This is a genomic window from Candidatus Zixiibacteriota bacterium (genome assembly GCA_026397505.1).
In the GTDB taxonomy this organism is placed as follows: Bacteria; Zixibacteria; MSB-5A5; order GN15; family PGXB01; genus JAPLUR01.
The window spans coordinates 1-83,052 of sequence record JAPLUR010000052.1 but is presented as its reverse complement, the minus strand read 5'-3'; the positions used below and the strand labels follow the sequence as shown (position 1 = coordinate 83,052).

Sequence of the window (83,052 nt, the reverse complement as noted above, 5' to 3'; positions counted from 1 at the left end):
TGGCGGTAGCAATCAGTTTGAAAAATTCCTCGAGCCGGTGATGAGAGAGCATCCCGCAGCCGAATCAGCGCAGGCATTGTCCGCTTCGGTGCATAATGGCAATACCGAAATGATTCTTATGGTCGTTTCGGTGGCACTGATACTGCTTTCCATATATCTCTCAGATTATCTGTATGTGAAGAACATCGGGCTGGTGGGAAGGATTCAAAAATCAGTCTCCGGCCTGTACCGTCTGATTTATGGAAAATACTTTATCGATGAATTATATAATGCTGTCATTGTTCGCCCGCTGGTCGGACTGTCGCTCTTTCTTTGGAAAATTATCGATGTCATCCTCATTGACGGTCTCCTCAACGGGCTGGCCATTCTGGTCGGTGATATGTCGCTTGGCGTCAGGCGGATTCAGACCGGCTCGATCAGAACCTATACCACTATCTTTCTTGCGGGTGTGATTGTGATTATTGGGTATTTTGCCTTAAGGTGATATGAATATAGATATTCTGACATTGGTTACCTTTTTCCCGCTGTTAGGGGCCGGCCTGCTATTACTTGTTCCGCCCGGTCGGAGCGACTCCATCAAAGGGGTCGCCATCATTATCGCTTTTATCACTTTCCTTATTTCCTTATTCCTGTACGCCGGATTTGACCCCTATGCCAACGGCATGCAATTTGAAATCAATATTCCCTGGATAAGCGGATTCGGCATTAGCTATCATCTGGGTATCGACGGCATCTCGCTTCTGCTTATCATGCTGACGACGATACTTTCCCTTATTGCAATTGTATCCTCCTGGGGCGCCATCAGAACCGGCGTTAAAGGATACTACATTTGCATGCTCCTCCTGGAAACCGGGATGCTTGGCGTCTTTGTATCGCTGGACCTCTTTCTCTTTTATGTCTTCTGGGAGGCGATGCTGATACCGATGTATTTCCTTATCGGTTTCTGGGGCGGCCCGCGCCGGGTCTATGCCGCGATTAAGTTCGTTCTCTTTACCATGTTCGGCTCGCTCTTGATGTTGGTGGCCCTGTTGTACCTTTTCTTCATGTATCATACATATACCGGTGAGTACACTTTTGACCTTTTGAAACTCTATCAGATGCCCATTCCACTGGGCGCGCAGACCTATATGTTTCTTGCTTTCGCCCTGGCCTTTGCCATCAAGGTGCCGCTCTGGCCCTTCCATACCTGGCTTCCCGATGCCCACGTGGAGGCGCCGACTGCGGGCTCCGTTATTCTCGCCGGAGTGCTGTTGAAAATGGGTACTTACGGTTTTATCCGCATCTGCCTTCCCCTTTTCCCGCAGGCCACCCTGCAATTCGTTCCTTTGATTTCGGTGCTGGCCATTATCGGTATAATCTACGGTGCGCTGGTGGCGATGGTGCAACGCGATATCAAATCCCTGGTGGCTTTTTCCTCGGTATCGCACCTCGGTTTTGTCATGCTCGGAATGATGGCGCTGAATCTCCAGGGCCTGGAGGGTTCCGTGATACAAATGATAAATCACGGAATTTCCACCGGTGCTCTCTTTTTAATTGTCGGGATGATTTATGAGCGACGCCACACCCGGCAAATTGCGGACTTTGGAGGATTAGCCAAATCGATGCCCGTCTTCTCGACTTTCTTTATGATTGTGGCCCTTTCCTCCATTGGCTTGCCTCTCACCAACGGATTTATCGGTGAATTTCTCATACTGCTGGGGACTTTCAAAGTCAATCCGGTCTATGCCGTACTAGGTGCCTCCGGCGTCATTCTGGCCGCCTGCTATATGCTGTGGATGTTGCAGCGGGTTATTTTTGGCAAGATAACGAACGTTGCCAATCAGAACCTGCACGACCTATACGGGCGCGAGAAGCTGGTGCTAATACCCCTGGTGATTCTTATCTTCTGGATCGGCATCTATCCCAAACCGTTCTTTGTCCGGATGGAGCCGGCCGTGAAGAATATTATCCAGATTGTGAATAAGGCCAGGGAACAGCAGGCATTGAAGAATCTTCTCCCGGAATATTCCTCTAGAATGGAGAAATCACAAAACTTTTGCCTGAAGATACATGGCGAGTAATATGAAAAATGTCACCATTTACACGAAGCCGGGTTGCCCTTATTGTGCCGCGGCCAAAGAGCATTACACGGGTCAGGGTATCTCTTTCAAGGAGATTGATGTCTATTCTTCGGATGAAGCCAAAGAGGAAGCTCTCAGGCTGTCCGCTGGAAAAGCCATAGTGCCGATTATCGTAGAGAACGGAAAAGTAACCGTTGGCTTTGGTGGGGGCTGAGGATTTTAAGCGAGGGCATCGGTGCGATGCTCCAACTTGAGTGTAATTATGAGAATTGATCTATCGACCATAAACCCCGGGATTATTGCGCCGGAGATTCTTCTTCTCGCCGTCGGAATGCTTATCTTGATTGCGGGGAATATCATAAAAAACAGAGGCGTCATTGCCTATACCGCTTTTCTGGCGCTTCTGGCGGCTATCTTCCTCTCGATACAGCGCTGGAACAACCCCGAATCCGGATTCTACGGCATGGTCCAGGTCGATAATTTTGCTGTACTGTTCAAAGTGATATTCCTTTCCGCTTCGGCCATAACGCTGCTTATGGCCCGAAATTATCTGCAGGGCCGTAGCCTGGAACGTCCCGAATTTTATGCACTCCTCCTTTTCTCCGCCGTCGGCATGATGACCATGGCCTCCAGTTCAGATCTCATCGTGATATTCCTCGGTCTCGAAATAATGTCGGTACCTTTGTATGTCATGGCCGGGTTCGCCCGTCATGACCCCAACTCCAATGAATCGGGGATTAAGTACTTCATAATCGGCGCTTTTGCCACCGCCTTTCTGCTCTATGGCATCGCCTTGATCTACGGCGCCGCCGGTACCACCGATTTGCGAATAATCGCGGCCGAATTGAGTTTTCTTAGAGTTCACTCCGGCCTCTTCCTTTATACGGGAGCGTTTTTGGTTCTAATCGGTTTCGGTTTCAAAGTGGCGGCCGTGCCATTCCATATGTGGGTGCCCGATGTCTATCAGGGGGCGCCGACACCGGTCACCGCCTATTTCTCGGTGGCGCCGAAAGCGGCCGGATTTGCCGCTCTGCTTAGAATTCTTATCTTCGGCTTTGCCCAGATCCCCGAGATTACCTCGCTCCTTTGGATTCTCGCTTTTCTGACTATGACCGTCGGCAATATCCTAGCCATATATCAAAGCAATATCAAAAGGATGCTGGCCTATTCCTCTATCGCCCATGCGGGGTACATTCTGGTGGCTCTGACCGCCGGGGGAGAGGGTGCGGTTTCCTCGGCCGTATATTATCTTCTGGCGTACACTTTCTTCAATCTTGGCGCCTTTACGGTGATTACTATCATCGACAGTCGTATCGGCAGCAATGCTCTTATCGACGAGATGAAAGGCCTCTCCGGGTGCCATCCCTATCTGGCGGCGTTGCTGGCCCTTTTCATGCTGGCCCTTTCCGGATTTCCCCCGACGGCCGGCTTCTTCGGCAAATTTTATATTTTCTCGGAGGCCGTGCGCAGTGGATATATATGGCTCGCAGTTATCGGCGTCATGAACAGCTTTGTCTCCGTTTACTATTACTTCCGTGTCGTAGTGGCGGCCTATTTCGGGAAACCGGAACAGGAATTCCGACCTGTGGCCTACCGCCCGGCCCTGCTTCTGGCGCTGCTGATTACCGCCACCGGCACCCTGCTGCTGGGATGTTTCCCGCAGTACTGGGTGGAACTCTCCCGTGCAACCATGTTCCCATTTCTTTGATTCATCCCCATGGTGCCATAAGTAATAAAAAAGGCCCGTTTCGGGCCTTTTTATTCAATCTCATTTTTCCGGCTACATTATGAAGTAGCACGGATCCGGCCCGCCTTTATAAAGATAATTAATCAGGTAGGTTATATCGGCAATATTGGTGAGTCCGCTGCAGTTGACATCACCGGAAATAAGCGGTACCGGCGCCGGCCCGCCTTTATAAAGGAAATTAATCAGGTAGGTGATATCCGAAATATTAATCAGCCCGGTGGCATTAACATCACCCGCCATGACTTTCACCGGCTGGTCAAAGCGGACCGCTTCCAAATTATTGACGACATGCTCGGACGGCGTGCCGGAATCGCAATATGGAGTGCACTGGCAATCAATCTTGCTCAGACCGATGAGGGCCGAGTTATTCAGCCCGGTCGTGCCGACCGATTGATACTGGAAAGTTATATCGCCCCACTTGGTCAGTATGATTTCGAAAGTAGTCAGCGTATCGCCGGTAGAATTGAAATTACCGACCCGGTACCACTCAATAACAGTTGAATCGTGCGTGGAGCTATTGTAGATATAAATATCGCCGTGTCCGTCGCGGGCGGCATCCATTGTCAAATCGTTCCAGAAGGGAGCGACAAAAGTGGTGAACGGGTTTCCCGGGATATGGAGAAATTCATAAAACCCGTTATTATTGACATCGGCGTTCGTGAACGAAATAGCGCCGTTTACCCCGACATAGTACTTCAAGTAAGTAGTATCGTAGAATTGAAACGCGAAAGGCAGGTCGAACGGCCCCGATGTCCCATCATCAAGCGGGGTCGAGGCAAAATGATTGTAGAAACTGCTCTGCGGTATCAATGTCCCGATAGTCTTGGCATTGATCCAGTTGTAAGTCGGCCCCTGTGGTTCGCCGCTGGCATAAATCTTGAAAGTGGTATCGGCGCTGCACGGCACCTGAAGATAAACCGGAACGTACGCAATCGAATCAAGTGTCTGACCGGAACGGCTCCAGGAAATCTCTATAATCCCCTTGTAATTGCCCAATGTTGAGGGTACCACGGAACCATCCAGAGTAACCGTGACTTGAATCGAATCGGCGGCATTTACCGTCCCGGATGAGGGCAAGGCCTCCAACCAGTTGCCAATAGGTGCTTTGGGAAGGCTGTCATTTCCAACCATGGAAAAATCGAGCCCGTAGGTATTGGAACGATTGTGCAGCCAGACCGGAATGTTTAACGTGCTTCCCTGAGCCACAGTAGTATCAATATAAATCGGCTCGGTATACAGTGACGGGGGAGGAGTCAAATTCAGAATTGCCCCGGCCAGATCGGGACGAGGCCCGATATGCAGACTGGTATTACCCTGTTGAGGCGAGCCGGTCGCCGTCATAACTGTTCGTACCATATCCGAGGTAAGAACCGCCCCGTAATTCGCTTTGTAGTACCCCTGAAGGCAGGCGATCGAGCCGGTTACGATGGGCGAGGCTGATGATGTTCCGCCGAAGGTCGCCGTATAATACTGGTTGGTATCGCCGCCGCCGTTGTAAAGACCGCCGTACCCGGTGGTATAAACTCCGTAGCCGTATCCCTGAAGGTTCACCCTGGCGCCATAGTTGGAAAATCCCAGTTTTGAGCGATCGGTGCCATAGACCCCGCTCGGCGGCGCCCCGGCCCCCGCCAGAATAGCATGCGAGTTGCGATTGGTCGTATCGAACAACTGACCGTAGAGATTCAAATCGTCGAAATTTTCCGCGCCGTTGCCGGCCGCCTCCACAACTACCACTCCTCTGGCCCAGGCGTACTGAAGCGCATCAAAGTTGTCCTGCCAGTATTCCATGCAGACATACCCAAGCTGATCGGTGCGCGATTGAAAATTATAATGCGGCCCGGGAGCATGCAGTTCGATGAGAAGCAAGTCGCCGCGATTGAGATTGTCCACCGCCATCAATATTGCCTCCGAAACACCCAGCGCCTCAACCGATACCATTCCAACATCCGCTCCGGGGCTGATACCGGTGACACCGAATCCGTTATCGGTGGCAATCATTTCTCCCAACACCGCCGTGCCGTGGTCATCCTTTCGGCTCGGATCCCCGGCAATCAGTTTCCCCAGTGCCCGACCCAAATCCTCATGGGTCATATTCCAGCCGTACTCGATATCGATAATTTTCACTCCCGTACCGTCGCCGCCCGGCTGCGTCCTTGCATAATAAGAATCAACTCCGCCTGGCGCGACTTTCAGATAATCCTGATTCGGTTCAAAATTGGGCGTGGCGGAAATATCGAGTTTGCCGGCCGGTTCCGGAACCGGCTCGAAATAAGCTATTTCAACGATATCCAGCCCATTCAGGCGGTCGATTATCTGCTCGGCTTCGGCATTGCCGGCCACATCGATTTTATAGTACAAATTCAGATCGGCCAACTGCCGGCGCGAGGTCGCCTCATATATTTCCTTTGCTTTATCCAGCACCTGTTCCGATTTCCCAAACAGGCGGTTCAGCCGCCCGTTGGTGTAAGGCTTTAATAGGGCTTCGGCCTCTTTAATCGAAAATCCTTCTTTCGCCACAAACTGGCTGCCGCGCAGCCGCACCTGTGACCCCTCTTTGAATTTCACAACCACCCGCGACATCTGGGCCTCGGGCGCAATTTGGGTTGATATTGGCTTAACCGGCACGGCTCGTTTCTGAAGAACCAGACCGGCATCTTTGGTCGGCTCCGGGCGTGCGCCCAGAGACAGTTGGGTGAGGATTATGGTGGTGAGAAATAAAGCGCTGAAGAAAATCCTGCGTGGCCGAAACATTTTACCTCCGATTTTTTTTAATATATACGGCGCAGACGCCATTATTATCAGTCCAAAAGACAGGTAACTTGATACAATTCAATTAAATATACCCGTAATTCCGTTTTTGTCAACAACCTTTTCTCCTCTTATCGGCGGAAAAATGCCGTTTTGTAACCGCTTGCCCCTTACTCGTGGGCGTCTTGAAATATGTCCTTTGTGCCAATGTCCTGGACGTAATTGTAGGGGCGTATTGAAATACGCCCATATCGCGCCGTCAGTCCCGACTTTTGTCGGGATTTCCTGACAGATAATCCGGCTGGACAAACGTTCCTGCAACGCAAAGAAATGTCATTCCCCGCTGCAGCAGGGAATCCAGAAATCAGATCTCCGGTCATCGAAAGAGGAATTTATTGCTTGACTTGTCATCCGCCTCCGCTATATCATGCGCGTAATTCTGATTGACATTGCTTCGGCAATTTACGATAATTGGCACAGCGTCTAACGCTCAAAGAAACGGCGCAATACTTGAAAATGGGTGAATTGATCGACTACAAACTGGAAAGATGCGATACTCGTTTCGCAGGCGGCTTATGCAGCACATGAGGCAGTACTTGGGTTGTCAAGCGAATTCATAATAATCAATTTTAGGCCCCTGTAATGGGTGCGAAAGGAGATAGAGCAGCGTGACCAAATCTGGGCGGATCACACTCTTCATAATCAACTTCTTCCTCCTGATGGTGATCTTTTTCGTCACAACAGGTCGTTTCTTTCCGTCTTCAGAGCAGTCCGTGGTCCTTTTTTCCTCGTTGCTTATGCTATCGTTCGTTACGCTCTTCCTTGAGCATTTCTTCACGTCACCAACTGACGTCATGGCATCAACTATCGCGATCTTGCTGTTGCTGTCGCCGCTTCACCCCCAGTTGTCGAAGCTCGGCCGATGGTACTGGATCTTCTTTGGATACAACCTCCTTCTCCTGCTGACGTCACTGGTCGCGCTACTCTTGCTGGACGACAATAAGTCGTCAGCGGCGATGCAGAACCGCGTCTCATCGACTCTAAAGAGGTTCTCTGTCTTCTTCGGGAACGGGCGCTTTCTCTTCTTTGTGCTGTTTTTCCTAACTCTTTTGTTCTACGTGGACAGTCAATCCGGTCGGTTTCTCGTCATAGCAGGTTATGCATCGGTGATCCTTCTCATTGACCCCAAGGGCTTTGTGCTCTCGTCGTGGCGGTCGAGGCGAAAGGCTGGCCTCGACATTGGCGAAATAATCGGGGTCCAATCACGGAACACGTTTCTGGCAAAGCTCTACACCGAGCGCGTTCCAGTAAGGCGATTTGACATAGTCGCATTTCGCTACTCCATGGACGAGGGGCACCGTGTTTTCAAAGGGATGATTGTCGACAATTTCCTCTTGAACGAACAGCAGTGGATCAAGATTCTTGCCACCGATGATATCCTTAAAGCGCTCGGGTCCGAACCACACACCGAGATCGGTGCTACGAACGTCGTATCTAAGATCCAGGGGTGCATTGTGCCCGAGTTTCTTGGGCGCTTTGTTGGCCTGGTTATCGAGCGATCCAGCATCATGAAATTGCGTTTCGACTATGCAGGCCGTCTTGGGATTTCCGAAGGAAATTTGCTCGAGGCACATGTGTCCGGTAAGAAAGTGCTTTACCAGGTCACCCAAGGCCTTACAGAAATCGAAGCGTTGGAGCAGAAAAATGAGGCAGGTCTGGTCGTCGGTGAATCTGTCCAGCTCGGGATCTGGGATCCCGACCGTTTGCTTTTCGAGAAGTATGGTTGGGTTCCCGAAATCAATACACCTCTATTCATGGCATCGCATGCGCCTGAGTACGTTGCACAGCAAGGGGAAAAGCAGGTTGGGTCCATTCCTGGAACTAACTATCCCGTGCTGATGAACCTACGACAAGCTGTGACACACCACACGGCAATTCTCGGTATTACGGGATCGGGTAAGTCCGTTTTCTGCCGCGACCTGATTCGAAATATAATCGTCAATGGCACCAAGGTGATTTGTGTCGACTTTACAAATGAATATCGCAACAAGTTTCCGAATCTCGCGCCGGCGAATGTGGTCACAGATGCGCACAAAAAAGAGCTTTTTGAAGCGATAAATCTGCTTTCGACGGAACTAGAAAAGTTCGGGAGCCAGCAGAACAAGAAACTCATTGCGGACATGACCCAAATATTAAAGGAGCGCTTTTACGAAGCAGTGAAGGTATTCATGCAGTCGGACAAGACGCTCGCACTATTCGAGCTCCCAGATGTTTCAAACACAACCGGCATCCTGGAATATACCAAGTGGTTCTTTCATGGGCTCTTCCAGGTCGCGAGGCAAGATGCCAACTTCGGCAAGCAGGTGTGCGTTGTTCTGGAGGAAGCACACACAGTGATTCCAGAATGGAATTTCATCGGTGTGGAGGAGAAGAAGGCTCAATCTTTAGTGAACAGCATCAGCCAAATCGCCCTCCAAGGCCGGAAGTACAACGTTGGCTTCATTGTGGTTGCACAGCGAACCGCCAACGTTTCCAAAACAGTCTTGACTCAATGCAATACTATAGTGGCGTTTCAGCAGTTCGATAGGACAAGTTCCGATTTCCTGCTCAACTATATGGGTGCGGAAATGGTTGCGGCACTTCCTGCCTTGCGCTTTAGGCAGGCCATCGCCGTAGGTAAGGCATTCAGGTCCGGCGTACCCCTGATCTTCGAAGTGCCCGTAATAAAGGAAGAATGACGCAAAGCCAGGTGCCTCAACCCACCTATGCTGCGCCGTGAAACAGCGCAGTTTTGCAGCGCAAAATCCCGAAGGGTTTTGCGAATGGGTAGTATTCCCCCGCCAATTTCAAAATCCCCGTCAAACCGATGGTGAATTCCGGGCAACCCCCATTGCTAGAGAGCACGGCCATAGGAATGTCTGTAGCTGCCGTAGGTCGGGTTCCGAAAATTCCTCGCAAGAGGAATTGAGAAACCCGACAATTCTTCTTCAATCAAAATATATATCGAATCGATGGTGATTTGCCACCACCCCCCATTTATAGAGAACACAGTTATCGGAATATCTGAATAAAACCAGATTATTCCCGGCTAAACTTATGCTCTTTTGAGATTGAAAATTGACTGGAATAATTAATAAATGAAGAAACAAACCCAAATTACTTGGTCAGATCCATCACGTTTAATGCATTGTTACACATGCAACTTACGCCAAATTCAAACGGCCCGAAAAACGATTAGAAATCTCAGAAAGCAAAGCCAAATCCTGTCATCCTCTTGCCACACATGCAATTGGCCTGTATTAATTTGGCTTCGCTTTTTTTGGCACGCCCTAACTCCTTGTGGCACACTAGACTCGGTGGCCAATTGAACCGCCATAAGGAGGGAAGAGGTATTCGTGTGTACGAAAAACGCAATAGCTGTCATCCTGGACTTGATCCAGGATCCAGGGGGTGGCAGCTTAGGTGGAACTGATTTGCGGCTTTCTGGATTCTGGGTCAAAGCCCAGAATGACAAGAGCAAGCAGATTTGCTATGTGCGGTAAAAAGGAATTACAGCTTTTCCAGCCGGAGCTTGTCGGTGACTTTCTCTATTTTGACCGGATACTTGCCCGAAAAACAACTGACACAGAAATTGTCGTGCGGCAACGAGGGCATCGAAAGCATCCCCTCAATCGAGAGATACCCCAGAGAATCTACTTCAAGATACGCCCCTATCTCCTTGATAGTCTTGGCGGAAGCTATCAGCTCCTTCCGGGTCGGCATGTCGATACCAAAGAAACAGGGGGAGATAATCGGCGGCGCGGAGACCCGGAAATGAATCTCTTTTGCCCCTGCCGACCGAATCAACTTGACCAATTTTTTCGAGGTCGTCCCGCGAACTATGGAATCATCCACCACCACCACCCGTTTATCCTTGATCGCCCCCTTGACCGGGTTGAATTTGACTTTAACATCGAGGTCCCGGATTGTCTGCTCCGGGTCGATAAAGGTCCGCCCGACATAATGATTGCGTATCAGGCCGATTTCAAACTTGATCCCCGATTTTTCGGAATACCCCAGCGCGGCGGTGTTGGCCGAGTCCGGAATGGCGATGACGATATCGGCCTCAGCCGGATGCTCGATCGCCAACTGGCGCCCCAGGCGACGACGCACCTTGTCGACATTTTCCCCGAATATCATCGAATCGGGACGGGCGAAATAGATATATTCGAAAATGCAGAAAGCATGTCTCTCTTTACGGGGAAGGAATACCGACTTGATTCCCTCGGAAGATATCTCGATTACCTCGCCCGGTTCCACCTCGCGGAGATACTTGGCGCCGATAATATCAAAGGCACAGGTTTCCGAAGCGACCACAAAACTGCCGTTGTGCTTTCCAATCGCCAGCGGCCGGAATCCAAACGGGTCGCGCGCCGCGATAATCGAATTTTCGGTCAAAAACAGAAGCGAATACGATCCCTCTACCTGTGTGAGCGCTTCACAGATACGGTTGCGCCAGGTGCGGCTCTTAGAGAGAGCCACCAGGTGCAGGATGATTTCCGTATCGGAAGTGGTCTGGAATATAGAGCCTTCCTTCTCAAGGTGCGTGCGAAGACGGTAAGAGTTGGTCAGGTTGCCGTTATGCGCAATCGCGAGTTTCTGGTTCTGGTTGGTTATCAGGAACGGCTGAATATTGGTCAGCGAGGAGGCCCCGGTGGTGGAGTAGCGGGTATGTCCGATCGCAATATTCCCTTTGAGACGGTCAATATATTTCTTGTTGGCGAAAACCTCGTTGACTTCACCCATCCCCTTATAAATATGCACCTGCCCGTTCCCGGCGCTGACTATTCCGGCCGACTCCTGCCCGCGGTGCTGAAGCGAGTACAGTCCAAAATAGGTGAGCTCGGCGGCCCGGTTGGTGCCGAAAATCCCAAAGACCCCGCAGTTGTCATGTATCAGATGCGATTCAATCATTTCCACCGTCTCCGAAAAGCCATGAATCTAATATGGTGCTTTCCAGTTGTCAAGCGGCTAATGCCTCGGAGGGTATAAATGTGAAACAAGTTGCAGATTCTCTCAGCCATAAATAATCACCATTCATCAGCTATGAATTGCTGTCTCATAACTCTATATAGAATAATAAAATGCATTTTCCCTATAAAAGTTCCCTTTAACTGTAACTGCTCCCTTTACAAACTGTTCCAAAGGCATATATTTTGCGTCAATACCTGTCGAGGTCAAATATGTCCCACGAAATGATTGAACAGAAAGCTCTCCGCCAGTTCGAAATAATGCGTGATATCGCTATTTCGGCCTCCTCGGGAGGCAGCCCCTCCGAGACCGCCGAGAGAGCGCTTCGCGGAGCGGTTAAACTGGTCGGCCTTTCCGCCGGGACGCTGGTTCTCTGGGATGACCAGGAAACTCCCGCTCTGACTGTGACCTTTGCCGAAACAGAACAGGAAAAAACAGTCCTTCTTGAGTTGGAGCAGGAGCTTTTTGGGAATCTTCGCAAGAACAGGAAACTGGTCTCCGCCTATATGTCGTTTGGCGGCGAGAAACCACTGGCAACATTCACTCTCCCACTTAAAAAAGGGGAGAACGTGCTTGGGGCGGTGATTGGTGTTCAGCCGGGCACCGGAACACTGGTTAAAGAGGATTTCTTTCTGGAGGCGCTGGCGGCGGCGCTCTCGTTGGCAATAGTTGCCGGCGGCGCGGAACCAACTGCGGCGGATATCGCCACCAGAATCAAGAAGGAACGTCTTGAGGCAATCAAGGAAACCGCCGCGGCAGTCAGCCACGAAATCAATAATCCCCTGACCGCCGTGCTGGGGAACGTGCAATTGCTCCTGATGAAGCGGGAAGACCTTGATGAGGATTTGAGAAAGAAGCTGAAAGTTGTTGAAGAATCTGCTCTAAGAATTAAGGATGTGACCCAGAAACTTATGAATATCACCCACGAACGAGTGACCGACTACGCCGCCGGATTAAAAATGATTGATCTCTCGGATGAGGAAAGCACCTAGTTCCCCCTTATATCCCTACCTCACCCAGCAAGGCCGGTAGCCCGCCACTACCGGCCTTAATTATGTCGACCGGTTCTGGCTTTCTGTCATCAAATGATGACATCTGTGCAATTGCCAGTTGCGCCCGTTACCGGTAATATCAATATCAGGCCTCCCAAATTCCCCTTGACTTTTTTCTCAATAAGTGGTTGTTTGACAGTCTGATATACGTATTTTATTCGGGCTCGCCTGAGGGCGAGCAAAAAGATGATTAGAAAGGTTGTTAATGAAAGGTATCGAATATATTTTCAAGCCGAAATCGGTGGCGGTTATCGGCGCTTCCACGCAAAAAGGGACTATCGGCAGGGAAATCCTACATAATATTATAGTCAATGAATTCAACGGGAAAGTCTTCCCGGTCAATCCTAAAGCCAGTGTCATCCATTCCATAAAATCCTATTCCACTGTCCTTGATGTTCCCGACTCAGTCGATCTGGCCATTATCGTTGTCCCGCGTGAGATTGTTCCGGCGGTAGCTGAGCAGTGTGGCCAGAAAGGGGTCAAAGGGTTAGTGACAATCTCGGCCGGATTCAGGGAGGTCGGCGGCCGGGGGGTGGAGCTGGAGAATCAGCTTCTCGGCATTGTCCATAAATATGGGATGCGGATGATCGGTCCCAATTGCTTCGGCGTTGTCAACACCGACCCTGAATACAGCCTCAACTGCACTTTCGGTAAGACCCGCGCTCTTCCCGGGCGGGTGGGCTTTATCTCCCAGTCCGGCGGACTCGGCGAGGCGATAATGAACCATGCCCGTGAACTCGGGCTTGGATTCTCAATGGTGGTTTCGATTGGCAATAAAGCCGATATTTCGGCCAATGATATTCTTGAATATTGGAAGGATGATCCGCATACCGATATTATTCTGCTTTATCTGGAGAATTTCGGCAATCCCCGGCATTTTACCAAGATTGCGCGCGAGATATCGCTCAAGAAACCGATTGTAGCGGTGAAAGCCGGCCGAACCCGGCAGGGAGCGGCGGCGGCTTCATCGCACACCGGCGCGCTGGCCGAGCTTGATGTCGGCGTTGACGCTTTGTTCGATCAATGCGGTGTTCTGCGCGTGTCATCTATCGAAGAGCTTTTTGATGTTGCTGCGGCGATGGCCAATCAGCCGATTCCCAAAGGGAACCGGGTGGCGATTGTCAGCAATGCCGGCGGCCCGGCCCTTCTGGCCACTGATGCGCTGGTCAGTCTGGGTATGACCCTGGCTCCATACACCGGTGAGACCAAACTGAAACTTAAGAAGGCTCTGACCGGTCAGGGTGAAGTAAATAACCCTCTGGATCTTGTCGCAGGAGCCGGAGGAGCCGAATTCAAAGCGGCTCTCAATGTGGTCAAGAATGATAAGAACTTCGATTCCATATTCACGATATTTGTACCACCGGTAACTATCGACCAAATGGAGGTTGCAAAGTCAATCTATGAAGGCGTTCAGGGAAGCAAGAAGCCGGTACTGACCTGCTTTATGGGCGCGGGCGAGGGTTCTGCCGCCGTTGATTATCTAAAAACTCACGGTGTGCCGGTTTATATTTTCCCTGAGGCGGTGGCCAAGACTCTTTCGCAAATTGATATTTATCGCCGATGGCTGGAACGGCCCAAAGGGAAATACAAGAATTTCTCGGTGGACAAGAAAGGTGTTCAGGAAATAATCGATCGCGCGGTCAAGAGGGGGGACAAGGCGATTATCGGGCGTGAGGCGCTGGAGATCTTATCCCGCTACGGCATCCCGTCCTCGCTCTACGAAATTGCTTCCACGGATAAGGAGGCGGTCGCGCTGGCGGAAAAAGTCGGCTATCCGGTCGTTCTGAAAATCAATACGCCGCAGATTCTACACAAAACCGAATTTGGCGCTGTGGTCGTGGATCTGCGAACCGCCAAGGAAGTCCGCGATACTTTTGTCACTCTCAAGAAAAAAGTCGGCACGCTGAAGAAGAACGAGAAGTTTTCGGTGGTGGTGCAGGCTATGGTCACCGGCGGGGTGGAAACGGTTATCGGTATGACCACCGATCCTTCATTTGGACCGCTGATCATGTTCGGCTTGGGCGGTATTTATGTGGAGATACTCAAGGATGTTGCTTTCCGGATAAATCCATTGAGCGATTTTGACGTCGATGAAATGATACGCAACCTTAAGTCATATCCGCTTCTAACCGGCTTCCGCGGCTCCATGCCGATCGATCTAATCACGCTTAAGGAATCGCTGTTGCGTCTTTCACAATTGGTATCGGATTTTGATCAGTTCTCCGAAATTGATATTAATCCCTTTATCGCCTGCTCCGCAAAAGGGAAATCGAAAGCTGTTGACGCCCGATTCATTATCCGGCAGAAATAGAGAAAGAAACCATACTCTTCATTTCATTGCCTCAGTGAAAGCTGAATGACTCAATAGAGGGAGGAAAAACTTCATGAAGCTGGAATTGAAATCAATCGGATACTGGTCTCTGATCAAAGTATCCTTTATAATCAACCTGATAGTCGGGTTTATCATCGGACTGTTTTTTGCCCTGTTTGTAGGGTTAATCTTCTCGGTCGCATCCAACCTGGGCGGAATGAAGATGATGCCTTTTCCCGAAGAGGGTATGCCCTCGGTGGGGATTCTTTTGATCATCTATCCTTTCCTTTTCGGATTTGGAGGCGCCATTATCAATACTATGATTTACTTGATAATAGCCTTCGTTTATAACACCGCCGCCAGGCTTATCGGGGGGTTTGAAATGGAATTCACCCAGGCTCCGGTGCAAATGGCGGCCGTTCCCCCAATACCGCCACCCGGGTACTATATGCCGCAGACTCCGCCACAGGCGCCACCGCCGCCTCCTCCGCCACCTCCACCGGTGGAACCACTGCCGCCTGATATTACTCCTCCTCCTGACAGCCAGACACCATGAGGTTTGCTTCTGACGAAGCGCAGGAATGATCATTTCTTGAAGGAAAACATGCCGGTAAGTGAAGTTAGAGTACGTATTGCACCCTCTCCATCAGGGTATCTTCACGTTGGAACTGCCCGGACAGCCATATTTAACTGGCTTTTTGCGCGGCATCACGGCGGCAAATTCATCATGAGGATTGAGGATACCGACAAAGAACGATCGGATTCCGATCTGGTCCAGCCGATTCTGGATGCTTTGAAATGGCTCGGAGTCGATTGGGATGAGGGGCCGTTCTTTCAATCCCAGAGGCTGGAAAGTTATAAACCATATGTCGAACGGCTGCTCGTCGGTGGTCATGCTTATCGGTGTTTTTGTTCTCCGCAGGAACTGGAGCAGGAAAGAGAAAAGGCGATGGCGGAGAAGCGGGCGCCGCGTTATGACCGCCGGTGCCTCTCCAAATCCGAGGCGGAAATCGCCGAGCTTATGGCGAGAAATATGCCATGTGCGGTACGTCTCAGAATCCCCGAAGGTGCCACCACTTATGAGGACATGGTGCTGGGGAATATTACGCGGCAGAATGATGAAATCGAGGATCTGGTCATCTGCCGCGGCGATGGCCGGGCTGTTTATAATATGGCTGTTGTGGTAGATGATTACGAGATGGGCATCACCCATGTTATCCGCGGCAATGACCACATCAGCAACACTTTCAAGCAGATTCATATTTATCGTTCATTAGGAATTGAACCACCCCGCTTTGCGCATGTGCCGCTGATTCTTCGCCCCGACAAGCGGAAAGTCTCCAAACGCCTCGGTGATAAAGATGTCGCCGAGTACGGCAAAGAGGGGATACTCCCGGAAGCGTTGTTTAATTTTCTCTGTCTGCTGGGATGGTCGCCCAAAGATGACCGTGAGCTTATCCGCCGGGAAGATTTGGTGAGAATATTTCTCCTGAAAAATGTTACCGCCGCCAATCCGATATTCAATGAGGAAAAGCTGGAGGCGCTCAACAAAGAGTACATCAAGCTGACTCCCGATTATAAGTTGGCCGAGATGGTTGCGCCGCTTTTGGTCAACGCCGGCTTCACTACAAAGTACTGGTTGGAAACCAGGTGGAATTACTTAATTCAGGTGGTGGCGCTGCTGAAGGAGAGATGCCGCCGCGTGACCGATTTTGTGAGCATGAGCGAATATTTCTTCCACTCGGAATTTAAGTATAATTCCGAGGAAGTGAAGAATCAGTTTAATCCCCAATCGCAGCAATATCTTGAGAAACTCTGCGAACGTTTTTCTGCGCTGGAAAACTTCACCAAGGAAAATCTGGAAACGGCGCTGGGAACTCTGGCCGAGGAATTGGCGGTCAAAAAGGGTCAGCTGATACATCCAACACGGCTGGCGGTCTCTGGAATGGCGGTCGGTCCTGGCCTGTACGATCTTCTGGTGACTCTGGGAAAAGATGAGGTTATTAAGCGTCTGAAAAGGGCAGTACAATATATCCAAAGTTTTGGAGGTTGAAATATGGATGAGAAAATCAAATTGGAAAAAGAGATACAGGAGCTGGAGAAAAAATTGGCCAATGACCATTTCGGGGGACTGCTGAATAAAGCACAGCACAATAAAGATATGAATCGTCTCAAAAAATTGAAAAAGGAGCTGGAGAAGTTTCAGGGGCGAAAAGCCAAATAGAAATAAAACTGGAGAAATCGAATGGATAAAGATGTTTTCAAAGATAAAGCAGCATTGTTGAAAAACGCTATTAAAGGGGAGGAAGACGGCATTGCTTTTTATGACCTTCTGGCCGACCGTGCGGTCAATCCGGAGGCCAGACGGCGGCTGGAGAATCTCCGTGACGACGAGAAGCGTCACAAATCACTGCTGACAAATCTCTATCGCAAATATGTCGGCGGTGAGATCGGCGCTCTTCCGGCGCAGGGGATTGGTCCCTTAGCCAAGGCGTTCGATAAAGGAAAACTCAAAATCTTTAAATCGGAGATGGAATATATTAGCCTAGCCATTGAAACCGAACTGGCTGCAACCCGATTCTATAAAGAAGGAAAAGAAGCGATCGGCGAAAAAGAATTTGCCGAGATCTTGCATCAGTTGTCCGAGGAGGAGAATAGTCATTATGAAATCCTGATGGCCGAAAAGGAAGCAATGGCCGGGAATTATCATTGGTTTTCCTCCGACTTTGGCGCCCCTATGGAGGATTAATTTCCGGAGGAAATGCAACCATGCGCTGGATTTGTGCCGATTGCAGATATGTCCATATAGATAATGCACCGCCCGGGCATTGTCCTATTTGCGGGGCGGCATCAGAACAGTTTTCGAAAGTTCAAAATTGATTACCGTGGGAAAAGATCCGATGTTCAATCCGTTTAAGAAGAAATTGAAAATAGGTGACATGGCGCCTGATTTTTATCTGCCATCACATTTGGGGGGGAGAATCAAACTGTCCGGTTTCAGAGGCAAAAAAAATGTCCTGGTCGCTTTCTATCCTCTGGACTGGACCCCGGTCTGAACCAATCAGATACCGGCTTATGACCGCGACCTGAAGCGGTTCGAAAGCCTGGATACTCAGGTTCTGGGTATTTCAGTCGACACCATTCCCTGCCACCAGGCTTGGCAGAAATCGCTGGGCGGTATTTCTTATCCGCTTCTTTCCGATTTCTGGCCGCATGGTAAAGTCGGCCGGGAATATGGTGTCCTCACTGAAGACGGATTCTGTGATCGAGTTGTTTTCATTATTGATAAGAAAGGTGTCATACATCATATAGATATTCTGGGAGTCGATAAACTGCCGGATACGGAAAAGACTTTTCAGATTTTAGCTGATCTTAATAAATTGTAGCCGCCCGATTTATTGCCGTTTGGTTGCCATCCGACGTATATTATTGTTGAATTGAAAGGTGATGAGATAAAAATGTATTTTGCTCTGCCCAAAGAGTATCGTGAAGCAACTCCTCCGGAATTGAGGGAGCGGATTCTGGCCGCCAAGGCGAAATTGGGCGGACGTTCCATTATTCTGACCCATCATTATCAACGGCTCGAGGTGGTCGAATTGGGCGATGCGGTCGGTGACTCCTACGGTCTTTCCAAAATCGCCGCCTCACGGGATGATGTTGAATATATCTTTTTCTGCGGCGTGCATTTTATGGCCGAGGCGGCATATATATTATCCAAGGGGAAACAGAAAGTCTATCTGCCGAATCCCCTGGCTGGCTGCCCGATGGCCGATATGGCGGAAATGGCCGATGTTTTCGAGGCCTGGGAGGTGCTGGAGAACCTGGGCGGTGACAAGCGTATCATGCCGATTTCCTATATGAATTCCGCCGCCGGGCTTAAGGCCTTCTGTGGAAGACATGGCGGGCTGATCTGCACTTCCTCCAATGCCGATGCCGCCTACAAATATGGATTCGATCATCGCGAAAAGCTTTTCTTTTTCCCCGACCAGCATCTGGGATATAATACCGGCATAAAGTTCGGCCTCAAGCCGGGGGATATGGTCATCTGGGATTTCTCCCTCGAGAGAGGAGGTTTGACTGAGGAACAGATTGATAAGGCACGAGTGATCCTCTGGAAAGGTCACTGCCATGTCCATACAAATTTCAAGGCCGAGCATGTACATAAAACCCGCGAGAAATATCCGGAGGTGAAGGTTGTTGTTCATCCGGAGTGTCCTCACGAGGTGGTGGCGCTGGCCGATGCCGCCGGCTCGACCAGCTTCATCGTCAAATATGTGGAATCACAGCCGCCCGGTTCGGTGATTGCCATTGGCACTGAAATAAATCTCATTAATCGGCTGGCGCATAAACATCCGGAACTGAAAATACTGGAGCTTTCCGGCCAGACCTGTGCGGTTTGCGCCAATATGTATCGAACAACTATCAATGATCTGGCCTACTGTCTGGAGAATTTTGAGGAAATCAGACCTATTACCGTGCCCGACGACACCAAAACCTACGCCCTGATAGCTCTGGAACGGATGCTGGAAGTTCATTAGAGAGGAAGCTCTCATCAGATTCAGCTCATTATAAGATGAAGCATCAATTCAACCGGTTTGCTTATTTTATTGTTTGTCAATGCGTTACCCATTGGGCGCCCCATCTTTCTTGACAAATGTGGTCTGTCTGAGTATATTATTATGGATTAATGAAATAGTCGGCTTTGGGGTTAAGTCCGCTATTCGAAATGGCTTCTCTGCTTAGGACATCCTGAGAGCCAGTGATAGCTCTACTTCAAATTGCGACTTTTCTATTGCGGAGTGTCTGAGAACAATGAAAAGTTTCCTGCTTGCGGCAACCATTATTGTCATCGCAGGCGCGGCTATCGGTTTCAATCTGTTCTTTGGCGGTCGGGTTGATTACCCTGTTGGTGATAATCCCCGCGGCATCGCCGCAGCCGACTTTGATGGTGACGGCGATTTCGATCTGGCGGTGGCTAATAATGGGGTCACAAGCAGCAATGTCTCGTTATTGAAAAACAATGGCGAGGGAATTTTCCAGGCCGCGGTGAATTATCCGGCCGGGATTGGGCCTAACGGCATTTTTGCCGCCGATTTCGATGGCGATAATGACAAAGACCTGGCCGTGGCCAATGGCGGCAGCGATAATATATCCATTCTAATCAATAATGGCGATGGGACGTTTCTGCCCAAAGTGGATTATGCCGCCGGTGATAATCCCTATTCGGTCTGGGCGGCCGATCTCGACGGTGATAGTGATTTTGACCTGGCTACTGCCAATGGTTATTCCGACAATATTTCGATACTCTTAAACAACGGCAACGGGACTTTTCAAACTCCGGTTAATTATCCGGCAGGTGACAATCCCCAAAAAGTATCCGCCGCTGATCTTGATGGCGACCTTGATATTGACATGGCGGTGGCCAATTACTCCTCAAATAATGTGAGTATATTCAAAAACAATGGCAACGGGATTTTCCAGGCGGCCGTCAATTATCCTGTCGGAACTAATCCTCTGTCGGTTTTTCCAGCCGACCTCGATGATGACGGTGATATTGATTTAACGGTGGCTAATTATACCGATGACAATGTTTCGGTGCTGATGAATAATGGCGACGGCACCTTTGCAATTGCAGTTAACTACGGAGTTGCTTTTGGCCCTCGTGCCGTGGGAGCGGCCGACCTCGATGGCGACGGCGACAGAGAACTGGTCGCGGCTGATGCCTCTTGCGATAGTGTCTCTTTCCTTGAAAACAAAGGGGATGGAACCTTTCGCCCGGCGATTAATTTCGCCGTCGGTACATATCCCCGTGCGCTTATACTGGCGGCTCTTGATAGCGACGCTGATAAAGACCTGGCGGTGGCCAACGGCGGCTCGGACAATGTCACCATACTATTCAATTCAAGCACTTATCCTTTTATTTGCGGCGATGCCAATGGGAACGGCCTGGTCAACATCCAGGACATTACCTTTGTTATAGCTTTTCTCTATAAAGGGGGCCCGGCTCCAAATCCTATGAACGCCGCAAATGTCAACGGCATCGGGGTTGTGAATATCCAGGATATCACTTATCTGATAAATTACCTCTATAAGCATGGCCTGGCTCTCGATTGCCCATAGGTGCAATTCAACTTATTGCATTTTCTGAGATAGATGGGAAGCGGTTTATCTGCGGCGAATTCCTGTTTGTATCCGGCAGTCTAATTGGTCTTGCGCGAGAACCTATCTTCCGCCAATTTTACGACGACAACCCCTCCAATAATCAACGCACCCCCCAGCCACTCAACTGGCATCGGGTAAGTTCTTAATATCAGAAAGGCAAAGAGTGCCGTACAGATCGGTGTCGCCTGTGTTATGAGTGCCGCCCGCGAGATGTTTATGCGCTTGAGGGCCATCTGATATGTTGCCCGCGCCAGGACGGGGAGAAGCAACCCCGCCGCCATGGTCAATAGAAGAATATCAATCCCGGGTAGAAAGAAGGCCTCTTTTCTATAAACGATTATTATATAGAAGATAGGAATCAGGAATAGATTGCGATAAAAAAGAAATGAGGCCGTGCCGATCCGGGCAATATTGTGCTTGATAATTATCTCGGCACCGGCAAAGAAGAATGAAGAGAGCACCATCAGGGTGGCGCCCTTTGATATGGTCAGATTGGTTCCATATTTGAGAATGAAAACGCCGCCCAGTGCAACCGCCCCGCCGAGAATCTCAATAAAAAGTAACTTCTCTTTCAGTATCATATAAGCCAACGCCACGGTTAATACGACCTCAAATCGGGACAAAAACGAGACAGTGGCCGGTTCCATGAGCTTAAGGGCGGTCATATTCAGAGACATCGCCATTGCAAAGATAATGGCCAGAAAAAAAGTCAGCCCCAATATCTTGACATTGACCTGCCGGATTTCATCCCGTTCACGTTTACGTAAGAGCGGCACCGATGAAAATATCCACGCAAAAAGAAACATATAGAAATTGAATAATTCCGGGCTGATGCGCTCGAGCGCCCCTTTGGCGGGAATATTCCCCAGACCGCAGGCGACAGCGCAGGCCAGAGCAGACAGATCTCCGGCACGCTGTGATTTCATCGGGTGATATTCCGCGCCACGGCTCGATTCCTGAGGTACTGCGTGATGTAAATCATCAGACCGGCCACAAAGAGCATGATTGAAATGACTTGATTATAGGTCGGTTTCATGCCCAAAAAGGCGAAGGTCATTTCCGCCTCATAGTACCGGATATATTCTATTAGATACCGGAAAATAGCCTCCACCATAAAAAGCAGGCTGACTACCTGGCCATCGAATTGCCTGTGTTTCAGGCGCCAGTGCAGCAACAGAAACAGGAGCAGACCGTAGAGAGAACTATATAATTGTGCAGGGTGGAGATTCTCCGCTCCAAAAACATAAAAGGGAATTGAGTCAGGGGGAAAAACAACCCCCCAGGGAAGGTTAGTCGGGGTGCCAAAACAACAGCCATTGAGAAAGCATCCCAGGCGTGTGAAGATCAATCCCAGGGCGACAGTCGGGGCGAATAGATCGAATGTCGATAGTAGCGGCAGTCTCTTCCAGCGAACATAAGAGAGAGTAAGAACAATGGCAGTGAGAATACCGCCATATAGATTCAACCCGGCGATTCCGAATTGCCCCGCGTGAAAGGGATTTATCGAGGCAAGCCAGTCGTTCTTGAACTCATCAAGATGGAAAAGGACATAAAACAGGCGGGCCCCGATAACGCCTCCGAATATCATAATATAGGCGATGGTCAGAAGAGGTTCAAAATCAAGTTTCCTTTTCTGAGATGTCCTGTACACATAGTATAATCCCAGCAGAAAGGAAAAGGTCAGCATCAGGCCATATCCTCTTATCGCGATGGGGCCGATTTTGAAAAGTTCAGGAAACATAACTTATCGCTTCCTTCTTGATATTCTCATTACGAAGAATTGTTCGGTCGAATCTATGATAATATTTCATGGTCAGATAAATCATGGCAGTACCGATTATGGCGCCGACCACCACATCGGAGACATAATGAAAACGTCCATAAACTGTCCCCAACGCCAGCCCGATATTTATCGTTACTAAGAAGAAGGCTGTCCTGGGATAAGCCCGCACAGTGTAATACATCATCACCAGCGCCACCGCGACATGCGATGAGGGCATGCAGCCGCCGTGCACCGCGCCTTTGTTGATGGCTATATCCACGAGGGGCCGGAAAATGATGCCCTTGATTGCATGGGTGTACTGCCCGGCAAGATACCAGCGCGGTCCCTCGATAGGATAGAGAAGGAATAGAAAGTATGAAACAAAGAAAGTCAGGCAGATGGCGGTTAAAGCCGGCTTGATAATATCATATCGTTTCAGCAGGAACATACCGAGAAGAAAAATCGGCAGCATGGTATAATAGGAAAAATAGCAGAAACTCAGGATCTCGGTCAACCAGATATTGATAAAATTCTTATCCAGCCAGAGGCTCGGATCAATCCCGAAAATCGTGGATTCAAAAGCGATCAGCTGACGGTCAAGAAAATCCGGGAAGATTAATTTCATCAACCCGCCGGTCTGTTCATAAAATAGGGTAAAAAGCAATCCGGGATAAAGGATGCGGAAGAAGAGGACAAGACGATTCCCGCTATGATTAAGAAATTGCACTATCAGGATGACTAATATTACAACGGCGGCGTTTATAAGCAGTTCGTCATAATATCCCGAGAGCGGTCGTCCGAATATCAGAATCAATCCCGAGAGAAGCATCATATATGCGATTATGGCGATATCGAACGGATAAATGGCTTTTTTAGTCATCTTCTTTCCCCTTTTTCTTATCCGCCCCTGCCACTAACAGCACTATCTCGCCTTTAATTTTCTTGGACTGCAATCTCGATGAAATTTCCGAAAGACTTCCTCGTATGAATTCCTCATAAATTTTCGATATTTCGCGCGCCACACAGGCCTGTCTGTCGCCCAGAATCACCCGGACATCTTCAACTGTTCGCTCGATTCGAAACGGTGACTCATAAAAGATAAGAGTATGTTCTAGCTCCTTAAGCTTTTCAAGTCGATTTTTTCTGGCGCCCGATTTATTTGGCAAAAAGCCCTCGAAAAAGAAACGATCGAGCGGCAGGCCGGAGCCGGTGAGAGCGGGAAGGAGGGCATTAGCGCCCGGCAGGGGAGAAACCGTGATATTATTATCGATGGCGGCTCGTATGATGCGATAAGCCGGGTCGGAAAGGCCGGGAGAGCCGGCATCGGTAATCACCGAGACATCTCCTCCTTCCTGAAGAATTTTCAGGAGCATCGGCAAGCGGGCCTGTTCATTGAAATCGTGATAGCTGATAAGTCTCTTTTTCAGGCAAAAGTGGGCGAGAAGCCGTCCTGAAAGACGGGTATCTTCACAGGCGATAATTTCTGATGATGCCAGAACTTCCAGCGCACGGGCTGTTATGTCTCCCAAATTGCCAATGGGCGTGGGAACCAGAAAAAGTTTACCCGGAATATGATTATTAGATTCCATCGGAATCAGAAGATAATAATTTTATCCGGAATCGGCTTCAAGCCAGTATCAGCGATTTCCGGAAGATGCCGCTTGAAATATGATCTATTCAAAAGAGTGACCGCCCGATCGATGAAACGGTCATCAAACCCGGCCGCATTCAGCTTTTTACGGTCGGTAATGCCGCGATCTATCATCATGAACAGCAGATTGTCCACCCGGTCATATTCAAGACCGAGCTCACCTTCGTCGGTCTGCCCGGGCCAGAGGTCGGCGGTGGGAGGCTTGGTCAATATTGCCTCGGATATTTCATAATGGCGCGCTAACTGCCTGACCTGGGACTTATAAAGCATGCCGATTGGATTCACGGAACAGGCTACGTCGCCATACCAGGTCCCATAACCCAGAGAAATTTCGGTTCGATTGGATGTCCCGAGAACAAGGAGGTGATACTCGAAAGCCTTGTCGAAAAGAATCGACATCCTCTCCCGGGCCATTTTGTTACCGGCCCGAACCGGGTCTATTTTCCGAATATCTCCAATATAGGCGTCAATCATCGGCGTGATTTCCACCTTCTCCGTCTTTATTTCGTATTGGGCGGCAAATTCGAGAGCATCTTTTTCGGATTGATGAGAGGAGCGGGCGTAAGGCAAAATCAGGCCCAGAATTTTCGTGACGCCGACCGCCCTGACCCCAATCGCCGCCGATAGGGAAGAGTCAATCCCGCCGGAAAGGCCTACAATATATCCCGCCAGGCCCGATTCGCGCAGCTTCAGAGCCAGAAATTGTTCCAGCCGGCCGGCGACTTCCTTTTCATTTAGACGCAATAATTCCATATTTCCGCTTTCTGAATGTCAGAAAAGATAATACGCCCTGTGATTGACAACAAGCAAAAAAGATGGTATAAGTGATATGTTATTGACAGGGGAAGACAGGGCTTTTATATTGGGCGCAATAATCTTAAAGCAGAAGGAAGGTATCTTTTATGGCCGGAATCAATAAGGCTATTCTTATCGGCAATCTGGGCAAGGACCCGGAACTTCGTTATACCCCGGGAGGACAGGCAGTGGCCTCGTTTTCCTTGGCGACATCGGAGAAATGGAAAGACAAAAGCGGAGTCCTTCAGGATCGAACCGAGTGGCATAATATCATCGTCTGGGGTCGGATGGCCGAGATGGTTAAAGAATATCTTGCCAAAGGAAGACAGGTCTATATAGAGGGCAGGATTCAAACGCGGTCGTGGGAGGATAAGGAAGGAAACAAGCGGTATACCACCGAAATTGTGGCCCAGAGAGTTCAGTTTCTGGGCAGCCGCGAGGCAGCCGAAGTGCCGCCGAGAGCTGATGCGCAGACCGAAGCCCCACCGGTAAATGATTTAGGCTCGGAAGACGAAGACCTGCCGTTCTAGTAATTCATCTTGGTGCCGAAATTGGGAAGGGTTAGGCCGGTCGCCTGCCCCTCTTCATTTCATGGTGGATTTGGTTGCACAGACTGAAATATGGGCATCTCATCGGGACAATCAAGAAAGCGGCAATTAATCGTTCTCTATGTCATTGCGCTGGCTGGGGGGGTGTTTGTAATTATCTTCTGGCTGGCCGGAATTATTCTCTGGCTCATTGTCGTAGGAATTGGATTATACTTTTTTGTCCGCTGGCACGCCGAAAATAGCGCTTACCTTTGTTACAAATGCGGACACCTTTTCGTTATTTCTGCTTTGACTGACTTTATTTCCCCTCATTTTCCGGATAAGAAATTGCTCAAATGCCCCCAATGCCATGAAAGCTCATGGTGCCGCGAGAAAAACTTCGGCAAAAAGAGACCCGCATTTGCGAGAATATGGTATCTTTTTCTTCTCGATTACAGCATTAAGGATATATTCGGAGTTATCGAAGGATTTCCTGACTTTACACTCGGCACCCCTAGAAGCTATTTCTTTTCTTCCAGTTCTCGCACCCGTCTGAATAACTCCGGCAGGCGGCTCAAACAGGCCTCGATACGTTTCGTGCTCATTATTTCGCGGGCAGGATAGCCGAAATAGGATTTCCCGGCGGGAATACTGTGGCTTACCCCCGATTGAGCGCCGACCATGACGCCATCACCCAACTCGATATGTCCCACCAGACCGACCTGCCCGGCCAGAATAACACCGTTCCCCAGTCTGGTCGAGCCGGAGATGCCGACCTGAGAGACAATGATGCAATTCTCGCCTAATTCAACATTGTGCGCTATCTGCACCAGGTTGTCGATTTTGCACCCGCGTCCGATTTTTGTCGGACCAAGGGCACCCCGGTCGATAGTGCAATTGGCCCCGATTTCGACCTCGGAGTCAATTTCCACCCAGCCGACCTGCTTGACTTTCTTGATGCCTCTCTCATGGCGTGCGTATCCGAATCCGTCGGCGCCGACAACTGTGCCGCCATGGATAATAACATTATTGCCTAATTTGGTGTCATCCAGAAGAATCACCCCGGGATAAAGCCGGCAATCATGGCCGATTTTGACCCTGTTGCCGATATGAACCTGCGGGGCGATAAAGGCATTTTCGCCGATAAGAGTATCTTCGCCTACAAAGCTCAGAGCACCGATAGAGTAATTGCCGCCGATTTTTGCGCTGGCCGCGATTATTGCGCTCGGGTCAATTCCTTTGAGGATTGGCTCTTCCGGGGGATAAAGGGCATCGAGTATGAGCGCGAATGCCAAGTAGGGGTTTTTGTGATGAATGACCGGTATGCGGTCAAAAGTGACATCATCAGCCAAAACGACCGCCGAGGCGGCGGTCGTCGCGAGGAATCTCTGATACTTCTTGTTGGCTACAAATGTGATCTGGCCGGCACAGGCGGTCTCGATGGGGGCGGCGGAAGCGATTTCAATTTCACCATTGCCGGATAATATACCGCCCGATATTTCAGCCAGCGTTTTAAGCCTGATGCCCAAGGTCATTCACCAGAAGCTCATTCGCCTTCAAGAACACCCAAGACCTTGATCGTGATGTCATAATCCTTCTTGGCGTAGGCCAGCCCGGTCGAATTGAAAACGAAATCGTAGTTTCCTTCAGTGGCCACCCGTTCGATGGCGGCGTTGATCTTCTCGAGCAGCGGCTTGACCAGTTCGCTATTCTTTCTTTCAGCCGTTCCGGCGGGACCGAATATTTCCTTGGTAAATGTATCCAGGGCTTGCCGCTTGGTATCGATAGCCGTCTCGCGCTCTTTTTTCTTTTCCGGCGAAAGGATGAGTTTCTGCTTATCATAATCAGCAATCATATCTTCAAGCTCTTTCTGCATTTCCTTGGCTTTATCATCCCACGCCTTGTATTCGGTATTGAATTCCTCCTGAGCTTTGGACCACTCTTTAAACTCGGAGAATATCTTGTCGGAATCGACATAGCCGAATTTACCGATTTGCGCCATCGCCGTGGAGGATATTCCTATCATGGCCCCAGCAAAAAGCATCGCCAACAGAATTGAATCTTTGCCTTTCATTATAATGCTCCTTATTTGTATTTTTATTCTGCGCCTTGGCCTATCTGAAAATAGTACCCGCCTGGAAATGAGGGTGCCAGGATTTCTTCTGACCGCGCTTTTCATCCAGCGGGTAACCAAAATCAAATCCGAGAGTCCCAATCCCCGGAACAACGAGCCGGAAACCAATTCCAACTCCTTTATAAAGATCTTTGAATTTGATATCGTTTCGACGCATCCATGAATTCCCCAGATCAAAGAAAAGAAGAGTATATAGCTGATTTTCGACTACCGGTATCTGGAGCTCAAAGTTCCCGACCAGCATGTACTTGCCCCGTACTTTGCTGTAGCTGTAAGCAGTGTCAAAATATGAATTGTTCAAAGGTATAGTGAGATTGGAATCAGCGTACTGACTATAGTTGAGTATCTTGCTCGTTACGCTGTCCGGAGTCAACGAGGCATCATCATAACCGCGGACCACTCCTTCATACTGGGTTCCGCCCGGTGAAAAACGATCTGATTCCAAAATCCTGTCGTCTCCCGCGGGAGAAGTGATAAAACCGTATGTCAATTTACTGGCCAGTGCCACTTTCCAGAAGATAGGAATAAATTTGGATACTTCTATTTTATGCCTCTGATATTGCCAATATCCTCCGAGCCAGTCGCCGGTGTTCTCAAATGTATAGGATAATATTGAACCTGAAGTGGCAAACTCGGGAAGATTGCGGCTGTCTCTCACAATCGACAACTCCAGCCCGGACGCGCTGAACCATTTCTCACCATAATCCCTTAGTGAGCCTGCAAGAAGTTTACCGTAATGATATTCGTATTTCCGGCTATTATCAGTCCTTATATAGTATTTGATCGAATCGATCACGCTGTACGCCTGACCGTAGAGATCGCTGAAATCGCTGAAACGGTCACCTTCCAAACGATACCGGGCATAGACACGGAAATAGTTATCGGGCCATTTAAGCCTTCGCCCGATACGCAATGACCCTCCGCGCCGACCTTCGGTATAGTCATCATACCATCGGCGATTCGTATAGTACAGATCGACGCCAACCGGCGTCGGCGTGGAAAACATCCACGGTTCCGTAAAAGATATGGTATAAGAGTTGAGACGGCTTCCAATATCAATATTAAATGATAAACTTTGACCCATTCCCCGGAAATTAGGAATGCCCAGGCTGATGGTGCCGACAAATTTGTCCTGGCCGGAATAACCGCCTCCGGCCGAAATCTGCCCGGTCGGTTTCTCGTCAACCTTGATCAGGAGGTCAACATCTCCCGAGGGGAGATCCGATATATCGGGCGTCACATTGGCAAAATAATTCAATTGCATAATATCGCGGACCGAGCGGATCAGAAGGGAGCGGTGGAAAACCTGCCCCGGCGACATCGAAATCTCGCGCCGGATGACCTTCTCTTTGGTCTTGGTGTTGCCGGTTATTTTGACCAGATTGACTTTGGAGGGAAGCCCTTCGACAATATCGAAAGTCACGTCAATGAGCGAGTCGCGGGTTTTGCGATCGTCAACAGCCCGGACATGCAGATAACCCTTTTCCTGATATAGGAAATAAATCTCGTATGTCGACTTATCGAATTTATCCAGGTCAAAAACCTGGCCTTCGCGATATTTAAGTACACTCGAAAGAGCTTTTTTGTCGAAAATCTCATTTCCTTTCCAATCAGTCTTGCCAAAATAGTAGCGCGGCCCTTCATATATGTCAAGATAAATGGTTACCATGTTGGCGGCGGAATCAATGGCCAGGGAGTCGCTTTTCAGATAAGCATCCAGATATCCCTGCTTGTGCAGGTATTCAGCGATTTTGTCCTTATCCTCCGGGTATTTATCCTTGTCAAAAGTGGAAGAGCGCAAAAAGCCCTTCTTACGATTTTTCATCTTGCCGATAATCTCTTTCGAGGAGACCCTCACATTTCCTGTCAGCACCACGCCGGCAACTTTAACCTTGAAGCTCTCCTCTATCTTATAGCTGAGATAAACCTGTGAGGAATCGCCTGAATACTTCAACTCATCTTCAACTCTGACGAGATAATACCCTTTTTCGGCATAAAGATTGGAAATCGCATTCTTCTTCTCGAAAATGACGCCGGACGAAAGATATCCTCCGACTTTGAGATTGAGTTTTTCTTCCAGGTTTTTTGACTTGATGGCCTTGTTTCCATTGAATTCCAGGCCGGCCAGTTGCGGAAGCTCCCGTACTTTAATGTTAAGTATGATGCCTCCGGTTACCTCTTCGGCGTCAAACTCAACATCTTTGAAAAAACCCAGCCCATAGAGCCTTTTGAGCGCCTCCTGGGTCGTGGTCGATGTTAACTGTTCGCCCTTCTTTATTCCCGCTACCGAAAGAATGATACTGGGGGAAGCGGCCTTATTCCCCTCCACTTTGACATCGACCACATTTAATGATTGGGCGAAGGCCACCGGCAATGCCATCATCCCCAGGAGTAATCCAAGGAACAAAAAGGGGAGAGCCGCTCCTCTTGATATTAAAAACACAATATTCCTTCTACCCTGAGTCAATTTTCCGGCGCAACGATTTTCATGATTTTGATTTCAGAATATTTCTGGCGATGGCCGAGATGCTTCCGATATTTGGTGCGTTTTTTAAACTTATAGATTTCTACTTTTTCCGCCTGTCCTTCGCTGATAACCTCGGCTTCGACCCGGGCCGAATTCAGGTAGGGAGTGCCAATAAGGGCATTTTCACCCTGCTTCACTAGGAGAACCCTCTCGATAGACACCATCTCTCCGGGCTTGATTGAGAGATACGGTACTTTCAAAATCGCGCCAAGCTCGGCGTTGAACTGCAAGCCACCCGACTCAAAAACTGCAAACATTGGAATCCTCCTCCTCTAAGCAGGTAATAATTTCAATTTCTTTATAAATCCAGTAAATTATCGATTTTCATCAGACTGTCAAGACAAAATTTAACCTATTATTTAATATAACCTTATAAAATCAGTCCGCATATTTCTTAAACGTTTCAGCCAGCGGCCAGTTCCATAAAACAAATCCGAACCGATTAGGCTGCCTTATAGTTGTAGAATAAGATTGAAAACCGGGCCGTTTCGGCTATATTGAGTCACTTTGGAAAAGAGAGCTTATGGATAAAGAGGAAACCCGAGCCACCCGAATGCAGAGCCACTATACCGAATCAGCCGGTTTTCGGCTGGTTTCCAGTTATTCACCTCGCGGGGATCAACCGGCGGCTATCGCGGAATTGCTGGATGGACTCAAGAAAGGGGCCAAATATCAGACTCTTCTGGGAGTGACAGGGTCAGGGAAGACCTTTACAGTTGCCAATGTTATTGAAAAGTACAAACGACCGACCCTGGTTATTTCGCATAACAAGACTCTGGCCGCCCAGCTTTATGGCGAATTGAAGGCTTTTTTCCCCCAGAATGCCGTCGAGTTCTTCATCAGCTACTACGATTATTATCAGCCTGAAGCATATCTGCCCACGACCGATACCTATATTGAGAAAGACACCTCCATGAATGAGGATATCGATCGCCTACGGCTGCGCGCGACCGCCTCGCTTCTGGAACGGGAAGATGTTATCATCATTGCCTCGGTTTCCTGCATTTATGGCCTCGGTTCACCCAAAGATTACCGCGACTTGCTGCTTTTCCTCGAAAAAGGCCAGAATCATGATCGTGATACTCTTATTCGCTCGCTGATAGATATTCATTATAGCCGCAATGATATAGATTTTTCCCGGGGGCATTTTCGGGTCAGGGGGGACACCATTGAGTTGATTCCAGCTTATCAGGAGACCGCTTTGCGAATCGAAATGTTCGGAGATGAAATTGACCGCATTTCCGAAATCGACCCCTTGACCGGCGAGATTATCTCGGAAAGGAATAAGGTGGCAATTTATCCGGCCCGGCATTTTGTCACAACCGAACCGAAGCTGGAGCAGGCGATTGAAACAATCCGGGCTGAACTGGAAGAAAGGCTGCAGCAATTTCGGGCCGCAGGGAAACTGCTGGAAGCCCAGCGCCTGGAATCGCGGACAAAGTATGACCTGGAAATGATGAAAGAGATCGGATACTGCAGCGGCATAGAGAATTATTCCCGGTATCTGACCGGGCGGGCGCCAGGGGAACGACCGGCCACTCTGCTCGATTTCTTCCCCGGTGAATTTTTAATAATAATCGATGAATCACACCAGACTGTGCCTCAGTTGCGCGGGATGTACGCCGGGGATCGCTCCCGCAAGGAGGTCCTTGTGGAGCATGGTTTTCGCCTTCCTTCCGCGCTCGACAACCGACCGCTCTTTTTTGACGAGTTCGAATCTACGATTGATAATGTAATCTTTGTCTCGGCGACCCCGGCCGATTATGAACTCGAGAAATCAGGCGGAGTAGTGGTGGAACAGGTTATTCGACCGACAGGCCTCTGCGACCCCAAGATCTCCATTCGTCCTCTGGCCCATCAGGTTGACGACCTTCTGGAGGAGATTCGGCGCCGGGCGGCCGTTCATGAACGAGTGCTGGTGACGACTCTTACCAAGCGAATGGCCGAAGACCTGTCGGAATATTTGAACAAATTGGGGGTACGTGTTCGTTACTTACATAGTGAGATCGATGCCATCGACCGAACCGAGATTATCCGCGGCCTGCGGCTGGCGGAGTTTGACGTGCTGGTAGGAATAAATCTTTTGCGGGAGGGGTTGGATCTTCCGGAGGTGTCGCTGGTGGCGATCCTTGATGCCGACAAAGAAGGATTTCTTCGGTCAGAACGCTCGCTCATTCAGACTTCAGGGCGTGCCGCCCGCAATAAGAACGGAGAAGTCATATTTTACGCCGATAAAATCACCGATTCGATGCGCAAAGCGATCGAGGAAACCGATCGCCGGCGCCAGAAACAACTGGAATATAACAGGAAACATAATATCAACCCGGAAACCATATTCAAAACCAGAGAAGAAATCCTTCAGGCCACACGCTTTGCCGATTCGAAGACGGAGGAGCCGGAGAAGATTGAAAAACCTGATTATTTCGCCGATATGACGGCCGAGGGGAAGATCGCTTTTCTCTTGAAAGCGATGAAGAAAGCGGCCGACAATCTTGAATTTGAAACCGCGGCGGCACTGCGCGATGAAATAAAAAATATCAAAACCGACCTCAAAAAGAAACGTAGCAGAAAGTAGATATGAAGAGAATTCTGGCAGTATTATCGCTTTTGGCCCTGACGGTGCTTTTCCTCGGGTCGGAATGCAAAAAGAAAACATTCGTCACCGACAGCACTTACACCGAGGAAATTACCAGCTTCATACTCGGCGATAATGACGGTAAGGAATTGTTTAAGCCGGTCAGTTTGACCGAGGAATCATTCTTTCTCGACAGCACATCCCTGAGATATTATTATCGGTTCGATTCCTCGACACGAAAGATTTCGGTCATCATTGCCGACAGCCCCAAAGCAATCTATCCATACAGTAGTGTGTATGATGCTCTCGCGCGCGTTCAAGATGTCCTTTACGGCCATATGTACCGTATTACCGGCGATGATACGGTGCACGCCTATAAGGTGATCGACAGCCTCAATAGGTTCGCCTATTTTCTGAAATTATACAGTGACAATTATAATTATCGCGGCTGGCGGTTCTGGGGTTTCATCGGGGGAGTCTTTCAACCTTATCTCAACCCCGGCGTCCGTGTAATCAATGACCTTTACGGTAAAAAAATATCGGCTGTGCCTCCGCCCAAGGAACCGCCGAGCCCCTTGAGTTCCTATCCCAACGACGCCTTCTATTTTCGGGAAGACAGTATCGCCAAATTTCCTCTGGGCGATTCGCTGACACTCCTCAGCTCCATAAGGGACCTGTTATTCGTGGAACAGGGGGATTCGATAATTGGTCCGCTGAATACCGTTCCTTACAACTCCCAGCATCGAACCGGCTGGAGAATCCCAGCGGCCTCAAACAAATTTTACCATTTGATCCTTTTTGATCTTCCCGGTCGATTCAGTGTCAGAATTGTTAATCATGTTCCGGAATCGACCCTGATTAAGACAAACGACTATTTCATTCCTTATAAAGTTGATATTTAGCTTGCGGCATACTCCGCTTTTATCCCCGGCAGCCTGCCTGTGCCTGGCATTTGCCCGTTTGGCCCAGGGATTCGTCTTCAATCAAGAGCAGGCTCCCTTCAAGAATTTGACGCAAATATCTGCATATAAGCTGAAGTCAGGGTTCTTCAATCTAGTCACCTGATTGGCCGGATTTCGGGACTATTCCACAAAGCATCTGGAGAGTAGAGCAGAATTGGGCCGGGCAACTTTCTGCCATGAATAGTCTTAACTTCAGTCATAATCATGTAAAGCTTATGCTTTTGAACGAAAATTGGACATAACTTTGAACCTATATGGGGATCCAGATAACTGACAATTAAAGGGCAAGGAAATTGCAGAATGGGGAATGGAATTATGCCGCAAACCATAACAAGAAGGACGAAAATGCCTCTTTTTCCAGGCTCTCAAGCCCCGTTCGGATCCAGAACTCACTGTTTCATATAAGGATGTGGATAACTGATTAAGAGCTTGATTTAAGAGGGGTTTGCTGTAGAACTGTAAACTAGAAATGACTTGACATAATGAAGCAGAAAGATATATTACTATTGGTTTTGTTTGCAGTACTACTTTTTACTACATTTTGTCGGTTACATCGCTCAAGAGCATACTTGAGCGCGAGAAAAGAAGATGCTTACCCAACGGGGTAGATCCTGCCTTAGGTTACTTCACCGCCAATAGTACCTATTAAGCGCAGATTATTGTAATTTTGGAGGAAAGATGATTAGATTGAAACTGCTTGTGACGGTGGCGGTTTCATTGTTTGTTTTAAGTGCCGCTTTACCCTCTTCTCTGGCTCATGGAGGTTCGCTCTCACCTGGTCTATCCCTTGGCGTGACGGGGACCCCGGGCGAGTTTAAGTCCGAAGGCTCAATTTCGCCGAGTTCGCCAGCCGGGACTGAAGTCTCGATGGCAATGTGGCCCCCCAAATTCTTCAACTTCGCTCTTTATGATACTCTTTATATCTGCCCCGGCGAAACCATCTACGATACCATTGTGGCCACCAGTACTGTTGCCGGGAAAATCATCACAATAACCAAGATCTCGGGACCGGGCGATTTCTCCTCTGTACCTTCGACTTCACCGGCCTATGGATATTACAGTTACACTCCCGATTCCAGTGGAAGCTTTCAGGTCGTCTATGAGGCCAAAGATAACGGTGGCCTGACTGCCAGGGCCACAAAAACCTATGTTATCTTTATCAATGGCGCCCCTGCCATCGCCACTGGCGATAGTTCTCTTTATTCCTGTTATCCGGGTGAAATCTATACTTATAAGGTTGAAGCGAACGACCCTGAAAATGATCCTCTCATGTTTCGTCTTCTGACCCCTTTCGGCTCTATTGATGCCCCGACCGGGGTTATATCTTTTTCCGCGGATACTACGGGCAAATATTGTTTCGGGATTGAGGTTTCCGATACCTGCGGCACCGACATGGCAAATATCTGCCTGACCGTCGCGGTCAACGCTCTTCCGGAAATCAATGGCTTTATCAAGAAGTATACCCTCTGCGCGTTAGATACCATATGTTTTTCCATTATTGCCAATGATCCCGACCCGGGCGATTCGCTGGTCATTACTCAGCTTGAAGGCCCGGGCGTTTTCGATATGGTCGATCATGTCTCTGGGCGCACTTGTTTTCTGCCCGTCGATGTGGACTCGGCCGACTATATTTTTATCTATGGTGTGACCGATAATTGCCTGCGCGGGGAACACGCCAGAGCCGCCACGCCCCCGTTCCCGCTCGACACCGTGATTATCACGGTCATTGTCGGCCCGACCCTGAAGCTGGATTGTCCCGGCGATACCGCTCTTTTTATTTGCCGGCCGGATACTATCTGTATCCCGATGGGGAATATTCCGGATAGTGCCGTGGTGACAGTTTCACCCCCTTCGGCCTGGTATAATTCGGGAACGAAAAGTCTCTGTTTCTTTACCGATTGCTCGGTGGAGAAGAATTTGAAAATTAAGGCGTCGACCATATGCGGTACGGACAGCTGTCAGTTCACGGTCCGTGTGACCTTGAACTCCGCCCCGTTGGTCATTTTGCCGCCGGATACGTCCCTCTATATTTGCCAATCTCAGGATATCTGTCTCCCCGTCGGCATTTCCGACGCCAATGGAAATATTACCGGAATTACCGTTCTTCCGTGGGGACATTATGATTCGAAGACCGGCAAAATCTGTTTCATGCCCCCTTCAGCCGGCGATCATAAGATAATTGTCAGAGCGGTCGATGCCTGCGGTGCGGTTGGAATCGATTCTCTGAACCTCCATGTCACTATGAACAGGCCGCCCGTGGTGGAATCGGCGCCGGACTTTGCAGTCCACCAGTGTGCCCCGGCCGAAATCTGCTTCCCGGTCAATATTTCCGATCCTAATAATCCAATCAAATCGGTGACCGTATTGCCTTACGGGACTTATAATCCGCAGACCGGCAATGTTTGTTTTATGCCCGGCCAGAGCGGAATACATTCAATCGTGATTGCGGCGGTCGATTCCTGCGGCGCCGTGGCCAGCGACACCACAAATGTGAATGTCATCCTCAATTCGGCGCCGGTGATTAAATCAATATCGGATAGCACCGTCTTTCTCTGCCGCCCCGAAACGATTTGCTTCCCCCTTACGATTAGCGATGCTGATGACAATGTTGTCTCGATCACCGTCGACGGCGGGGCGACCTACTCAAATGGATATGTCTGTTTTGACCCGATTCAATCTGGATTTTATCGTATAGTCGCCAGAGTTGCCGATTCATGCGGTTTTGTCAGTGTCGACACGACCGTTATAGATGTGATAATAAATTTTCCGCCCATTGTCTCTTCAGCGGAAGATTATTCCATTACCCAATGCACCGATGATCCAATCTGCTTTGATGTTTCTATCAATGATATCGATGGAAATCTGCAGACGGTTTCTTCCAATCGGGGCGTCTATGATCCGATAATGCATCGGGTATGTTTCACACCGAACGGACCCGGCATATACCAAATTATTATCACGGCATCGGATTCATGTTACGCCTCAGGCGTTGATACGACAACGGTGACTGTCACCAGCGGACCGGCGCCGATAATAACCTGTCCGGCCGATACGATCAGAATCGAAGACTGCGCCCGAGTAGACTCGCTTTGCATCGACTTAGCCATCTCGGGAGCGGATACGGTAATGGCCGAGAACGCCGTCTGGAATAAGGGCCGGCTCTGTTTTGCCGTCCCCCAGAATCCGGGCATTCATAATTTTGGTCTGAAAGTCATTGCCGCCAACACCTGCGGGCGGGATACCTGTATCGTTCCGGTACATCTGGAATTGATCGATCAGCCATTTATTGTTGTTCCCGACACCGTTAAAGCTACTGTCTGCCGGGGCGACACGGTCTGCGCCGCGCTTGATATCAGCGGCGCTGACTCCGTCACAATCAGTGACGGTGAGCTTTTCCCTGACGGCCACTTATGCATTGCCGCTGCCGAGAGCGGCTTAAAGACTGTAATCGTAACCGCATATAACAGCTGCGGCAGAAATGAATTCAATGTTGTTTTCGATATAGCTCTTAAACCGACGCCTGTGATTAGCTGCCCGCCGGAACCGATTGCCATATCGATCTGCCGTCCGGGGCCGGTCTGTATCGACCTGCCGATTGCCAATTATACGGAAGTCAGCGCTGACGGCGCGACCTGGTCTGATGGGAAGCTCTGCTTCAATGCATCCGGGGCCGGTCAGTATATCCTTAATGTAAGAGCTGACAATGAATGCGGCACCGATAGATGCCAGGTGACGGTCAATGTCACTGAGGTTGGTCTGCCGCAAATCTCCTGTCCGGAAGGTCCGGTCGATGTTACCTTCTGCGAGCCAAAGACAATTTGCATCGATGTTCCCATAAGCAATTATGATAGTATTACCGTCGACGGCGGCAGCTGGTCGAACGGCCAGCTATGTGTCGAAGTCGCGACGACAGGACAATTGGTATATACTATTATAGCGGCCAATCGTTGCGGCGCCGATACCTGCCAGGTGCAGGTAAACGCCACCCGCATTCTTGCCCCTGAAATAACCTGTCCCATTGAACCCTTTGATATTTCCCTCTGCCGTCTGGATACGGTCTGCGTCGACTTGCCGATAGCAAATGCGCGCAGCGTGGACGCGGGTAATGCCATTTGGAAAGATGGCAGGCTGTGCTTCCTGCCGGAGGCACCGGGTAATCAGAAGATTACGGTGGTGGCGTCCAACGAGTGCGGCACCGACTCTTGCATTGTAGAAGTGATTGTAACGGTTGACCCGTCAGCGCAATTGAGCTGCCCTGCGGACACGATTATCACACTCTGTAAACCAGAGACAATTTGCCGCCCGGTGGGTGTTATCCCGCCAAATGCCGCGGTAACCGTCTCACCGATTGGAACATATAGCAATGGCACGGTTTGTTTCGCGCCGGATACGGCCGGTGTTTATGAAATATCAGTTCGCGCGCAATTGCCGTGCGGCGCCGACTCCTGCCGATTCAAAGTCAGAGTCCTCTACGACCATGCGCCTATTATTGTCAGAAAAGATACGGTCATAGCTGCCTGTGAACCGCATCGCCAGTTCACATATAATGTTAGCGCCTCCGATTTCGAAAATGATCCCATTACCTTCGGCCTTATTTCAACTCCGGGCAGTATTGATCCTACCAGCGGCCTGATTACTTTCATGGCCGATACTGCGGGAACCTTCTGTTTCCGGGTCACCGCTTCCGATTATTGTCGGGCCGATACCGCGACAGTCTGTGTTCGTGTCAGTTTGAATGCTCCGCCTGTGGTGCTCACCGGTCCGGATACGACCCTTGCCGAGTGTCTGGCTCAGGAAGTCTGTATCCCTGTCTCTATTACCGATGTTGACGGGAATCTGATGACAGTAGTGAGCAATCTCGGTTCTTATTCCGATGGCCGGGTCTGCTTCATGCCCCCGTCAGCCGGAGTTTATCATATTATTGTGGAGGCGGTCGATTCTTGCGGCACGCGTGATGCCGATACGACCATTGTCACGATTCAGCCGGCTCAGCCGGTTGAACTGATCTGTCCGAAGGACACTTCACTATTAATTTGTGAACCGGATACGATTTGCATGTCGATCGGAGGTATTCCGGAAGGGGCATCGGTGACGGTCACGCCGGCCTCGGCCTGGTACGACCGTGCCAACGGTACGATATGTTTCTATACCAATTGCTCGGTAATCAAGAACCTCAAAGTGGTGGTTGCGACCAACTGTGCCAAGGATAGCTGTGTCTTTAAAGCCAATGTGACCTTGAACAGCCGGCCGCTGGTTCTGTTGCCGCCCGATACCACTATGTTCCTCTGTGAGCTCGGCTCTGTTTGTGTCCCGGCCGGGATTTCGGATGTAGATGATAATATCGTCAGCCTGGTTATGACTCCGGGCGCCTACTTCAATTCGGTGACCGGTAAGATCTGCTTTGCTCCGACCGGTGAGGGGGACTATAACCTGGCCATAAGGGCCATAGATGCCTGCGGTGCTTATGGAACCGACTCCATGAAAGTCCGCGTTGTACTTAATCGCCCGCCGGTGCTGGCATCGCCTGATGAAATCAAGGCCCCGCAGTGCCGCCCTTCCGAAATCTGTTTCCCGATTACGGTGTCCGACCCTGATAACGGACTCAGAATGGTGACAGTTTCGCCGAGTGGTCGCTATGATCCAAAATATAAAACGGTATGTTTCACTCCGTCTGCGGCCGGTAGTTTCCGGTTGATAATCACCGCGACCGATAATTGCGGACAGAGAGCGGTTGATACGACCATGGTTCGTGTCACCCTCAATACCCCGCCGGCAGTGATTTCCGCGCCTGATAGCACGGCTCTTCTTTGCGGACCGGGGCTGGTCTATTACCGGGTATGGATTTCCGATCCTGACAGCAATCTCGCGCAGGTGACAGTCAGCGGTGGCGCCATATACTCCAACGGACAGGTTGCATTCAATGCTTCGGCAGTCGGCACTTACTCGTTTGTAACAACTGCAACTGATTCATGCGGTGCCGTCTCGGCCGATACTACAAAAATAACGGTAATAATGAACCGACCGCCGGTGGTAACCCTGCCGCGCGATTCTTCCATAACGGTATGCGCTCTTGGATCCATATGCATTCCAGTCACTGTGACCGATCCGGATAATAACATTAAGACGATTCAAACGAATCTTGGCGCTTACGACAGTCAGACCAAGAAGGTTTGTTTCACGCCCTCCGGTGCAGGAATATATCAGATGATTGTCACCGCCACCGACAACTGCAACTTGATTGCCTCCGACACGATGAACGTTACGATCCGGTTAGGGGAGAGAGCCGACATTCTCTGTCCCACCAGCCCGATTGAGAAATTCCTTTGCCAGCCTGGCCAGGTTTGCTACGACCTTACCATCACTCCGACCAATGCCGTGGTAACAGCATCATATGGCACCTATTCGGACGGAAAGCTCTGTTTCCGGGCTGATATATCAGGAATATATGACATAAGAGTTATTGCCTCATCCGAATGCGGCGCCGATACCTGTAATCTTTCCTTCAATGTCGCCATCGGTCAGACCGCCCAGGTAACCTGTCCGGCTGATACATCCATATTTCTCTGCTCTGCGGATTCGATCTTCCGACCGGTGACGGTGAGCCCGGCCTCCGCCGTGGTGACGGTACTTCCGGCCGGCGTATACCGCAACGGAGTTGTCGGCTTCCGCGCCGACACCACCGGCAATTACCTGTTGACGTTGATTGCCCGTACCGACTGTGGTGCCGATACTTGCCAGTTCAGAGTTCATGTGACCATAAATGGCGACCCCAAGGTCAGGGCCGGCAACGATACCACCTATTTCCAGTGCGTCTTCAGTCAGATCTGCCGCCCCGTGACCATATCCGACCCGGACAATAATATTCAATCGGTGACAGTCAAGCCGAACGGCACATATAATAGCGAGAAGAAGGAAATCTGTTTCACTCCGACAGGTATAGGCAATTATTGCCTGATCGTTACGGCGCAGGATAATTGCGGCAAGACCGGCGTTGACACGGTATGCATTTCGGTTACCAGTGGTCCTTCAGCCCAGATTCAGTGTGCTACCTCTCCCTACAGCCGCAGCCGCTGCACTCCCGGTCAGGTTTGCGTCCCGCTTAGCGTGACTCCTTCGACGGCGCAGGTGACTGTCTCCTATGGTGCATATGCTAATGGTCAAATCTGCTTCCAGGCGGATACGGCCGGCACTTATCATATCCGGGCGATCGCCTCCGCCATCTGCGGTGCGGACACTTGCGATATAACAGTTAACGTCAGCTTCGATGAAGCCGCCAACATTATCTGCCCCGATTTGCCGACTTCCGTTTCGCTGTGCCGCCCTGACTCGGTACGCATTCCTCTGCCGATAACGCCCGCGACTGCCAATGTTACCATTCTTCCGAGAGGGCGCTATAATTTCTCCACTCATCTGTTATCTTTCTTTGCCGATACGGCCGGTACATATCGCCTGATAGTTATCGCTTCTGCTCCATGCGGCGCCGATACCTGTATTGTTCGGGCTATTGTCTCCATGGAAACACCTCCGCAGGTCACCTGCCCGGGTGATATTGATACTACCGTCTGTGTCGCCGAAACCTCAGAAATATGTTTCCCTGTTAACGTCGTTGGCTCGGGCGCGATCGTCAGTGTGTTGCCGTCCGGACATTACAGCGGCGGCATGGCCTGTATACCGATCACGGCTGCGGGCACTTATCCAGTAACTGTTATAGCTTCCACCCTCTGCGGCGCCGATACCTGCAAGTTAAATATTACCGTCCGCGATAACCGGCCCCCGGCGCTTACAGTTCCGGCCGATCAGGAAGTTCCGGGATGCAATGACGAATTGAAGGAAATCTGCATTGATGGTATTTTTGCCACCGACCCCGATGGCGATCCGGTGACCATAACCAAAACTTGCGGACTTGGATCCTTCACGGCGATCCGTGCCGACAGCGGGAAACTCTGCTTCACGCCGTTGCGGGTCGATACAACTTATCAATTCTGTTTCGAAGCTAATGACGGATGCCGAACCATCACCAAATCAATGAATGTGAGCGTCTTTCAATCGCCCCTGTGCGGCGTCTGTATCGATATTGCCATCAAGACCGACTCGTGTGTTGTGGTGGGTTCCATTGTGCCGGTGAATCTTGAAATTACCACCAATGATCCCATCGGCGGCTTTGATCTGCTGATCAGTTATGATGCATCAGTGATGCAGTTCTTCACGGCTTCCAAGGGATTTTCGATAGACGGCTGGGAGTATTTCACTTATCGCCTGGGAAATGAAGGTGATTGCGGGTCAGGCTGCCCCTCCGGTTTATTGCGGCTGGTCGGCATTGCCGATGTCAACAATGGGCCGTTCCATCCGCCTCAGGACCAGTTGGCTCCCCACGGCGTCCTGGCACGACTCAATTTTAAGGTTGCCAATGACCAGAATCTGGGCGGCCAGTTCCTTCCCCTGAATTTCTACTGGGTCGACTGCGGCGACAATGCCTTCAGTGACCCGAGCGGTAATTCTCTTTACCTGGATTCCCGGATATATAATAGTTCCGGCGACATCTTATGGGATGAGTTTAATGAAGCTCTTTATCCGGAAAACCATCGTATCAACGGTCTGGGTGCGCCTGATTCATGTCTCAAGGGAGGCAAGACCATCCCTATTCGCTGTATCTACTTCCATAACGGTGGTATCTGCGTCACGCATCCCGATTCTATAGATGCGCGCGGGGATCTCAACCTCAATAATGTTGCGTATGAAATTGGTGATGCGGTTGTTTTCACCAACTACTTCCTGTATGGCCTGAGAGCTTTCACAGTCTCGGTGAACGGCCAGACGGCTGCTTCCGACGTCAATGCCGACGGTATGGTTCTGACTGTCGCCGACCTGGTATATCTTATCCGTGTGATCACCGGCGATGCCTCACCGATACCCAAGCTCTCGCCCGAAGCCGCCGCCATTGACTTGTTCACACGAAATAACGGCAGCAAGCTGAGTATATCGATGCATAACGGCAATCCTGTCGGCGCCGGGCTTCTGGTCTTCAAATATAGCGGTCTTACCCCGAGCGCCGTGGAGCTTGGCTGGGCAGCAGGGGAGATGGATCTGAAATATGTCATTAATGATTCCGAAATAAGAGTTCTGCTCTATAGCTATGATACCGGAGATAAGATTGACCCCGGTGACGGCGAATTGTTGAACATCAGATACAACGGCACCGGTAATATCAAGCTGGTCGAGACATCTTTCGCCGGCTATTACGGTGAGAATCTGGTGACCAGATTGGTTGGCGATCCGGTACCCAAAGCTTTCGTTTTGTCTCAGAATTACCCCAATCCGTTCAACCCGACAACGTCGATTGACATGACCATACCTGTCGCCTGCCGGTGGCAGATGACGATCTTCAATGTCAACGGACGGGTTGTGAAACAGATGAGCGGTAATGCGGCTGCGGGTACGATGACTATTATCTGGGATGGCAAGAATGATGACGGCCAGCCGGTGACATCGGGAGTTTACTTCTACAAGATTAAAGCCGGTGATTTTTGCGCTACGAAGAAAATGACCCTGCTTAAATAAAAGGTAGTACTCTTTCCTTCAAAACGAGCCGGCCTCCCTCAGGCCGGCTCGTCCTATTTGTGGTACTTTCCGCCGGAAAGAATCGAATAGGCGCGAAAAAGCTGCTCAAGCAATATCGGGCGAACCAATTGATGTGAAAAAGTCATGGGGGATAGCGAAAGTGTCGCGCGGCACTTCTCTATGACAGAGCTGTCCAGACCATAAATTCCGCCGATGACGAATTCGCTGTTGCCGCTTCTCATCATTATTTTGGACAGAAAACGCGCGAATTCATCGGAACTGAGAGCCTTCCCTCGATCCGAAAGGGCAATAGAATAGTCTGAGTGTAGTTTCTTTTCAATGGCGGCCGCTTCGGCCCGCCGCAGTTCCTGCACATTGAAATTCTTTGCCCCTTTTATGTCCGGTATATAAATAATATTTACTTTGGCAAATTTCTTAAGTAAGGTGATATAATGTGTAACTGCCTCATCGACCCAGCGGTCTTTGTTCTTGCCCAGGGCGAGTATATCGATTCGGAACATCAGCCGGCCACAGATTTCAAATATATCTTCCTGGTACGCGGACCGTCGAATTCACAGAAATAGATACCCTGCCAGGCGCCCAGCAGGAGTTTTTTGTTGGATACAATCACTTGCAGCGACGGACCGACCAGAGAGGATTTTATGTGGGCATCGGAATTCCCCTCCCCATGCCGATAGCCATCCGACGGAGGAAACTCCTTATTCAATTTATAAAGGATATCACGCTTGACATCCGGATCGGCGTTTTCACTGATAGTTACGGCAGCGGTAGTGTGTGGAACAAAGATCAAGACAGTGCCGTCAACAAGATTGCTTTTATTCACAAAAGCCTCAAGTAAGGCGGTGATATCAATCAGTTCTTCGCGGCAGTGGGATACAATTTGCATCTCTTCAGCTTTCAAAAAGCGCCTCCACAAATTCCCGGGAATCGAACGGCTGCAGGTCATCGATAGATTCGCCGATGCCGACAAAATCAACCGGGACATTCAACTCCTCGGCAATGGCCACGACGATGCCGCCGCGGGCGGTACCGTCCAACTTGGTAAGAATAATACCATCACAGCCGACCGCATCGGCAAAAACCTTTACCTGCGACAGAGCATTTTGCCCCGTGGTTCCATCGATGATCAGCTTGGCCTGAATCTGCTGTGCAGGGACAATCTTCTCCACCACCCGGCGTATTTTCTTGAGTTCTTCCATGAGGTTGGCCTTGGTGTGCAGCCTGCCGGCGGTGTCAATCAACAGATAATCGGCCTTGCGGGTTATGGCGGCCGTGGCGGCATCAAAGGCAATGGAGGCCGGATCCGCCCCAGATTGAGCCCTGATAAAACTCACGCCCGACCTTTCCGCCCAGATCGCCAGTTGTTCCACGGCGGCCGCCCGGAACGTATCGCAGGCGGCAATCATAACGACCTTCCCCTCTTTCTTAAAATGGTGGGCCAATTTCCCGATGGTCGTTGTCTTTCCGGTACCGTTTACGCCGGTTATCAGCCAGACCTGCGGCCAAACATCGCTGTTGGAGTCGGGCGCTTTGACTTTCCTGTCCATTATTTCCGCAATGCTGTTCTTGAGAAGCGTGAATACAGCCTCACTTTCGGTGATTTTGGCGCTTTGCGCTTCCTGGCGGAGATTTTCAATTATCCTGTCGGTTGCCGCCACGCCGATATCGGCTTTGAGAAGAATCTCTTCGATTTCATCAAGGAGCTGGTCATCAATCTTACGTCCGGAGATCACCTGTCCAATACGACCCAGCAGGGAATCCCGCGTTTTTGCCAGCGATTCCTTTAGCTTCTTAAATCCGGAAAACATGGAAGCAGAACCTGGTCAATCAAGCCCCGGGATCATCCGATATTTCATTTCCGGAATCGGAGAACACTCTTGTTCGTGCATTATCGGCATGATGTGCGACAGGAGTGTAATCGGCCTCGGCGATGGAGGTGTTGATAAGGCTTTCATCGGCTTCTTCATTGAAGCGGACCGAGACGACTCGGGAAATCCCCGGCTGCTCCATTGTAACGCCATATAAAACATCAGCCGCTTCCATGGTTATCTTATTATGCGTGATGATAATAAACTGAGTCTGATCGGAGAAGGCTTTAATCATCCGCAAGAAGCGATGGATGTTGGCATCGTCCAGCGGGGCATCGATTTCATCCAGGATACAGAAGGGGGATGGTTTAACCAGATAGATGGCAAAAAGCAGGGAAATGGCCGTAAGGGCTCTTTCGCCGCCGGACATCTGCGCGATTGATAATAGCTTCTTGCCTCGCGGGCGGGCGATAATTTCAATGGGCGATTCAAGGGGATCGGCTTCATCGAGCAGGCGGATATCAGCATCACCCCCGGTGAACAATTCCTCGAAGACCTTTTTGAAATTCTCGCGCACGCGGGCAAAAGTCTCCAGGAAAAGATTCTTGGCCGTGACATTGATTTTTGTAATCGTCGATTGCAGTGTCGATTTGGCATTAAGAAGGTCGTTCATCTGGGCGCTGAGAAATTCCTGCCGCTCTTTCGAAGTAAGGTACTCTTCCAGCGCCAGGAGATTGACCCCGCCGAAATTCTTCATCAAATCCTTCAATTCATGCAGACGCTCCAGGCGTTTTTCTTCGGGAAGTCTGCTGTCGGGAGGCTCGGCCGTGATCGCTTCCAGTTCAAGGTCGTAATCATTGCGGATTTTCTCGGTGATATTCCTGACCTCGGCCTCAATTGCGGTCATTCTCAATTCGGCCGCATGCAGTTCCTCCAGGGCTTCCTCACGGGTCTGGCGCTGTTGTTTGATTTCCTTTTCGCGCGTGACCAGACTTTCCTGAAGGCCACTATATGTATTGCGGATACCGTTCTGCTTGTCCGCCAGAACCGCGCGGGCGTCAAACAACTGCTTCAATTCCTTCTCCAATCCGGCAATCCTGTCCAGCGAGCCGGCGATTTCCTGCTCGGCGGAAACAATTTCCTGCGACTTGGCGGTTGCATTCTGATCAATCTCAGCGATCAACTCGCCGGTATGGCGAATCTGACTTTCCAGCTGCTGCTTTTTGCTCCTTAATTCAATCTGACGGATCTGCACGGACGATAGTCGGTTCTGGGCCTCTTCCGAATCCCGCTCCAGTTGCCCAATAACCATCTCGTGCTCCTGCAACCGGCCGACCAGCGTTTCCTTTTCGCGGGCAAGCTGGTCATAATTAAGGGAAAGATCGTATTGGCGGCTCTTAAGGAGTTCCAGCTTATCCGAAAAAGCCTTTTTTTCTTTTTCCAGCCGGCGCATCTCGGTTTCAACCGTCTGCATTTCGTACCGGGTTGAAGTCAATTCCGTGTGCACCCGGTCGGATTCTTCCTTAAGATTATCCAGTTGTGAGAGTATGCCGTGCAATTCGGCCTGCTTTGAACCAAGCTCGGAAGTAATCTGATTCCTCGCGGTTTTGATCTCGGCGATTTTGCCGTTGAGTTCCTGGAGAATTCTATCCTGCTCGGCAATTTTTTCTTTTCGTCCGAAAAGGGACAACCCTTCATTTGAACCGCCCGAAACAATGGCTCTATTCTCAAAAAGCTTTCCGTCGGTCGTAACGGCCGCGAAATACATCGGGAGGGCATCCAGAATGCATTTATTATTCTCCGGCTTTATGACGGCTATGCGCGATAGAAGCAGGTGCGCCAGAGGTTTCAGTTCTTCTGAAACGGTGACATATTGATCGCCCCAGCCGAGAAAGCTCTCGCCGTTCAGTTCCGGTCGGGTGACCCCCGTATTGAAACCAGCTTCGTTCAGTATAATCAATCCCGCCTTACCCTTCTTCTCCTGGCGCAGGAAACTGATTACACCATCAGCGGTCTCCCGATCCCTGGAAATCATGAACTCGGCTGTTTCGCCGAGAGCAGCCTCAATGGCATCCTCAAAACCTCCGTGCGGCGTCAAATGCTCGGCCACGGTACCGATCAGACCGGGCCACCGTTCCCTATTTTCGAAAGTGGTGACGACTCCGGCGCTGTATCCCTCGTAATGAGTGATCATCTCGCTAAGAAGATGCCTGCGGGCCTCGGCCGCCTCGAGTGATGCTGTCAGGTCAAAAATCTCGCCCGAGAGTTCCTCAAGCCGGGCATCAAAACCGCGAATTTCCGATTCCCATGTATTCTGCTGATTCTGGAGGCCGCTTATCTGCGCGGCAATCGTGACGCCCGAGCTTTCAAGTTCGGCCAGACGCGCGGCAATCTTATCGCGATTATTGCCCGCTTCAGAATGCAATTTGATCAACTCAATCAGAGAAGTGTTGATGTCGGATTCCTGCTCTTTGAGATTGCTGTCATCGCTTTTCCCTGCGGAAAGGCGCCCCTCCAGAGCCATGAGTTCCTTGCTCAACTCATCGCGGGCCCGGCGGGCGGCAAGAACTTTCTCATCGGCCTCATTCAGATTCTGTTCGGAATGGGCAACCTCCTCCACGTGGGCGCCCGACTCCGATTCGACCTTTTCAAGTTCCCGGCGGGTCTCCTCAATCTGCTCGGCCAATATTTCTTTGCGTTTCTGAAAGGCCTGAATATCGAATGTATTCCGCTCCTGCAGTTGACGGGCGTTCTCCCTTTTTTCACGCAAAATCGATATTTCCTTTTCGAGCGCATGAGCCGCTTCCGATTTCTCATAGACCAGATTCGATATCGCCGTTAACTCGCGGTCAAGGTCGGTCAATTCCTTGCGCTGCTCTTCCTGTTGAGCCGAAAGGGTGTCAATAGCGGCATCACATGCGACTCTGGCATCAAGCAGGGAATCTCTGCGGGTCAATATGGCTCGGCGTTCATTCTGGAGCGTATCGGAGGCGTTCTTGCCAAGGAAAATCTCCCAGCCCTTCAATTCCTCGGCCATTTTCTGATACCGTTCCGCCTTCTTCATTTGGCGATTGAGCGAATTCACCTGTACCGTGACCTCCGCCACGATATCTTTCAGGCGCAGCAAATCCTGTTCGGTCGCTTCCAGTTTGCGAATAGCGGCCTTTTTGCGATTTTTGTATTTGGAAATGCCGGCCGCCTCCTCAAAAAGAAAGCGGCGGTCGTCTGTCCGGTCGGAAAGGATGGCGTCAATCATGTCCTGCTGAATGACCGAATAAACATGCGCCCCGATGCCGGTATCCATCAGAAGGTCAGCAATGTCTTTCAGCCGGCAGGGAATTTTATTGAGGAGATATTCCGCCTCCCCGGAGCGAAACAGCCGTCGCGTTATCTGCACTTCGCTGTATTCGGTGGGCAGAATGCCTTTGCTGTTTTGTATCACCAATGTGACCTCGGCCATTCCGAGAGGCTTGATATCGCGCGTGCCGTTGAAAATTATCTCTTCCATTTTTGTGCCGCGCAACAGAGACACTTTTTGCTCTCCAAGAACCCAGCGGATGGAATCAAGAATATTGGTTTTGCCGCATCCGTTTGGTCCCACGACGCCGATTACTCCGCCGGTCAGTTTTATGACGGTTTTATCCGGAAATGATTTAAATCCCAGAAGTTCCAATCTCTTAAGGTACACGATTCCTCCGGAACGCTAATTGGCTGTTTCGTCAAATTTGGTTGATTTGTTTTCCCGCAGTTGGGCAATCATGTTAATAATAGATCTGTAAATATTCTTCTCATCACGAAGATACCCGCTTTTAATTTCCAAATTGTAGTAGGGGATTCCGAGATTGCCGCCGGCGCCGGCCCGGATCGCTCTCGGAAAGGCCAGTAAAATCGATTTGACAAAATGACTCGGCGAGAGATTCAAATCCAGAATAAGGTCAAAGCGATTCTGCTTCAAAAGATTTATATAGGCGGTCTTAGCCAGACCGCTCCAGGTCAATTGATCCGACGAGGGAGTCAATATCCGATACCCCTTACGGGGGAAAATTTCATAGACCGGGCTGCCCGGGGCGGCCAGCAGGTAGATTTCGGAATCCGAAAATATCCGGGCCAGTTCCGGCAGGAGCTGTTTGATCATTGTCAGTTCGCGCTGGCCAGGGGGAAGACAGATCATGACGTTTCGAGTATTCCGCATATCCTCCGGCAGAGAGATGGGAGAGGCCTGATAGGTGCGAAGGTGAAAGCGCAAACGAAAGCCCGCCACTATTTCTTTAACGCCTGCCACCGGTAGTATCCTCGGGGAGGAAGTAGAACCCCCTTTTGTTTTCGCGGTTGATTTCCAGCCCGCGGATCGGTTTCCCTTCTGGAGAAAGCGGTTTCATTAGAGTATCATCCAGTCTGAATTCAACGCCGGAGGGATTGCCGGCTGAGATAACAAATCTATTCATGGCCGTCAGATTCCGGACGGTTCCCGGCTGCAGGCTGCCGAAAGCAGCGGTGTCATCATCGGCCATAATCAGAAACCAGCAGGTTTTTTTCACGTTGACTTCCAACCTCATGGCAGAATTCTGCGCCGTGCTGGCCATGATGGAATCAGCAACATTGGCCTCTATCGGGGGTGCCACCGTATCCAGAACAACTTCGGCATTCACCTGCGGCTTGATTTCCTCGGCTCTTTCACTCTCTTTCGGGGTCTTGCCTTGGAGCATTATAAAGGCCGTGATACCGCCGCCAACCAATATGATCGCGATTAACCAGAGCCAGTTTCTGAATGACGCCTTCAGTTCGGAATTCCGGGTTTTCTTTTCCTCCCGAAGCCCAACCGTTTCGTGAACTGCACCGGGGATTCCGGAAACAGGTTCCGGTTCTTTTTCACTTTCAAAAAGCTCATGATCGTCGATACCCAATTCTCTTGCATATGACCGGGCAAAAAGATCATAGTACACAGAGGAATGAAATTCCTTCAAATCACCTTCTTCAATGGCGACAAGGTATCTCTCGGGGACCTTGGTTTCCTCGGCCAGCACGGTTATGCTTTTCCCCAATTCCATTCTTCGCTTTTTGAGTATCTCGCCGATCTCTTTATATTTATATGCCATAACAACTCATTTCCGTCATAAATTTCCCGGCCAGCCTTTCCAATAGGCTCATAGGCAAGCCGATCACATTATCAATATTTCCCTCTATCCTGTCAACTAAAAAACCGCCTTCTTCTTGAATACCGTACGCCCCGGCCTTATCGAGTGGTTCGCCAGTCTTGATATATGCTTTGATCTGAGCGGCTGAAACCGGATTGAAGTAGACATCGGTAAACTCAAATCCGCTTGCCATATACCCTCCGCGCTCAAGGAGCGCTATGGCCGAGCAGACCGTATGCCGATTGCCCGAAAGGGCTGAGAGCATCTCAAATGCTTCCGCCTCCGACTCGGGTTTCCCCAGCACAAGGTCATTGAGAATCACGATGGTATCACACCCCAGAATGACTTCATCGGTCTCAATTTCCCAGCATACCGCAAGGGCCTTCTTCTGAGCCAGAAGCGCTGCCAGCGCTGACGGATCCTGATGAGCATGGTTGTTCTCATCGATATCCGGAATCAGTTGCCTGAAATTGATTCCGGCCGCCCGTAAGAGACTTACCCGCCGGGGGGAACCGGAGGCAAGGACAAGACGATACCTGCTTAACAGTCTATCTAATTCTTTAAACTTCATGATCATCAAGCATTATTGTCACCGGCCCATGGTTAACCAGCTCCACCTGCATTTTGGCCCCAAAAAGGCCGCTTTCCACTCTGAGGCCGGATTTCCTGAATTCGGTTATCAGATTATTGTAGAATGATTCCGCCTCTTCGGGCGGCATGGAGTTGTCGAATCCGGGCCGGCGCCCCTTGCGGCAGTCGGCATAGAGAGTGAATTGAGAGACAACCAGGAGTTCTCCCCCCATATCCAGAAGGGAGAGATTCATTTTCCCGTCTTCATCTTCAAAAACCCTGAGGTTGAAACATTTTTCGGCCAGCTTTCTCAAGCTTTCCGCCTGATCATCCTTCCGGAAACCGCATAAGACCAGAAAACCCCGTTCGATTTTTCCGACGGTTTTTCCCTCAACCCTCACTTCAGCCCGGCTGACTCTTTGAACTAATAAACGCATAATTTAAGACAGGGCAAATATAAGTTAAAGCTTCTTTTAATCAAATGTTTATGATTGCAGACAAGGCAAAAAATTGTTATTATCAGGCACAAAAAACAATCTTCCTGAAAAAGGTGAAAGCGAAATGGAGTCCGCCGAATATTCAATCGGGGTTGACATCGGGTCGGTTTCAGTCAAGGTCGCTGTCCTGGATAATAAAGGGGCGATTGCCAAGACCGCCTATCGTCGGTTCCATGGCCGGCCTTACCAGACACTTAAGGACCTGCTTGATAGCGAGTTTGGTGATTGGATTCTTCAGCCGGTCAGGCTTGGTTTTTCCGGAATAGGCGGACGGACCGGGGTCAGTATTCTTGGGGGCAGTTTCTTTGGGGAAATTGCCGCTATTGCCGCCTCTAATGCTTATCTAGTGCCTCAGGTGCGTACAATAATCGAAATGGGGGGAGAGGATTCAAAATTTATTCAATTGGATCCCGAACGACAGGTAGTGGTCGATTTTAGCATGAATAATCTGTGCGCCGCAGGAACCGGTTCCTTCCTTGATCAGCAGGCGGGACGCCTGAAGATATCAATTGATGAGGAATTTGGGCAATTGGCCCTTAAATCCCAGAATCCCCCTCGTATTGCGGGAAGGTGCTCGGTTTTTGCCAAGTCCGACATGATCCACCTCCAGCAAATTGCCACCCCCGATTACGATATCGTGGCCGGGCTCTGCTTTGCAGTGGCCCGCAACTTCAAAAGCGCTATTGCCCGGGGGAAGAAATTTCTGTCTCCAGTCGCCTTTGAGGGCGGCGTAGCCTCCAATCCCGGAATGATTCGGGCTTTTGCCGAAATTCTCGAGATCGGCCGGGAGGAATTGATCATTCCGAAGTATCACAATGTCATGGGCGCTATTGGGGCCGCTCTTCTGGCGACCAAGGCCACAGGAGTCGCGCCTGTCAGCATTGATACTGAAAAGATATCCGGCTATCTCCAATTCCGAGGTGTGCCCCGCACCGGACGGGAAAGGCTGACTTTTGATTTTCCCGATTCCAAGTTCTATGCTGTGACGGCCAGGCAATACCGGGGGACGCTGGATCATCTGGATGTTTACCTTGGAATCGATGTCGGCTCTCTTTCCACCAACCTGGTGCTGATAGACCGGAACAAGAATGTTGTCGCTCGCCGCTATTTGATGACCGAAGGCCGCCCGATTGAAGCGGTAAGACGCGGTCTGGCGGAGATAGGCGCTGAAGTGGCTGGGAGAGTCAGAGTCATCGGGGTCGGCACGACCGGTTCGGGGCGTTATCTGACCGGGGATTTTGTTGGGGCCGATATTGTCAAGAATGAAATAACGGCCCAGGCCACGGCGGCCATAAATTTCGACCCGACGGTTGATACCATTTTTGAAATCGGGGGACAGGATTCCAAATATATTTCCCTCCACAATCAGACTGTCATTGATTTCGAGATGAACAAAGCCTGTGCCGCCGGAACCGGTTCTTTCCTTCAAGAGCAGGCCGAAAAGCTGGACATAAATATTGAGCGGGAATTCGGCGACCGTGCCCTTTCCGCCGAGTGCCCGGTCGGTTGCGGTGAGCGCTGCACCGTTTTCATGGAATCGGATTTGGTGAGCCACCAGCGGGCCGGCGCCGGGACAAATGATCTCATTGCCGGATTGGCCTATTCCATTGCCGCCAATTATCTGACCAAGGTGGTCGGCGATAGAAAGATCGGCGATAACATTTTATTCCAGGGAGGCGTAGCCTGGAATAAGGGAGTGGTGGCCGCCTTCGAGAAGCTCACCGGAAGGAAAGTCACGGTTCCGCCGCATCATGATGTCACCGGCGCCATCGGAGCCGCCATTCTGGCCATGGAATTCGATCGGGGAAACGGCTCCAAATTCAAAGGATTTGACCTCTCCAAAAAGAAATATACTCTGGATACTTTCACCTGCCAGGATTGCTCCAATATGTGTGAGATTAGGACGGTCAATGTTGAAGGGGAAAAGCCGCTGTATTACGGCAGTCGCTGCGAAAAATATGATGTCAACCGGGCCGAAAAAGGCTCCCTTCTTCCCGACTACTTTAATCTCCGTCAGCAGTTGCTGATGAAGAGATATATTAATGCTGAGAGGAAAGAGAGTAGCCGGGGGAGAGTTGGGATTCCCCGAATACTCCACTTCTTTGAGTACTATCCCTACTGGAAAGCCTTTTTCGAGACGCTTGGCTTTGAAGTGGTAAACAGCGACCTGTCTAATCATGCCATAGTCGATGCGGCTCTCGAGAAATTCGCCGCCGAGACCTGTTTCCCGGTCAAAATGGCTTTCGGCCACATGGACAATCTGATAAAGAAGAAAGTCGACTATATCTTTTTGCCCGGCATAATAAGTTTTACCGAGGACAACTATGATGATTATGGCAGCTATATCTGTCCCTATGTTCAATCGATAGGCAATACCGTTGCCTCCAAGTTTGACTTTGCCGCCGAAGGGATCAAATTTATCGGCCATCCCTTAAAATTGCAGCGCGATAATAGTAAAATGCTCATAGAATTAGCGCAATTAGTTAAAGTAATGGGTTTGCCTGAGAGTGAAGTCAAAAAAGCGCTGGCCAACGGCATATCGGCTTACGACCAATTCCGCAGAAACATGGAGGCGGAAGGCAAGAAAATACTCGAAAGTCTTGAACGTGACGAAAAATGCATCGTTATTGTCAGTCGACCATATAACGGCTTTGACCGGCATCTTTCTTTGGAAATACCGGACAAAATCCGCAAAATGGGATTGAAAACGATTCATATCGATTTTCTTCCCATGAAACTGGATACCGAAGAACTTTCGGAAATGTACTGGTTGTATGGCCGGAAAATCCTCTCCGCGGCCAACTTCATCCGCAAGCACTCTAATCTCTATGCGGTATATTTGAGCGCCTTCGGCTGCGGTCCCGATTCCTTCATAACTCATTTTTTCCGCCGCCAGATGTCCGGCAAACCTTATCTCCAGTTGGAACTGGATGAGCATTCGGCCGATGCCGGCGCCATTACGCGCGTGGAGGCATTCCTTGATTCATTGAGATTCTATAAATATGCGCCACCTCTTTACGAGTTCACTCCCGCCGACCGCAATTTTTCACCGGCCGATAAAACCATTTTCATTCCCAACATGTGTGATCATGCCTATCCAGTGCGAGCCGCTTTTGTGCGATGCGGCATTAAAGCCGAAGTTATGGAGGAACCGGATGAGGAAAGTCTCACTTATGGAAAAAGATTCACATCCGGCAAGGAATGTTTCCCCTGCGTGGTGACCACAGGAGATATGTTGCGAAAAATAAATTCACCCGATTTTGACCCGGAACGTTCGGTGTTCTTCATGCCGGGAGCCGATGGTCCCTGTCGTTTCGGATTGTACAGCCAGTTTCATCGCATCATATTGGATGAACTGGGATATCGAAATATACCGATATACTCCCCCAATTCCAGGACTTCCTACGCCGACTTTGGTTTGGAGAAAACACCATTTCGACGGCTGGGCTGGCGTGGAATTGTCTTTGTCGATTGCCTCATTAAAATTTTGCTTAAGACCAGACCGTATGAAATTGAAGAAGGTGCCGCCGAGAAAACATATCGGAAATATCTGAAAAAGATGGAAGAGACAGTTATCGAGGGCGGCGACTTAACAGCATTGGGCGACGAGGCCGCTCGGGAATTCAGTCGGATAAAACGGAATCCCGAAGGGAAACCGAGGATCGGGCTGGTCGGGGAAATATATCTTCGGAACAATCGCTTTTCAAATAATCATCTGATAGCCAAAGTGGAAGCGCTGGGGATTGAAGTCCAGTTGGCTACTTTTGCCGAATGGGTCAACTATACGACCTACACTTTCAAACTCGATTCCCTTTATAAGAAATCATGGAAGGGCATCCTGAAAGCCGTTCTTCAGACCTATCTGCAGAATAAGGATGAATATCATATCGAAAAGGCTTTTACGAGGCACTTCCCCATAGACCATGAATTGCCCATCAGCGAAGTCGTGCGGTTGGCCGCTCCGTATCTTCCGGTGGATGTCAGGGGAGAGGCAGTTCTTTCCATCGGCAAAGCGATCAATTTTGTGCATCATGGTGCCTCGGGTATCATCAACTGCATGCCGTTTAACTGCATGCCGGGTACAATAGTGACTTCTCTTTCGCGCCGCGTTGCCCACGATCTGGGGGAAGTCCCCTGGCTTAATATCAGTTATGAAGGTCTGCAGGATACCGGCGAGGAAACACGTTTGGAGGCCTTTGTCGATCAGGTCAGGAATATGCATGCCCGCCAAGAAGAGAGACTCGGAGAGAAGCGGAAATGACGCACTCTAGCGACCGCGACCTCGCATGGGAAGCATTGGTCGATGAAATACTGGAAGAAACCTGGAAGTTCTCGCCCATTTCGGCCACCTTTGCGGGAATACATCAATATGATGGCCAATTGGATCATGTCGATGAGATTTCGCGAAATGATTATCTGAGAAAGGAGAAAAACTGGCTATCACTGCTGGGGGAATTCAAGAAGGCGAACGAATTATCTGCAGAATGCAAACTTGACTTGGAAATGCTGGCCGCCAATATTCGAAAAGATATTGCCTCAGAGCGAATGTTCAACCGGCTTCGTAACGACCCCTCCTTTTATCCCAATAATGCCATTTTTGCCTGCCTGATATTTCTCATCCGCGATTTTCTATCCAGGGAAGAAAGATATCGCTTTCTTATTTCGCGTTTAAAGGAAATTCCGCGTTATCTGGCCGAAGGCAAGAGCAACCTGCGCATGAATGCGACGATTCCCGAGCTCTGGCGCGACATGGCTGTGGAAATGGCCCATTCGGGGCAGAGGTTTTTTACACAGTTAATGACCCGGACGGCCATGGAGTTACAGCCTCTCAAGAATGATATTTTGGCCGCCGCGACTCTGGCTTCAAAAGCATTTGACGATTATCTAAAGTTTCTCAACGAGGAATTATCCCGGAAAGCCTCGGGATCTTTTGCCTGTGGGGAGGAGTACTTTGGCCTTCTGCTTAAAGAGTATCATTTGCTCCCTTATAGTCCGAGAGAACTGGAGGCGATCGGAATTGAATATATCGATCTGACCCTGAAGCAGATGAAATCAATTGCCTCCGAGATTGCCCCCGGCCGGGATCTGTTTGAACTGCTTGAGGAGATAAAATCGGACACGCCGGCGGCATCGGAATTGCTTGAAGCCTATCGCCTCGAGATGAATCGAACAAGGGAATTTGTAATAAAGCAGGATTTTATTGATCTGCCCAGAAATGAAATGCTGGAAATAATGGAAACCCCTGTTTCGGAACGGGCAACTCTTCCATACGCCGCCTATATGGCGCCGGCTCCATTTGAAGAACCGCAGCGCGGCTTTTTCTGGGTTACGCCGATTGACAGCGGTACTTCACCGGAGAGGGCGAAAGAGCAGCTTTTGGGCCATAGCCGGGCGGCGATAGAGGTAAGGACCTTGCACGAGGGTTATCCGGGTCATCACCTTCAATTATGTTTGGCCAATCGTAATAAATCCAAAGTACGCCGGATTTATGGGACACCTGTTTTTGTTGAGGGATGGGCTCTGTATTGTGAAGATTTGATGAGACAGAAAGGGTATTATTCCGGTCGCAGGACCGAATTGATACAATTGAAAGACCAGCTCTGGCGCGCCTGTCGGGTGGTGATCGATGTCCGGCTGCATGCGGGCCGATTCAGTTTCTATGACGCGGTGGCAATGTTGATCGATATTGCTCATCTGGAGCGACCCAATGCCGAGGCGGAAGTGCGCCGCTATTCGCAAAGTCCCACCCAGCCGATGAGTTATCTGATAGGAAAAATCGAAATAGAGAAACTGGCGGCTGATTTTCGCCGGCAATCCCCACAGGTTTCTTTAAAAGAATTTCATAATCGTTTATTATCATATGGATCCATTCCCGTGTCCCTGGTTCGCCGGGGCATGATGGGAACAATTTGATTGACATATTGTTTAATTGAGTCGTAAATAACTTCAAATTTCTGGAGAAAGTAATGAGCAAGCCAGTTGCGATAACGGACAGCGTTTTTGATCAGGAAGTAATCAAATCGGATAAACCGGTACTGGTAGATTTCTGGGCTACCTGGTGCGGTCCCTGCAAGATGATTGCCCCTATTTTGGAAGAGGTAGCGACTGAATATGACGGTAAGCTGAAAGTAGTCAAAATTGATGTTGATGCCAATGCCAAGGTTGCTTCCCAATACGGTATTATGTCGATTCCAACCTTGCTCCTTTTCAAAAACGGCGAACTTGTCGATCAGGTTATTGGGGCAATCCCGAAAGCTCAACTTGTTAATCGCCTGGCCAAAGTCATCGGGTAAATATGTCCGAATATAATAATAGTGGGGAGGGATGGCAGAACCCCTCGCCCGATAAGCTGCGTGAGCTTTTAAAGAAGGCAAAAACTGTCGCCGTGGTCGGCTTATCCTCCAACCCGGAAAGAGCCAGCCATGGCGTGGCCCGCTACCTTCAGGAACATGGCTATCATATCATTCCCGTAAACCCGAAAGAGGCAGAAGTGCTCGGCGAGAAGGCCTATCACGACCTCAAATCGATACCGGTTCCGGTGGATATTGTCGATGTCTTTCGTAGCCCAGACGCGGCTTTGTCTATCACAGAAGAAGCGATTGCCATCGGCGCCGCCGCCGTCTGGTTGCAGGAGTCGGTTGTCTCCACCGACGCTTTCATGAGGGGTGAGGAAGCCGGGCTTATAATGGTAATGGATCGTTGCATTTATAAGGAGCATGTTCGTTTGATTCAACTATAGGATTTGCACCCATGGACATCTATGATATTGTCTCGATTTCAGTATTTCTCTTACTCTGGTTCCTGTTGACGGTTATTGTTTTTCCCAAATTAGGTATCCGGACATGAATGAGTTCCGCCTGCGATACCCAGTTGGGTAAAAAGAGCAAGAATAAAGAAGAAGATCCTGCTTCCTCCGAACCGGAACTACCTTAAAATTGTAAGATTCTTTATGAAGAGGTTGACTTTGCCCCTTCAAAACCTTAATTAAGAGGTATATTTCGAATGCCGATAGGTTGAATAATGAAGCGGTACGACAATTATGCGGGTGAGCCGAGCGGATTCCGAATTGGCCCCGGTTCCGTTAGCCCGGTTATCAAATATCTTCTGATTTTCACTGCCGGCTTTTTTGTCATTCAGAAACTGTCAACCTACCCTCTGGAATTGACTTTTGGCCTGACCCCGGCTCTTTTCCTGCGGGAGTTCCCGAAATATATTTTTCAGCCCCTAACTTATATCTTTTTGCATGCCGGGATCTTTCATATTCTCTTCAACCTGCTGACTCTCTGGATGTTTGGGACGGAAATTGAATACTCCTGGGGTTCAAAGTCCTTTCTCCGTTATTATCTCCTTTGCGGATTGGGCGGTGCCCTTTTTTCGCTGGCCTTCAACTATGGTCTTAATAATCCGATAATTGGTGCTTCCGGAGCGATTTATGGCGTTCTGGTAGCCTATTGGCTGATGTTCCCCGAGCGATATCTGTTGATATTCTTCATCTTTCCGATGCGCGTCCGCTGGGCTATTCCGCTGTTTGCGTTGCTGAACTTTGTCGCCTCCGGCCCCAATGTGGCTCATTTAGCACATCTGGGCGGGGCTGTTATGGGATTGGCCTATATTAAGCTTGATTGGCGACTTTTCAGCCTGGGACACCGGCTGAAGTCGTTGAGGCTCAAAAGAAAGACAAATAAACTGGAGAAAAACCGCCAAAAAGCCGAAGAAATAATGAGAAAGGTTGATGCTATACTGGATAAGATAAATGAGGTAGGCCTTGAGAACATTTCCCGGGAAGACCGGAAATTTCTTGAGGAAGCCAGCCATATTTTATCCAGAAACGACAACAGCACCAAGGTTGACAGATAAATGCCAAAAAAAATCCTCCTGGCTGAAAAATCAGACGCTATTAGAGCAATAGCCGAATCACTTCTCCATCAGAATGGCTATGATGTCATCAGCGCTTCATCAACTGAAAAGGCTAAAGAGCTTATTATCACCTCTCAGCCAAATATGCTGATTGTAGGGGCCGATCTCAAGGATCCCGCGGACAAGTATTTATATGATTCGATTGAGGAAAACCCGGCTACTTCATCCATACCGCTTCTTCTGATAGCCGACCCGGAGGGGCGATCTCTCCCGTATCCGGATGAGGTCATTCTGACCCGTCCCTTTGACCCCAGAGAGTTTATAGAAAAGGTCCGGCTCTTTGTCGGCGGTGGGATCGAGAAACCCGCGGTCGAGCAGATAACAACGGCTGACCCCTTTGCCATGGGAACGGTCGATGATGAGTTTCTGGATGCCGCTCTGGGAATAGACAATATTGATGTTGAATCATCTGAAGTTGTCGACAAGAAATGGGTAACCGGTAAGATCAAGATGCCCACTCCTTCCGAGAAAGGGAACGGTTTTGCTATTCATCATCCCGAATTTGATGAAACGGCCGGAAAGAGTGACAGCCAGAAAGTGGAATCGCTCATGATTCGAGAAGAGGGGAGTTCTACTTCGCCGCCTGAGACGGAAGCGAGTAAGCTTTCAGCTTCCTCCAAAATTGAGATCGCCTCTGACCAGTACGGCTTGATCGAGCCTGATAAAATTCACGAGATGGAAAGCAAGCATTCTCCGCATGATTATAACTGGTTTATCAAGGAAATGCAGAAAGAAGCAGCGGGTCTGCAATTGCCATCGGATACCGGCAGTCTTCATTTGTCGGTCAATCATGAGTTCATTGAGCCGATAAATCCTCCGGCGCCTGCCAAGGCATTGTCGGAAACGCCTGGAAACGCTCCTGAAACCCCCGAAATTATCGCCGGTGGCGTGGATGAATTCATCGCGGAATTTAAAAAGGAAATGGAGAAAATCGATTCCACTTCCGAATCTGCTCCGTTGCAAGCTGCGGTTTCGGCAGAGACGCCGACACCAGCCAAGAAATCCCATTCGGAGTCCATGGCGGCCGCTGATGATGACGAATTACGACATTTCAGCAATTACATGGTGGAGCTTCTGGCGGAAAAGCTGGCCAAACAAATAATCGATAAGATCAATGCCGAAGAGATATATCGCATGGTCAAGGACGAATTGGCGACCATGTTGGCAGATAAAAAATAGCTCCATTTCTTCCCAGCTTTCCCTTATATTAGCGCGTTAAATAATAGCATTAAGGATTGATATGTTTGAAACATCGGCATCGGTAAGCTATCTCGGCGCTTTATTGGCGGGGGGGCTCTCATTTGTTTCTCCCTGCGTGCTTCCTCTTATCCCGGGATACATCTCCTTTATATCGGGTGTTTCTCTTGAGGAATTGACCGATAAAGAAAAAGCTTCACGTCATCTTTATCGGGTGGCAATAAACACAATTTTCTTCGTTCTCGGCTTTTCTTTGATTTTTATTTCTATGGGCGCCTCGGCATCGTTTATCGGCAAATGGCTTTTCCAGAATATCGGCATTTTCAACAAAGTCGCCGGCGTCGTAATTTTTCTCCTCGGTCTGCATGTCTCCGGTCTGGTTAGAATTAAAGCGCTTAATTATGAAAAGAGAATACATACCGGCCAGAGGAAGTTCGGCGTTGCCGGTTCGGTGCTCATCGGTATGGCATTTGCCTTCGGCTGGACTCCCTGCATTGGTCCTATTCTCGGTTCCATCCTGACTCTGGCGGCCAATCAGGGCACGGTGGGGCAGGGGATAATCCTGCTGACTTTCTATTCGGCCGGACTGGGCATTCCGTTTATCTTGACCGCTTTACTCTTCAATTTCCTGATTGGATTTTTCGGCTTCATTAAGCGGCACTTCCGCGCCATCGAAATTATCTCCGGCGGACTGCTGATGCTTATAGGCATACTGATTTTCTTCAATATCCTTCAATACCTGGCCAATTATCTTCTCGAGTTGTTTCCCTCGCTCAATATCGGATAACCCAAAGCAAATGCGAAAAAAGCCCGCCGACTCTTGACTCGCCCGACGGGCTTTTTTATATTGGGCAGAATTGAACTATAAAGAAAAGACTGACCATATCGTATGACCGGTTCAAGAAAGAATGACGCCGTTTTGGCGATCTGCATTCAGGAGGTAACCGAGGACGGTTCCGAATTGAATATCGGCGATAACTTCAGCGCCGAGGATATCAGGTTCCTGCACCAGGCATTCATTGCCGATACGCTGGTGAATATTCTGGATATAAAGGGAGTCGATTTCACTCTCTTTTATGCCGATTTTCCGGATACGAGGAAATCGGTCAATACCATTCTGAATTATTTATCAAAGAAGTTGAAAGGAAAGAAGGCGGAAATTCTGGCGGACGGGCTGAAGATTACTCCGCTTTCGACAGAAAGATGGGGTATGAAAATGGAGGCCGCCTTCAAACAATGTTTCGATGAAGGTTACAAGCATGTCTTGCTTATTGGCAGTCGCACCCCCACGCTGAAAGAAGACTTGCTGAAGCTGGCCCTGAAACTCCTCAAGAAGTCGGATGCCGTCTTCGGGCCGACCGTGGAGGGAAGATATTACCTGATCGGCATGTCGGAGCAGTATAATGTGGAATTGGCTTCCTTCGATTGGTGCTCTCCCAATATCTACGCCGAAGTGGCAAACACTTTTCGTCAGAAAAACCTCTCCTGGTCGGAATTGGAGATCTGGTATGCCGTGGAGCATCCCGAAGACCTTGAATATCTGGTTCGCGATATCAATCAGTTTCGACTGGAGGAGGATGAAATCTCGGCCAAGGAAACCGAGCTTGTCTTGGAAAGAATCCTTAACCGATAGAAAAATCTATGGAAAGAAAACTGCACCGACTCTCATGGAAGAATATCAAGGGGCTAGTTCCCGATAAGACCGACACTCTGATTTTTCCGGTCGGAACGGTGGAAGCGCATGGGACCTCAGCTCTGGGAACCGATAACTTTATCCCGGAATCGATAGCCGAATATCTGGCGGATAAGATCAATGCTCTTATTGCCCCCACGGTCAATTATGGCATCACCCGCTCGCTCTATGGTTACCCCGGCTCGGTGACTGTGGGCGAGACCAGTTTCAGAAATTACATTGATGATATTCTCGTTTCTTTTTCTCATATCGGCTTCCGTAAGATAATTCTGCTCAACGGCCATGGCGGCAACAACGCGGCCCTCAAGGAAACGGCTCAGCTGCTCTTTTATAATCATAAAGTGAAAATCGCCGTGGTTCACTGGTGGGTGCTCTGCGCCGAAATGGTTAAGGAATTCTATGGCGAGGCGGGTGGTCATGCCGCCCTCGATGAGACAGCACTGGTGCAGGCAATTGATCCCGCTCTGGTTGACAGGAGCCTCTATAATTCCAGCCTCGCTTATTATGTTCAACCCGGAGCCGATATTTACCCGATTCCAGGTTCCATTCTGCTCTATACCGAAAACCAGGGATATCCCGATTTTGACCTGGATAGGGCCAAGAGATTTCAGACGGAAGTCTTCAAGAAAATCGAGGAATTTATCCGGGTGGTATTAAAGCAGTGGGAAGCGATATAAAAAAGAGGCGGTCGCCTGACCGCCTCTTTTCATTTTGCGACAATCTCTAAAATCTGTAAGCTGCGGTCAAAAATAATCTATTATAAGTTATATCTTCGTCAACGACGAGGTAGTGATATCGGCCGGCCTCATTATTATATACAGTCGAGTAGAGAAAATCGGAATTGCGGCCGTAGGAGCCGTGCATATAGGCCAGATCGATGGTCATCACCTGATCGATAAGCAGACCCAATCCAAAGGTGTAACCAAAGCGACTCTTGTTCTGAAATTCCTCTTTAAAGGGAAGCGGGTCGGTAAAATACCCGCCGCGAAGCGATAAGCCCAGCGCAGGAAAAACATACTCGCAGCCCGCACGAAACCTGAGCGCGTCACGATAATAACTCTTTATCTTGCTGTTTTCCTTTTCCATCTCGACATTACCACCATAGGACAGCTGGCTCCAATCGGTGTAATCAATATCCATTTCAAGAGTGGCGTCCTTAAAACGCGACATCAATCCGGCGGAAAATACAAACGGCTTCTTAACATCATACTCAACATAATTGGCCGTCTCTTCGGAGACGTAGCCGGTATCTTCAAGGGTGAATGAGCTGTTGGAATTTTCATCCACGCTCAGGACAGCCGGTGTCTCCATAGCCAGACCCAGGCCGAAATATGGTGACATTTGCACTGCCAGACCCACCTTGCCTCCAATTCCGAGATAGGAATCCTCGATGTACTGCTGACTGTGGTAGGTCAAAGCCTGAAGCGAATCCAGATTGTACTCCCAATTATATTCATGTTTGCCGGTGTAAAGGTAAACGGTCGCACCGCATGAAATTTTGGGAGAGAGATCCATGCCCGCTCCAAAACCCCACTGGTACAGCCCGCCCGACTGGAACTCCTTGGCCGAGGCGGTTATCGACCCGGCGGCGGAAGTATCGCGGTGATACAGGCTGAAGATTCGGTCAAAGTCGGCGGTTCTGACCACCCCGATTCCGAGAACGAGCGAGCCGCGATAGGTCGGATAGGGAATGGAAATTATCGCCGAGTTAAGGCGAGTGTTGGTTTTGGAATCATCCACGCTTCCCGAAAGCGGTACGAAAGACTCAAACCGGCCGCTAAAAACATCGACTTCAGGAATGACACTGTTGAAATTGACGATCTTGCGAATAGGGCGCAATGATGCTTCATCACGGTACTTTTGATGAGACATCCCCAGCAGGAATTCAATCCGCGGAATCCGGGCCAGGTTGGCCGGATTATAGAAAAGAGCCGTGCCGTCATTGGTCATCAGTCCGGCACCCCCCATGGCCATCTGTCGAGCGCCATAGCCAAAGAAATTGCCGGCCGTGATCTCCTCAACACTTTCAATATATTGACACCACGCCGTCGAAATGGCTGTCAGAGAAAGCACCAGAACAACAGGGAGAATAAATCGCTTCATCATCTTCCTTCCTTTCCGTCTCGCCGCTCAGCTTTCTTGCTCTCCTTTTTCTCTTCTTTCTTCTGTTCGGCCTTTTTCTTATCATCGGTGGCGCTCTCGGGTGGGTTCGCCTTGCCGCCTACTGTCGCCGGCTGAGAACCGCCGGGTTGCTGCGGAGAAATAGATGGAACTCCGGGGGACGGCAGTTCCGTGCTGTAGGGCGGGCGAAGAGAATTGCGCCGCACCGCCTTTTCACCTTCATTTGGCCGAGGGCTGTTATCATTGCGGCTCTGCTCGATGTCATCATTATCATACCAATAATTATCCCACCACCAAGGGTAAGCATAATAATGACCCCAGCGCGGCGCCGACCACCAGTAGTCCGGATAGTCGCCGTAGAAATAGCCGTAGGGATATTCTTGATAGTCCGCATGGCAGCGGACACAATCATGCTGATAATCGGTCGACGTATAATTTTCCTGCACTTCCGGATGTTTAAGAATCGTATAACAGCCGGCCAGAGTAAGAATGGCTATACACAAAGGTATCAGGAGGGTAAAAAACTTTCTCATGGGTCTCAAGACCTCCAATCATAATATCTCTAAAAGAATTCTATATAAGTAAAACGTAATCCTCGTCCGAAGGAATTGACTCCCCGGCGGTTATTAAGAAGATTCTCAAACACCGCCTCCAATTCCAGATTCTCCGAAAAGAGCCATTTTATCCCCATATTCAAATACCCCCGCCCCTTGCCGGAGAGCTCATTGGAACCGTCATCGTTCAACGCGGCATCATATTCGAATAGAAAAGCCACATTGTAATTGAACTGGGTGTCAAAACCAAAGAAGAAACTCGGGCTATTATCCTTATCGACTTCATGCTCCATTGAGTAATTGATTCCGAAATGGCCGCCGACCGAGGAATTATAGAACGCAAATGAACGGCTGATAACGCCGTAAAATCCTTTTGATTTATAGGTGTACCGCTTCCATTCACTGCTGTACGAACCGTAACCCTGAGAACAGAATCCGAGCGACAGCGCCGGCATGTAAAATCCCTCATCGATAAGACGCAATTTGATATTGAACTCGATCCGGGGATTCCAGTTCGGTTCACTTTCCGCAATTATTCCCTCGGCCCCATACGACAGCCCGACCATGAAACGGTTGGAAAGTCCGATAGAAGTGCTCCCCATAATTCCTCCATTCGGATAAACCCGGAGGACGACATCAAAGCAGCCGCGGGGAAGAGTTCCCGCGGTAGGGGCGTTGATTAGATTCCGCGGCGGGATATCGAAGACCGATCGCGCTACCTCCTTCTGCTGGGCATATAACGGGCCCATTAATAAAAACATCAAGCCGGCCCAAAAGGCGACTCTTATAAGTCGATGCATTTTACCCTCCAAGATAAAATTGCTGTCTCTTTTCATACCGGCGATAATATCCTTTTGCCTGCGGCTAATCAATATAAAACTGTTTATACATCACTCAGGTAAAATCAATGCAATTTTCATTCCAAAACTGACTGAGAAGTAAATTCGGATGAAAGCTAACAGTTTAGCAGTAAACGGCCGGAATTGGACGCACAATTTTTGTTCCGCTTATCCCGATTATGCACTTAATCTATTCCGACCATCTCTCACTGCAGGTAATTTCCTCAAGTTTCTTTCTTTCCTTGGGGCCGGGTGTTTCTGCCGGATAGCCGATCGTCAGAAAACCGACCAGCGGATACTTGTCCGGAATCCCGAGATATTTCTTTGCCTCTTCCATATAGAACGACCCGATCCAGCAGGTTCCAAGCCCTTCGCTGACTGCGGTCAGGGTCATCTGAGCGAAAGCGGTGGAGATATCGATTTGTGAGGCCGATTGCCCCGAACCCATCCGGTAGTCCGGATTTGTCGCTACTCCCGCGATAACAACCGAGGCCCCGGCAATCCACATTCGTTCCTTGCAGATTCTGGCTACCTCTTTTTTATGCTCTTCATCTTTGATGATTATAAATTTCCATGGTTGGAGATTGCTGGCCGAGGGGGCCAGCCGGGCCGATTCCAGAATCCGAAGAAAAATATCTTCGGGAATCTCTTTGTGCTGATATGCCCTGATAGAGCGGCGTTTGAGGATGACGTCAAAAAATTCCATTCTATCCTCCCGTGAAAATCAGATTCTTAAGAAGCTCTTGAAGCCTCGTAGTTACCGTTCCGACCTGAAACCGAAATATCTTATCACTCTTTACAGTCGTCACCGGCAATATCAATTTCAATGATGAAGTGATGAATATCTCATCCGCTTTGAGGAAATCTTCCAGCCTGATATTTTTCTCATATACCGGCATGCCGTTTTTCCTCGCCAGTGCCAATATATGCCTCCGGGTCATACCTTCCAGACAACCCGCGTTCAGCGGCGGCGTATAGAGTTTTCCCTTCTTAACCCAAAAGATATTGGCCGAGGTGGCCTCGGCGACAAAGCCGGCGCGGTTCACCAGTATGGCGTCATCATACTTCGATTTATAAGCGCGCTTGCGCGAAGTCATCTCAATTACAAATGAGAGCGTCTTGACATTTCTGAAGGGGGAGTTCTCAATAATGCGAAAAGGGGAGACTGTCAGGCGATAAGTTCGTTCGGGAAGCGCATATTCGGTGACGATAATGATCACTTTCGGTTTGGTCGCCTTACCCGCCCAAAAGGCCGTCTCACCCGCTGTGACCGTGAGCCGAATCTTTTTTATCGGCGCGGGATTTTTCTTTGCCGCGCTGATTATCCATCTTTTGAGCGTGGGCAGCGAAACCGGCAGCCTCAAACCGATTAATCGCGCTCCTTTTTCCAGGCGCTTCAGGTGACCATCCAGGAAAACCACTCGCTTGGCGATTGCCAGCAAGGTTTCGAAAAGACCGTCGGCATAGAAGAGGGAATTATCAAAGACCGAAATTTTGGCCCGATTCCCGGCCACTTCCCTGCCGTCTATGAAGCAGTTTATTCTCATAAATTACGGCCAATATACTAAAAGAATCTGAATATTCAATAACCGCACCCAAGTTTTGTTGACATGACAGGGGAGTCGTATATATTGGGCAGTTTATGAATGATTTATGGAAACTGGCGCTAATCTTTCTGGCGATTGTTTTCGCCATACGCAAAAAAGTATTTGTCGGCTATACCCTCTTTGGCGCCGGGTTGGCGCTGGCAATTCTCTATCTCCTCCCGGTCGGCGATGTGCTGGAAACTTACAAGGATGCTCTCTTTTCGGAGCGGTTTCTGTCTCTATATGGGATCATCATCTTGATTACCTTTCTGGGCAGACTTCTTAAGGAAATCGGGTATATGGATCGTCTCGTTGATGCCAGCCGAAGATTGATTGGCGGCGCCCGAACTGCCGCGGCTGTTTTGCCGGCTCTGGTGGGGCTGATGCCGATGCCGGGTGGAGCCCTGCTATCGGCCCCGCTCGTCGCCGAGGTTCTGCCCAAAGGGAAATATTCGCCGGAATTCTTGACGACCGTGAATTATTGGTCCCGTCACGTGGTTGAATTTTTTTGGCCCGTCTATCCCGGGCTGATCATGACCGCCGCCATAACCTCGCTTTCGGTAGGCAAAGTGTCCCTGTTGCAGATTCCCTTAACCCTGATTATGATTCCCATCGGGATCTTCTTTTTTATCCGTAAGATTAAAGAGAAAGGTGATGGGCGAGGCCTTATCTTATTGCCCGGAATAAAGATACTAAGTGCCGTTTGGCCCATAATTCTGGCCATTGCCATTTCCGTAATCTTTTCTGTCAAACTTCTATGGGCCGTCCTGATCTCTCTGGGGATACTGCTGGTTCTGGAAAGACCGTCATTTCGTAAGCTGATGCCGGTGGCCAAAGAGGCTTTCTCACCGCGATTATTCACCCTTGTATTTGGGATAATCGCTTTCCAACAGATGCTGGAAGTAACCGGCGCCATCAGCTCAATTCCCAGATTGACAACCGAATATGGGTTCCCCCCGGCAATAATTATTTTTGCGTTGACCTTCACCGTCGGCCTTCTGACCGGCATGGTGAATGCCTTTGTGGGACTATCTTACCCTCTACTGGCCGGATATCTTTATAAGCCCGATATTAATATGGGCAATATCTTCTTGAGCTTCCTATCCGGCTATATGGGGATGATTTTGTCCCCCACACACTTCTGCCTGGTTTTAACCAATGAATATTTCCGTTCAAATCTTGGCAAAATCTATAAAATGTTATTTATCCCTCTTTCCATTCTATTTTTGGCCGGACTCGTATTATATTTTACTGGTTATCCGTGGAGCCTGTTTTAAAAGACTTTGAATCCACTGGCATTTACGGCCTTAGCCCGGATGCCGATAAAGAAAGCAGGGAACTTTGGTTATGTTCCCGTGTATCAATAGTAAATAATGAAAGTGATCGGGTGACTCGTGGAAAAAGAGTTAGAAAAGCAATCTGATTACCGACTCATGGAGAGGATAAAAAATGGCGATATGGTCGCCTTTAATCAGATTGTTGAAAAGTACAGGAATCGCCTTATGAGTGTGATTTTCCGCATGATTCAGAGCTCGGAGGAGGCGGAAGATATCGTTCAGGAGACTTTTTTGAGAGTCTATCAACATCGTAATTCCTTTGATTTTCGCCACTGTTTTTCTACCTGGCTTTATACCATTGCCCTGAATCTGGCTCGCAACGAACTGCGGAAGAGGAAGCGATTCAAGTTCTTCGACATTTTCGACATGCAGGGTAAGGAAACTGAAATCGCGGTGGAAATGAAGTTGCCTTCCAATTTACCGCAAGCTCTGGAGAGGGCCATGGAGAATCTGCCGGAAAAATACAAGACAGCCTTTTTGCTTCGTGATGTCCAGGAACTTCCTTACGAGGAAGTGGCCCAGATTATGAATATACCTCTGGGGACGGTGAAATCGCGCGTTAACCGTGCCCGAGCCATTTTAAGAGAGAAATTGAAACCAAGAATGGAGGAATATAATGCGTTGTCAAAGGGCACGCTATTACCTGTCAGCCTATTGTAGAGACGAGCTGCCGGGGGGAAAGCGTAAGGCAATTGCAGCGCATCTTCAAATTTGCCCGGAGTGTCGTCGTGAAGAGGCGGTCCAGGTTGAGATGGCCGGGGCTGCAAAAGGTTTGCCGCGTTGTGACGTCTCGGCGGACTTCAATACCAGACTTCTGAATCGTATAGCCGCTGAGAGATTTCACGAAACTCGGACCAGGGCTTTCTTTCCTAAACGTGTACCGCTGGTCAATTGGGGTCGGGCGGTGCCGATTATGGCTACGGCCTGCTTTGTGCTGGCTTTCGTTTTTGCGGGCGGAGTGAAGAATCTATTCATTCATACTAACGAATCGGCCATGACGGCTCAGGTGGAACAAAGCCAGGACAATGGAATGGATAACAGCTACATGACCGTTCAGCCTCAGGCCAATCGGACTTTCGCCCAGCACACCAATTCCGGTTGGACTTTCCAGAAACAGGTGGCCCGGGCCAATCGGATTCGCGGATTAATGAATAGCCTCGCCAGTGAAGGTGCTTTTAATACCTATGCGCCTCCGGTTACCGGAAATCCTCATATGCTTCTCGGTCCCGGAATCTTTATTGAGATACCTTTGAGCGGTCAACCGATCATTCGTCCCGAATCGGCTCCGCAGACAAGGACGGCCAATCAAACTTATTGATAATTGCTTATATCAACTACAGATGCCGCTGGAAGCTTCACGTTGACATTTTTCCGGCGGTATTTTTTTATCATGTCGGCGCCGCAACCCCCGCGGATGGGCAAGAGATTAGGGTTGCCAATATTGAAGTAAAGCAATTATAATGGAGATTATGGTTAAACCTGAAGAAATAGCCGATTATCTTGATTCGCTAAAACTCTCTGGCCGTACCCGCCGCGTGCGACTGCTGGCCATTTTATCGTCCGCCTTAGCGCTCTGTCGCCCCCGCTTGACCCGGGCGATTCTGACTTATTTGAGAAAACGCAGAATGGAGAAAACGGCGATATATGAGACCATCCTTCAGAGTTACCTTTTTCTTGGATTCCCCCGGGCGATTGAGGGAATAATCATTTTTGAAGAAGTATTCTTCGAGATAGGACGTCCCTCTGGCATCAGGAAGCAAGTCGATCGAAATATCCGAAAATGGCGATCTGACGGCGACGCCCTCTGCCGCATCGTATATGGGAAAAACTATGATGCTCTGCGGCGGCGTTTCACTCAAGTTGCCCCGGAGTTTTTTGAATGGATGGTCATGGAAGGTTATGGTAAAGTTCTCAGCCGTCCGGGCATGAGCCGGATCGAAAGAGAACTGGCCGAGGTGGCCGCCCTGATTGTTGACCGGCGGGAAAGACAATTGATATCGCATGTCTTTGGAAGTCTCAATGTCGGTGCGTCGATATCTCTGGTAAGAAAGGTCAATGACGATGTTGCGCCCCTCACCGGACAGAATCGCCGGAAAATGGCCGATAGAATAATCTCCAGAATTGAGAGCAAGTATGCGGCTGAGATATAAAATCCCTCTTATCCTTCTCAGCACCGCACTGGTCCTGCTGGTGGGAGTGTACCTGGCCTTTTTCCAGTTCGGACTTCTGGAATATATGGTAAATCGAAAACTACAAAATATGATCGGCCAAAATCTCCCGGTGAAAGTGCAGATAGGAAGAATCAGCGGCGATTATTACTCCAGGCTGGTTCTGCTGAATCTTGATGTTTCCTATGATGACGGCAGCAATGATTATACAATGGCTTATATTCCCCGTCTCACAATCGAATATTCTCTATCGAATCTCTGGCGCGGCGATCTGATTTTCCAGAGCATCGAAATGGATTCAGCCGCATTCAAGCTGGTGAAGACAGCCGACAAGAAATGGCTTATTCCCCGACCGCCGGGGGAATCGGTTCAAAAAGGCGGCACATTAAATTTCGAAATCAAGGAACTGAGGCTTAGAAATCTCAGCCTGAATCTGCTCATGCCCGGCGATACCCTCCGCTTCAGCGACTGTTCCCTGAAAGGGGCCGTTCAATCCTCGGAAAATACCTATTCGGCCAATATCGACAGTCTTAATTACAGCTCCTCCGACCGCCGATTCGGTCTCAAATCCGCCTCGGGGAAAATCACGCTGACGGGCGACAATTTAATGCTGCAGGATTTTCAGGTTGTTACTGATTCTTCGGAATTGAAAGCGAGCGGACAGGCAATCTTATCTCCGAGTCTCCAGTGGCAGGCGGTTATTGAAGCTCCTGCTCTGAATCTGGCTGAGGCCTTTTCCTTCCTAAAAATCAAACTCAGAGGAAAGATATCTGTCCTGGGAGACATTAAATACCGGGATGATGTCATTTCCGGAAAGGTGACCCTGACCGGCACTTTTGAAGAACACTACTTTGATTCCCTTAACACCGATTTTAGGTTTCATAACAACCGGCTTGAATTTGACACCCTTGATGGGACAATTCTTGGTGGATGCGGGTTGCAGGGCAAAGGAGGAATCGATTTCTCCAAACAGCCGGAGGAATATCATCTGCGAGGCGAAGTGCGCGGCTTTAATCTTGAGGGACTGGTTCGAGATTCCTATAAATCGAATCTTAACGGCAGAATTGATTTGAGCGGGCAGGGGTTCAGCAGCGAGAGCCTGTCGCTTGATATAATTGCCGATCTTGATGAATCATGGTTTGACCGTTATCATCCTTATCAGGCAACAGGAATCATGAATATCACGACCAGAGGCATTCAGCTTCAGGATGAATTTGTCGTCTCCTACCATGAGAACACTTTTTTTGTTGCCGGTAATCTCGAATATAGCGGCGATATCAATGTCACCGGTACCGCCCGTTTTGAAAACCTCTCGGCCTTCAACGGGCAGACATTCATGGAACGCATGGGGGGGAGAGCTGATGCCGTCTTTGAAATCACCGGCGCACTAAAAAACCCCAGCATTGCGGGGCAGCTTCGTTCTGATTCTCTCTGGTTGTATGATGTTTATTCGCGGAAAGCCAATATTGATTTTGATGTGAAGCATTTTCTTTATGACCGGAATGGCACGGTTCTAGTTCATCTCGATAGCGGAGCGGCATACAAATTCCCCTTCGACTCTCTTCATTTGAACATGGACGTTGATTCGCAGTTTGTTTTCATAAAGAGCGCCGATATTCGCAACAGATTTTCTGGGCTGGGGGGAAAGGGAATACTCGACTATCTTTCCTATCCGCAGAAACTCGATTTTAATAAAGTTGCCGTTGACATGATGGGCCTGACGCTTCACAATGACAGTTCGGTTGTATTCAGCATCGATTCTTCGGGTTATGATATTCTGCGGTGCCGTCTGCTTCGTCCGATCGGGTACATTCGGGGCGCCGGCAGAATAAATTATGATGAATCAATGGACTTCAATATTGATCTGGAGAAAATAGACATTGTTCCTTTAATTAAGCTGGTAGCGGATACTTTCCAATTCAGCGGCGCCTTATCAGGGAAATCCCACATAGGGGGAACTTTCGCTTCGCCCCTGATGAGCTTTCAGGGCCGAATCGATTCCCTCATCTATGAAAAGTTGCTGCTCGGTGACCTCCTTGCAGATTTCGATTACTCCGAAAAAAACATTTTAATTGACTCGGTGACCCTTGATAGTCATACCGGGTATTATGTTGCCCGCGGGACTTTCCCGATTGATTTATCATTCCAGGAAGTGGCCGATCGTTTCCCCGATGCTGAGCAGAATATCGCCATTACCGCCCGCGATACCCGGCTTGATGCTGTCACCCTGTTTCTTGAGGAAGTGGAAAGCTTTAAGGGAGATCTCAAAGCTGATTTCAAGTTGACCGGCACACCGCGTAAGCCGAAAGTGGATGGACGCATCAGCCTGGAAAATGGAATTCTGAAACCTTATGAACTGGCCCTTCCGCTGGAGAGGCTTCGTGTCGCCATGCGGATGGTTAACCAGACCGTCTATCTGGAAGAAATTGCTGCCGAGTGTTCCGATAAAGAGCGCAATAACGGAAAGGTCAGCGGTGGCGGGCAAATCGTAATCAATTCAATCGACCAGTTCAAGTATGGACTCAAAATAAAAGTGGAGGATTTTCCTGCAAGGTATGAACTGGGGGATGTTTCGGCGGTAGTTGATGCCGACTTGAGTGTTGAAGGGATTACGCCGCCAACTGTCAGGGGAGACGTGACCATTCGTTCCGCGTTATATCGGGAGAACTTTGCCAAAGAAACCGACGGCTGGACCATCTTGACCTCATTGCAGGGGGATAAGACCTGGGATCTTAATCTTAATGCGGATATCGCCTCCAACCTGTGGATAAAGAATGATGATATTGACGCCGAGTTTTCCGGCAAACTGAATTTCATTCGGGAAAAGGGCAACTATCGATATATCGGCACCTTGGAAATTCTGAGGGGCAAGGGTTTTATGGCTGACCGGGTGTTTCGTATCGAGCCCGGGGGGACTATTAACTACGAGGATATTGAATACCCCAATCCGCGGCTGGATATTTATGCCTCCACGAAAATTCGGGGAGCCGCAACCAGTCAATCCGGTGCGACCACCGAAGCACCGACTTATGATTTACGGGTCCATATCACCGGCACGCTGGAGGAGCCGATAATCAGCGCCGCCGAAGGAAGCGGGGGCGGCCCGCAGTTTACCAACGAGGAAATTATTCCATTGATATTTACCGACTACTATCAGGCGGGCAGCAATAAGCTGAAGGCCGGGACAGATAGATTGACCACCGGCATTTCCGGCTTTTTAAGCGGTCAGATGGCTCAAATCGGCTCGCGCACACTGGGTGTTGAGACTTTCGAAATTGATCCGGTATATGGCGACAAATTCAATCCGCTGGGGACAAGATTGACAGTTGGCTTCTATACGCACCCCAATCTCTATATCTATGGGCGATCGTCCATTTCAGGTGTGGCCGGACAGGAGGTCGGCTTTGAATATCGGCTGAAGCGGTTCCTTCTGGTGGAGGGGCGTCGGGATCAGGAAAATCTGTACCACCTGTTGCTGAATTTCTATTGGGATTATTGAGTTGGGTGATATGTGAGAAAAAGTCTGCTTTTGATATTCGTTTTCCTGCTCGCATCCGCGGCTTTTGCTCAGTTTACCGATGATGCCGCCCTGAACCGCTGGCTCAAGAAGAAACCGGTTATCTCGGCCATTGAGGTTGAAGGCAACAATTACTTCCCTGATTCAAAAATCAAAAGCGTCATGTTCTCGCGAAAGGGGAATATCCTTCGGACGATAAAGTCGGACCGCCGCCGCAGGGTACAACGAGAAACAATCATCCATGATACGTCCGAAGTGAAATATATTTATCTATCCTCGGGATTTCTGGGGATCAGGATCAAAGAGACGTTCGAGCCGATTCCGCCCGATTCCGGTGCCCTGGTGAAAATAACAATAGATGAAGGACGCCGCTTTTATTACGGCAAGATTACCTTGAGTGGTCCTTATGATGTCAGCTTTAAGCGCGAACTGTTCGGTATAACCTCACGATTCAAGGCGAATCAACCGGCCGACCCCTTCAAACTGAAACAGGCGCTCTACGACTGCAAATCCGTTCTGGCCAACAACGGATATCCGTATGCCGCGGCCGACTGCCGCATTGACACTACTCTCGGGGATTCTACAGCGGCCGTGGAATTCATAGTCAGTTCCGATTCACTGGTTCACTTCGGTCGGGTGCACCTGATCGGGGTAGGCGAATACGATTCGTCATTGGTCCGGCGCGGATTAACCATCAAGAGCGGCGAGATATATCGCCGTCGTGATATTATTGAGTCTCAAAAACGATTACTCATTACCGGAAATTACCTAACACTACAGCTTTATGCGGCCGAAAAAGATACTGCCAATGTGGCCCGGCGACTCCACCCTGATTTCATTCTCAACCTGAAAGAAAAGAAGGCTCAATATGTTTCGATTCAGACCGGCGCCGGGCAAAATCCTTATAAGGATCTGATCTGGGATTTCTCGCTGGCATGGGGCAAAAGAAATTTCCTGCGTTCCCGCCGTCTGGAAATATCGACAAGCTCATCTTTTGTTGTCTTTACTGAATGGCGTGTTCTTAATCACAGCTATCGTCTGCAGGTCACCGAACCATGGTTCCTGGGATTGCGCATGCCGATGACATTAACTGGCCGGATAGAGCCCGGTGTTCGATCGGCGGTCCAGCCGTATCGCATCCAGACCTGGTCAGTTTCGTTGGAGACAAACTGGGAGCCGCAATATCGATTCAAGATCTACACCGGGCTCGAGTATAAATCGGTAAACATCTATGGCCTGAGCCTGGCCGACCAAATCAAGCTACGGCAGGAAAGAGGGATTACTGTGCGACGCAAGTTATATATTAATATCAGCCGTGATGCGCGTGACCATCCTTTTGTGCCTGCCGCCGGCTCTCTGACCGGATTCCGGCTCGAATATGCAGGCGGCTTCCTGGGGGGCGATGAATCGTTTGTCTATTCGGAAACCAGCTGGGGTCGCTATCAAAAACTTTGGCCGGGCTGGATTTTGGCCACCAGGATAAAGATCGGGTATGTCAGAGAATTTGGTGCCTCAAAGTCAGTGCCGATTGATGTCAGGTTCTATACCGGCGGGGCCAACAGCATTCGTGGCTTTGTCGAAAACGGTTTGGGGCCCCAATCCAAGGACGGCACTCCGGAGGGAGCCAATGTTCTGCTGATTGCCAACCAGGAATTTCGTTATCCCATCATCGGCAAATTTTGGGGTTCATTATTTTCCGATATCGGCAATGGTTTCCGGGATTGGGCGGATATCAAGCCGACCAGCCTGGCTATCGCCTATGGCATTGGGCTGCAATTCATTTCCCCGGCCGGACCGATCCGGGTTGATTATGCCCGCCGGGTAAGAACCAAGACCATCGATTCCGGTCACCGCTTCCATTTCACAATTCTTTATGCTTTCTGAGTTACGTATCGTAGATTACTATTGAGCTTGGGAGACTTTTTCCCAATTATTGACAATTGGCGAAAATTGACTATTTTCATATATATTTTAATGGAACTTATCATACACAGAGGTTTTGGCTTTGAAACAGATATATCTCGATTATAACAGTACCACCCCGTTGGATGAACGGGTACTTGAAGCCATGCTTCCTTACTTAAAAGGAAAGTTCGGCAATGCCAGTTCGCTTCACAACTTCGGCCGCGAGGCCAAAGCCGGTATCGAAGAGGCGCGGGAAAAGATGGCCGCTTTAATCGGCGCCGAACCGGCAGAATTATATTTTACCTCCGGTGGCACCGAGTCGGATAATCTCGCCCTGAAAGGAATTGGGTATGCCAGAAAGGCCAAGAAGGATCATCTGATTGTTTCCGCCATTGAGCATCATGCCGTTCTGACAACCGCCAAATATCTGGAGAAAAATGGATTCAAGGCGGATTATCTTGGCACGGACAGGGAAGGATTCGTGTCACCCCCGGAATTGAAGGAGAAACTTACCGATCGTACATCCATCGTCTCGATAATGCATGCCAATAATGAGGTGGGAACGGTTCAGGATATTCGCCCGCTGGTGGATATCGCCCATGAAAAAGGGGCACTGTTCCATACCGACGCGGTTCAGTCGGTCGGCAAAATCAAAGTCGATGTCAGGCAACTTGAGGTCGACCTACTTTCGCTGACCGCCCACAAGATTTGCGGACCGAAAGGTATTGGCGCCATTTTCATTCGTAAAGGAATTAAAATCGCACCCCTGCTGCATGGTGGTCATCATGAGAAAGGGCGACGCGCTGGCACCGAGAATGTCGCCGGTATTGTTGGATTTGCCAGGGCCCTCGAATTGGCGGTATCGACCCGCGAAAGCGAACATGCCCGTCTGGCCGGACTGGCTGATTTCTTTATCAGCCAGGTTCAGTCAAAGATTTCCGATGTTCACCTGAATGGTCCCCGCGATAACAACAGGAGGATTCCTTCCACCGTCAATCTCTCCTTTCAGGCGGTCGAGGGAGAATCAATCATCCTTTCGCTCGATATGAAGGGAGTCGGAGTAGCCTCCGGTTCCGCCTGTACATCCGGATCGCTTGAGGCATCGCACGTGCTGACCGCCATGGATGTCCCTCCGGAATTGGCGCAGGGGTCGATTCGTTTTTCTATGGGCAGGTTCACCACCAAAGAAGATCTCGAATATACCATTTCCGTATTGCCGGAAATAATTGATCGTCTCCGAGCGATGTCGCCGCTGTATAATAGAGACAGATGATATATTTTCACTGATCAGGAAGATCAGGGTCGGTTTTCCGACCCTTTTTCATGCGCGATATGAATAAGAAAGTTCTGGTGGCTGTTTCCGGCGGTGTTGATTCTTCCACCGCCCTTCTCCTTTTGAAAGAACAGGGATATGAAGTGGCGGCGGCGCATATGAAGCTCTGGGACTATGCCGACGTGGGTGGCGACAGCTATAGCGATGGCCGCTGCTGCTCCTTGGAATCTATTAACGACCTGCGGATTATCTGCAATCGACTAGAAATTCCCTTCTATGTCCTCGATTTTTCCCGACAATTTCGGGAGACAGTCATAGGAAATTTCGTTTCCGAGTACCGGGCCGGGCATACACCAAATCCCTGTATCCTCTGCAATACTCATTTGAAATGGTCGGATTTCCTGCAGAAAGGATGCGAAATCGGTTGCGATTATATCGCTACCGGGCACTATGCCATCACCGCTTACAATCACGCCGGGTCAAGATATATACTCAAAAAAGGGGTTGATGCCACCCGCGACCAGTCTTACGCTCTCTGGGGATTAAACCAGGAGGCTCTTTCCCGAACGCTTCTGCCGCTGGGCGGTTATCATAAAACGGAAATCCGGGAAATAGCCCGTCGCCTCGGTTTGAAAAACGCGGAGAAACCGGAATCGCGGGAAATCTGCTTTATCGCCGATGACGATTACCATCGATTTCTTCGAGAATGGGAGGAAAAAGAGGGGCGTTCCTTCCAGCCCGGAGATATTGTTGAGAAAAACGGTCGGGTTCTGGGGAGGCATGAGGGAATTGCTTTCTATACCATCGGGCAGAGGAAAGGTCTCGGCATCACTCACCACACTCCGCTCTATGTCCTGGATATCGATGTTGAGGCGAATACTATTATTGTCGGAGAAGATGAAGAGCTGCTCTCTAATAAAATGACTGTCAGCCGGATTAACTGGGTATCGATTGATAAACCGGTCGCCCCCTTTCAAGCAACCGTGAAAATCCGTTATCTTCACAATGCCGCACCCGCCACGGTCTCTTTGCGTGAGGGAAATATCGCCGAGGTTTCATTTGAGCGGCCCCAGCGGGCGATTACACCGGGGCAATCGGCGGTTTTCCATGATGGGGATATTCTCCTTGGAGGGGGAATAATCGAAAAAGAAAAAAACTGTTGAACCTCTCTATTAATCTTCTTAATATATCTCATTAATGAGATAAAATGGAAGGAGAGGCGATTTATGCTCAAAGCGACATTTCTTGGTCACAGTTGCGTAATGGCCACCGACGGCAAATATAATATAATCATTGATCCTTTTCTGACTGGCAATCCGCAGGCAAAATTGTCGGCGGATGCGGTCAAAGTTGATTATATCCTGGTAACGCATGGCCACGGCGACCATCTGGGTGATGCTGTCCCGATTGCGAAAAGAAATAAGGCGACTATCATTGCCCCCAACGAATTGGCGGTCTATGTCTCCAAACAGGGAGCCCAGACTCATAATATGCATATCGGCGGCGCTTTTAATTTCCCCTTTGGGCGGGTAAAACTGACAATTGCGCATCACGGGTCGGCCGCCGGCGAGGGACTCGAATATGCCGGCAATCCCTGCGGCTTTCTGGTTACCATGGGCGGAAAAACAATGTACCATCCGGGGGACACCGGCCTTTTCTATGATATGAAGCTGATCGGGGAGATGAACCAGATCGATCTGGCTTTTCTTCCCATTGGCGATAATTTTACCATGGGTATCGACGATGCCGTCAAGGCGGTCGAGTTCCTTCATCCCAGGAAAGTAGTACCCATTCATTATAAGACATGGTCGGTGATCGATACCGAGCCAGCCGAATTCGCCGCTAAACTTAAGGGTTCTTTTACTGAAGTAGTCATTATTAAGCCGGGAGAATCGGTTGAGGCTTAATTAATTATCATCCGATTAATGGAAAGACCGCTTCGCAAAGTCTCTAAGCAGATATAGGAAGGAGCCGATATGAATCGCCTGAAGAAAATTATTCTCTGGAGCCTGATAGTTATCGTGGGGCTAATCATAATTCTTATCGCGGGAGTGTCATTATTCTTCCCGAAAGAGAAAGCTAAAGCGATGGCCATAGAAAAAATCTCAGCCGCTCTGGAGCGCAAGGTGGCAATCGATGACGTCTCGCTCTCTTTCTGGGGCGGTCTGGGTATTTACCTGGAAGGAATCAAGATTCCCAATCCCCCCGGGTTTTCCGGCCCCGGCTTTCTATCTGCTGAGGCGCTTGATGTCAAAGTGGCCATCTTTCCTCTGCTGAAAAAGGAAGTACAGATCAGCCGCCTGATTCTGAAAGAACCCCGGATTTTTCTTCATAAATTACCCGACGGCTCAAGTAATTTCAAATTTGGCGCGGCCGGACAGGCGGCGCCCGAAGAAGTGGCCGGCAAAATGTCCGAGGAATCGAAAATGGCGGCGCTGGCCATCTCCTATGATAATCTCAATGTGCAGAACGGGAGAGTTGATTATATTGATGATTCTTCAGGGATGAAAATCACAATGCTCGGTCTATCCACCAAATCCCGTATGAAAATGCCGCGCGACAAGGTATACGATTTTTCCGGAACGATCGGGATAGATTCTCTGCATATTGCCACCCCCAAGGCAAAATTCCCGACTCTCAATATCGCCGCCGACTATCGTGCCGTTGCGAACCTTCAGGACGGAAATCTGGTTGTCTCGCAGACGAAAATCACTATTAATGGCGTCGAACTGAAAGTTGCCGCCGGCATACCCAACCTGAAGACCATGCAATTCATTAATGCCGAACTGGTTGCAGACAAAACTGATATCTCCAATTTGCTCTCTCTCCTGCCGGATACGGCCAAGGCTTTGCTTGCACCTTACAAAGTCTCCGGGCAGGTGGCTTTGAGCGGCACCGCCAAATATAATAAAGCAGGGATTCCGGCCGTCAGTTACGATGGCAAAGCCGCTTTCACCGACCTGAAGCTTTCCCAGCGCGAAATCGCGGGAGAGCTGGTATTGAATTCCGCCCGCACTGAATTTCGAAACAATTATCTCAAGTTTGATATCGAAAAAGGCTCGTTTGACAACAACCCACTTGAGGGGACACTTGCCATCAGCGATTTCTCCAATCCGCAGGTGGTCGGCCGTTTCAAGGGCCGGGTCAACCTGGCTTTCCTCAATCCATTTTTGCCGAAAACCGGCAGCCCCAAGGTTTCCGGGGACATGCAATTTGATATCGGCGCCCGCGGTTCGGTAAAGGATCTGACCAAAATGCAACTGGCCGGGACACTGGCCATAACAAATGCCGCCTATAGTTCCACAACTCTGCCTGAGCCAATTGAATCCTTTTCGATGGATGTCAGGATGACCCCGGAAAGTATGACCATCAACAGCCTGAATATGAAATTTCCTTCTTCGGATTTTGCCCTGACCGGTACCATGACTGATCCTTTCCCATATATTTTACCGAAGTACGCCAAATATGGTGTGAAGCCGGATCTGAATTTTAAAATGAAATCGCGGCGATTCGATACCGATAAACTATTCCCCGCCGCCGTTCCCGGTTCCGGAATCAATCCGACCGCCGTACCGCTCGATTCTCTTCCGACTCTTCTGCTTCCCGATATCAACGGCACCGGCGATGCCGTCATCGATACCCTCATCTACTCGAAGGTGGAATTCACTAAAATCACAGGGGATATCGCAATAAAGGACCGGAAGGTTTTTGTCACCGGTGCCAACGGCAACGTTTATAGCGGGCGGGTCACCGGCGAGGCCGAAATCGATTTGAATGATTTCGATAATCCGAAATATGCCGGGAAGTATGACGCCACTCAGGTTGAGGCCAATGATTTCCTGACGCGGTTCACCAAATTCGGCGGGCATCTGTTCGGCAAATTGAATATGACCGGCGATTTTGCCGCGACCGGATGGGAGCCCGAGGCATTGATAAATTCACTCAGCATGGACGGTCTGGCGACGATAAATGAAGCCAAGCTGGTCAATTTTGACCTTCTGAAGCAACTGGCGCAGAATTTCAATTTCAAGGCGGCCGACGAGGAGGTCATCAAAGAGGTGGTCTCCAAATTCAAAGTCGAGAGGGGACGGATTGTATTCGATGGCCTGAAATTCCTTTCCAGTATCGGCGATTGGAATGTGGCCGGCTCGGTCGGCTTTGATGGCACGCTCGATTACATGGGTGAAGTCCTCCTTTCACAGTCGGTGTCAACCAATCTGATGTCGCAATCCGGATTGGTTTCCAGCTTTGCCGGTCTGTTCAAGGAATCACAGACCGGACGGGTCAAGGTTCCATTCCGGCTGGGGGGGAGCTATTCTAATCCCAGAGTAAACCTCGATTTGAGCGTCAAAGACAAGATGAAGGATAACCTGAAAGGGAAATTCGACTCGGCCATACAGAATCTCTTGAAGAAGAAGTAATATTAATTATCGAAAAATATGGCCGATACGTATTACTAATACCATGATTTTCAAGACCATATTTGAGGATATTAGGGCCATTTACCGAAACGACCCGGCGGCGAAGAATATCGAATTTCTTCTCTACCCGGGATTCCACGCCGTTTTTGTGCATCGGTTTGTCCACCCTCTTTATAAAATAGGGATTCCCTTCATCCCCCGCCTGATATCTCAGATCTCCCGCTTTTTTACCATGGTGGAAATTCACCCGGGTGCAAAAATCGGCCAGGGATTCTTTATTGACCACGGTGCGGGCATTGTTATCGGCGAAACGGCTGAAATAGGGGAGAACTGTGTTCTCTTTCATAATGTTACCCTGGGCGGGACCGGAAAACATGGCGGCAAAAGGCATCCCACCATCGGAAATAACGTTGTGATCGGCACCGGCGCTATATTATTGGGGCCGCTCACTGTGGGCGATAACGTCAATATCGGCGCCAATACTTTCCTTTATATGGTTGATATCCCGGCCGATGCCACGGTCGTCGGAACGCCGGGGTATATCACTCGTCTCAACGGCCGTCCGGTCAATATCAAACCAAACAAGACCAATGTGCCTCCTGACCGTGTGATCGGCAACGGCCGCACGCTCGAGCAGGAATTGACCTCAACAAAATCCTGATTAGACTCTTTCTCACTCGACTAAGCATCGCTAGCTCTATCCCCCTGCTGGGAATATCTTTATATGATGAGTTCCTGGTTATCTATCTATGAAAGCCCCAATCTTTTTGATGTTCCCGCAAAGTAGTAATGTCCTCTTTGAGCAAGATAGAAATGTCCTATTGAGAGGCTATAATGCTCCCCAAAAAGTTGGGGAGGTTTATGGTCGGAGAGGACGTTATCAGGATGAGTTTGAGGGAGTTGAGACGGTTG

Annotated in this window: 62 protein-coding genes; 38 read left to right on the top strand and 24 right to left on the bottom strand. The window is 49.6% G+C overall.

What is annotated here, in order from left to right; genetic code table 11:
* From NT002_04845 to NT002_04830, 4 genes are all read left to right on the top strand, one after another.
* Positions 1-484, top strand: a 484-nt coding sequence (locus NT002_04845; GenBank protein MCX6828591.1) for a hypothetical protein, incomplete at its 5' end; no start/stop codon positions are given.
* A gap of 1 nt (position 485) precedes the next feature.
* Positions 486-2,060, top strand: coding sequence for an NADH-quinone oxidoreductase subunit M (locus NT002_04840; GenBank protein ID MCX6828590.1), 1,575 nt, complete (start codon positions 486-488; stop codon positions 2,058-2,060).
* A 1-nt stretch (position 2,061) separates the two neighbouring features.
* A complete protein-coding gene (locus NT002_04835; GenBank protein ID MCX6828589.1) occupies positions 2,062-2,274 on the top strand; it encodes a Uxx-star family glutaredoxin-like (seleno)protein in 213 nt (70 codons plus the stop codon).
* Positions 2,275-2,322: 48 nt separating this feature from the next.
* On the top strand, positions 2,323-3,768 hold the full coding sequence (locus NT002_04830; GenBank protein ID MCX6828588.1) for an NADH-quinone oxidoreductase subunit N: 1,446 nt from the start codon (positions 2,323-2,325) through the stop codon (positions 3,766-3,768).
* A gap of 72 nt (positions 3,769-3,840) precedes the next feature.
* Here the strand turns inward: NT002_04830 and NT002_04825 are convergent, their stop codons facing one another.
* Entirely contained in the window at positions 3,841-6,558 is a 2,718-nt protein-coding gene (locus NT002_04825) for a S8 family serine peptidase (protein MCX6828587.1), read from the bottom strand.
* Positions 6,559-7,223: 665 nt separating this feature from the next.
* Here NT002_04825 and NT002_04820 point away from each other — a divergent pair.
* Positions 7,224-9,293 (top strand): DUF87 domain-containing protein, encoded by a 2,070-nt coding sequence (locus NT002_04820; protein ID MCX6828586.1) that lies wholly within the window; start codon positions 7,224-7,226, stop codon positions 9,291-9,293.
* Between the two features lie 811 nt (positions 9,294-10,104).
* On the opposite strand, the gene purF is transcribed toward NT002_04820, so the two are convergent.
* A complete protein-coding gene (gene purF / locus NT002_04815) occupies positions 10,105-11,508 on the bottom strand; it encodes an amidophosphoribosyltransferase (GenBank protein MCX6828585.1) in 1,404 nt (467 codons plus the stop codon).
* Between the two features lie 269 nt (positions 11,509-11,777).
* Here purF and NT002_04810 point away from each other — a divergent pair, with 269 nt between their 5' ends.
* The 9 genes from NT002_04810 to NT002_04770 all read left to right on the top strand — a co-directional run bounded on the left by NT002_04810 (position 11,778) and on the right by NT002_04770 (position 21,048).
* A complete protein-coding gene (locus tag NT002_04810) occupies positions 11,778-12,557 on the top strand; it encodes a hypothetical protein (GenBank protein ID MCX6828584.1) in 780 nt (259 codons plus the stop codon).
* A 265-nt stretch (positions 12,558-12,822) separates the two neighbouring features.
* Complete coding sequence (locus tag NT002_04805; GenBank protein ID MCX6828583.1) at positions 12,823-14,928, top strand: acetate--CoA ligase family protein; 2,106 nt, start codon at positions 12,823-12,825, stop codon at positions 14,926-14,928.
* A gap of 73 nt (positions 14,929-15,001) precedes the next feature.
* Positions 15,002-15,484, top strand: a complete 483-nt coding sequence (locus NT002_04800) for a DUF3566 domain-containing protein (GenBank protein ID MCX6828582.1) — start codon at positions 15,002-15,004, stop codon at positions 15,482-15,484.
* A 48-nt stretch (positions 15,485-15,532) separates the two neighbouring features.
* On the top strand, positions 15,533-16,981 hold the full coding sequence (gene gltX / locus NT002_04795) for a glutamate--tRNA ligase (protein MCX6828581.1): 1,449 nt from the start codon (positions 15,533-15,535) through the stop codon (positions 16,979-16,981).
* A gap of 3 nt (positions 16,982-16,984) precedes the next feature.
* Positions 16,985-17,152, top strand: a complete 168-nt coding sequence (locus NT002_04790; protein ID MCX6828580.1) for a hypothetical protein — start codon at positions 16,985-16,987, stop codon at positions 17,150-17,152.
* Between the two features lie 21 nt (positions 17,153-17,173).
* Entirely contained in the window at positions 17,174-17,677 is a 504-nt protein-coding gene (locus NT002_04785) for a ferritin family protein (protein MCX6828579.1), read from the top strand.
* 190 nt (positions 17,678-17,867) lie between these two features.
* Complete coding sequence (locus NT002_04780; protein MCX6828578.1) at positions 17,868-18,314, top strand: redoxin domain-containing protein; 447 nt, start codon at positions 17,868-17,870, stop codon at positions 18,312-18,314.
* A gap of 72 nt (positions 18,315-18,386) precedes the next feature.
* Positions 18,387-19,466, top strand: coding sequence for a quinolinate synthase NadA (gene nadA, locus NT002_04775; protein ID MCX6828577.1), 1,080 nt, complete (start codon positions 18,387-18,389; stop codon positions 19,464-19,466).
* A 274-nt stretch (positions 19,467-19,740) separates the two neighbouring features.
* A complete protein-coding gene (locus NT002_04770) occupies positions 19,741-21,048 on the top strand; it encodes an FG-GAP-like repeat-containing protein (GenBank protein MCX6828576.1) in 1,308 nt (435 codons plus the stop codon).
* An 80-nt stretch (positions 21,049-21,128) separates the two neighbouring features.
* On the opposite strand, the gene NT002_04765 is transcribed toward NT002_04770, so the two are convergent.
* The 5 genes from NT002_04765 to NT002_04745 are packed head-to-tail and all read right to left on the bottom strand — an operon-like array spanning position 21,129 to position 25,256.
* Positions 21,129-22,016, bottom strand: a complete 888-nt coding sequence (locus NT002_04765) for a DMT family transporter (protein ID MCX6828575.1) — start codon at positions 22,014-22,016, stop codon at positions 21,129-21,131.
* On the bottom strand, positions 22,013-22,831 hold the full coding sequence (gene lgt / locus NT002_04760; GenBank protein MCX6828574.1) for a prolipoprotein diacylglyceryl transferase: 819 nt from the start codon (positions 22,829-22,831) through the stop codon (positions 22,013-22,015). Before lgt ends, NT002_04765 begins: the two co-directional genes overlap by 4 nt.
* A complete protein-coding gene (locus tag NT002_04755) occupies positions 22,821-23,732 on the bottom strand; it encodes a phosphatase PAP2 family protein (GenBank protein MCX6828573.1) in 912 nt (303 codons plus the stop codon). Before NT002_04755 ends, lgt begins: the two co-directional genes overlap by 11 nt.
* On the bottom strand, positions 23,725-24,441 hold the full coding sequence (rsmI, locus tag NT002_04750) for a 16S rRNA (cytidine(1402)-2'-O)-methyltransferase (GenBank protein MCX6828572.1): 717 nt from the start codon (positions 24,439-24,441) through the stop codon (positions 23,725-23,727). The genes NT002_04755 and rsmI overlap by 8 nt, the downstream gene beginning before the upstream one ends.
* Before the next feature lie 5 nt (positions 24,442-24,446).
* Positions 24,447-25,256, bottom strand: a complete 810-nt coding sequence (locus tag NT002_04745; GenBank protein MCX6828571.1) for an NAD+ synthase — start codon at positions 25,254-25,256, stop codon at positions 24,447-24,449.
* 149 nt (positions 25,257-25,405) lie between these two features.
* Here NT002_04745 and NT002_04740 point away from each other — a divergent pair, with 149 nt between their 5' ends.
* Positions 25,406-25,828, top strand: coding sequence for a single-stranded DNA-binding protein (locus NT002_04740; GenBank protein MCX6828570.1), 423 nt, complete (start codon positions 25,406-25,408; stop codon positions 25,826-25,828).
* Between the two features lie 518 nt (positions 25,829-26,346).
* Here the strand turns inward: NT002_04740 and lpxD are convergent.
* Genes lpxD through rplU form a run of 4 tightly spaced genes read right to left on the bottom strand, consistent with a single transcriptional unit; the run spans position 26,347 to position 30,743 of the window.
* On the bottom strand, positions 26,347-27,360 hold the full coding sequence (gene lpxD / locus NT002_04735; protein MCX6828569.1) for a UDP-3-O-(3-hydroxymyristoyl)glucosamine N-acyltransferase: 1,014 nt from the start codon (positions 27,358-27,360) through the stop codon (positions 26,347-26,349).
* 11 nt (positions 27,361-27,371) lie between these two features.
* Complete coding sequence (locus tag NT002_04730; GenBank protein ID MCX6828568.1) at positions 27,372-27,899, bottom strand: OmpH family outer membrane protein; 528 nt, start codon at positions 27,897-27,899, stop codon at positions 27,372-27,374.
* 40 nt (positions 27,900-27,939) lie between these two features.
* On the bottom strand, positions 27,940-30,402 hold the full coding sequence (gene bamA, locus NT002_04725) for an outer membrane protein assembly factor BamA (protein ID MCX6828567.1): 2,463 nt from the start codon (positions 30,400-30,402) through the stop codon (positions 27,940-27,942).
* Between the two features lie 20 nt (positions 30,403-30,422).
* Entirely contained in the window at positions 30,423-30,743 is a 321-nt protein-coding gene (gene rplU / locus NT002_04720; protein ID MCX6828566.1) for a 50S ribosomal protein L21, read from the bottom strand.
* A 296-nt stretch (positions 30,744-31,039) separates the two neighbouring features.
* Here rplU and uvrB point away from each other — a divergent pair, with 296 nt between their 5' ends.
* From uvrB to NT002_04705, 3 genes are all read left to right on the top strand, one after another.
* Positions 31,040-33,061 carry an excinuclease ABC subunit UvrB gene (gene uvrB, locus NT002_04715; GenBank protein MCX6828565.1) on the top strand — a complete coding sequence of 674 codons (2,022 nt, stop codon included), beginning with the start codon at positions 31,040-31,042 and terminating at the stop codon, positions 33,059-33,061.
* A gap of 2 nt (positions 33,062-33,063) precedes the next feature.
* Positions 33,064-33,963, top strand: a complete 900-nt coding sequence (locus NT002_04710) for a hypothetical protein (GenBank protein MCX6828564.1) — start codon at positions 33,064-33,066, stop codon at positions 33,961-33,963.
* Positions 33,964-34,701: 738 nt separating this feature from the next.
* The gene (locus tag NT002_04705; GenBank protein MCX6828563.1) at positions 34,702-43,581 is read left to right on the top strand and encodes a T9SS type A sorting domain-containing protein; all 8,880 of its coding nucleotides are present in this window, start codon (positions 34,702-34,704) and stop codon (positions 43,579-43,581) included.
* A gap of 53 nt (positions 43,582-43,634) precedes the next feature.
* On the opposite strand, the gene NT002_04700 is transcribed toward NT002_04705, so the two are convergent.
* Genes NT002_04700 through dtd form a run of 8 tightly spaced genes read right to left on the bottom strand, consistent with a single transcriptional unit; the run spans position 43,635 to position 51,552 of the window.
* Positions 43,635-44,102, bottom strand: a complete 468-nt coding sequence (locus tag NT002_04700; GenBank protein ID MCX6828562.1) for a 23S rRNA (pseudouridine(1915)-N(3))-methyltransferase RlmH — start codon at positions 44,100-44,102, stop codon at positions 43,635-43,637.
* Complete coding sequence (locus NT002_04695) at positions 44,102-44,488, bottom strand: secondary thiamine-phosphate synthase enzyme YjbQ (protein ID MCX6828561.1); 387 nt, start codon at positions 44,486-44,488, stop codon at positions 44,102-44,104. The genes NT002_04700 and NT002_04695 overlap by 1 nt, the downstream gene beginning before the upstream one ends.
* 4 nt (positions 44,489-44,492) lie before the next feature.
* A complete protein-coding gene (gene ftsY, locus NT002_04690) occupies positions 44,493-45,410 on the bottom strand; it encodes a signal recognition particle-docking protein FtsY (GenBank protein ID MCX6828560.1) in 918 nt (305 codons plus the stop codon).
* A 19-nt stretch (positions 45,411-45,429) separates the two neighbouring features.
* The gene (gene smc / locus NT002_04685; protein ID MCX6828559.1) at positions 45,430-49,098 is read right to left on the bottom strand and encodes a chromosome segregation protein SMC; all 3,669 of its coding nucleotides are present in this window, start codon (positions 49,096-49,098) and stop codon (positions 45,430-45,432) included.
* Between the two features lie 15 nt (positions 49,099-49,113).
* The gene (locus NT002_04680; GenBank protein ID MCX6828558.1) at positions 49,114-49,692 is read right to left on the bottom strand and encodes a hypothetical protein; all 579 of its coding nucleotides are present in this window, start codon (positions 49,690-49,692) and stop codon (positions 49,114-49,116) included.
* Positions 49,679-50,506: a DUF4115 domain-containing protein gene (locus NT002_04675; protein MCX6828557.1), complete on the bottom strand. Its 828-nt coding sequence runs from the start codon at positions 50,504-50,506 to the stop codon at positions 49,679-49,681. The genes NT002_04680 and NT002_04675 overlap by 14 nt, the downstream gene beginning before the upstream one ends.
* A complete protein-coding gene (locus NT002_04670; protein ID MCX6828556.1) occupies positions 50,496-51,116 on the bottom strand; it encodes a Maf family protein in 621 nt (206 codons plus the stop codon). The genes NT002_04675 and NT002_04670 overlap by 11 nt, the downstream gene beginning before the upstream one ends.
* A complete protein-coding gene (gene dtd / locus NT002_04665) occupies positions 51,106-51,552 on the bottom strand; it encodes a D-aminoacyl-tRNA deacylase (GenBank protein MCX6828555.1) in 447 nt (148 codons plus the stop codon). Before dtd ends, NT002_04670 begins: the two co-directional genes overlap by 11 nt.
* A 124-nt stretch (positions 51,553-51,676) precedes the next feature.
* Between dtd and NT002_04660 the strand changes: the two genes are divergently transcribed.
* The 9 genes from NT002_04660 (at position 51,677) to NT002_04620 (ending at position 63,096) form a co-directional block, all read left to right on the top strand.
* Positions 51,677-55,873, top strand: a complete 4,197-nt coding sequence (locus tag NT002_04660; protein ID MCX6828554.1) for an acyl-CoA dehydratase activase — start codon at positions 51,677-51,679, stop codon at positions 55,871-55,873.
* Positions 55,870-57,525 carry a DUF885 domain-containing protein gene (locus NT002_04655; GenBank protein MCX6828553.1) on the top strand — a complete coding sequence of 552 codons (1,656 nt, stop codon included), beginning with the start codon at positions 55,870-55,872 and terminating at the stop codon, positions 57,523-57,525. The genes NT002_04660 and NT002_04655 overlap by 4 nt, the downstream gene beginning before the upstream one ends.
* Positions 57,526-57,578: 53 nt before the next feature.
* Positions 57,579-57,905 carry a thioredoxin gene (gene trxA / locus NT002_04650; GenBank protein ID MCX6828552.1) on the top strand — a complete coding sequence of 109 codons (327 nt, stop codon included), beginning with the start codon at positions 57,579-57,581 and terminating at the stop codon, positions 57,903-57,905.
* 2 nt (positions 57,906-57,907) lie between these two features.
* Positions 57,908-58,351 (top strand): CoA-binding protein, encoded by a 444-nt coding sequence (locus tag NT002_04645; protein ID MCX6828551.1) that lies wholly within the window; start codon positions 57,908-57,910, stop codon positions 58,349-58,351.
* Positions 58,352-58,632: 281 nt separating this feature from the next.
* Positions 58,633-59,469 carry a rhomboid family intramembrane serine protease gene (locus tag NT002_04640; protein ID MCX6828550.1) on the top strand — a complete coding sequence of 279 codons (837 nt, stop codon included), beginning with the start codon at positions 58,633-58,635 and terminating at the stop codon, positions 59,467-59,469.
* Positions 59,470-60,708 (top strand): hypothetical protein, encoded by a 1,239-nt coding sequence (locus NT002_04635; GenBank protein ID MCX6828549.1) that lies wholly within the window; start codon positions 59,470-59,472, stop codon positions 60,706-60,708.
* Positions 60,709-60,769: 61 nt separating this feature from the next.
* On the top strand, positions 60,770-61,513 hold the full coding sequence (locus tag NT002_04630) for a cytochrome c biogenesis protein CcdA (GenBank protein ID MCX6828548.1): 744 nt from the start codon (positions 60,770-60,772) through the stop codon (positions 61,511-61,513).
* A 102-nt stretch (positions 61,514-61,615) separates the two neighbouring features.
* On the top strand, positions 61,616-62,359 hold the full coding sequence (locus NT002_04625; protein MCX6828547.1) for a DUF2064 domain-containing protein: 744 nt from the start codon (positions 61,616-61,618) through the stop codon (positions 62,357-62,359).
* Between the two features lie 8 nt (positions 62,360-62,367).
* Positions 62,368-63,096: a creatininase family protein gene (locus NT002_04620; protein MCX6828546.1), complete on the top strand. Its 729-nt coding sequence runs from the start codon at positions 62,368-62,370 to the stop codon at positions 63,094-63,096.
* A gap of 46 nt (positions 63,097-63,142) precedes the next feature.
* On the opposite strand, the gene NT002_04615 is transcribed toward NT002_04620, so the two are convergent.
* From NT002_04615 to NT002_04595, 5 genes are all read right to left on the bottom strand, one after another.
* Positions 63,143-64,525: an outer membrane protein transport protein gene (locus NT002_04615; GenBank protein ID MCX6828545.1), complete on the bottom strand. Its 1,383-nt coding sequence runs from the start codon at positions 64,523-64,525 to the stop codon at positions 63,143-63,145.
* On the bottom strand, positions 64,522-65,073 hold the full coding sequence (locus tag NT002_04610; protein ID MCX6828544.1) for a hypothetical protein: 552 nt from the start codon (positions 65,071-65,073) through the stop codon (positions 64,522-64,524). Before NT002_04610 ends, NT002_04615 begins: the two co-directional genes overlap by 4 nt.
* Before the next feature lie 29 nt (positions 65,074-65,102).
* Entirely contained in the window at positions 65,103-65,894 is a 792-nt protein-coding gene (locus NT002_04605) for a hypothetical protein (protein ID MCX6828543.1), read from the bottom strand.
* Positions 65,895-66,123: 229 nt separating this feature from the next.
* The gene (locus NT002_04600; GenBank protein ID MCX6828542.1) at positions 66,124-66,639 is read right to left on the bottom strand and encodes a nitroreductase family protein; all 516 of its coding nucleotides are present in this window, start codon (positions 66,637-66,639) and stop codon (positions 66,124-66,126) included.
* A 1-nt stretch (position 66,640) separates the two neighbouring features.
* The gene (locus NT002_04595; GenBank protein MCX6828541.1) at positions 66,641-67,480 is read right to left on the bottom strand and encodes an aminotransferase class IV; all 840 of its coding nucleotides are present in this window, start codon (positions 67,478-67,480) and stop codon (positions 66,641-66,643) included.
* 95 nt (positions 67,481-67,575) lie between these two features.
* Between NT002_04595 and NT002_04590 the strand changes: the two genes are divergently transcribed.
* The 11 genes from NT002_04590 (at position 67,576) to NT002_04540 (ending at position 82,801) form a co-directional block, all read left to right on the top strand.
* On the top strand, positions 67,576-68,796 hold the full coding sequence (locus NT002_04590) for a DUF401 family protein (protein MCX6828540.1): 1,221 nt from the start codon (positions 67,576-67,578) through the stop codon (positions 68,794-68,796).
* A gap of 117 nt (positions 68,797-68,913) precedes the next feature.
* Complete coding sequence (locus tag NT002_04585; protein MCX6828539.1) at positions 68,914-69,516, top strand: sigma-70 family RNA polymerase sigma factor; 603 nt, start codon at positions 68,914-68,916, stop codon at positions 69,514-69,516.
* Entirely contained in the window at positions 69,473-70,174 is a 702-nt protein-coding gene (locus NT002_04580) for a zf-HC2 domain-containing protein (protein MCX6828538.1), read from the top strand. Before NT002_04585 ends, NT002_04580 begins: the two co-directional genes overlap by 44 nt.
* A gap of 151 nt (positions 70,175-70,325) precedes the next feature.
* Positions 70,326-71,006, top strand: coding sequence for a hypothetical protein (locus tag NT002_04575; GenBank protein ID MCX6828537.1), 681 nt, complete (start codon positions 70,326-70,328; stop codon positions 71,004-71,006).
* Positions 70,990-74,523: a translocation/assembly module TamB domain-containing protein gene (locus tag NT002_04570; protein ID MCX6828536.1), complete on the top strand. Its 3,534-nt coding sequence runs from the start codon at positions 70,990-70,992 to the stop codon at positions 74,521-74,523. Before NT002_04575 ends, NT002_04570 begins: the two co-directional genes overlap by 17 nt.
* A gap of 12 nt (positions 74,524-74,535) precedes the next feature.
* Positions 74,536-76,425, top strand: a complete 1,890-nt coding sequence (locus NT002_04565; GenBank protein MCX6828535.1) for a BamA/TamA family outer membrane protein — start codon at positions 74,536-74,538, stop codon at positions 76,423-76,425.
* A 121-nt stretch (positions 76,426-76,546) separates the two neighbouring features.
* Positions 76,547-77,719, top strand: a complete 1,173-nt coding sequence (gene nifS / locus NT002_04560) for a cysteine desulfurase NifS (GenBank protein ID MCX6828534.1) — start codon at positions 76,547-76,549, stop codon at positions 77,717-77,719.
* 59 nt (positions 77,720-77,778) lie between these two features.
* Entirely contained in the window at positions 77,779-78,882 is a 1,104-nt protein-coding gene (gene mnmA / locus NT002_04555) for a tRNA 2-thiouridine(34) synthase MnmA (protein MCX6828533.1), read from the top strand.
* Positions 78,883-78,945: 63 nt separating this feature from the next.
* The gene (locus tag NT002_04550) at positions 78,946-79,626 is read left to right on the top strand and encodes a metal-dependent hydrolase (protein MCX6828532.1); all 681 of its coding nucleotides are present in this window, start codon (positions 78,946-78,948) and stop codon (positions 79,624-79,626) included.
* A gap of 69 nt (positions 79,627-79,695) precedes the next feature.
* Positions 79,696-82,140: an AsmA family protein gene (locus NT002_04545; protein ID MCX6828531.1), complete on the top strand. Its 2,445-nt coding sequence runs from the start codon at positions 79,696-79,698 to the stop codon at positions 82,138-82,140.
* 43 nt (positions 82,141-82,183) lie between these two features.
* Positions 82,184-82,801, top strand: coding sequence for a serine O-acetyltransferase (locus NT002_04540; GenBank protein MCX6828530.1), 618 nt, complete (start codon positions 82,184-82,186; stop codon positions 82,799-82,801).
* The last annotated feature ends 251 nt before the right edge of the window (positions 82,802-83,052 follow it).

Coding starts and splice junctions, on each gene's coding strand:
- NT002_04840 (MCX6828590.1), top strand. CDS start 486: ATGAATATAGATATTCTGACATTGGTTACCTTTTTCCCGCTGTTAGGG.
- NT002_04835 (MCX6828589.1), top strand. CDS start 2,062: ATGAAAAATGTCACCATTTACACGAAGCCGGGTTGCCCTTATTGTGCC.
- NT002_04830 (MCX6828588.1), top strand. CDS start 2,323: ATGAGAATTGATCTATCGACCATAAACCCCGGGATTATTGCGCCGGAG.
- NT002_04825 (MCX6828587.1), bottom strand. CDS start 6,558: ATGTTTCGGCCACGCAGGATTTTCTTCAGCGCTTTATTTCTCACCACC.
- purF (MCX6828585.1), bottom strand. CDS start 11,508: ATGATTGAATCGCATCTGATACATGACAACTGCGGGGTCTTTGGGATT.
- NT002_04810 (MCX6828584.1), top strand. CDS start 11,778: ATGTCCCACGAAATGATTGAACAGAAAGCTCTCCGCCAGTTCGAAATA.
- NT002_04805 (MCX6828583.1), top strand. CDS start 12,823: ATGAAAGGTATCGAATATATTTTCAAGCCGAAATCGGTGGCGGTTATC.
- NT002_04800 (MCX6828582.1), top strand. CDS start 15,002: ATGAAGCTGGAATTGAAATCAATCGGATACTGGTCTCTGATCAAAGTA.
- gltX (MCX6828581.1), top strand. CDS start 15,533: ATGCCGGTAAGTGAAGTTAGAGTACGTATTGCACCCTCTCCATCAGGG.
- NT002_04790 (MCX6828580.1), top strand. CDS start 16,985: ATGGATGAGAAAATCAAATTGGAAAAAGAGATACAGGAGCTGGAGAAA.
- NT002_04785 (MCX6828579.1), top strand. CDS start 17,174: ATGGATAAAGATGTTTTCAAAGATAAAGCAGCATTGTTGAAAAACGCT.
- nadA (MCX6828577.1), top strand. CDS start 18,387: ATGTATTTTGCTCTGCCCAAAGAGTATCGTGAAGCAACTCCTCCGGAA.
- NT002_04770 (MCX6828576.1), top strand. CDS start 19,741: ATGAAAAGTTTCCTGCTTGCGGCAACCATTATTGTCATCGCAGGCGCG.
- NT002_04765 (MCX6828575.1), bottom strand. CDS start 22,016: ATGAAATCACAGCGTGCCGGAGATCTGTCTGCTCTGGCCTGCGCTGTC.
- lgt (MCX6828574.1), bottom strand. CDS start 22,831: ATGTTTCCTGAACTTTTCAAAATCGGCCCCATCGCGATAAGAGGATAT.
- NT002_04755 (MCX6828573.1), bottom strand. CDS start 23,732: ATGACTAAAAAAGCCATTTATCCGTTCGATATCGCCATAATCGCATAT.
- rsmI (MCX6828572.1), bottom strand. CDS start 24,441: ATGGAATCTAATAATCATATTCCGGGTAAACTTTTTCTGGTTCCCACG.
- NT002_04745 (MCX6828571.1), bottom strand. CDS start 25,256: ATGGAATTATTGCGTCTAAATGAAAAGGAAGTCGCCGGCCGGCTGGAA.
- NT002_04740 (MCX6828570.1), top strand. CDS start 25,406: ATGGCCGGAATCAATAAGGCTATTCTTATCGGCAATCTGGGCAAGGAC.
- lpxD (MCX6828569.1), bottom strand. CDS start 27,360: ATGACCTTGGGCATCAGGCTTAAAACGCTGGCTGAAATATCGGGCGGT.
- NT002_04730 (MCX6828568.1), bottom strand. CDS start 27,899: ATGAAAGGCAAAGATTCAATTCTGTTGGCGATGCTTTTTGCTGGGGCC.
- rplU (MCX6828566.1), bottom strand. CDS start 30,743: ATGTTTGCAGTTTTTGAGTCGGGTGGCTTGCAGTTCAACGCCGAGCTT.
- uvrB (MCX6828565.1), top strand. CDS start 31,040: ATGCAGAGCCACTATACCGAATCAGCCGGTTTTCGGCTGGTTTCCAGT.
- NT002_04710 (MCX6828564.1), top strand. CDS start 33,064: ATGAAGAGAATTCTGGCAGTATTATCGCTTTTGGCCCTGACGGTGCTT.
- NT002_04705 (MCX6828563.1), top strand. CDS start 34,702: ATGATTAGATTGAAACTGCTTGTGACGGTGGCGGTTTCATTGTTTGTT.
- NT002_04700 (MCX6828562.1), bottom strand. CDS start 44,102: ATGTTCCGAATCGATATACTCGCCCTGGGCAAGAACAAAGACCGCTGG.
- NT002_04695 (MCX6828561.1), bottom strand. CDS start 44,488: ATGCAAATTGTATCCCACTGCCGCGAAGAACTGATTGATATCACCGCC.
- ftsY (MCX6828560.1), bottom strand. CDS start 45,410: ATGTTTTCCGGATTTAAGAAGCTAAAGGAATCGCTGGCAAAAACGCGG.
- NT002_04675 (MCX6828557.1), bottom strand. CDS start 50,506: ATGGCATATAAATATAAAGAGATCGGCGAGATACTCAAAAAGCGAAGA.
- NT002_04670 (MCX6828556.1), bottom strand. CDS start 51,116: ATGAAGTTTAAAGAATTAGATAGACTGTTAAGCAGGTATCGTCTTGTC.
- dtd (MCX6828555.1), bottom strand. CDS start 51,552: ATGCGTTTATTAGTTCAAAGAGTCAGCCGGGCTGAAGTGAGGGTTGAG.
- NT002_04660 (MCX6828554.1), top strand. CDS start 51,677: ATGGAGTCCGCCGAATATTCAATCGGGGTTGACATCGGGTCGGTTTCA.
- NT002_04655 (MCX6828553.1), top strand. CDS start 55,870: ATGACGCACTCTAGCGACCGCGACCTCGCATGGGAAGCATTGGTCGAT.
- trxA (MCX6828552.1), top strand. CDS start 57,579: ATGAGCAAGCCAGTTGCGATAACGGACAGCGTTTTTGATCAGGAAGTA.
- NT002_04645 (MCX6828551.1), top strand. CDS start 57,908: ATGTCCGAATATAATAATAGTGGGGAGGGATGGCAGAACCCCTCGCCC.
- NT002_04640 (MCX6828550.1), top strand. CDS start 58,633: ATGAAGCGGTACGACAATTATGCGGGTGAGCCGAGCGGATTCCGAATT.
- NT002_04635 (MCX6828549.1), top strand. CDS start 59,470: ATGCCAAAAAAAATCCTCCTGGCTGAAAAATCAGACGCTATTAGAGCA.
- NT002_04630 (MCX6828548.1), top strand. CDS start 60,770: ATGTTTGAAACATCGGCATCGGTAAGCTATCTCGGCGCTTTATTGGCG.
- NT002_04625 (MCX6828547.1), top strand. CDS start 61,616: ATGACCGGTTCAAGAAAGAATGACGCCGTTTTGGCGATCTGCATTCAG.
- NT002_04620 (MCX6828546.1), top strand. CDS start 62,368: ATGGAAAGAAAACTGCACCGACTCTCATGGAAGAATATCAAGGGGCTA.
- NT002_04615 (MCX6828545.1), bottom strand. CDS start 64,525: ATGATGAAGCGATTTATTCTCCCTGTTGTTCTGGTGCTTTCTCTGACA.
- NT002_04610 (MCX6828544.1), bottom strand. CDS start 65,073: ATGAGAAAGTTTTTTACCCTCCTGATACCTTTGTGTATAGCCATTCTT.
- NT002_04605 (MCX6828543.1), bottom strand. CDS start 65,894: ATGCATCGACTTATAAGAGTCGCCTTTTGGGCCGGCTTGATGTTTTTA.
- NT002_04600 (MCX6828542.1), bottom strand. CDS start 66,639: ATGGAATTTTTTGACGTCATCCTCAAACGCCGCTCTATCAGGGCATAT.
- NT002_04595 (MCX6828541.1), bottom strand. CDS start 67,480: ATGAGAATAAACTGCTTCATAGACGGCAGGGAAGTGGCCGGGAATCGG.
- NT002_04590 (MCX6828540.1), top strand. CDS start 67,576: ATGAATGATTTATGGAAACTGGCGCTAATCTTTCTGGCGATTGTTTTC.
- NT002_04580 (MCX6828538.1), top strand. CDS start 69,473: ATGCGTTGTCAAAGGGCACGCTATTACCTGTCAGCCTATTGTAGAGAC.
- NT002_04575 (MCX6828537.1), top strand. CDS start 70,326: ATGGTTAAACCTGAAGAAATAGCCGATTATCTTGATTCGCTAAAACTC.
- NT002_04570 (MCX6828536.1), top strand. CDS start 70,990: ATGCGGCTGAGATATAAAATCCCTCTTATCCTTCTCAGCACCGCACTG.
- mnmA (MCX6828533.1), top strand. CDS start 77,779: ATGAATAAGAAAGTTCTGGTGGCTGTTTCCGGCGGTGTTGATTCTTCC.
- NT002_04550 (MCX6828532.1), top strand. CDS start 78,946: ATGCTCAAAGCGACATTTCTTGGTCACAGTTGCGTAATGGCCACCGAC.
- NT002_04545 (MCX6828531.1), top strand. CDS start 79,696: ATGAATCGCCTGAAGAAAATTATTCTCTGGAGCCTGATAGTTATCGTG.
- NT002_04540 (MCX6828530.1), top strand. CDS start 82,184: ATGATTTTCAAGACCATATTTGAGGATATTAGGGCCATTTACCGAAAC.